Source organism: Cytobacillus firmus DS1, assembly GCF_000565285.1.
GTDB lineage: Bacteria > Bacillota > Bacilli > Bacillales > Cytobacillaceae > Cytobacillus > Cytobacillus firmus_A.
Genome location: NZ_APVL01000009.1, coordinates 57,672 through 173,014, shown reverse-complemented (window position 1 = coordinate 173,014; position 115,343 = coordinate 57,672). Strand labels below are relative to the sequence as shown.

The window sequence follows — 115,343 nt, the reverse complement described above, 5'->3', positions numbered from 1 at the left end:
AAAAAAGACTTACTGGAGCAAATCGCAATGGGCGATGACAAAGTAAAAGAGCAAATTGACGGAAAAACTGTCCGTAAAGTCATTGCAGTACCGGGCAAGCTTGTAAATATCGTTGCAAACTAAGTTATATTGAGATGAAACCACCTTTGTTTGATCAAGGGTGGTTTTTTTGGTATTTGTGTTAAAGAAACTTCTCATTTTTTTTTTTCGTGCCATATAGGGTATTATAGGAGTGGCAGCATTAGTAAATGCAAAGTGCTATTTAAAAAGTTTTCCGGAAAGGGTGTTAGGATTGGACCGTATTGAAGAGATTACCACAGATGAATTGCAAAAAAAGCTGGAGGCGGGAGAGAAGCTGGAGCTTGTAGATGTTAGAGAAGATGAAGAGGTGGCATCCGGAATGATTCCTGGAGCCAGACATATCCGCATGGGCACGATCCCTGAGAATCTTGATAAATTTGATAAAGACACTGAGTACATCATTATCTGCCGCTCTGGCAATCGCAGCGGAAATGTTTGTCATTACATGCAGGAACAAGGATATAAGGTGCGCAATATGGCTGGCGGCATGATGAACTGGCAGGGGAAAACGGAATAATATCCAAACGGGGCCAATTAGGCTTCGTTTTTTTTTAGCTTCTCAATTTTAAAAATTCGGAAAAATGACTAAACTAATAAAAAAGCACTGGGAGGAGAATTCCTGTGATTAAGGTAAAGTTATTCGATCACGAGCATGAAAAAGACCTGGAAAAGGATATGAATCATTTTCTGGAGAAGATTGAGGAGAAAAAACTGCTGGATATAAAATATAATGTGGCCGCAGTCCAGGAGGATGAAGATGAACAGATTTATTGTTTCTCTGCCATGGTTATATATAAAGCCTGATGTCTCTAGTGCATCAGGCTCTATCTTTATTACACGGTATGTGCAGATGCAGCTGCGTTTAATCCGGCTAACCGGCCTGTTACAAGTGCAGAAGTGATATTGTATCCGCCAGTGTAGCCATGGATGTCCAGGATTTCTCCGCAGAAGAAAAGGCCTTCCATCATTTTTGAAGCCATTGTCTGCGGTTCAATTTCTTTAACGGAAACACCTCCGCCTGTAACAAAGGCTTTATCGAGAGGCAAAGTGCCGTTTACTTTAAACTGGAAAGATTTGCAGCCTTTAACAAAGCTTCTGATTTTTTCATTGGAAATAGCAGCCCCTTGTGCAGATGGATCAATTCCGTTCTGCTCAAGAAGAAACAGAAGATATCTTTCCGGAAGCAGCCCTTTTAAAAGGTTTTTAATGATTTTCTTCGGTTCTTCTTTAATCTTTTTGGACACTTCCTGAAAAAGTGGTTCTTCCTTTGTATCCGGGAGTGCATCCAGGTTCATGATTACTTCTTTCAAGTTCCACTTCTTCATCGCTTTCACAGCATACTGGCTGCAGCGCAAAACCGCCGGACCGCTAATGCCGAAATGTGTGAAAATCATATCCATCCGATGGGTTATGAGTGCTTTTCCTTTAGGATTCAACACACTGAGTGCCACGCTTCGCAGCGACAATCCCTGCAGTGCTTTTTCTTTAATAAAGTTCTCTGAAGATGTCAGCGGTACCTCGGTTGGAAAAAGCTCTGTAATCGTATGGCCTGCTTTTTCCGCCCATGCATAGCCGTCACCGGTAGAGCCGGTGTGGGGAACTGACTTTCCTCCGACGGCAATTACAACAGAGTCTGCTTCATAAACATAGCCTGTTTTTAATTCCACCGATTTTACCCTGCCGTTTTCATAGTGAACATCCTGGATCGGGCTGTCTGTTTTGATATCGACCTTCAGTTCCTTCAGCCTGGAAATTAGGGCATCAACAACAGATTGAGCCTTGTCGGTAACAGGAAACATCCGCCCGTGATCTTCTTCTTTCAGCTCAATTCCCAAATTCTCAAAGAATCGGATAATATCTTCATTGCTGAAAATGGAAAATGCACTATACAAAAATCTCCCATTGCCGGGAATATGCTTAATGATCTCATCTACTGGAAGCCTATTTGTGACATTGCACCGGCCTCCGCCGGAAATGGCAAGCTTCCTTCCAAGCTTGTTTCCTTTGTCAATCAGCAGGACCTTTGCCTTCTTTTCCGCAGCACCGATTGCTGCCATCAATCCCGAAGGGCCTCCGCCTATCACTATTACATCATATTTCATGGTTTCACCAACTTATCTTAATATGCTAAATAAATAATAGCTCCATTATAAATCAAATATCCTATTTCTAAAAATAATGCCACATTATTCGGTATTGCAAGTGGAATTTCCCCGGCAAGAAGAGTACACTACAAATAGTGTGTCTAAAAAGATAGAAAATTGACGAACTTAGCCTGTGCATTCATATACTTTTATAGTTTGCATGCTGCAGTTTTAATAAGAAAGAACGCTTTGAAAGTCGATAACTGTCTAACTCCAGCGCTAACCCCTCGAGGTCACAAGCTTTTCCAGTTGCGGCTCCTAGGGACTCGGGGTCATAAGCCGTTTCCTTTCAGAAGGAAAAACACCTTCTTACAGGAACCGCATTATGCCTGAGGCCCGCAGGACAAGGAAGGCTTCGTAAGCATAATCATCGCACGACCAAAAGCGACAGCTTTTGGGAGGATGCAGGTCATGCAGACGTTGCCACAGGACGTGGCGCTCTTAGTCTGCGTTCCCTGAAAGGGCAGTCGCCTCCACATTTCGGGCAATCCTCCCAAAAAGGCAAAGAACGCCTTTCCGTGAGGATCGTCTTGTGCTTGTCGGGGGTGGTCAAGGCGCTTCCGCATTTCAAAAAGGAAGGGATTATATGTCATCTAAGCTTTTAAAGGGAACCTTCATCCTTACACTTGGCACCATTATCTCGAAGGTTCTTGGTTTGTTTTATGTTATTCCTTTTTATCAAATAGTCGGGAAGGAAGGGACAGCCCTTTATTCCTTTTCGTATACACCTTATACAATCTTTATTAGTATCGCAACTGCAGGGGTTCCGCTGGCAGTTTCAAAGTTTATCTCAAAATATAATGCAATAGAGGAGTATGCTGTCGGCAGAAAGCTGTTCAAGTCAGGTTTGGTGATCATGACGGCAAGCGGAGTCATTTCATTCCTGATCCTGTTTTTCCTTGCTCCGGCGGTTGCAGAAATGACCCTGGCAGGGGAAGATGTAGAGGTAAGTGTTGAAGATGTAACAACTGTAATCAGAGCGGTATCATTTGCCCTGATTATTATTCCCTTCATGAGTCTAATAAGAGGATTTTTCCAGGGGCATCAGTCCATGGGGCCAACTGCGGTTTCACAGGTGGTGGAGCAGATTGTCCGCATCCTGTTCGTTCTTGCGGGTGCATATGTCGTTTTAAATGTAATGAAAGGCTCTATCACTGCGGCAATCAGTGTCGCGACTTTTGCTGCCTTTATCGGCGGACTCGGAAGTCTCGGGGTGTTATTCTGGTATTGGTATAAACGCAAACCGCATTTGGATAAAATGCTTGAAGAAGATAAAGGAACCGTGGACATCTCCCTCAGGGAAATTTATAAAGAAATCATTCTTTATGCCGCACCTTTTGTGTTTGTAGGTCTCGCTAATCCACTCTTTCAATTTATCGATCAGGTTACATTTAAAAGGGCTATGGATGCCATTGGTGAAGCAGGCAATGCTGTAGCTGCTTTTTCTGTCCTGAACTTCGAGACCCATAAGCTGGTCATCATTCCTGTCTCACTTGCCACAGCCTTCTCGCTGACGCTTGTGCCGAGTGTGACGAAAGCATTTATGGAAGAAGATCGGGCAGACTTAAACCGCCAGCTTAATCAGACGTTTCAGGTGCTTTTATTTTTGACTCTTCCTGCTGTGGCAGGCTTGTCCCTGCTTGCAGAGCCCGTTTTTACCCTATTCTATGAGCATAAAGATTTGGGTACTGAAGTGTTAAGAACTTATGCACCAGTGGCGATTTTGTTCGCTTATTTTTCGGTAACAGCAGCCATTCTGCAGGGAATCAATGAACAGCGTTTCACAATCTTGAGTTTGCTGACAGGCCTGCTTGTAAAACTGTCATTGAATATTCCGCTCATAAAACTGTTCGAAACACAGGGAGCCGTATTTGCAACCGCACTAGGCTATATTGCGGCGATCTTGATTAACCTTTATGTAATAAAAACATATGCAAAATATCCATTCAAGCTTGTCTTAAGACGCGGTATGCTGATTGTATTATTTACTGCATGCATGTACATTGCTGCAGGCCTGGTTTATCAAATTGCCACCAGCTTCTTATCGCCTGCATCAAGTGTCGGGGCAGTAATTATTGTCATCATCTGCGCGGCAGCAGGTGCGGCTGTCTATTTCTACCTAAGCTTCAGAACAAAATTAATCTATCTCCTGTTCGGATCAAGGGTCGATAGAATGCTGAAGAAATTAAGACTGAAAGCATAAAAAATAAAAGGTCTCCATGATGGGGGCCTTTTTGAAAGGATGTTTAGGATTTGGTTTTAATTATCTATATACAAAGCACTGAGTTGATTGGAGCGGAGGGTACTTGATCCTCGAAAATGCTGGCGCATTTCCTTCGTGCGATGTTCAGTCGAGGAAGTTTATTCAATGTCCTGCGGGAGTAGCGGGACAGGTGAGACCCCTCAAGACGCACAGCGTCGAGGAGGCTCACCGCCTGCCCGCGGAAAGCAAGTGACCGCAGCGGAAATCAACGGTCAGATTATTTAAGGTATTTTAATAACAGACTTAAAACTAAATTGGGGTAAATTTGATTAATATGGAGGGTCATTATGAGAATAGACAAAATGCTCGCCAATCTCGGCTACGGCAGCCGCAAGGATGTTAAAAAGCTATTAAAAGATGGTGCAGTAACCGTTAATGATGAGAAAGTAAAGGATCCAAAACACCATGTGGATCCTGAACAGGATGCCGTTGTCATAAACGGTGAAAAAGTTGAATACAAGGAATTCATTTATTTAATGATGAACAAACCGCCTGGCGTCATTTCCGCAACCGAGGACTCACAATCTGAAACCGTGGTGGACCTGCTCGAAATGGAAGACCTTGTGTTTTCTCCTTTTCCGGTAGGACGACTCGATAAGGATACAGAAGGGCTATTGCTGCTGACGAATGATGGCCAGCTGTCCCACCGCCTGCTTTCTCCAAAAAAGCATGTTCCCAAAACCTATTTTGCAGTCATAGACAGTGAAGTTACAGCAGAGGATATAGCTGCATTTCAAAAAGGGGTTATATTGGATGATGGCTATGAAACCAAGCCTGGGAAATTAAAAATTCTTAAATCCGGCATCACCTCTGATATAGAATTAACAATAACAGAAGGAAAGTTCCATCAAGTAAAAAGGATGTTTGAAGCTGTTGGAAAAAGAGTAATATATTTAAAGAGACTTTCCATGGGCCCGCTCGAGCTGGATGAGACATTGGAATTGGGAGAATATCGGGAATTGACGGAAGAAGAGCTTGATAAGCTGATGAATTATGAAGTGGGATAAGACGGAAAAATCGCCCTGACAGCAGGGCGATTTTATATTTATTAGCTGGTTTTGCTTCAAGTATTAAGATGACATCTTTACTTTCTTTTGAGTAATAGTCCATTTGCCTCTGCTCGGACTCTTAACCAGGTCATTGTATGCGAGGACATTTAAATCTCTTTGAATGGTGCGAGGAGTGATGCCAAATTCCTCTACAAGCTCCTGAGTTGTTACAGTTCCGCGCTTACTTATAAACATGTAGACGGATTTTACACGGTTTAACATCCGGTTAGTCGAAGGTTTCAAAAAACCACTCCCTATCCTTTTTTCAAACCCAATGGCAATTTTCTGCAACCGACAGCTACATTGAAGGTTAACCTTCAATCGTATGTAGTTTTCTTTTCCCCAGACAACCCCTTTATACTCTGGTATTTAGTCAAGATGTCATACCTCTGACTATATTGTAACTCTATTATCTGATTATTTCTACTTTAAGGCTAAAAATTTACAAAATATTTATAATGATGCTTCTGTTTTTAGTTTTTACGTTCCCCTCCTTTTTAATGTATGTTCAATTTCCTAAATTACCGCGATTAAACTTCGATGGGTAAGGCACTATTACTATACCTTATGGCAGAAGGGGCTTGTAATATGTACAGAAAATTCTAAAATATGTTCAGAATTTCCCTATATCCTAAAATTTGTTTTTTGATTATAATCAATTGGTATATTTATAAGATTGAGATTGAAAGGAAGAAAGGTTATGGAAGCTCACTCGCTGAGAGATCGACTGGTATACCCGAAGGAAAATATTTATTTTGCATTTGTTGCCTTATTTAGTATTGTGTCTTATATTTTTCTCGTATTTTCTATTATTGGGATTGTCATTATTTTGACCTTGATTCTTGTATCTCTCCTGTTCCATGGCATTATGGTGGGAGGCATCAGAAGAAACGGAGTAAGAATAAGTGAGAAACAGTTTCCGGAGATATATGAAAAAGCAGTACTGACTGCGAAGGAAATGGGTTTACAGAACCTTCCGGATATTTATGTCATTGAGTCTGAAGGGGTCTTAAATGCCTTTGCCACCAGATTTTTCAGAAGGAATATGGTTGTCTTATATTCTGGTATTTTTGAGCTGGTTGAACGGGGAGCTGAAAAGGAAGTGCTGTTCGTCCTGGCCCATGAGTTCGCTCATTTAAAAAGAAAACATGTTATCATAAGTCTGCTCCTGCTTCCTGCTATGTGGGTTCCATTCCTGGGGAATGCGTACCTGAGAGCATGCGAGTATACTTGTGATCGTTATGCGGCCTATTATATAAAATCTTTTGAAGCATCCAGGGATGCCTTAACCATGCTTGCCATTGGAAAAGATCTTTATCGTAAGGTCGATAAGCAGGCATATACGGAGCAGCTTCAAACAGAAACTGGATTTTTTGTCTGGATGAATGAAAAATTATCCACGCATCCGCACTTGCCAAAAAGAATATATGCTCTATCGAAGTTTTTTGCCAATGAAACTACGGTTGAATTAAAAGAACCGAAGGGGAGAGTTTGGATAGGAGCAGCAATGTCAGTCCTTTCTTTGACGATCCTATCCGCAGGACTCTGGTTTGGTTTTAAAACACTTGAAAAAATGGATTTATGGACTGAAACGGTTATGGGCATTGAAGGTGCTACTTCACTGATGAGCGCAGCGAGTGAAAATGATACTGACATGATTCATTCATTATTGAATGATGGTGCAGATATTGAGGAAACAGATGCAGACGGCACTACTGCATTACATTGGGCTGTTTCTTATGGACAGTATGACAGTGCTGCTCTTCTGCTCGAAAATGGGGCCAACCCTAATGTGATCGATAACTATCAAACCTCTCCTTTAATGAGTGCGGTGTTCAATGAGGATATTGATATGGCTATGCTTCTTCTGGAGTTTGATGCTGATCCCGCAGTGAAAGATGCCGAGGGTTATACAGCCTATGATTACGCAAAGGACTTTGAAAATATAGAATTAATGGAAATCCTGCAGCCATAATAAAAACTGCCTCTTCGAAGGGGCAGTTTTATTATGGCTTTAAAAATTCAAAATTAGAGCAAACTTTTTCCAATGATATCCGTATGTATAGTCAGGGGGGGAGAAAATGAAGTTATTAAACGTTGAAATTGAATCAGCTGGCTATGAAAATGAAAAACCGATCATACATAATATTCAATTTGATTTGCAGGAAGGGGAATTGATCGGCCTTATAGGGCCAAATGGCGCTGGGAAAAGCACAACCATTAAAACAATTCTGGGATTGCTGGAACATAAAAAGGGAGCAGTGGAATTTAAGCAGGGAGTTAAATATTCATATATTCCGGAACGGCCTATTTTTTATGATGAGCTGACACTGTGGGAACACCTTGATTTTACAGCAGCAGTGGAGGGATTGCCGGAATTACATTATAAGAAGAGAGCAGCGGAGCTCTTAAAAGAGTATAATCTGTCTGAACATGCTCACAAGTTTCCCGGGACCTATTCAAAAGGAATGCAGCAAAAGGCTATGCTCATTCTTGCGATGATTGCCGATCCGGATGTCTATATCATTGATGAACCGTTTATTGGGCTGGATCCTAATGCAATGAAACTGTTTCTGGAATCAATTGATCGAGAAAGGCAAAGAGGCGCAGGTATTCTCATGTCCACGCATGTTTTGGATACCGCAGAGAAAGTATGCAGCCGCTTTTTAATTGTGCATGAGGGGCAGTTGAAGGCTTCAGGCACATTAGCTGATATCAGGCGGCAATGCGGTCTTTTGGATGGTTCGCTTTATGATTGCTTTCATAGGATCGCAGAGGGGTCAGGCCATGAACAGTAGATCGCTCTTTGCAGAAAGGTTAATTCATAGCTGGAAGTATCAGGCTGGAATATTCCGGTCTATTGCAGATTGGACCATCATGGTCTATCTCATTGTTCCAGGGACTGTCATCTTTGGAATGGTCTATCGCTCCTGGTGGCTGGAAACTCCGGAATGGATTGCTGGCCTGCCATTGTTTTTCCTTTTCTTTCTGTTCTATATTTTTTCATGGATGGGAAATTTCCGTCCATTTGTATTAGAGGCTGATAAGGTATTTCTGGTAAAAAATAAGACCCTCTTTATGGGAATGAGGAAATGGGGATTTGTTTACTCACTATTCTTTCAGGCAATCGGTACAGCAGCAATGATTGCTATTTTTCTTCCTTTTTTAAAGAATAGATACTTTTTGGAATGGAGCCAAATCGCTGCCTTGCTGTTCTTTTTCATCTCACTGAAATGGTCTATTATGACAGTTTCTTATTTTTTGAAAAGGATTGCAGGGAAGTTAAAAAGATATGTGATCACCTTTGTGCTGTTTGTACTAATAAGCTGGTTCAGCCAGCTTGTATATTCACTTTGGTCTATCGGTGCAGACTTTCCGGTTATAATCTCATCAGCAGTGCTGCTTTCCGGCGCATTAATAAGAGCTTCCCAGCTGCTGAAAAAAATCTCGGCCTTAGAATTTGAGGTTATGCTTGAACAAGAAGAAAAAACAAAGTATATAAAATGGATCTTTATGATGGCTCCGGATCTGGAAAAGCCTGTTGTTTCAATGCGGACAAAACCGCTATTATTCAGAAACTCCAGACGGATTTTTAATGCGAGAACACCCATAACGGGACTGGCGGAATTATTTATAAAGATATTCATGCGAAATCCCTCGTATATTTTCAGCTACTTTCAAATCATTTCCGTGAGTGCTGCCGGCATTCTTCTTATACCGCCTTTATGGATAAAAGTGATTGTATCAGGCGTCTTTCTTTTCCTGATGTATTCCTGGCTCTCCCTTACTTGGGATAAAGCCATTATGTCTCATCCCTTTACTAAGAAATACAGTGAAAAGGATTATTACTTTACTGCCAGAAATAGGACCGTCTTAGCCCTATTCCTCCTCGCCATTTTCCTCTTAGGACTGTTTTTAAGCGCCTCTGCGTTCATCTTGGCAAGGTTCAGCTTTCCTGGTGCATAATAAAGGTATATCTTATTAAACTGTTCCATAAGCAAACCCCAGACAAAATGGGTTATAATGGGGAAATCATGAATGTTCAAGTTAAGGAGGCAACTGTATGAACGTATTGGATTGGCAAAAAGAGGTCAATAAAAGAAAAGATGATTTAATTAAGGATACTCAAAAGCTTTTGAGAATTAGAAGTCTGCTTGACGAAGAGAATGCCACAGACGATGCGCCCCTTGGTGAAGGTGTAAAGGAAGCGCTCGATTTCATGCTTGAACTTGGAGAAAAGGATGGATTCACTGCAAAAAATGTCGGCAGCCTGGCTGGTCATCTGGAATTCGGCGAAGGTGAAGAAATTGTAGGAGTACTTTGTCACGTTGACGTGGTTCCGGAAGGGGATGGATGGACAAGCGATCCGTTTGGTGCAGAAATCCGCGATGGAAAGATTTTTGCCAGAGGGGCGATCGACGACAAAGGCCCGACGATGGCTGCTTATTATGCCATGAAAATTGTAAAGGAATTAGAGCTGCCTTTAAGCAAACGGGTTCGAATGATTATCGGAACAGATGAAGAAAGTGACTGGCGCTGTGTAGAGCATTATTTTAAACACGAAGAAATGCCAGCAATGGGATTTGCACCTGATGCAGATTTCCCAATCATCTATGCAGAAAAAGGCATCTCTGATTTTGATCTTGTCCAAACCGGCCATACCAAAGAAGCAGACAGAGAAGTATTGGCAGAGGTGGTGCATTTCCAGGCAGGAAGAAGATATAATATGGTTCCTGATTTTGCGAAAGCCAGTCTTGAGGTTCACCTTGAACACACTGAAGTGGTGCAAAGGTATATAAATTTCCTGAAAAGTACAGAGCTAGAAGGCAAGTATTACATAGATAATGGCGAACTGATTCTGGAACTTCAAGGGATTTCGGCTCATGGAATGGAACCTGATAATGGGAAAAATGCTGGTATATTGATGGCTTCATTCCTGGCATCCCTTCAGCTGGATGAGAACGCATGCCAATATTTTCAGTTTGTATCAAAATACTTATGTGATGATTCCAGAGGAAGAAAGCTTGGCATCGCCTGCACCGATGAGATTACAGGTGACTTAACCATCAATGTAGGCAAACTTTCATATACGAAAGAAAATGGCGGCCGTTTAGGCTTTAATGTACGCTATCCTGTTACAAATGATATGGAAGAAACGAAAAATAAGCTGGAGTCTCTGATTGAAAACGAACATTTCAGATTGGAGAATTTCTCAGATGCCAAACCACATCATGTAAAAGAAGATGATGTTCTGATTCAAACACTGAAAAAAGTATATGAACAGCAGACTGGCGAAAAGGCAGAGCTTTTATCCATTGGCGGGGGGACATATGCACGCTCATTAAAGTCAGGAGTTGCCTTTGGTCCGCTATTTCCAGGCAGGGAAGACGTCGCACATCAAAAAGATGAATATATGTTTATTGAGGATTTGCTGAAAGCTGCAGCCATTTATGCACAGGCGATTTATGAACTTGCGAAATAACTTTGAAACCTGATATGATGGCTGAAAGATTTTACTTACAGCTGACAGATAGACAAACAAATCATAAACAGGGAGTGTCGGGAAATGGAATATGTCATTTTGAATGGTGACTTGATCGAACGCTCAGAAGCGAAAGTCGATATTGAGGACCGGGGCTATCAATTTGGTGATGGCGTCTATGAAGTGATCCGTGTCTATAACGGAAAAATGTTTACGGCAGATGAGCATCTTGAAAGGCTGCTTGACAGCGGCAAGAAAATAGAGCTGAACATTCCTTATTCCAAGGATCAGCTTAAACAGATGCTTACAGAGATGATTGAGAGGAATAATCTTGAACTGGGGATTGTATATATGCAATTTTCCAGGGGGACGTCTCCTAGAAATCATGCTTATCCTGGCGCAGATGTTGCACCGGTGCTTACCGCCTATACCCGTGAAACCACAAGGCCGGTTGAATCAATGAGAAATGGTGTTAAAGCTATTCTGATTGAAGACATTCGCTGGCTGCGATGTGATATAAAGAGCCTGAATTTGCTGGGCAACATCATGGCCAAGCAAAAAGCAGCACAATCCGGCAGCTTTGAAGCCATTCAGCACCGCGGGGATACGGTAACTGAGGGAAGTTCTTCCAATATAGCGATTGTAAAGGATGGAACACTTTATACGCATCCTGCAACAAACCTGATCCTAAATGGCATTACCCGCCGCAAGATAAAAGAGATCTGCAGGGAAAATGGTATAGCACTTAAAGAATCTGCTTTTACAAAGGAAGATTTACTGGCCGCAGATGAAGTCTTTATGTCCAGTACATCAGCTGAAATTACTCCGATTACAGAGATTGAAGGAAAGCCGGTTGGTAATGGAAGTCCCGGTCTCATCACAAATAAATTACAGAACCTTTTTGAAGAGGCTATTGAAAAACAGTGCGGCAGTTTAACGGTTAAAATTAGGTAATTCTAAAGCGAAGACCTCAGGAACAATTCCTGGGGTCTTTTAACTTACTTATTCAAACTGAAAAAGATCACTTGAAAGATATCTTTCTCCAGTATCGCAAACGATGAATACGACAACATCGTCCGGAGTTAGCCTTTTTGCAACCTGGATGGCTGCATAGCAGGCAGCTCCTGAGGATGGACCTACTAATATCCCTTCTTCTCTTGCCATTCTGCGTGTCGTATCATATGCTTCTTCATCTTTGATTTGATGGATTTCATCATAAACATCCGTATTGAGAATTTCCGGAACAAATCCTGGACTTGTGCCGACAAGTTTGTGCCTGCCAGGCTTTCCGCCCGATAGGACGGGCGAGCCTTTTGGCTCCACTACATGCACTTCCACCCCGGGATAATGCTCTTTCAAAACTTCACCTGTGCCGGTAATTGTACCCCCTGTACCTGCAGTGGCAACGAAGGCAGACAGTGGTTTGCCGATTTCCTTCATAGCCTCAATAATTTCGACGGCAGTTGAATGGCGGTGTGCGTCTGGGTTAGCTTTATTCTCAAATTGCATCGGCACAAAACTGTTTGGAATTTCCTCAGCCAGTTCATTAGCCTTTTTAATAGCGCCGGGCATTTTGTCATCACCAGGGGTCAGGACAACTTCTGCTCCATATGCTTTCAAAAGGTTGATGCGCTCTGCCGTCATAGTATCAGGCATAACCAGAATGGCTTTATAGCCGCGAGCCGCCGCATTCATTGCAAGCCCGATGCCGGTGTTCCCGCTGGTTGGTTCAATAATGGTTGATCCTGGTTTTAATTTGCCTGCTTTCTCAGCTTCGGCAATCATATTATATGCCGCGCGGTCTTTTACACTGCGGCTCGGATTGTAGAATTCAAGCTTTGCATAAATGCTTGCGCCATTTTCAGGTGCCAGCTTATTTAATTTCACAATCGGAGTATCTCCAATTAAGTCCGCAAGATTGTTGACAACTTTCATCTGACTCTCCCTTTCGAATATGACTTCATTTAATAACAAGGAAGTTTAATATATAGAACTATTATCTTTGTTATTTTATGTCCATCTGTTTAATTTCATCCTGATAAAGGAAATCTATATCTATCCTTATCATACTAAAACAGACTATTCCAATCAAATCAAAAGGAATTGGAGAGAATACAAAAATAAGAGGACAAACAGAAAGTATCTGCCAATTTTAACAGATGTTTGTTAAAATTAGTGGAAATATGGAGGTATATCAAGTGTCCAAAACAATGAATGCTCATTTTTTCTTTGCGGTGAAATTGCCGGATGAAACAAAGAAAAAGTTGAAGGAATATATGGAAAGTGTAAGTCTCAAACTTCCCTTTAGCCGTTGGGTCCATCATGAGGATTATCATATAACTTTAGCATTCCTTGGATCGGCCTCAGAAGAAAAACTGCAGAAAGCAGCCAGGCTTATCGCTGATTCCATCAGAAACGAACCAAGTTTTACGCTGCACATCTGCAAACTTGGCGTATTCGGAAAACAAGACGCGCCAAGAATTTTCTGGTGTGGAACACAGCAGGCCAAACATCTTCATGACTTAAGATCGAAAGTATATTCAGCCTGTCAGGAAGCGGGCTTTGAGCTGGAGACAAGACCATTTAAGCCTCATATCACCTTGGCAAGAAAATGGGCAGGCACTGGTCCATTTCAGCAAAGTCTGCTCGATGTTAATAGTCCTTTTAATAACGGACACCTCGAGTTTGAGGTTTCAGAAGTTGTCCTATATCAGACCCATCTGGATAAATCGCCGAAATATGAAAGCATTGCCATCTTTCCGCTTTTGGCGGAATAAAATAAAAATGCTTATGATGAAAAATAGCTAATGGGAGACAGCCTTTGAGAGAGTCATAAAAAATACCACGGGCAAAGTTAAAGGCAATAAATGAATAATTAGAGATAGAAAGTTTTTACGAAAGCAGGGCTAGGAGAATGGGACAGTTAATTAAATTGCAGGATTATGTATCACGCTACCAGCAGGACATTTTTGTATATCCTTCCCGTTTTGTCAGGCTGAAAAAACAGCAGTGGGATAAATGGCATAAAGCATGGGAAACAAATGAATCCTTTACCCCTCAATCCGCGCAGCATTATACAGCCGGTTCAGCGGACTGGTCTGTTGAAGAAAAAGAACCGCTGATGGAAAAGCTAAAGGGGTTATTAAAACGGGGCAGGAATGAAGAATTTGAGGAATATAATGCTGCCGTACATGAAGTGAAAAAGGAGGAGGATGTGCTTGAATTTGAAGCCTCCTTTGCTGTACGGCCAGAAACAATTGAGAATCTAAAACACCAGTTTCTGGACCAGCTTTACAGGTTCCAGATGAAATGGGCAACTTCCACGCTAACGGAAAAATCATTTCCCGATAAGCATTACTATTATGATGAAAAGCTAAAGTATCTTCTGCAAAGATATCCGGATACGTATCTTGTCATGTATAATCCGATCTTTTTATTGAAAAGGGCTCCGGTTGAAACAGAAATTATTGTCTTAGGCCCAACAGAGGTATGGTGCATCAGCTTTTTGGAGCAAGAAGATTCAGCGGTATTCACAGGTTCAAAGGATAGATTCTGGACAAAAAAGGGAAAAGGGGAAGAGAAAAAGGTCCTGAATCCGCTGCTTGCATTAAATAGAACAGAAAAAATCATCCGAAAAATATTTGAAATTCATTCTATTGAATTGCCGGTTAAAAAAGCTGTACTTACCCGAAATGGCTATATTGATTATCCGGCAGCCCCGATAGATGTACAGCTAGTGGAGAAAAGGACCTATGAGCAATGGTTTCACGCAATAAGAAGTCTGCGTTCTCCCCTCAAGCATGCTCAATTAAAAGGAGCACAGGCACTGCTTCAATATTGCCAGACTTCCTCAGTCAAAAGACTGGAGTGGGAGAATCGGAATGAATCATGATAAGTTCCACTGTGATAAAGCATTTATGTTCATTATTAACCCGCAGGCGAAAAATGGCTATTGCCTGAAAGTCTGGGGAAAAGTTGAGCAGATGCTGAAAGAGGAAAATATCTCTTACTCTGCAGTCAGGACAGAATATCGCGGCCATGCCGGGGAATTGGCAAAAATTTATGCAGAACAGGCAGGCGGGCAAAGATTGTATCTTGTTGCTGTGGGCGGAGATGGAACGGTTCATGAGGTGATGAATGGCGCTGCTGGGTATCAGAATGTGACTGTGGGGTTTATTCCAGGAGGATCCGGGAATGACTTCTCGAGGGGCTTTAATATCCCTAAAGACCCGGAGGAAGCTTTAACCGCAATACTTAAGGGAATCAGTCATTCTGTGAAGGCTGATATCGGAAGGATTAGACACACAGATGGGAAAAAAACATATTTTATTAATAATATGGGTGCAGGATTTGATGCGCTGATTTCCCGGAAAGTAAACAGTTCAAAGATCAAGGGTATCTTGAATCAGCTTTCCCTGGGCAAATTTGTATACGCTCTCTTTCTTGTAAAAGAGCTGTTTTTCTATAAATGCTCTGATATTGAAATCATTATTGACGGAAAAAAACATCAAATAAGGTCAGCCTGGTTTATCACTATTTCCAATCAGCCATTCTATGGAGGCGGTATGAAGATTTCTCCGGATGCAGACCCTTTTGATGGAATTCTAAATGTTACGGTAGTCCACAATATATCCAGAATTAAACTTTTGTTTGTATTTGCCTCTGTCTTCAAGGGGAGACATATAGGTTTTAAAGAAGTCGCAGTTCTTCAGGGGAAAAATATCAGCTTTCGCTCTTCACACCCCATCCCTGCCCACGCAGATGGCGAGGTTCTGAACAGCACACCGGTTTCAGCATCTGTTTGTCCGGAAGCCATACCAATAATTAGTGGTTATGTTAAAGAAGGGTAATGATTTTTAGGAGAGAGCTGCTCTTAAATTACCGTCCGACTAAGTAAAGGAGCTGAGTTCGGAATGATAACGATTGAACGGACTTTTAATGCATATCTGGACGAAATGCACATCATTACGATTCTACTTCCTTTCAGCTATCAACAGGGACGTTCTTCCGGTTTCTCTCTCCTTTCAGACGTGGAGGAAGAGTTTCCTGTAGTCATATTGCAAAACAACCCGATTGAGGGCGCTGTTAAATATACATGCAGAATAGACCATGATGTGGAATTCGGGAAACAATATTGGATAGTGGATGAACATGGCGGAAAAACAGATCTGCAAATCGGGGCGGTCATTCGAACAAGTGATTTTGATGAGAAGTTCTATTATGACGGACCGCTGGGTATATCGTACAGCACAGAAAAGACGTACTTCAGGCTCTGGGCTCCGACAGCAGCAAAGGTAAAGCTGAAGTTAAAAGGAGCATTGGAGGAGGATGCGGAGCTTTTTCCGATGGAAAGAGGCGAGAGGGGGGTCTGGAGCTGTGGAGTATCCGGCGACCTCGATCGTTTTCTTTATTCTTTCCTGGTATGTATTAACCTGGAGTGGAAAGAAGCGGTAGATCCATATGCAGTGTCCTCGGCTATGAATGGTGAATATGGTGCTGTCGTCAATTTGGATAATACAAAAATAAAGAAGCCGGAGCTTCCGCCGCTTCTTCAGTTGACAGATGCCATCATATATGAAACCCATATCAGGGATTTTACCATTCATTCCGGGAGCGGGGCACAAAAGAAAGGGCTTTATATGGGAGCGGGCGAGACAAACACTGTTGGCATTGACGGGAAGCCGACATGCCTGTCATATGTCAAACAGCTCGGTGTAACTCACATTGAGTTTCTGCCTGTCCATGACTTTGAAGGTGTAAATGAAAAAAGTCCAAAAGAAGACTACAACTGGGGTTATAATCCTCTACATTTTAATGTCCCGGAAGGAAGCTATTCTTCCGATCCCCTGGATCCCTATTCACGGATTAGAGAGTTGAAAGCTTTGATTCAGGCTGTTCACTCCCAGGGGCTTAGAGTCATAATGGACGTAGTCTACAACCATGTATATATTCGTGAGCATTCTTCTTTTGAAAAAATCGTACCGGGTTATTTCTTCCGCCATGATCAATATGGAATGCCTTCAAATGGCACCGGAGTTGGAAATGACATTGCTTCTGAGCGACTGATGGCCAGGAAATTTATTGTGGATTCCGTATCATACTGGATGAAGGAATATCAAATTGATGGTTTCAGGTTTGATTTGATGGGTATCCTCGATATCGAAACGATGAATGAGGTTCGCAGAATTACGGAATCAATTGACCCTGCTGTCATTATCATTGGAGAAGGCTGGGATTTGAATACCCCTATACCGGAAGACCGGAAAGCAAGCATCCGCAATCAGGAAAAGCTGCCGGGAATCGGCCAATTTAATGACTGGTTCAGAGATTCCATCAAAGGCAGCACGTTTAATTTATATGATAAAGGATACGCGTTAGGGAATGAACATTATTATGATGCGGCAAAGCAAGTATTAGCCGGAAGCATTGGCCTTGAAAAAAAGGAGAAAGGCATCTTCCTTTCTCCGGCGCAATCAGTAAACTATGTGGAATCCCATGATAATCACACTCTATGGGATAAAATCCTGGTTTGTTCTGAAAATGCGGATTTGATTACACAGCAAAAAAAGCACCGCCTGGCAACCGTAATGGTACTCCTGTCACAGGGAATTCCATTTCTGCATAGCGGGCAGGAATTTTTTCGGACCAAAGGCGGGAATGGAAACAGCTACCGTGCTCCAGACTCAATCAATCAACTGGACTGGGAAAGGAAATCACGTTATTTCAATAATGTTGAATATATTAAAGGGATTATCAGCATTAGAAGGTCAATCCCTCTTTTCAGGCTTGCCGATGCAGAATTAATCCGGAATTCCATGCGGTTCATGGATATTAAAAAGCCGCTAATTGGTTATGTCTTGACCAGCTCTGATCAAAATGCCGAGTGTAGCCATGCGGCGGTTATTATCAATCCTTCAGCGGCGGAAGAAGAAATCCTGCTTCCGGATGGGGATTGGGACCTTATTGCGGATGAACATACCGCCGGTAATTCCACCATACGCAAGATAAGCACCAGATTGACAATGCTGCCATTAAGTTCATATGTACTGGTTTGCAGGAAATAGAAAAAATCCGACAAGCACACAGGCTGCTTCTTCTTTCTGCAAACATTACCCTTAATTAGAAAATACTGATGTAAAGACCTAAAAAAACATCATTTTTTCTGATGATATTCCGTAAACCTAAATAGATGCACTTGACGAAAAAAGCCAGTAAGAATAAAATTTATAAAGATGGCTATTGTGAGGAATTTACATCAATAGCTCTTTTTTTATTTTAAGTTCCCAATACTCGTCTGGTTTTATATTTGCCTGATTACCTTGTGAGGTATATGCACTTTACTTGATTAACCTGATAAACAGCTTATATTTGCGAGAATGGACTATAGTCGATTAATATAATTTATCGTTACAAAGCAACGGCCATTTTATCGGCCATGGCAAAATAAGTCTTGCTTTAAAAAACAGGGCTTATTTTTCAACTCTTAATTATTTTTACTTCGAGAATTGTCTAGCTCCAGCGCCTACCCCCTCGAGGTCACAAGCCAATCCTCCCAAAAGGCAAAGAACGCCTTTCTGGGAGGCTCGTCTTGTGCTTGTCGGGGGTGGGCAAGGCGCTTGCGCTTTTCTACAATGGCTTACTAAATTGCAGGTGAACAATTTTGGAACATTTATTTGGACATGACTGGGAGATTGTTCCCGCCGGAGGGGCTACAGGGGAAGCTTTTTATGCAAAGAACGATGAGCAGAGGCTTTTTCTAAAAAGAAACTCTTCTCCTTTCCTGGCGGTTCTATCTGCGGAAGGAATCGTCCCGAAACTTATCTGGACAAAAAGAATGGAAAATGGGGACGTTATAACTGCCCAGCAATGGCTTAATGGACGGGAGCTGAAAGCTTCTGACATGAACCGGGAAAGCGTGGCAAAGCTATTGAGGAAAATCCACTCTTCAAAGCCGCTTCTTGGTATGCTGACAAGAATGGGGAAGTCTCCCCTGCAGCCTGAAACTCTTTTGCATTTGATAGAGGAAGAACTGGATTGTGATCTGAAGGAGCAGGCTGCTGTTATTCAGTCAGTCGATTTCCTGAAAAAAGAAGTTTCGCATATCCACTGTGAAGAAAATACCGTGTGCCACTGCGATGTAAATCATAACAACTGGCTGCTTGCGGAAAACAACCAGCTGTACTTGATTGATTGGGATGGAGCCATGATAGCAGATCCTGCCATCGATCTGGGGATGCTGCTGTACTGGTATATTCCTAAAGAAGAATGGCCCAATTGGCTTGAGCGGTATGGTGTTCAATTGACAGATGATTTGCTGCTCCGCATGAAATGGTATGTGATTGCACAGACTCTGACATCTATCCAATGGCATAAAAATAAATTCAGGTTCCAGGAAATGGACAAGTGGCTTTCTTACCTGGATGAGCTTCTTTGAGATTTAAGAAAATTGATCAATATCCTGTACCCATTGTGATAAATCATTCTGATGGGATTCAATGTGAGTATCCAATTGGGAAGAATTGATCCCGTGCTGACTGTATTCATAAATTTCTTCTAATACTGTTTTTACGTTTTGATTAATGTTTCCATTTATCATTAATGATTTTACCAGGCGTTCCAATTGTTCACATTCTGAAATAGAGCCACAGCAATCTGTCTGATGATTGCTTAAGATATCTTTTAATAAATTTAATTGATCCTGGTGTCCAAGCGGCATGAAAAACACCCTTTCTATTGAATCTGAAAATAAAAGCAAAAGGAATTCACTTTTAGGTTGTGGATTCCTTTTTTATTTATTCATGGGCGGATTAATTTAAGTGTTTAAATGCCATTGGGTTAAACTGCAAGCAAGGGATGAACCTATTTAGCAGATCTCCATAAAAATAAAGTTGCATCACCGGGATGGGCATGATATTGTTTGAACGATATTAATTTTTAGGAGTGTCAATATGCGACAGCGAAATAAACCATGGGCAAAGGATAAATTAGCGGAATATCCTCAATACGTAATTTCAGAACCAGAAAAATATAAAGGAAAGTGGAATGAAGCATTCGATAAAGAACAGCCTCTTCATATAGAAATTGGGACAGGCAAAGGACGTTTCATAACTGGCATGGCAAAAGCAAACCCGGATATCAACTATATTGGAATCGAGCTGGCTGAAAGCGTGATTGTCACCGCTCTGGATCGTATCATTGAGGAGGAGCTTCCAAATATAAAGCTTTTGAATGTGAACGCAAATGACCTTCGGGATTACTTTGAAAAAGGCGAAGTCAATCGTGTCTACCTCAATTTTTCAGATCCATGGCCGAAGAAGCGTCATGCAAAACGCAGGCTCACTTATAGAAGCTTCCTGGAGATTTATGAAGATGTTCTTGTGGATAAAGGAGAAATCCACTTCAAGACTGATAACCAGGGACTGTTTGAATCTTCTCTAATGAGTTTTTCCGATTATGGCATGCTGCTGACATTTGTAAGCCTCGACCTTCACAATAGTGATTATGAAGGAAACATCATGACCGAATATGAAGAAAAGTTCTCATCAAGGGGGAGCCGTATCTTCCGGTGTGAAGTGCAATACAGATAAACCAGTCTATCCCTGTGGATAGGCTTTTTTTTATTGGTTTCACTTAAATAATTTAAATATTTCTAAAAGTAAGCGCTTAAATGTTATGATGTGGTAAGAGGAAAGCGAGCGCTTGCTCAGAAAACTTAAATGGAGGAGATAATTATGGAAACATTGAAGTTAAAGAACATAAAGCTGTCCTGGCTTCGCGGCGGTGTCACATATCTTGACGGCGGAGCCATGTTTGGAGTGGTTCCGAAGCCTTTATGGTCGAAAAGATATCCATGCAATGAAAATAATCAGATCGAGCTGAGAACAGATCCCATTCTTATTCAATTTGACGGTAAGAATATTTTAGTCGAAACGGGTCTGGGAAACGGGAAACTGAATGAAAAGCAGAAGAGGAATTTCGGAGCGCTTGAAGAGTCTTTTGTTGAGCAGGATTTAGCCGAGCACGGTTTATCCCCAGGGGATATCGATTATATCCTTATGACGCATCTTCATTTTGATCATGCCTGCGGACTGACAACACCGGAAGAAGGAAAGTTCTCTTCTGTATATCCTAACGCCAGAATCATCGCATCACGGGTGGAATGGGAAGAAATGAGAAATCCTAATATCCGCTCAAGGAATACATATTGGAAAGAAAACTGGGAGTCCATTCAGGAACAGGTAGAAGTTTTTGATGGGGAGTGGACGCTCGGCCCTATTAAAATGGTGCATACAGGCGGCCATAGTGATGGACATTCCATCCTTGTCATTGAAGATGAAGACGATACTGTCATTCATATGGCTGATATCATGCCAACACATGCCCATGCAAATGTTTTATGGGTCCTCGCTTACGATGACTACCCAATGGATTCCATCAGCGCCAAGGAAAAATGGATGGAATACGGGATGAAAAAAAATGCATGGTTCACTTTTTACCACGATGCTTTTTACAGGGCAGTCAAGTGGGATAAAGCAGGAAATATGCTTGAGAAAGTCGAAAAGAATATAAACTAAAAAATCCCCATCCGGGGATTTTTTAATACAACTCGCCAGCTGATGATTAATGCAGTGGGAATACGTCCAAAATAGTTCCAGTCTCTGCATCGGCAATGAACTCATACTGCTCGGCTTCCTCACCCGAAAATCTTGAAATGCCGCCCTTATAAACCTGATATTTTAAATGGCCCTTTTCATAAGGTTCAGCTTTCATTTGAATCCATGATCCGCTTATCGGACCTTCCTGTTTAAATGCATCCTTTGCATTAGCTAAAGCTCTTTCCGGAGAAACGGCAGTTTTCTGCGAAAGAAATTCCTTTGCTGCGTATCCGCTTGCCAAACCAACTCCTACACCTAACATAAAAGATTTCCAATTCATACTTGCACCTCCCCAGGCTGACGATATAAGCAATTCATTATTAAAATTTTCTGTTTTCCAATTCTATCTTACCAAAAATAGGCTGGGACTAAAATAAATATTGCATTTCGTCAATCGAAGTTTCCTGTCTGAAATGGTGGAAAGGCGTATGAAAGTTCTGTAAAATGAGATTATACATATCCAATCTATTGATTTAAAAAGGAGAAGAATACATGAACGAAAAAACTTTGCAGCTTTTTAAAACATTAACAGAGTTGCCGGGAGCACCTGGAAACGAGCATTTAGTCCGGAAATTCATGCGCGAACAAATCAGCCAGTATACAGATGAAATTGTTCAGGATAAGCTGGGAGGCATCTTCGGAGTTAAAAGAGGCGATGAAAATGGCCCGACTGTAATGGTAGCAGGACATATGGATGAAGTTGGATTCATGGTTACCAGCATAACAGATAATGGCATGATCCGTTTTCAGACACTGGGAGGCTGGTGGAGTCAGGTTTTACTGGCACAAAGAGTACAAATTATTACAGATCATGGACCAGTGACAGGAGTTATCGGTTCCATTCCTCCGCATCTTTTAGACGAAGCCAAGCGAAGCAAGCCGATGGAAATAAAGAATATGCTGATTGACATTGGGGCGGATGACCGTGAAGATGCCAAAAGAATAGGCATTAAGCCAGGACAGCAAATTCTGCCGATTTGTCCATTCACACCAATGGCGAATGAAAAGAAAATTCTTGCGAAAGCATGGGATAACCGTTACGGATGCGGTTTGGCCGTGGAACTATTAGAGGAAGTCCAGAATGCAGCTCTTCCCAACATCCTTTTTTCAGGAGCAACAGTTCAGGAAGAAGTTGGCTTAAGAGGTGCACAGACAGCAGCGAATATGATTAATCCTGATATTTTCTTTGCGCTCGATGCAAGTCCTGCCAACGATATGACAGGGGATAAAAACGAGTTCGGACACTTAGGCAAAGGAGCCCTGCTGCGGATACTGGACCGTTCAATGGTAACGCACCGAGGCATGAGGGAATTTGTACTGGATACAGCCGAAACGAACAACATCCCATATCAGTATTTCGTCTCGCAAGGCGGCACAGATGCCGGAAAAGTTCATATATCCAATGAAGGTGTTCCAAGTGCAGTAATCGGCATTTGCTCCCGCTATATTCACACACATGCATCCATCGTGCATGTCGACGATTATGCAGCGGCAAAAGAATTGCTTGTTAAACTTGTAAAGGCCTGTGACCGTTCAACAGTAGAAACCATCCGTCAAAACAGTTAATCAGATGAGACAGCAGGTGCTGTCTCTTTTTCCTGTCAAATGAAAGGAGCTCTCATGAAAATCATCATTGGTTCAAAAAATCCTGCAAAGATTTCGGCAGTACATGCTGCCTTTAGTGATTATGAAGCTGACATTATGTCCGAAGATGTGCCATCAGGAGTGAACGATCAGCCATTTTCGGATGAAGAAACCATTAAAGGGGCCATCAACAGAGCTTATGGAGCAATTGAAAGTTCCGGAGGACAAATCGGCATTGGATTAGAGGGCGGTGTGCAGAAAACAGAATTTGGGCTTTTTCTCTGTAATTGGGGGGCTTTGGCGGAAAAAGGACAGCCTCCGATTATTGCAGGCGGAGCCAGGATTCCTCTTCCTGTAGGTGTTGCAGAAAGGCTATTAGCCGGCAAAGAACTGGGCCCTGTAATGGATGATTACACAAAAAAAGAAAACGTCCGCAAAAATGAAGGGGCAGTTGGAATTTTTACAAATGGGCGGATCGATCGTGCTGACATGTTCTCACATGTCATGAAGCTGCTTATCGGTCAATATGAATATAGAAAAAGGGGGTAGCGCTACCCCCTTTTTCTATTCGGTTTCAAATATGTACGACAAAACTTTCAATGCCTGGCTGACAGTTTCAACTGTAACATTTGCTTTGCTTGAAAGCTCTTTTAGAGGATGGTGAAGTTCCTTTGGTCGGATAAGGATCAGCGGCTTTCCAAGAGATGCAGCTGCGCTTGCATCCATGGCAGTGTTCCATTGCTTATACTTTTCACCAAACAAAGCTATCACGAGATCTGATTTTTGCATAAGAAGCTGTGTCCTTAAGTTATTGATGCTTGAAGCGGCTTCATCACGGAAGATTGCATCCGGCTGCTTCCCGAGAATTTCCTCACCAATCATGTCAGAACGTTCATGATTTTCCATAGGACCTGTAAAATGAACCGGCAGCTGAAGTAATTTCGATTTCTCCTTTATTTCATTGCGCCAATCGGAATGTATTTCACCTGCTAAATAAACGGTTATTTCCATTCTTTTTTCCTCCTTTATGCAATATTCTTATATTTTAACATTTCTTCTAGGAAGTAACGCAGTGAAAAGGCTCCAATCCTGATATGAAGGGTTGTCAGACTATTAAGAAGAAATGTATGATAGGGAAGGATATGAGAATCCTTGCAAGGAGGGGACGATAGAATGAGTAAAAGATTCACCGCAGCCTTGCTCTTATTTATTTCATTTATACTGCTCAGTGCCTGTTCAGCATCGTTGGAAGAAGAGCAAACCGCCGCAAAGAATGCTGCAGAGGAAGCATTTAACCAATCACCTGAAAAGACAAATCATAAGTTTGAAGATATAGAATATTATTTGCCTTTCGGCTACGAAGTAGAAGAGGAAAGCCCAAATAACATCATTTTAAAAAATGGCTCGAAACGATATATCCTTTTTTACAACCAGCATGAAGGTCCGGACAGTAAGGTTGTGTATGAGGCTACACTAAAGCAAAAAGATGAATATGAAGTTAAAGAGACGTTTACAAAAGAGGGACATAATGGTTTCCTGCTAATCAACAGCGGGAAAAAAGACGAACATGAATTGGTAGTGGGGATTGGTGGAGTAAAATTATCAACGCAGGCTGCAACCAGAAATTTAACCTCTGAAGCCGCTGCAATGATGGAGATAGCTAATTCTGTCCAGGTGAAGAATTAAAGCGAAGGGCGATGTCCTTCGTTTTTATTTTTGCTTTATTTTAAGTATTTTTTTTTCATAAATTATGATAGAAAACCCCTATTATAAAGAACAATAAGAATACAAAAGATTTTATATTACAAGTGTCTTTACATGTGTTATCTTATAGTTGCAGAACTTTTACATAGGGGGAAAATAATGAGAGCTTTTCTGAATAGAAAAGGGGTAACCCTTTCACCTAAAGTCTATTTTATAGATGCACTTAGCAGCATGGCACTTGGATTGTTCGCTTCGCTGATCATTGGGCTGATTATTAAGACAATCGGTGAACAGACTGATATCAAATACCTGAAGGATATGGGCACCCTGGCTATGGGGCTGATGGGCCCTGCAATTGGTGTTGCAGTTGCATACGGACTTAATGCGCCGCCGCTTGTTATCTTTTCAGCAATTGCCAGCGGGGCTGCAGGCGCAGCTCTAGGAGGTCCGGCAGGGAGCTTCGCTGCAGCTCTTATTTCCACAGAGCTTGGGAAATTGGTCAGTAAGGAAACAAAAGTTGATATCATCGTAACGCCGCTTGTTACAATTGTGGCAGGATATATGGTTTCAACCTTAATTGGCCCCGGGATCGATTATGGAATGAAGAGCTTTGGCAGTCTGATCATGTGGGGTACAGAGCAAAGGCCGATCCTCATGGGCATCATTGTGGCGGTATTAATGGGGCTTGCCTTGACGGCTCCCATTTCTTCAGCTGCCATAGCGCTTATGCTTGATCTGCACGGAGTTGCAGCAGGAGCTGCCACGATTGGCTGCGCAGCACAAATGGCCGGCTTCGCTGTGAGCAGCTACAGGGAAAATAAAATGGGCGGTTTAATTGCGATAGGAATTGGAACATCCATGCTGCAGGTGCCTAATATTATCAGAAACCCGCGCATTCTTATTCCGCCTACAATCGCAGGAGCAATCCTTGCACCGTTTGGCACGACCATCTGGCTAATGGAGAATAATGCTGCAGGGGCGGGGATGGGTACAAGCGGGCTTGTTGGCCAGATTATGACTTTTACCACGATGGGCTTTGGCCCGGACGTTTGGATGAAGGTCATCGTCTTGCATATTATTGGACCCGCTCTCATCAGCCTGATATTATCTGAATATATGAGGAAAAAAGGCTGGATCCAATATGGAGACATGCATATCAGCACAGGGGGCGAAAGAAAATGAAAAAATTGGAATCAGCAGAGCAATTTAACGAGATGCGCAGCAGCGGGAAACACATTTTCATGTTTTCAGCAGACTGGTGTCCTGATTGCCGGGTGATTGAACCAATATTGCCTGAAATTGAAGCAAAATATAGTGATTATAATTTCGTTTATGTAGACCGCGATCAATTCATTGATCTTTGCATTGAACTTGATGTCTTTGGCATTCCGAGCTTCATTGGATACAGGGACGGCCAGGAGCTCGGCCGCTTTGTCAGCAAAGACCGCAAAACACAGGAAGAAATCGAGAACTTTATTCAAACTCTGGAAAACTAGGCCTGTGTACATTTAGTGTTCATATCTCTACTTTGATAACTGTCTAGCGCAAGCAGCCCACCCCCTCGAGGTGTCGGGGGTGGGCAAGGCGCTTCCGCTTTTAGACCCTCCTGCATCTCTTTTGAGCAGGAGGGTTTATTAGTGTAAAATGATAGTCGGAAATCAATCCCCAAAAGGAGGGGCTTATATATGAAAATGGATAGCAGAAAAATGAGAAATGAATTGGAGAAGCGCTTAGCAAAAGAGAATCGGATTTTTACTTTTGACAGGGAAAAGGACCAGCTCAGAATTGAAAATAGAGAGACTGGAAAAGGGATTACCATCACTCTTCCGGGTATAATTGCTAAATGGCAGGAGCATAAGGAGAAAGCAATTGACGAGGTCGTATATTATGTTGAGGAAGGATTAGAAGCAATGGCGGAGGATGCCCATTTGTCCGGGCATGAAAGAAACATTTTTCCGGTCATCCGATCAACCTCTTTTCCAGGTGAATCACAGGAAGGCGTTCCTTTTTTGACAGATGAACACACGGCTGAAACCCGGATCTATTATGCCCTTGACCTCGGTAAAACGTATCGACTTATTGATGCACAGCTAATGGAAAAAGAGGGATGGGATCCCGAAAGAATTAAAGAAACGGCTCTTTTTAATGTAAGATCTCTCTCTACAGATCTGAAATCAGATACTGTAGCAGGCAATACTTTCTATTTCTTAAATAAGAATGATGGATATGATGCAAGCAGGATACTGAATGATTCGTTCATCAAAGAATTGAGCAGGAAAACAGAAGGAACCATGGCAGTTGCAGTTCCTCATCAGGATGTATTAATTATTGCTGATATAAAAAATGAAACAGGTTATGACGTTCTCGCCCAGATGACTATGAGTTTCTTTGCGAGCGGCAGAGTGCCCATCACGTCCCTTTCATTTCTATACGAGAATGGAGAGTTTGAACCCATATTTATTTTGGGTAAGAATAAAAAGAAATAGCTTTTTAAGGCCGCATCAATGTGGTCTTTTTTTGTTGGTTGTTTTCGCAAGGTTTGTTGCTAATTGTATATTATTTACTGAGTTGATTGGAGCGGAAGGTGCGAGACTCCTGCGGGAGTAGCGGGACAGGTGAGACCCCGCAGACGCGCAGCGTCGATGAGGCTCAGCGCCTGCCCCGCGGAAAGCGAGCATCCTGGAGCGGAAATCAACGGGCAACACCGATAGGTGAAAATACACCAATTTATACGAAAAGAGCCTTTTTGTTAAACGGCTGGCCGATCCTGAAAAAAGGGAAATAAACCCCCAGGAGTGATAAATTATTTTCGAATCATATAACAATCAATTATTTCTATTAAAAAGTAAAACAGTACTGTGAAAGGAGTCAGATGTCTGTACACATGAATCTTTTAACTCCTCTGAGTCGAAAGTATGTCTGCAGCCTTTCGTTTGTTTGTAAATTTACCCATTCTGCCTTTAAAAGGACCCATTCTCGGATTTCTTATTCAAAATCTGTGAATAACTGCTAAAATAATATAGATAGTCTAACAAAGTTTTTGATAGAAAGAGTTGATATAAATGAGCTGGATTAAGAAGCTGTTCCATATGTTTAAAGATAATGAAGAAGAATATGAGGAATTTGAAGATCATGCAGATGAGCGAAGCCATAAGAATCAGCCTGCTTCTCAAAGTACAAAAGAAAGTTCAAGAGATGTAGATGCTAAAGTAGTTTATCAATACCCTAAAGGTCAATTCCGTTTTCCGGTCATACCTGACCATGAAGCAGCACGGGAAAATAACAGGCAGCAAAAACAGGATCATTCCCGCGGGCAGACGGTTAAAGAAACACCTGAAACACGGCATCCGAGGGGAAGGGAAACGGAGCGGCAGAGAAAACCAGCAGATTCTCCATTTCATGAAAAAAGGGTGCCCCGTTCCGCAGAAAGGGAGCGGCAAAAAAAGACTGTGCCATCACCTGCAAGTGAAGAAAAAATACTGACCCGCAACGAAAGAGAGGCTGCCAATAAGAAAAGGCCTTTCCAGCTAACAGAAATTCCATCCCCGATATATGGGTTTAAGAGACCAGGTTCAAACACTCCGAAGGATCAATCAGGGAATGGGGAACAGGACAATAACCGCAGGGAAATTACATACGATGAGGTTATGCGCAAAATTCAGCAGACTCCACCTAATCGGCCGAAGATGACTGCGGCTGATTCATTAAAAGAAAGAGAAACCGTCCTTTCCGATAAGCTGGAAGCTTTCCAGGGACAGGCTGCTGCACTGGAAACAGAGGAACCGGCAGCAAAAAAATATAAAATAGGTGAAGCATCTGAATTAATGTTTGAAGTTCCGGAGGAAAAACAGGAAAAAGAAACTTATGAAGTGGAAACACATGCAGCATGGCAGGAGGAGCCGGAACCTGTCAGCCATCCAGGTTCTTCCAGACCAGCCGGCAATGAATTTTCAAACCATGAAGAGAGCATTGATCATGAAAAAAAATCTGAAGTCAGCAGATCACTAGCAAACATGATTGAAGAAGCTCTTCATGAAGAAGAAACAGAAGAATACACAGAAGTCACAGCAGTCACAGCAGAACTTTCCGGACAGGATGATTTGAATTCTCATGCGATCCTTGAGCCAGAGGCTGAAGAGGGCACAGAGGAAAGTCAATTAAATCAGGATATAAACATAGAATCAGAGAATGAAGATGTGTCAAATCCAGTGCAGGAAAAAAATGTTCAAGAAGAAAAGTCTTCTTCCAGAGGGTCAATCCCATTCAATGTCATTATGCTGAACAATGACAGAAAAAAATTGAACCAGCAGATGAAAGCACCAAAGCCGGCGGATGAAAAAAAAAATAATATCGCGATGTTTCCATCTGAGAGCATCCAGGAGGCTGCTGCTTCAGCAGAAAGGATTGAGGATTATTCGCCCTCGCAGGAATCGGACAGAATGAAGGAACAGCAGATATATCGGGCGGAAGATGACATTTCCTATTACCAATTTCCTTCCCGGACATTACTGACACCCCCGGTAATCATGGATGAAGCTTCTGATTGGCTTTACGAACAGGAACAGATGTTAAACTCCACCCTGCAGAATTTCAATGTCAGGGCCAGGGTAGTCAATGTTACGCAAGGACCTTCTGTCACAAGATTTGAAGTGCAGCCTGAACCGGGGGTCAAGGTGAATAAAATCACGAACCTCTCGGATGATATAAAGCTTAGTCTGGCAGCGAGGGATATCAGGATCGAGGCACCAATACCAGGAAAGCATACAATCGGCATTGAGGTTCCAAACCAGAGCAGCCGTCCGGTATTTATCAGTGAAATTATAAACACACCGGAGTTCCAGAATGGCAGCTCCCCATTGACGGCTGTGCTTGGGCTTGATATATCAGGAAAGCCCATAGTGACGGATTTAAGGAAAATGCCGCATGGTTTAATTGCCGGTGCAACGGGATCAGGGAAGAGCGTCTGTATCAATACGATCCTGGTAAGCCTTTTGTATAAGGCGAGTCCGGATGAACTGAAGCTTCTTTTGATTGACCCGAAAATGGTCGAACTTGCACCATATAATCGTATTCCTCATTTGGTCAGCCCGGTTATTACCGATGTAAAAGCAGCAACAGCTGCCTTGAAGTGGGCTGTAGAGGAAATGGAGCGCAGATATGAATTATTTGCCCATGCCGGTGTGCGGGATATAAACCGTTTTAATGAGCTGGCAGAAGAGCATCAGCAATATTCAGAGAAGCTTCCATATATGGTCATTGTGATTGATGAACTGGCAGACCTGATGATGATGTCGCCGGCAGATGTGGAAGAAGCTATTTGCCGGATTGCACAGAAAGCCCGTGCATGCGGAATGCATCTGATTATCGCAACCCAGCGGCCTTCCGTAGATGTTATTACCGGCTTAATCAAAGCGAATGTACCAACAAGGATTGCATTCTCCGTGTCATCCCAAATTGATTCAAGAACAATCATCGATATAAGCGGAGCGGAAAAGCTCCTGGGCAGGGGAGATATGCTTTTCCTGGAAAATGGATCCTCAAAGCCGGTCAGGCTCCAGGGGACATTTGTTTCAGACAAAGAAATTGATGATGTAGTAGCCCATGTACGCAGGGAACAAGAACCTGATTACTTATTTGAGCAGGAAGAACTTCTGAAAAAAGCCCAAGCCATTGAAGAAGAGGATGAATTGTTTTTTGAAGCATGCGAGTTTGTTGTTGATCAGGGATCTGCATCCACTTCAAGTCTGCAAAGAAGATTTAAAATAGGCTATAATAGGGCAGCCAGGCTGATTGATATGATGGAAAAACAAGGGTTCATTTCAGAAAATAGAGGAAGCAAACCAAGGGATGTCCTCATTACTGCAGCTGATCTTGAATCCATACAAGACACTAGTACATTAAATTAATCCATGGTATTCTTTACTTGCATGTTTAAAATAATATGAAATAACTACTACGATAACAAAGAAAGCATTCATAAGCTGGCATCCTGCCGGCTTAGAGGCCTGCTCCTTGCAACGCCAAGTCTGCAGGCAAACCTGCTTTCTTTCATGTTTGTAAGGAGCTTGGGATGAAGGAAATTGAAATGAAGGTTAAGGGAGAAATAAAGCGTCTGACAAACCAGACTTTTAAATTTGATGAACGTGTAAGAGATGGCTGGTTTTCAGCGGTTTACTTCCTAAAGACCAGAGAAATTGTTAAGAAATATCACGTTGATAAAATTGTAACCATGCAGTTTTTTCAAAAAAATCATGCCGTACTATGCGGTACGGATGGAGTCATTGCGCTGTTAAAAACATTTGCGGACCGTCCGGATGATCTGGAAATCCATTCATTAAAAGATGGTGACAAGATTTCACCCTTTGAAACAGTAATGACCATAACAGGAAGATATCAGGATTTCGGCTATCTCGAAGGAATCATTGACGGCATATTGGCCAGAAGAACTTCGGTTGCCACAAATGTCTACAATGTGGTAAAAGCAGCAGGAGTTTCCGGTGTTCAAAAACAGGTTATCTTCATGGGGGACCGGGATGATCATTATACCACCCAGGCAGGTGATGGATATGCAGCCTATATTGGGGGTGCAACAGCCCAGGCTACTCATGCCATGAACGAATGGTGGGGCAAAAAGGGCATGGGTACAATGCCGCATGCACTGATTCAAATGTTTGAGGGAGATATCGTTGCGGCTGCTGAGGCTTATCAGGAGACGTTTCCAGAAGACGATTTAGTTGCTCTGGTAGATTATAACAATGATGCAATCACTGACTCTCTGAAAGTCGCAAGGGCATTTGGCGATGAGCTAAAAGGTGTCCGGGTTGACACATCCAGAACAATGATTGATCAATATTTTTTAAGAAATCAGCATGTCCTGGGGACATTTGACCCGCGGGGAGTCAATGCTGAACTAATTTTTGCTTTAAGAAAAGCGCTTGATGATGAAGGTTTTGGCCATGTGAAGATTGTGGTGAGCGGAGGTTTCACCGAATCACGAATCCGTGATTTTGAAGAAAAAGGTGTTCCGGTTGATACTTATGGTGTGGGAAGCAGCCTTCTTAAGATCACCATTGGGTTCACGGGAGATAATGTAATGATAGACGGCAAGCACGCAGCCAAGGCAGGACGCCGTTACCGCCCCAACCCCCGACTTGAAAAGGTTGAATAACAGAGCAAACTAATGAATATGGAAGGCTGAATGCCGAATTTACATTATTTCCGTAAAGCTATACAGCTCAGCCTTCCTGAAATATTTTAGATGTTTTCACAAGGTTTGCTGCTTTTAATATATTATTTGCTGAGTTGATTGGGGCGGAAGGTGCGAGATCCTCGAAAATGCTATCGCATTATATTCGTGCGGTGTTTACTCAAGGAAGCTTATTCAAATGCCTGCGGGAGCAGCGGGACAGGTGAAACCCCGAAGACGCGCAGCGTTAAGGAGGCTTACCGCCCGCCCCGCGGTTCGCTGAGCATCCGGGAGCGGAAATCAACGGACAACATTGTTAACCGAAAAAACAATTTATATGTAAAGAGCGTTAGGAAAAAATAGCTGGCAATACGTTACATAGTTTTTAAAATCGATTAATGATATAATGTTTCAATACATTAAAGTGTAAGATTATATAATAACAGCGAAACAGCATAGCAGCACAGTCACGGAAGCATGTCTTCTAAGGGGATATGCGCAAAACTAGATATATGTCATATACTGTTTTACAGATATACGATGGTTGGAGGTTCTTTATATGACTATTTACCATTTCGTAGGTATTAAGGGGTCCGGAATGAGTGCTTTGGCACAAGTTCTGCATGATATGAACTATCAGGTTCAAGGCTCCGATTTTGAGAAACACTTTTTTACACAGGTGGCACTTGAAAAATCCGGAATAAAGATCCTTCCCTTTCAAAAGGAAAATATACAGCCGGGCATGACGGTAATCGCCGGGAATGCATATCCGGACACGCATGAAGAGATTCAGGAAGCAATGAAGCTTGGCTTGCCTGTTGTGAGATATCACCGCTTCTTAGGTGATTTTATGAAGAATTTCACAAGCATTGCAGTGACAGGAGCACATGGAAAAACATCCACTACAGGCTTGCTTGCACATGTTATGAGAGGTGCAAAACCAACTTCATTCCTTATTGGAGACGGTACGGGCAAAGGGGACGAAGAAGCTGAGTATTTTGTTTTCGAAGCTTGTGAATACAGAAGACACTTCCTTTCTTACTACCCGGATTATGCGATTATGACGAATATCGATTTCGATCACCCTGACTACTTTGCCAATGTTGAAGATGTTTTCTCTGCTTTTCAGGAAATGTCTTGGCAAGTGAACAAGGGCATTTTTGCATGCGGTGATGACGAACAGCTGCAAAAAATACAGGCTAAAGTGCCTGTCGTATTTTACGGTTTCGGAGACGAAAATGATTTCCAGGCACGCAATGTTGTAAAGACGACTGAAGGGACAACATTTGACGTTTTTGTCCGCAATACCTTCTATGAGACGTTCTCAATTGCCGCCTATGGGGATCATAACGTCTTAAACTCTTTAGCTGTCATCGCTTTATGTCACTATGAAGAGATTGATGCGAAAATTGTTCAGGAACAGCTTCTTTCTTTTGAAGGGGTGAAAAGAAGATTTTCCGAGAAGAAAGTGGGCTCTCAGGTAATTATTGATGATTATGCCCACCATCCGACAGAAATTAAGGCAACTGTAGAAGCTGCCAGACAAAAGTATCCTGAAAAGGAAGTTGTCGCCGTTTTCCAGCCTCATACATTTACGAGGACTCAGGCATTTCTAGAGGATTTTGCATCAAGCCTCAATATGGCTGACAAAGTTTATCTATGTGAAATCTTTGGCTCTGCCCGGGAAAACCATGGAAAACTCACGATTAACGACTTAAAGGATAAAATTCCTAATGCGCAAATTTTAAATGAGGAAGAAACGGCTATCCTAAGGAATCATGAAGAAAGCGTAATTATGTTTATGGGTGCCGGAGATATCCAAAAATTCCAGCAGGCATACGAAAACCAAATATAATTCATAAAAAGGATGCTCCGCTCAGGAAGCATCCTTTTTTACATAGACTTGTAATTCCTATTTTAAGTTCTCTGGATTTAACGATTCCAGTTCATCAATGACGAATCGTCCGTCTTTGCGGATTAATACATCATCAAAGTAGATTTCACCCCCGCCATAGTCAGGGCGCTGTATGTTGACCATATCCCAGTGGATATTGGATTTATTGCCATTGTATGCTTCGTCATAGCATTGTCCCGGAGTAAAGTGGAAGCTTCCATCAATTTTCTCATCGAACAGAATATCCTGCATCGGATGAAGAATGTACGGGTTAACTCCAATGGCGAATTCACCTATATAGCGCGCACCGGCATCCGTATCAAAGATTTTATTGATGCGTTCGCTGTCATTGGCTTCCGCTTCAACAATTTTACCGTCTTTAAATGTCAGCTTGACATTTTCGAAGGTAAAACCATGGTATGGAGATGGTGTGTTATAAGTGATAACGCCGTTTACAGACTCACGTACAGGGGCAGTATAAACCTCTCCATCAGGAATATTCATCTGGCCGGAGCATTTGATTGCCGGAATATCCTTAATCGAGAAAGACAGATCTGTACCGGGGCCGGTGATTCTGACTTTCTCGGTTTTATTCATTAATTCCACAAGGCTGTCCATCGCTTTATCCATCTTGCCGTAATCCAAATTGCAGACATCAAAATAGAAATCTTCAAATGCCTCTGTGCTCATTTTTGCCAGCTGGGCCATGGAAGCATTAGGATAGCGCAGGACCACCCACTTCGTTTTTGGCACGCGGATTTCTCTATGTACCTTTTGTCCAATTGTTGAACCATGGATTTTCATTTTATCATCCGGCACATCAGCCTGCTCATTGATGTTGTCTCCGGAGCGCAGTCCTATGTATGCATCCATTTTGCTCATAACATTTGCTTCAAATTCAGCCATCATATTGAATTGCTCTTCTTGTGCTCCTAATAGCAGGGAACGATCGACCTGATGATCTTTTAATGATACAAACGGATAGCCTCCAGCTGCGTATGCTTCCTTAACCAGTGCCGTCACCAATTCTTTCTGCAGTCCGAAATTTTCGATAAGGATTTTCTCGCCTTTCTGAAGACGGACTGAATAGTTAATCAAATTTTTCGCGAGTTTTTCAATACGGGGATCTTTCATGGATATATACCTCCATTAAATTTATTTTTCCGGCAACTATTATTGTAACCGAAATGAATGGTTTTGTTTAACCTTTTCCAAATATGCTAATATTTACTTTAACTGATGAAAATACCCGTATGAGAAGGAATTTGGACTTTACAAGTTGAATCTATTAATGTACTCCTGGTTTAGAGGCAGTGCATCTGGGTAAAAAGTTAGTATACAGACAACCGGAGGTGTAGGAATTGGAAATAATTTTATACTTAAGTGTAGCAGTCATTGCTATTGCATTCCTTGTTTTGGTCATTTATTTGGCAAAAACATTAAAATCCTTGCAAGGGACATTAGATAACGTTTCACACACATTGGCAGGCCTTGAAAGACAGTTAGACGGTGTCACGAAGGAAACAACAGTCCTGCTTCATAAAACAAATTCACTGGCAACAGATATTCAGCAGAAGTCTGAGAATCTGAACAGTGTCGTAACTGCGGTAAAAGAAGTTGGTGACTCTGTCCGCAAATTTAATGGATCCATTCAGAAAATCACATCTTCTGTAAACACACAGCTTGAACAAAATAAAGATAAAATCTCACAGGTGGTTCAGTGGAGCAATGTTCTCCTTGAAATCAAGGATAAGTGGAAAATGAGAAAAGAAGACCCTTATCAGTACAATGTAGGCGAGAAACAAATGCTTCCGCCCGAACGACAGAGAGAAAGAGCAAGATACTAGATTTAGAGGAGGAAAACAGAGAATGAATAGCCAAGACCGTAATCAATTTGATTCAAACCAGGCAAAAACAGAGGAAAATATCAATACGAAAGATTTTATGATTGGTGCTCTTATAGGAGGCATGGTTGGCGCAGCTACCGCCTTGTTCCTGACTCCAAAGTCAGGTAAAGAGCTTCAGAATGATTTAAGCGAAAAAGCGGCCGTCTTAAAAGAAAAATCAGGTCAGTACCGAGAAACAGCTATGACAAAAGGCACTGAACTGGCTAATGCTGCAAAAGAGAAAACAAATGTGTTAACTCAAACAGTGACGAAGCAATCCAATGAGCTTGTAAATAAAGTGAAAAACTTAAAAGACTATCAAAATGGACAAGCTTCTGTAAACGGCACATCCGAAGAAGAGGGAGAAGCTATCAATAACGAAACATTCCAGGCAGAAGGAAACGCGCCAGTCAATGATGCGGAAATCCAAATGAAGCTGGAAGAAACGAAAAAAGCTTTTGACGAAACCGAGCAAAAGTATAATTAAACTATTTGTTTAAACAACGGTGAAGTGGTACGATTACTTCACCGTTGTTTAATTTTAAAAGAGCGAGGCTTTGCCTTGCTTAGTTGGGGAGGCAAGAAAAATGAAAAAATTTGATAGTCATGAAGCATTTAATCAAGCGGTAGAATCAGGAGAGCAGCTGCTGCTTTTAAAACACAGTTCCACATGCCCTGTGAGCAGTGCAGCGTATGAAGAATATGAAAGTTTTGTAAAAGAGCATACAGATGTAAATGCTTATTACTTAGTTGTTCAGGAGGATCGCCCCTTGTCCAATCATATTGCAGAAGCTTTTCATATTAAACATGAGTCGCCTCAGGCAATTCTGTTTAATAATGGAGATGTTGTATGGCATGCATCACATTGGAAGATTACATATGACTCCCTTTTGAATACTGTAAAGGAAAACAGATAAAACCCATCCAATCGGATGGGTTTTAATTTTTAGCTGTATTTAATAGTTGAACGCTTATTATTTACGGAAGGCCAAACAATTTTAAGGTGATCACCAGGCTCTACAGATTCATGAAAAGATGTTCTTTCCCCATTTTTCAAAAGTACAAAGCCTCCGGAAGAAGAAGCAGGCATATCAACATTAACATGGCTGAATATATCCTGAAAAATAAAGGGGGACCTGGGTTTTTTCAGGATTGTAATCGCATCTCCAGAAGAAATCACGTCATCTTCGGTGAGGACAGCTCCTTCCCTCTGAAATTCTAGTAATCCTCTGGTCAGCTCTATTTTCTTGCCGTTAAAAATAACCGGGATGCTCTCCTGAAGTGCCAGCTGCTTAATATCTGCTAATTCCTTTACAGTCAGAGTCCTTCTTTTTTCAATTCGAAGATTGTCACCATCCTCTACTATGCTTTGACAGTTCACCTCAAGTCCGTTTTTATAAAGCTTTCCGGAATGGCGCGGAAGAAAAGTCTCTTTTTCGTTAATGGTGATTCGAAAGGATTTAAGCTCGCTTAATAAATTATTTAGATTTAAAATTGTTAAGATTTCTTCAGCAGTTTCCGGAATCCTGCACTCTACTTTATCCCGATCAGCAAGAATCCGCTTGAGCGAGACAACTTTTTCATTACAGGTAATGGCAGGATGAATTGTGTACGGCTTTCCGTTAATAGTGATAGACTTTTCCGGAACTTCATCAATTAAATCCTTTATGCAAACTTCAGCAGGCAATCCGTCACGCCCTTTTGATACCGATATGCTATCCCCTGATTTGATTTCTTCATCCAAAGCACTTGGGAGGCTGTTGCGTGTGATGACAGGAGCTTCTCCATGGCTTCCCGGGATCGTAATGTTTTGCCCGTTTAAATTGATAATCATGGCAAGTCCGGGTTTCCCGTAAAGCTTATTCATTTTAATGCCTGCTGCAAGCAGACCATCCCCGACTGTCAGGTTTTTAACCTCAAATAGCCGGACAGGCTGATCGTTGACGTAAACTGTACAATATTGGACCGGTGCTTTTTTAGCGGCAATTGCGATTCCTATTGGAGTGACTAACTCAGGGCCCGGGTCTGTATACTCCGGTAAATTCAGCCCGCTGATAGCATCAATTCCCCTAATTGCAACTCTGTTTGCCGGAAGGCCTAATCTGTTCGCTATCCTTTCAGGAAGTCCGGGTGTTAAGCTCCCGCCTCCTGCCAGCATAACGGCTTTTGGCGGCCTGTTATTCAGCCGCAATAATTCCTCACAGATGGAATTTGTCAAACGTTCAAGCGCTGGAGAGATTTTTTCAATTGTCTCTTCTCTGCTGATTTCGGATTGGAAACCGAGAATATCTGTGACAGTAATCGTATCGGATACATGCAAGTCTCTTTTTGCCTTTTCGGCTAGAGGGAAGTCCAGAAGAAGCTGGTCACTGATGGCTTCGGTGATCTCGTCGCCTGCAACAGGCACCATTCCGAATGCAGTAACTGTGCCCAAATCTGTTATGGCAATATCGGATGTTCCGGCGCCGATATCAACAAGTGCCACATTCAGCCTTCTCATTGAAGGAGGGATAAGGACATTAATAGCTGCGATTGGCTCCAGTGTTAAGGCTTCCATTTCCAGGCCAGCCCTTTGAAGAGCCGAGATGAGTGACTCCACTACAACTTTGGGCAGGAAGGTAGCAATGATTTCGACAGAAGCTTCATCCCCCTGCTGATCAATCAGGCTGCCGATTTCTTCACCATCAAGACGGTAGTATAAAACCGAATATCCAACACAATAGTAATAATAGCTTTTTTCAGTTGCCTGCTTTTCTGCAGCTATTGCCTGCGCCTGCTGAACCGCACTTAATTCAAGGTGAAGGATATCCTGCTTTTGCATCATCGGTTTTCCTTTAATGGTGATCGATGTTTTAGATCTTTCCGTTTTTAATGCCCTGCCTGCTGCTGCTACACAAACTTTATTTAATGGGCCGTGTTTCACTTCAAGCTCATCCCTGATTTCTGCTATAATTCTTGAAACAGCCGGAACATCATGGATCTGGCCGTCGAGCATGGCCCTCTCTGCATGCTCCCTAATTACGATGTCTTTCACATGGTATTGGCCGCCGTCTTCTTCCAGGATAATTCCGACCACCGTGCGAGTACCGATATCCAGTGCAAAAAGCTTTTTCTGTTCGTCCAAAGCAATACACCTTCTTTTTAAATTGTCATAGAATGCTTAAATATGCCATAAATTCACTTTACTACTTAAAAGCGTTTAATTAATAAAGAAATTTTTCGTGACATGTCTGAATAATTCATATATAATAACCCTAATTATAAAAAATGTATCACATATCCAGAGGCCGTAAAAGAGAAAGATGGAAATGCTTAACTCGGTGCGCATTTAAATGCGGGCTTTGTGCATGCATCCTGAAACAGCCACGGCCTAAATTGAGATTCGAAAGGAAGGGACAGGAAATGAGCAATAATGAACTAGATAAACTTCGTGATCGAGTGGATGAGCTGAATCTTCAGCTTTTAGCTTTAATCAATGAAAGAGCAGAACTTGTTCAAGAAATCGGAAGAGTAAAGGAAACACAAGGGGTTTATCGTTATGATCCTGTCCGAGAACGCAAAATGCTGGATTTGATAAAAGAGCATAATGACGGTCCTTTTGAAAATTCAACAATTGAGCATATGTTCAAGGAAATTTTCAAAGCAGGCCTTGAACTTCAAAAAGATGATCATAGAAAAGCGCTTCTTGTTTCACGCAAAAAGAAGCCTGAAAACACAATTGTGGACTTAAAAGGTGAAAAAGTAGGAGATGGCAATCCTCATCTTGTTTTTGGCCCATGTGCAGTTGAATCTTATGAGCAGGTAGCAACTGTTGCTGAAGCTGTTAAAGCGAAAGGGCTTAAGCTTCTTCGCGGAGGAGCATATAAACCAAGAACATCGCCATATGATTTTCAGGGTCTTGGCCTAGAAGGCCTGAAGATTTTAAAAAGAGTGGCAGATGAATACGATCTGGCAGTTATTTCTGAAATTGTAAGCCCTAATGATATTGAAACAGCTGTAAATTATATTGATGTTATTCAAATCGGTGCAAGAAACATGCAAAACTTCGAGTTATTAAAAGCAGCTGGTGCTGTAAATAAGCCAGTTCTTTTAAAGCGCGGGATTGCAGCTACAATCGAAGAATTCATTAATGCAGCGGAATATATCATGTCCCAGGGGAACGGACAGATCATCTTGTGTGAGCGCGGAATCCGCACCTACGAACGGGCAACACGCAATACACTGGATATTTCGGCAGTGCCAATCCTTAAGCAGGAAACACATTTGCCTGTACTTGTTGACGTTACACATTCAACTGGCCGCAGAGATTTGCTTCTTCCCGCAGCAAAAGCAGCACTGGCAATCGGCGCAGATGGCGTAATGGCAGAAGTCCATCCTGACCCGGCTGTTGCCCTTTCAGATTCAGCACAGCAAATGGACTTAAATCAATTTGACCATTTTATGTCTGAACTTCAATCTTCAGCATTGCTAAGAGTGTGACCATCGGGATAAGAGCCTTCTCGCATTCTGATTCAGCATCAATGGAGCTATTTCAAAATATGGAGAGCCCTTCGCTAATTGCAGAGGGCTCTTTTTCGCTTGTAAAGTGAAATTTTAAGTTTTTTTCAGAAATATAAGCCTTGACATTGCGGCAATTCCTGGACTGTCGTATGATTAGATACATAATTGTACATGTGTAACCACTCACAAATTAGGATAAAAAATGAGTAGGTTATGTCGTGTTGCTGTAAAATATAAAGTAATAGAAGTGACCGCTAATTAAAGAAGGAGTGTCAGTAATGAATGTAACAATATATGATGTGGCAAGAGAAGCGAATGTATCAATGGCAACGGTTTCTCGTGTTGTAAACGGCAACCCGAATGTTAAACCCGCAACCAGAAAAAAAGTAATGGAAGTCATTGACCGGCTTGGGTACCGCCCCAACGCGGTTGCGAGAGGATTGGCAAGCAAAAAAACCACTACAGTCGGTGTGATCATTCCCGATATTTCCAGCACCTTTTTTGCAGAACTGGCAAGGGGCATAGAAGATATTGCGACAATGTATAAATACAATATCATTCTCAGCAACTCCGATCAGAATATCGAAAAAGAGCTGCACTTGCTTAATACTATGCTTGGTAAACAGGTGGATGGAATAGTCTTCATGGGCGGCAACATTACGTCGGAGCTTGTAGAAGAGTTTGAAAAGTCTCCTGTTCCGATCGTACTGGCCGGCTCTATTGAAGAAACGGGCAAAATTCCATCAGTCAATATTAATTATGAACAGGCAGCATTTGATGTCACAAAGGCATTTATTGAAAAAGGCCATAAAGATGTAGCTCTTGTGGTAGGACCCCTCCGCGAGCCGATTAATCAGGAAAAGAAGCTTGCAGGCTATAAGCGTGCATTGGAAGAAGCTGAAGTATCCTTCCGTGATGAATTGGTGGTTGAAGGAGATTATACGTACGATTCAGGTATAGAATCCTTTGAAAAACTGCTTGAGGCTGAACCTCGTCCAACTGCTATTTTTGCAGGATCTGATGAAATGGCTTTGGGAATCGTCCATGGGGCTGAGGATAAAGGGTATGATGTACCTAAAGACTTTGAGGTCATCAGTTCAGACAATACCAGATTGACTTTAATGGTACGTCCTCAACTGACATCAGTGGTACAGCCATTGTATGATATCGGTGCGGTTGCCATGAGATTACTTACAAAGCTTATGAATAAAGAATCAGTCGATGAGCAAATTGTTGTACTTCCACATCGAATTGAAGAACGAAGCTCAACAAAATAGAAAATATGCCGATATAAAAGAAAAGTGGAAGCGCCTCAACCAGCCCCGACAAGCGCTGGAGGCCAGAAGTTGATGTCGTTCTTTGACTTCAGCATCTGGAGCGAAGTGCCTCGAGGGGCTAGGCGCTGCAGCTAGACAAGGGAAGAAAGAAAAACGCCTTAATATGAAAGGCGTTTCTTTCTGTCAAATTTTATACTGAAATTTTTAGATAATGCAGCGGATCAGGGAGAGAGAGTATGAGAAAGTTCGATATGTTAACACCTGCAGGGTTATTGGTGGGCCTGGCTATGCTCATTTTTGGGATTATGTGGAATGGAGGAACAGATGGGTTTTTATCATTTGTTGACCCTTCTTCAATCCTTATTGTTTTAGGCGGATTAATAGCCGGGCTGCTTGTTAGTTTTCCGTTAAAAGATATCAGGCATATGGCCACCGTTTTTAAGCAGGTTTTTTCCAGTGAAGAACAAAGCGTTGGCGAGCTGATTGGAATTTTTGTCAAACTCTCTGAGCGTGCCCGGCGTGAAGGGCTGTTGTCGCTTGAGGCTGAAGTCGAGAAAGTCGAAGATTCTTTCATTCGGAAAGGCATTTATCTGGCTGTGGATGGTATAGAGCCCGATGTCATTACTGACATTATGAATGCCGAAATAATGGCGATGGAAGAGAGGCACAGAAAAGGCAGAAGCATTCTTGAAAGAGCGGGTGAGTATGCTCCGGCATGGGGAATGATAGGAACCCTGATCGGTCTGGTTCTGATGCTGAAAAATTTAAATGATCCCTCCACTCTTGGGCCAAACATGGCCATTGCCTTATTGACTACATTATATGGCTCACTTCTGGCCAATCTTATTTTTCTGCCGATGGCAGCAAAGCTGGCTTTAAAGACAGAGAAGGAAGTATTTTTAAAGGAAATCATTATTGAAGGTGTTATCGGTGTTCAATCCGGTCAAAATCCAAAAATTCTGGAGGAGAAGCTGAGTGCCTTTTTATCCTCTGAGGAACGGAGAGAGCTTGAGAACGCAGTAAGCGCGGGGGAGGCGCTCGATCATGAGGCGTAGGAGAAGATCTCCTGAGCCTCCCAAGGGTGCCCCAGGCTGGATGGTGACTTTCTCAGATCTCGTCACATTAATATTAGTTTTCTTTATCCTGCTATTTTCAATGTCACAGATTGATTTAATGAAATTTCAGGCGATATCTGACTCCTTCCGGGACAGACAGGTGCTTGATTTCCAGCCGTCCATCATTCCAGCGGAGAATCAGGGAGAAATGGAAGAAAATACGGAAAAAGAAGACAGCGGGCAATCAGATTCGCTTGATGAGCTCCAAATGGAAATTCAGTCGTTTCTGGATGAAAATGGATTAGATAAGGTTATAGTGGCAAACAGGACGGAGCGTGGTGTCGTTCTCGTCCTGCAGGAACAGGTTTTATTCGAATCAGGGGATGCCAGTCTGATAGAGAGCTCATTCCCTTTCCTGGATAAAGTAGGAACCCTGTTAGCAAAAATGCCCAACCTGGTGAAGGTGGAAGGACATACTGATGACCGGCCCATAACTACATACAGGTATCCATCCAATTGGGAGTTATCTGCTGCCAGGGCCAGTACAGTAATCAGATATTTAACAGAAGGACATAAACTAGACAGCCACAGATTTATGGCTGTCGGCTACGGGGAAACCCGTCCCATCGTTCCCAATTCAGGACCGGAGAATTGGGAGAAAAACAGGCGTGTTGAAATCATTATTTCTGATCCGAAATTTAATGAAGAGAACAATTAATAAACAGGTCCGGCATTAGCCAGACCTGTTTATTTACATGAAGAAATTGCAGCCGGATGTTGCCGGCCAGTTACTTTTTTATATAGACTCTGTCATTGATTTGTTCCGGATGGGGTAAAGAACCTTGTCCACTGTCCGGGCATTTTTTTCAGTAATTTCACTTTTACGGGGGATAGGCTTATATAAATCAGCCGGATCATCCCATTCAAGGGGAAGAGGCACAGGTGCGTGTTCTTTCCACATGTTTATCCATTCCACCGGGATATTGCCGTAACAGTTAGAGTTTTCAGTCATTTCTAGCCAAATCATGGCCCATGCCCGGGGAACAACTCTCCAAATATCATAACCGCCACCGCCGACTGCAATCCATTTCCCGCCACAATATTCATGGGCAATTTCATGAGCTAATTTCGGAATTTCCCTATAGATCTTTATAGTTGATGATAAATGGGTAAGTGGATCAAGATAATGGGCATCAGCACCATTTTGCGTCAGTATTACATCAGGCTTGAAAAACTCCGCAACCTCCCGAAAAGCTGTACGGTATGCATGCAGCCAGGAGTCGTCTTCAGTAAAAGCGTCCACGGGAATATTGAAAGAGAATCCATATCCTTTCCCTTGTCCCCGTTCATTGATATTTCCGGTACCGGGAAAAAGGTATCGGCCAGTTTCGTGAATTGATAGGGTGCATACATCCGGGTCATCATAAAATGACCATTGGACACCGTCACCATGATGAGCATCAGTATCTACATACAAAACACGGGCTTTATACTTTTCCTGTATGTATTTTATGGCTACTGAGCTATCGTTGTAAATGCAAAATCCCGAGGCCTTTCCCCTAAAACCATGGTGAAGGCCTCCACCCAGGTGCAGTGCATGCTTAGCACGTCCGCTCATAACGGCATCAACGGCTGCGAGGGTGCCTCCTGCTATAAGGGAGCTCGCTTCATGCATATTGGGAAATACGGGTGTGTCCTCAGTCCCAAGACCATAGTTTTCACATGATTCCTCCGGAAGCTGTCCCAGGCCGGCAAGCTTGACAGCATTCACATAATTTGGATCATGAATCAAGTGAAGCTCTTCATCCGAAGCCTGGCGCGGCGGGATAATATGACAGTCATCGATGGCATTTATATTTTTGAGCAAATCAAGTGTCAGCTTCAGCCTTATCTGATTAAAAGGATGATTTTTGCCGAATTTGTAATTCAGCAGGTCTTCAGAATAAACAAATACTGAATCATGTGTCATAGTGAAATCCCCGGCATGTTTGGCCATAAAACGTGATGGCCTGCTTTTTTCAAATCTTCTACTACAAGTGTAGGATTCATTGTCTGTACCCTTATCACCAATATTTTAAATTTATCATCTGTTTTGTCAGGGTATACAAGGACACTCTGGATATTTGCCTTCCTTTTGCAAATGACTTCAGCGATTTCAAACAGCATGCCCGCCTTGTTCGGCACCTTCACTTCAATCTGCGAGCCTGGCTGATGAGCTCCCGTCAATTGAACTAATGTATGAAGCAAATCGGTTTCTGTGACAATCCCAACCAGCTTATTATCGTTTAATATGGGAAGGCAGCCAATCCGCTGCTCATAAAAAACCGCAGCAATTTCTTCAGCAAAATCAAGCGGATGACCAGTGATGATATCTGTCTTCATAATCATTTTTAACGGTCTCTGCAGATCTTCCTTAAACAGTTCTGTATGAAAAATAGAAGGTGTGGCGTCCCGAATATCCCTATCTGTTACAAGTCCCTGGAGCCTGCCACCTTCATCTGTTATTGGCAAATGCCGGATTCTTTTTTCACTCATAATTCTTATGGCATCGGCAATAGTGTCTTCTTTTGACAAAGCCGTGACATCCGTTTTCATAATTTCTTCAACAATCACTTTAAATGCCTCCTTATAAAGTGAAACTTCAATCAGCGGGGGTTTTCCACTGATTGTTAGTTGAACCAATCGGGCCATTACGGGCAGTTTGACCCCCACTTATCCTCCTTTGATTCCTCTGAGTCTTGAAGCGGGGTCTTACTGCCCGTTAGACTGCGATAAAATATATGGAGATACAATCATGCAGGAAAAGTCATAGCATGAACTATGTATTTACACTTCTATTAATACATAAAGCGATTCATAAAGCGCAAACGGTCAAATTGCTGCACAGAATCCTGGTCTACTCTTTTTCCGATTCGGGCCATGAGGCAGTTTGCAGGGTGAGAACTGATTTCCGGGTCATCTGTGGCGTACCATTCAAGACCGCCTGCATTCATCATCTTTTCCATGATTTTTCGATATTCCCATACATTCAGGCCAGTTCCTTTTAAATCCCAATGCCAATAATACTCTGTCGTTATAACAATATAATCCTCCATAGCATCATCCATCATAGATACTTTCAGCAGGTTCTTGCCTGTTCCCGAACCCCGGAAAGCAGGAATCACTTCTATGGCACCCAATTCAATTAAATTATCCATCTTACCTTCAGACCAGCGTTCTAGAGGATCCGGATACAAATAAGTAACATAGCCGACAATGGTATGTCTGTCACGGGCTACTATAATTCTGCCCTCAGGCAATCCCGCAATCTCAACAAGGGCTTTATGCTGCTGAGCCGGCGGCCTGAAAGCGACAAGGTCTTTATGAAACTCATAATCTGACAATTTTTCGGGTGTAATCGGCCCCTCAATGATTAATTTTCCATTGGCTGTTTTTAATTCCTTTGCATTATACGTTTTGTTATGTTCCATGTATTCACCACCCAGGTAGCATGATCAATGTACCTTCTATTATACATAAAAACGCTGGTGATAAAGCGCTTTCACATAATTTTCTGTGTAATTTAAAAAAGTTTGTGACAATTTATGAATTTGTTCATAACTTTATATTTTCTCTCCTTCAAAATTTTAAAAATTGAGAAAATATAATGTTTATACTATAATAATATCAAATCTAAATAAGGGGGAGAATCATTTATGAAAGTGGAAGCGCTGCCAGTAACGCAAGGGGACTTCAATTTAAAAAATTATGATGAACTTTATGAGAATTTTAACTGGGCTGATGCGGAAAAAGAATTCTCATGGAAAGAAACCGGCCGCATGAATATGGCCTATGAGGCGATCGACCGTCATGCGGAATCTTTCAGAAAAAATAAGGTTGCCCTTTATTATCGCGATGGACAGAGAAATGAGAAATATACTTTCAAAGAAATGAAGGAACTATCCAATAAAGCGGGAAATGCATTAAAAGCATTTGGAGATGTTGAAAAAGGCGACCGGGTGTTCATCTTTATGCCGCGTTCTCCTGAGCTCTATTTTGCCGTATTGGGGGCTGTTAAGCTGGGAGCTATTGTGGGTCCTCTATTTGAAGCTTTCATGGAAGGGGCTGTCCGTGACAGGCTTGCTGACAGTGAAGCAAAAGTCCTGATTACAACACCTGAGCTTTTGGAACGGGTGCCTGTTGACCAGCTGCCTGCTTTAAAGCATGTTTTCCTTGTTGGGGAAAATATCGAGGAAACCGGGCCATATGTTAATTTTAATAAAAGAATGGCTGAATCTAGCAGGAAGCTTCCAATTGAATGGGTTGACGGAAACGATGGGCTTATTTTGCATTATACTTCCGGTTCAACAGGCAAGCCAAAAGGAGTGCTGCATGTACATAATGCAATGGTTCAGCATTACCAGACAGCTAAATGGGTGCTGGACTTAAAAGAAGAAGATGTATATTGGTGCACTGCTGATCCAGGATGGGTAACCGGTACTTCATATGGTATTTTCGGCCCGTGGCTGACAGGGACTTCAAACCTTGTGGTCGGGGGCAGGTTCAATCCGGAGACCTGGTATAAAATGATTGAGGAGTATGGCGTTACAGTTTGGTATAGTGCTCCGACTGCATTCCGCATGCTGATGGGAGCGGGCGATGAAGTGGTGAAAAAATTTGATTTAAGCTCCCTTCGCCATGTCCTCAGTGTTGGTGAACCGCTAAATCCTGAAGTTGTCAGATGGGGTACAAAAGTCTTCAGCATGCGCATCCATGATACATGGTGGATGACTGAAACAGGTGCACAGCTCATCTGTAATTATCCTTGCATGGAAATAAAGCCTGGATCCATGGGTAAGCCGATTCCGGGTGTAAAAGCAGCCATTGTCGATGATCAGGGAAATGAACTGCCGCCTAACCGTATGGGCAACCTTGCGATTAAAAAAGGCTGGCCTTCCATGATGCATGCCATCTGGAATAACGAGCAAAAATATGAATCTTATTTTATGCCTGGTGATTGGTATGTTTCCGGAGATTCCGCTTATATGGATGAAGATGGGTACTTCTGGTTCCAGGGCCGTGTAGATGATGTTATCATGACATCTGGCGAACGTGTAGGGCCGTTTGAAGTAGAGAGCAAGCTGATCGAACATCCTGCGGTTGCAGAAGCTGGGGTTATCGGCAAGCCGGATCCTGTCCGCGGCGAGATTATTAAAGCGTTTGTTGCTTTACGGGATGGATATGAACCTACTGAGGAATTAGTGGAAGAAATCCGCCAATTCGTTAAGAAGGGCCTAGCTGCCCACGCTGCTCCGCGTGAAATCGAATTCCGCGACAAGCTTCCAAAAACCCGCAGCGGCAAAATCATGCGCCGTGTGCTTAAGGCATGGGAACTGGATCTGCCAACCGGTGATTTGTCTACAATGGAAGATTAAGAAGGTTCAAGGCCGCTGTTCCAAAACAGCGGCCTTCCTGTGTTTATACGAAAGGTGCAAACGAAGAAAAAGCAGAAATCCATTAGCTGGATTTCTGCTTTATTTTAATCATTTTCAGCTGCTGTGTCTCCGTCTTCACCAGATTCTGATGGTTTATCTTCCTTAGGCTTTTCTTCGGCTGGCGGATCTTTCGGTTTATCTTCCTTAGGCTTTTCTTCCTTAGGTTTCTCTTCTTCCGGCTTTTTGCCGATTTCCACTGCATTGGATGGAGCAGACTCTCTGCCGGCAATGTCAACGGCTGTTACATGGATTGAGCCGCTTCCAGCTTTAAAGCTAAGGGAGGAGCCGGCTTTTATGGTACCGACTTTTTTACCTCCGTTATAGACACGATAACCTATCACATCTTTTTCAGGGTGTGCGCCCCATGTAATGCTTTCACCCGAAGCTTTAATGCCTGGAGCTGCCGGGGCTTTACCGTTGTCTTTAAGCTGGTCAGCGCTGGTCAGGATGCTCTTCCAGCGTTCTTTATTCGGAATTAGAGTACTTAAATTTGCTTTGATGCCGAACAGCTTTTGAATATATTCTGGATTCACAACCATTCCAGGTTCAGTAAACTCTTCAGGTGTTGAATCAAGTGCCATATATTTTTTATCGCCAATTCGTACAAGTTTTCCATTGCCGAGGCTGTCATCCACTTTTGTAGGAACAAATTTGGCATTGAATAAATCAGTCTCGACCAGGCCAGCTTTTGAACATGCCTCTGAAGGGAGCAGGCCGGAAATGGCACAGAATGAACGTCTTACGATTCCGCCCGGCATTTTAAAGCTTTCGCTTGGGTCCACAAGGTCAGGGGCAACATCATATGCTGCATTCATCAGGTCAGCCCACAGATAATTATTTCGCAGGCTATAGCTTAATGGGCCAGGAGCCTTCAATGATTTAGGCGTATCATAACCAGACCAGATGCCGAAGGTGACATTCGGGTTGGTTGCCACAAACCAGGCATCTATGAATTCAGTACCAGTACCTGTTTTCCCCGCCCAGTCAGAACCGAACTTCAATCTGCTCTTAATCGATGTGGCAGTTCCGCTGTTAATAACGTCTCTCATCATATCGATTGTAAGGTACGCTGTCTGCGGGCTAAATACATCAACAGGCTCGGACTTATGCTGGAATATGACGTTCCCATCTTTATCTGTAATTTTTTCAATCATATAGGCGTCAATAAATTTCCCGCCATTCGCAAATGTAGTAAATGCGTTTGTATTTTCTTCTACAGTTACACCGTATTCCAGTGATCCGATGGATGTAGACAAGTTTGTATAGTCAGGGCCAATAAGAGAAGTAAAGCCCATCTTTTCCAGGTAAGAAGCAGGCCGCTGTCCGACTATATCCTTATAGAGCTTTACAGCAGGGACATTGTATGAATGCTTGAGAGCATGTCTGGCTGAAACGAGCCCGCTATAGGTATTTGTATAATTCTTTGGCCAAGGTCTGTTTAGTCCTGGAGCAAGGTGCAGCGGCACATCAGGCAGAATGGTGCCCGGCGCGGCTTTTCCAAGTTCTATTGCCGGGGCATAGACTAAAAGCGGCTTCATGGTTGAACCATTTTGCCTTAGAGCGCTTGTAGCATGATTCAGCTGCTCGCGTTTGTGGTCGCGTCCGCCGACAAAGCTGATGATTTTACCGGTTTTATTTTCAATTAAGATCGCACCAACTTCTACAGGCTCCATGATTTGCTTGTTTTCTCCAGTTTCCGGATCCTTTATTGTCTCAGGTTTATCAGGGCCGTAATAAGGGTAGTTATCTTTGACCTGCTGCATCTTATCATAAATATCTTTGTTAATGGTCGTATGAATTTGGAAGCCGTTCTGGCGGATTGTCCGGTCTGCCAAAGTTCTGTATTCCTCGCGGAGCTCGTCGTCTTCTTTTAAGTCCTGTTCTTCATATCCGTCATTTTTTGCGAGAATCTTAGTCATGATGTTTACTGCACGTTCTTCAATTTCATACGTCAAATATGGATATTTTTCCAAAGGGCTTTCTGAAGGCGTAGTGAAGTCCTTAGTCAGGTCGTAAGCCAAGGCTTCCTCGTATTCCTTCTGGTCAATTTTTCCGTCGTCATACATTCTTTTAAGAACGGTTTTCATCCTGGAGAAACCTGGTTCCAGATTCTCTTTGACCGTTCCCTCCCTTGTAAAAGGAGTGTAGCCGAATGGACTCTGCGGCAGCCCTGCTATAAATGCGGCCTGAGGCAAAGTTAATTCTTTTGCACTTACCCCAAAAATGCCTTTGGCAGCTGCTTCAACTCCGGCGATATTACGTCCGGTTGCATTTCTTCCAAAGGTGGAAACATTTAGATAGGCTTCCAATATTTCTTTTTTATCAAAGAATTTCTCCAGCCGCAAAGCAAGCAGAATCTCTTTTGCTTTCCGTTCGAAAGAAACTTCATTCGTTAAGATTTGGTTCTTTATCAGCTGCTGTGTCAGTGTACTTCCGCCTGATTGAACAGATGAATTTGTTACTTCCTGAAACAGTGCGCGCATAATCGCTTTTGGCACCACACCGTCATGTTCGTAGAAATATTCATCTTCAGTAGCCACAACTGCGTTAATTAAGTGTTCCGATACATCATCAAGCTTAACTTCCTCGCGTTCCAGGTCTGTTCTGAGCTTTCCGAGATATACATTATTTGCAAAGTAAAGTTCTGATGTTTCTTCATAGTTATAAATATCCTTTTTCATGCTGGCATAGGATCGGATGGGTTCATCCTTTACAAGCGATGCGAAATAACCGGCTCCCAATCCTCCCGCGAATGCACCGCCAATGACAGCCAGTATGATAAAAAGCAAAGTAATATTCCAGATGACCTGGTATGTAATACTTGCTCCTTTAGCTGCTTTCTTATTACCGAAAAGGCCCGGAGTCTGCCTCAATTTATCCATTAACATCTGAAACTTTTCTTTCATCATATCAATCCCCCTAAAATCACATTTATTATAGCACAATGTGACAGCCGAATATGACATGGTTCGCCATTTATCTGAAATTTCCTTTTTTTGCACAGGCATTTGACATTTGGCTCATTTTTATGATAAAAATATTCTATCTTAGACGTTAATATTTTATAGGCATTGATGGGAATCCAGTAATGCTTCTATCCCTGTTTCAGAAAGCCGGCGTGTGCTGCGAGCCGGTACAAATAGAAGGATGAAATACCTCCCTGAGCTTTCACTGTCAACCTGCACAGCAGTTATAGCAGTGGACGGATTATCCGTTATTCAGAAAGAGTGGAGGACATTTGTCCTCAATCTGGGTGGTACCGCGCAAAATGATCATGCGTCCCTGCATAATTGCAGGGGCGCTTTTTGTATGGCTAAAACCTTCAATGCCTTTAAAAATAGCCGTTAATTAGGAGGAGTTAAGATGAGCTTACTTGAAGATCTGCAATGGAGAGGAATTGTTTATCAGCAGACAGATGAAGAGGGGATCGGGAATACTCTCGAGAAAGAGAAAATTTCTTTATATTGCGGTGTTGATCCCACTGCTGACAGCATGCATATCGGACACCTGCTGCCATTTTTAACATTAAGACGCTTTCAAAAAGAAGGCCACCGTCCAATTGTACTTGTTGGCGGAGCTACTGGACTTATTGGTGATCCAAGCGGCAAAAGCGAAGAGCGGAAGCTGCAGACTCTTGAAACAGTACAGCATAATGTGGACTGCATAAAGGGCCAGCTGAAAAGAATTTTTGATTTTGAAAGTGAAAATGGTGCAATCATGGTTAACAACTACGATTGGGCAGGCTCCATGGATATCGTTACGTTCCTGCGGGATTACGGGAAACATGTCGGAGTCAATTACATGCTCGCTAAAGACACCATTTCTTCCAGATTGGAAACAGGTATTTCCTTTACTGAATTCACTTACACCATTCTTCAGGCAATGGATTTCCTGCATTTATATGAGAACCATAACTGTAAAATGCAAATTGGCGGAAGCGACCAGTGGGGGAATATTACAACCGGACTTGAACTTATCCGCAAAATGGCGCCTGAAGGTTCCAAGGCTTACGGCCTGACAATCCCTCTTGTAACGAAAGCGGATGGAACAAAGTTCGGCAAAACGGAAAGCGGAGCAATCTGGCTTGATCCTGAGAAAACATCTCCTTATGAGTTTTACCAATTCTGGATTAACACAGCAGATGCGGATGTAATCAAATACCTGAAATTCTTTACCTTCTTATCCCGTGAAGAAATTGAAGATCTTGAAAAAGCTGTTCAGGACGAACCGCATCTCCGCAAAGCCCAAAAAGCACTTGCTGAAGAAATGACGCGTCTGATTCATGGAAATGAAGCATTAGAACAGGCTATCAAAATTACTGCTGCCCTATTTAGCGGAGATATAAAAAATCTTTCGGCCTCTGAGATTAAACAAGGCTTTAAAGATGTTCCATCTTATGAGCATTCAGAAGGAGAGGAATTGGGCATAGTTGACTTGCTTGTGGCTGCCAAAATTTCTCCATCCAAACGACAGGCGCGTGAAGATGTGACGAATGGCGCTGTTTCAATAAACGGAGAACGCGTAACAGAGCTTGATTACACTCTAACTGATAAAGACAAGATTGAAAGTCAATTTACTGTCATTCGCCGCGGAAAGAAGAAATATTTCCTGATCAAATACTAATAAGCGAAAGCCCTCCTGTGACGGAGGGCTTTATTTATATATAATTGAATCAAAAATGGGTGGACAGATAGCTGATCCTGTTGATTAAAGACGAAAGTAGGAGTCGAGGATGTAAAGTGGGAGTTAATCCAGCAGATAACAAAAAAAACTGCCGAAATGCATCGGCAGTTTTAATATTATTAACGAGAGTAGAATTCAACGATTAGAGATTCGTTGATTTCAGCTGGAAGTTCAGAACGCTCAGGCATGCGAGTGAAAGTTCCTTCTAGCTTGTCTGCATCGAAAGATACGAAGTCAGGTACGAAGTTGTTAACTTCGATTGCTTCTTTAACGATGTCAAGGCTGCGAGATTTTTCGCGAAGTGTAATTGTTTGGCCAGGTGCTACGCGGTATGATGGGATATCAACGCGAGATCCATCAACCATGATGTGACCGTGGTTAACAAGCTGACGAGCTTGACGGCGAGTGCGTGCAAGACCTAAACGGTAAACAACGTTGTCAAGGCGTGATTCAAGAAGAATCATGAAGTTTTCACCGTGCTTACCAGGCATTTTGCCGGCTTTATCGAATAAATTGCGGAATTGACGCTCATTTACGCCGTACATATGACGAAGCTTTTGCTTCTCCTGCAATTGTAATCCGTATTCAGAGATTTTTTTACGCTGGTTTGGACCATGTTGACCAGGAGCGTAAGGACGCTTTTCTAATTCTTTTCCAGTACCGCTTAGAGAGATTCCAAGGCGACGGGATAATTTCCAGCTTGGACCAGTATAACGAGCCATTTAAGACTCCTCCTTTTGTGTTTTTATTTGGGTAAAATAAAAACAGAAACAGATGCGCACAACAATCATGTTCATTTTGTTTTCATGTACCTTCGCCCTAGCAGCAGAGGGTTACACAGTACCCCATCCCCAGAAACATGTAAGTCGCCAAAGGCGCCTGAAGCCAGATAATGCTAACTTCAATGCTCTGGTTGAGGAACAAAATGAGTACATCAAGGTGCTCACATAGGCTGCAATATTTTACACAAGGAGTATTATATAATTTTTAGATGGTAAAAGTCAAGGTGATCTTTATTTTTTTACTTCTTTAGGTTTATAGCATGTATTAATTATAAGGGAATTTATTTTCTATGCCATATTTCACAGTTATTTAGAAAACTATCAAAGAGTCTCTTTGAAAATATGATATAATAAAAGAAAAAATTGGCAGAAGGCGATTTTTTTTCTATAGATACTTCTTGCTGGGCCTCTGCTGAAAAATTTAAAAGTTATGAATTAAACGGAATTGAAACGAAATAGCCACATCTATGCCGGGATTATTAATTTTGGTCCGTTATAGTATACCTTATTGGTTTAAAGTTTCATGATCTGAGACATTTGATGGGTGATAAGAAGATGGATACACTTGAACGCCAAATCATACTTAATTTAAAAAGCCGATTTTTTGATATTATCGATACGGAAAATGGTTTCTTTCAATATGAACAATTACTGAACGAAATGCTTTCGGCAATTAAAGCCCTTACCGGAGCTGATGAAATTACCCTGTACGTCTTTAATGTGTGGAAGCAGGAATTTTTTGCAGAAGCTGCTACGAACCCGCAGGATTTGGATTCATCTGCTTTTTCACACGATTTAAAAAGATGGGCGAAAAAAAACAGAGAGCTCAAGTGTTTAGGCGCAGAGATTCAGGGAAAGCAAATCATGATTCCTCTTGTGAAGAGAGGCAAACTGCTTGGGTGCATGATTTTAATCGGTGAATTTGGCTCTTTTCATTCCTATCCAGGAAAAGTATTTCAGGAGCTTAGTGAAGAATGCGGGCAATTTTTTGATAAAGCCCGGGGCCTCGCCAAGATTGCATCTCAAGAGAAACGCTATAAACAGCTGTATCGTGTTACAGAGAAATTCCATTCCTCAATGGATATGGACATGGTGCTGGGGGAAATCATTTATACATTGCAGGAAATGTACCCCACTTTTACTTATTATCTTCTTCTTTCCCAGGACAACAATAATCATGGGGATTTGCCTATTAGAGACCTTGAATATGACAGCGAAAATATCGCGGCCATGCAGGCGTATGTCACGGGGGCTGTTCAATTTGAAGATTCCCTGCAGGAAGTTCGCTCTATCCTGTATGCTCCATTAAAAGGGAAACAGGGGGTATATGGCGTACTTCAAGTTATTGCGCCTAATACCATGATATTCCCTAAAAATGAAATTGAATTTATAACACTTCTGGCCAACACTGCAGGCAGTGCACTGGAGAATGCGCAGCTATATCAGCAGTCCAAGCGGCTGATAGCGGATCTTCAATTAATTAATGAAACATCCCACCGCCTGAACTCGAATTTGCGCCTTACAGAGACGATGAACTTTATGTCAGAACAGATTCTGCAGTCATTTGATGCTGAAGAAGCCGGTTTCATCCTGATATCTTCTGATGGTTCTAATGTGAATATAATTCAGGGCAGCACTGAATTTTTTCATACCAAAGAGGCAGAAAGCTATATTCAGTATATGAAGAAAAAGATCATCAGGGAGAAAGAGTCTCTTTTTATTGGAGATTTCTCTTTACAGTTCGAGGGTGCGGGCTGCTATAAATCCATCATGGCGGTTCCGATGACCCAATCAGGAGTATTAAAGGGATTTGCGCTTGTCTTGCACAGTTCTCCTTATCATTTTTCATTTGAAACATTCAAGCTGCTGCAATCATTGATTCATCATTCCACTCTGGCCTTTACCAATTCAATGCTGAGAGAAGAGCTTGAAAAGATGGTTGTAACGGATCACTTAACAAAGCTGTATTCCCGAAGCTATCTGGATGATCGCATACATCAATCCATGAATGAAGATCATGAAGGAACCTTTATGCTGGTTGATATAGATGATTTTAAAATGGTGAATGATACATATGGACACCAGGTAGGCGATGAAATCATTATTCAAGTCGCCAATTTAATTAACAGCAATATTCGCGGCACTGATATTGGAGCTAGATGGGGCGGTGAGGAGCTGGCTCTTTACCTGCCCGGTGTTTCATTGTCAGCAGGTGCGCTTATCGCTGAGCGGCTTGTCAGAAAGGTATGTCAGATCACAGACCCAAAAGTAACCATTTCATGCGGCGTCTCATATTGGAGCAGGGGGAAAAAAGATTCATATGCTGCACTGTTTAAACGGGCTGACAAGGCATTATATACTGCCAAGAATACAGGTAAAAATAAAGTGATACTTGAGTCGGCAGCAGATTCATTTATATAGGGGACTGCCTTATGCATAGGCAGTCTTTATTAATGGATAAACATGAATAAATTCTGAAGTTAGATAGCTCCAGCCGTTAGCGGCTCAAGGTCATATACCGAGAGGCGAGCGCCTTGAGCTTTTCAAAAAAATTTTCCAAAACAAAATACTTTCAAAAAATATGCTATTATCATATGCTGAAAGAGGAGCTTATTATAGCAAGTAATGTAAGCGTTTTCAGAGAGGGAGAGAGTTATAATGGATAGAAATCATCGGCTTAACTTCGAGACGCAGGTCATCCATGAAGGATACGATGCAGAAAGCTTCAAGGGAAGCCTTGCGCCGCCTATTTTTCAGACGTCAACTTTTACTTTTGAGACAGCACAGCAGGGGGAAAAGCGTTTTGCCGGTGAAGAAGAAGGCTATATCTATTCCCGTCTGGGCAATCCAACGGTAAAGATGCTGGAAGAAAGAATGGCCGCCCTTGAAAAGGGAGAAGCGGCCCTTGCGTTTGGTTCGGGTATGGCCGCGGTTTCAGCTGTTCTGTTTGCATTAACCAAAACAGGTGATCATATTGTATGTTCCCAGGGAGTGTATGGTTGTACATTCGGACTCCTGGAGATGATGGAGGAAAAATTTAAAATCAGCCATGATTTTTCAGCTATGGAATCGAAGCAGCAGCTGCTTGATGACATTAAACCGGAGACTGTCTGTATATATGTTGAAACTCCAATAAATCCAACAATGAAATTGGTGGATTTGAAGATGGTTGCAGAAGTAGGGAGAGAGAAAGGAATTCCAGTTGTGGTGGATAATACTTTCTGTTCTCCATATTTACAGAATCCAATTGAGCTGGGCTGCGATATTGTCATTCATAGTGCGACAAAATACATCGGGGGTCATGGTGACGTAATTGCCGGCCTTGTTGTAGGCAGCAAAGAATTTTTGGATGAAGTAAGGATGACTACTCAAAAAGACATTGGGGGCATTATTTCACCTTTTGATGCCTGGCTGCTGCTACGCGGCCTGAAAACACTTGCAGTCAGACTTGACAGGCATTGTGATAATGCTGAACAGCTTGCATCATACTTATTGGCGCATCCAAAAGTGGAAAAAGTTTATTTTCCTGGAGACAGCAGTAATACAGATTTTGATATTGCGCAAAAACAAATGAGAAAGCCGGGCGGGATGATTTCCTTTACTCTAAAGGGAGATAAAGAGACTGCCCAGGATTTTATGAACCGGCTGAATCTTATTAAAATTGCCGTGAGCCTAGGAGATGCTGAGACTTTAATTCAGCACCCTGCAACTATGACTCATGCAGTGGTTCCAAAGGAATACCGTGAAAGAATGGGCATTGAAGATACATTGCTGAGGCTTTCAGTCGGTCTTGAATCATGGGAAGATATCTGGGAGGATCTTTCCCAGGCTCTTAAAGGAGTCTGAAATAAAAGAGATGGCCGTTCTCAAATGGCCATCTCTTTCTTATGGATCTTTTACAGGAAGGATACAAGTACCTCTGAGAAGTCTTCCAGGTATTTTTGGTCAAGTTCATCAAACCGGTTTTTTTCTGGAGAATCAATATCCAGCACACCAAGAAGATTGCCTTCTTTGACAAGCGGAATGACGATTTCGGACTGTGAAGCTGCGTCACAGGCGATATGCCCAGGAAATTGATGAACATCTTCAACACGGACTGTTTCCATTTGCTTGGCAGCTGTTCCGCAAACGCCCTTGCCAAGGGGGATCCTTACACATGCCGGCAGACCCTGAAATGGCCCGAGAACAAGCTCGCCTTCTTCCATCAGGTAAAATCCTACCCAGTTTGTACGTTCCAGGAATTGATTAAGAAGTGCTGATGCATTGCTTAAATTGGCAATGATGTTCGTTTCTCCTTCAAGAAGAGCAGAGAGCTGTTTAATCAATAATTGATAATTTTCTTCACGGGTTCCTTTGTATGATTCGACACTAAACATCACAAATCACCTTGCTTTCTCAAAGATATATGAATTTCCTGACAGATGAACAGGAAATTAGAAGGACATTGTCGAGAACTTTAAAAAGGATAAGACGATTTTAGCAAGAATGTTTAATTATCACAACAAATCCGTTTATGAACCAAGCCATGATTTTATTCGCTCAATGTGTTTGAACAGAGACTTTACAAAAGAAAGCGAGGCGGGAACTTTGAAAAAAAATTCAAAAGAGGCAATCGTGTCTGCCGCTATCTCCTTATTTAATACGAAGGGTTTCTCTGGGACTTCCATCCGTGATATTGCAGGCAAAGCTCAGACGAATCCAGCGAATATCGCATACTATTTCGAAAACAAACACGGGCTGCTTGAATATTGCTTTACTGCGTTTTTTGAAGGGTATATTCAGGAGATAGAGAAGGGGGTAGCATTTCTTGAGCAGGGGGCGGCTCTGAGCCTGAAAAAAATGGCCCAAAATATCATGGTTTATCAATTTGAACATAGCCATTTAACAAGATTGATACTCCGGGAAATTTCAATAGATTCACAGGTAGTAAGGGAAATCATGTCCACTTATTTAGCAAAGGAAAAGTTTTATCTTGGCAAGGTGCTCGAAAGGGGCATGAAAACAAAAGAGTTCCGTATCCATTCAGCTAATTATATGATTGTCCAGCTGAAAGGACTCCTGTCCATGCCATTTCTGAACACACATTATATGTCTGAAGTTCTGCATGTATTTCCTCATGAAAAATATTTCGCGGACAAATACACTAAAGAGATCTTCAATTGGGTTGATGGAGTCCTGTGCAATCATGGCGGAAAATCCTATGCTGCTGTACTTTAAAGGTGTTTCATTCTATCAAGGCCCTGACCCATTTCCTTTGCCTGATGAGAATCGGACCCATAAACCAATTTAATGCCTTTTTGGGCCGCTGCTTCTGCAGCCCAATCCGGAGGATAGGACTCTTTGCATAACGGCTTGGCAAAACCGGCTCCGTTATAGTCTAGTTCATAGCCTTGATTATGCACCTCATCGAGTATTTGGGTTATTTCCTCTCTATATTCCCGATCAGCGGGATATTTTTTTTGAAATTTTTTCACCAGGGTGATATGCCCAACCCTTTTTGGTTTAAACGGTCCTAAATCCGCTTTTATAGATAAAAGCAGGGTGCGGAAATAATTCATATAAACTGCTTCAATAGAACCATATTCTTCGATCATCTTTGCAAAAACATCCGGGCTGTAGTCCAGGCATTCGTAGCTGCTGCCATGCTTTAGAAAATGTACAGATAAAATAGAATCATCCATGTATTTTCCATTTTTATCAAGGAATTCTTTGATTTCCCTTTCAAAGCCTTCAATGTAATCCACTTCAAGCCCCGCATTAATCCTGATTTTTCCTTGATAAACTGCTTTTATTCTTGAAATATCAGTAAAATATTTTTCAAGCTTCTCCTTGCGCATCGCACTGTCCCGGGCAGGTGCCGGGTCCTCAAAGCCATCAGGGAGCGGAGCATGTTCAGTAAAAGAAATCTCCTTAAAACCCAGACTTATTGCTTTTTCAACATAATCTTCCAATGAATCTTTTGTTCCGTGCGGGCAATAGGGTGTGTGGATGTGGCCGTCTTTTAGCATATGAAGAGCTTCCTTTCTGCAATGGTTTAATTGATGCAGTACTCAAGTCTCTTTTTTATATATCTCCTAAATAAAGAAGGAAATCTTTTATAAAAAGCGAATTGTTTGTATTTGAACAGTTCATATAGTTCAATTAAAAAATACAAATGCTATAGTTATTTTCCGAAAATAGCATTTTAGGTGAGATATTAATGAAGAAATTCTTAAAAAAATGAAATAAATAGTCAAAAAATGTCGTTTACATGGTATCATAAAAGCATTGAAAATAACATGTGAAAATAAAGAAACGCACACGCAATTAAATAAAAACTTTACATATATATACTGGCTCGGGAACAGAACAGGGGGCTTTAAAATGGAATACATACTTGGAGCTATAGTCATTCTTATATGCCTATATCTCACCGGATATTTTTTAAAGAAAAAACATTTCAAAGAAATTGACAGGCTGGAAACATGGAAGATGGACATAACGGACCGCCCTGTTCTAGATGAAATGTCTAGAGTTAAAAAGCTGAATATGACGGGGCAGACAGAGGAATTGTTTGAACGCTGGAGAAATGAATGGGATGAAATAGTTACAACACAGCTTCCGGATGTGGAGGAATTGTTATTTGATGCTGAAGAGAGCATAGATAAATACCGCTTTAAAAATTCCCAGGAAATTCAGCAGAGAATAGAAAAAAGATTAACTGAGATAGAAGAAAACATCAAAAACCTGCTTACTGAATTGAATGAGCTGGTGGGCAGTGAAGAGAAGAATAGAGCGGAAATTGAAGAATTGAAAGAAATGTATCGCCAATGCAAAAAGTCCCTTCTTGCACATCGTCATACATTCGGCAAATCGGAAAAAATTCTTGAAGCACAGCTGGATGAAGCATTGGCTAAATTTGAAGAGTTCGATGACAAAACCGAAAAGGGCAATTACCTTGAAGCACGTGAAATCCTTCTTGTAATCAAAGCCCTGGTTGAGGATTCTCAAGCCAAAATGGAAGCTATACCAAGCCTGATGGTTGACTGTCAATCCAAGATCCCTTCCGAGCTGGAAGAGCTGAGAGATGGGTATAAGGAAATGCAGGAGCAGGGCTTTCTGCTTGATCACCTGCAAATAGATAAAGAAATTGAGAGGCTTGAAAAACAAGTAACTGGATATTCCGGTTCCCTTGATCAAGCACAAATCGAAGAAGTTCAAACAGGAGTCGAAGAGATTAAAGATAATATTGAACATCTGTATGACCTGCTCGAAAAGGAAGTACATGCCAGACATTACTTAAGCCAGCAGGATGAAGCAACAAGAACCATGCTTTATAATAACCGTGATATGAACAACCAGCTAAAGACAGAGATAGCTGCTGTCCGGAATAGCTATCATCTTCCAGAAAAGGATCTTGAAATTCAAATCCACCTGGAGAAAAAAATAAACCAGCTGTTCAAAAAATTCGAAGTGCTGGAGCATAAGATTAACAGCCAGAATACTCCCCATACAGTTCTGAGAGAAGAGCTTGCGGAAGTCAAGGAACACATTGAGGAAATTTCAGATGAGCAGACAGCCTTTGCCGAAAAGCTTCAGGCCTTACGAAAAGACGAAATGTCTGCAAGGGAAAAAGTAAAAGAATTAAGCAGGAAAGTGGCAGAAACGATAAGGCTTATCTCCAAAAACAATGTGCCTGGAGTTTCCCAGGAATATAAATATTTGATTCAGGATGCGAAAGAAAGCATAGATAATGTGCTGGCCAAGCTCGATGAAAAACCATTGAATATTCCTGCGGTTCAGCAATATCTTGAAGTTGCGGTGCTGACTGTTGATAAGGCTGCTGATTCTGTGGGTGATATGATTGAGACGATCCTTCTAGCTGAGAAAGTCATCCAATATGGCAACCGGTACAGAAGCAGTTATCCATCTATTGATAATGGATTAAGGGAAGCAGAGGCTTCATTCAGAAGTTATGAATATAAAAAAGCATTGGAGCAGGCTGCCTCTTCAATTGAAGAAGTCGAGCCGGGTGCGATCAAGAGAATTGAAGAATTAATAACTGAACAATAAAAAAACAGATCCGATTATCGGATCTGTTTTTTTAAAAGGAATATGTCTGGCTTAATGCGCCGATAAGCGGGCGCATGGAGCTTTTTATTCGTTGCCAGCAATTGTTTTTTTCGGCTCCCCAACAGCTATTGCCAGGAAGTAGCCTATAACAGCTCCAGCAATGGCAGGCACAATCCAGCCGATTCCCTCAGCAAAGAATGGGAGGAATTGCAGTGAGTCTGTGATAAAGGATACGTCCATTCCAGCTGTTTTCAAGCCATCCACAAAACTGATTAATCCTGTAGGAATTAATGCCCCGATATATACCACTGAATAGCCATTAAAGGCATTGTGCATAAAGGATAGCAGTATCAGCACAATGGCCAGCGGATAAATTATGATTAAAATTGGCAATGAAAGTTGAATCAGCTGAGTTAAACCAATGTTTGCAACAACCATACTGAACAGTGAAAGGATGATTACAATGGTTTTATAGGATATTTTTGGGAGCAGTTTATGAAAGTATTGCGCACAAGCGGAAACGAGTCCGATTGAGGTTGTCAGGCATGCTACCGTTATGGCCAGCCCAAGGATCAATGCTCCCGCAGATCCAAATAGATAATGAGAAGCGGCAGATAGAATAGCGCCGCCATTATCAAATTCACCTATAGCTTCCGTACTTGTTGCACCGATATATGCAAGAGATAAGTATACTGCCGCAAGACCGGCAGCAGCTATCAGTCCGGCAGTAATGCAAATCTTCATTAGTGAATGTTTATTTGTCACACCCATACCCTGTATTGAACTGATAACGATAATACCGAAAACCAGAGCTGCAATTGTATCCATCGTCAGGTAGCCTTCAATGAAGCCTTTAAAGAACGGCCCTTCAGCATATGCTCCCACTGGCGACTCCAGTTCACCCATAGGAGTAATGAAGCTTTTTATAACCAGAACAGCAAGGATAATGAGCAAGGCTGGTGTAAAAATATTGCCGATTCTATCCACTAATTTCGATGGATTGAGAGAAAGCCAGGCAGTGATGCCAAAAAAGGCAATGGTATAAACCAATAAAGAAAAAGGACCATTGGAAGCGGTTTCAGATAAGAACGGAGTAACCCCAATTTCATAAGCAACTGTCCCTGTACGCGGGATTCCGAAAAATGGTCCAATGGCTAAGTACATAATAATAGTAAAAATAATTCCGTATAAAGGGTGTACGCGGCTTGCGATTGTCTGTAAATCACCATTTTTGGCAATGGCGATAATTCCCAATAGCGGCAATCCAACCCCTGTAATTAAAAATCCAATAATAGCAGTCCATACACTTGTGCCGGCAGCTTGTCCCAGGAAGGGAGGAAAAATCATATTTCCTGCCCCAAAGAATAGAGCAAATAACATGAGTCCGACGGCGAGAATTTGTTTTGGTGCCAATGTTTTATTCTCCATATATATCCTCCTGAAATAGTTCCATATCATAATGTTTAGAACATTTTCATATTAGCACAGGAACTGAAAAAAATGTCGAAAAAATACGAAGTCTTAATATTTAGTATTTTATAATAATAAATTTGAAAAGTACTATGCTCAAATTACAATAATATCAGCTTTCCACGTGTAAATTAATCCATTCATTTAATTAAATTGTTCAAACTTGCTTAATTTAAATAGTAAAGAATTGACTATTTGATTCAAAAGCTTCAATTAGAATTTCCAATCTTCACTGGTTATGATATGATTTAAAGTTGGCTAAAGGGTTATCGGAACGGAAAGGAGAAGACCGTGATTTATTTAGATAACAGTGCAACAACTAAACCATATAAAGAAGTGCTTGATTCTTTTATTAAGGTTTCTTCAGAATACTTTGGGAATCCCTCTTCCCTGCACGAATTTGGAGGTAAGGCAGAGAGGCTGCTGATGCAGGCGCGTGAGCAAATTGCCCAATTGCTGAATGTTAAGAACAGCGAAGTGTATTTCACATCCGGAGGGACAGAGAGCAATAACCTTGCTATAAAAGGAACTGCATTAATGCATAGAAAAAGAGGCAGCCATATTATCACCACCGGACTGGAACATGCCTCTGTAAGGGAAACTGCGGATCAGCTGAAGGAATTGGGCTATCGCATTACCGTAATTGAACCGGACAGTAAAGGGATTGTCCATGCTGAAGACATTGAAAAGGAAATTACACAGGAAACTGTTTTAGTCTCTGTTATGCACGTAAATAATGAAATTGGTTCCATTCAGCCAATAAATGAAATAGGTGAGATGCTGAAGAAGTATGCGCGGGTCATATTCCATGTAGACCATGTCCAGGGAATCGGCAAGGTGCCCCTTGACCTTTATCAGGCCCGCGTTGATTTGTGTACGATTTCCGCTCATAAATTCCACGGTTTGAAGGGGAATGGGGTTTTGTTCATTCGTGATGGACTTCGTCTTTCGCCGTTGCTCTCCGGGGGCAATCAGGAATGGAAAATGAGAAGCGGCACAGAAAATGTAGCTGGCATTGTGGCGATGGCAAAGGCACTAAGGCTTACGATGAATAATATGGAAAGGCATTTAAGCCGGCTTACATCGATCAAAACCTATATAATGGAGGAGATTGGAAGAATTGAGGGCATTACAGTTCATACTCCTGAAAAAAATTCTGCTCCTCACATCGTCAATTTCTCTATAAAAGGATTCAAAGCGGAGGTATTTGTCCACGCTTTAGAAGAGCGCGGAATTTTTATTTCCACTACAAGTGCCTGCTCTTCAAAAAAATCTGCTGCCAGCAGTACCCTGATGGCTATGGGAATTCCTGAAAAGGATGCGAAAAGTGCAGTCCGGGTCAGTTTGTCTTATGATAATACGAAGGAAGAGGCAGAGATTTTTATACAGGCGGTAAAAGAGACCGTTATTAGGCTAAGAGAGGTTATGAAATCATGATAAATTATGATCGTATACTTATAAGATATGGAGAAATCTCCACAAAAGGCAGAAACCGCAATAAGTTTGTCGATAAACTTAGAAAAAGCATATACGATGTGCTGAATGAATTTCCCGGCATCAAGATAGAATCTACAAGAGACCGAATGTACGTCGTTTTGAATGGTGCTGATGGCAGAGAGGTTGCTGATCGCCTTAAAGGCATCTTTGGCATTCAGTCATTCAGTCCTGCTGTGAAAGTCAATAAAGATATCGAAGAAATGAAAGCTGCAGCATTGGCGTTATTTTTAAAACATTTTGATGAAGGAAAGACTTTCAAGATTACGGCTAAGAGAGCCGATAAAGGCTTTCCTTTAAATACTGACGAACTTAATCATGAATTTGGCGGGCACCTCCTGAAGAATGTGCCGGGTCTAAAAGTGAACGTAAAAAAACCGGATATCAATCTGCAGATTGAAGTTCGCGAAGAAGCGGCTTACTTATCATGCGAAACCATTGAGGGGGCTGGCGGACTTCCTGCAGGTTCAAGCGGAAAAGCCATGCTTATGCTCTCCGGGGGAATTGACAGCCCGGTAGCAGGTTATTTATCCATGAAGAGAGGTTTGGAAATTGAAGCTGTCCATTTTCATAGCCCGCCTTTCACGAGTGAGCGCGCGAAGCAAAAAGTAATTGATTTGACAGAAAAACTTGCGAATATTGCTGGAACCGTTGTTCTCCATATTGTTCCATTTACAGAAATCCAGCAGCTGATCCATCAGCAGGTTCCGTCGAATTATACGATGACAACTACCAGAAGGTTGATGCTCCGGATCACTGATGAAATCCGCGATAAAAACGATGGCCTGGCCATCATCACCGGGGAAAGCCTTGGACAGGTAGCAAGCCAGACAATTGAGAGCATGTTTGCCATTAACGATGTCACGACAACACCTATCCTGCGGCCGCTGATCACAATGGATAAATCAGAAATCATCGACATTGCCCAAACCATTGATACGCACGATATATCGATCAGGCCATTTGAAGACTGCTGTACCGTTTTTGTTCCTTCATCACCAAAAACAAAACCAAAACGCGACAAAGTCCGCCGCTTTGAAAGCTTTGTTGATTTCGAACCTCTAATCGCAAAAGCAGTCGAAGGCACCGAAAAGCTGGTTATTAAACCTCAATCGCGCAATGAAGACTCTTTTGGGGAATTATTTTAATTTACATTCGGGATAATGTTTAAAGTGGTAGATGGATACAGGTTTTATTTTGCTGAGTTGATTGTAGCGGAGGGCACTTGATCCTCGAAAATGCTGACGCATTTTCTTCGTGCGGTGTTCATTCGGGGAAGCATATTCAATGTCCTGCGTGAGGAGAGGGAGCGGGAGACCCCGCAGACGAAGCCGAGGAGCTCTGTTCCTCCCCGCGGAAAGCAAGTGACCGCAGTGGAAATCAACGGGCTTCATCTAAATGATGCAACAGCAATTGTTAATTTTAACTTCAAAAAATAATACAACAATTACCAATTAAATAGTGTATATGGCCATGTGATTCTACACATTCTATACTCACAAGGAGGTGAAAATCACATGGCAAACAACAACAGCTCAAACCAACTTCTAGTTCCTGGAGTACAACAGGCTCTTGACCAAATGAAGTACGAAATCGCTACTGAATTCGGTGTAAACCTTGGTGCTGAAACTACTTCTCGCGCTAACGGTTCTGTAGGTGGAGAAATCACTAAGCGTTTAGTTCAGATGGCTGAACAGCAATTAGGCGGTTTCCAAAGATAATAATTAAATAATATGGCTACAAGGAGCAGGAATTATTCCTGCTCCTTATTTATGTGCATGAAATACTTTCAAAAAAATAAATAATTTTAAATTTTATAATAATTTAGTATAATAATTTCTATAGAACTTACAGCCATGTTTATACACCGGAAAAAGACTTTGTCAGGGGGAGATTTGATGAAACGGGAAGACTTAATCGCACCGGAGAAGTACAATCTCGTATCAGAAATGGAGCGGTTTGCCGGAGATAAGGACAAACTTGCAATTAAGTGGGAAGATGAGCATGGAGAAAAGAAAGAGATTACATACAGTGAACTGATTCACAATGCAAACAAAATTGGAAACGTTTTCTTAGAAAATGGTTTGAATAAAGGGGATGTTATTCTTATCATTGTTCCAAGACTGATTGAGGCGTATCAGGTTTACATTGCATCACTAAAAGCGGGAATTGTTGTTATACCAAGTTCAGAAATGCTTCGTTCGAAAGATCTGCAATACCGCATTAATCATGGCGATGTTAAAGCGATTGTAAGTTATTATCCATATGTTGACCAATTTAAGGATATTAAGGAAGCAGAAGCCCTGCCGAAATTTGTGATTGGCGGAAATGCTGATGGCTGGATCGGTCTGGACGAGGAGATGAAACAGGCTTCACCGGAACTTTCATTGGCTGATACCTCACGGGAAGACATGGCATTTCTTTCGTATACATCAGGAACAACCGGAAACCCTAAAGGTGTAGTACATACACATGGCTGGGCATATGCTCACCTAAAAACAGCAGCACCGAACTGGTTATGCATTAATGAAGGTGATACAGTATGGGCAACTGCAGGCCCTGGCTGGCAAAAGTGGATATGGAGCCCGTTCCTTTCCGTTCTCGGTTCTGGTGCCACCGGAGTTGTCTACAATGGAAAATTTGAACCGAAAAAATATTTGCAGCTATTAGAGGATTATAAGGTCAATGTCCTTTGCTGTACACCGACTGAATACAGGCTGATGGCAAAGGCTGACAATATTCATGAATACAACCTGCCGGCGCTTCATAGTGCTGTTTCGGCGGGTGAACCGCTCAACCGGGAAGTGATTGAAACATTTAAGAAGCATTTTAACGTGAATGTCCGTGATGGGTATGGACAGACTGAAAATACCCTGCTTGTCGGCATTACAAAGGATATGGAGTTAAAAGCAGGATCAATGGGCAAACCAACTCCAGGCAACAGAGTAGACATTATAAATGAAGACGGTGAAGTATGTGCAGTGGGGGAGACAGGAGATATCGCTGTCCATGTAGAAACTCCTGCACTCTTTAAAAATTATTATAAAGACCCGGAAAGAACTGCTATGCAATTCCGCGGTGATTACTATATTACCGGAGATAAAGCAAAGAAAGATAAAGATGGATATTTCTGGTTTGAAGGCCGCGGTGATGATATTATTATCAGCTCAGGCTATACGATCGGACCATTCGAGGTGGAAGACGCACTTGTAAAACATCCGTATGTAGCTGAATGTGCAGTTGTAGGAAGTCCTGATGAAGTGCGCGGGTTGATTGTTAAGGCATTCGTTGTATTAAGGGAGGGTGTCGACCAAAACAATCCTAATCTTGTTTCAGAGCTCCAGGAGCATGTAAAAGAGCTGACAGCTCCTTATAAATATCCTCGGAAAATTGAGTTTTTATCTGAGCTGCCAAAAACGACTTCTGGAAAAATCATGCGTGTGGAATTGCGGAAAAAAGAAGCGGAAACTGCTTCAGCGCAAAACTGAATGCTTTGAAAAATACAGGCGGAATTCCGCCTGTATTTTTGTTATACTATGGTAAATGTGAAATTTTAGTATATTAAAGGAGAAAAGATTTTATGGGAATGCTATGGCACGGGGGGCCGATATATACCCTTCAGCAGGAAGGCCATCAGATAGAGGCCGTTTATACAGAAGGCAGCCAAATTATTGAGATTGGCGCCTTGGGAGATTTAAGGGATAAGTATAAAGAAGAGATTCAAAAGGAGATCGATCTGCAGGGAAGCACCATGCTGCCGGGATTTGTGGATAGCCATATGCACCTCATCGGGCATGGCGAAAGGCTGATAAGGCTCGACTTATCTGAGCACACATCAAAGCAGGAAGTTCTTCTGGCTGTAAAGCAATTCTCAGAGACAATAGATGAGGGAGAGTGGGTCATTGGGGAAGGCTGGAATGAAAATTTATGGGATTTGCCGGAGCCTATATATGCTTCAGAGCTGGACCAATATGTTCCCAATCATCCTGTTATGCTGAAACGTGTGTGCAGACATGCTCTTGCAGTCAATTCTCTTGGATTATCCAAGGCAAATATTACTGAAGATACTGAATGCCCTCCTGGAGGAGTAATTGAAAAAGATGAATTTGGAAAACTAAATGGACTTTTGAAGGATCAGGCCCAAGAGCTTTTATACAATGTGATGCCTGCTGTCTCCGAAGGGTATTTAAGGAAGGCGCTTCACGCTGCTATTAAAGATGCCTATAAGCTCGGATTGACAGGAGGGCATACTGAGGATCTCAATTATTATGGAGGGTTTTCCCAGACCTATCAGGCCTTCAAGCAGGTAATTGAGGAGGAAGGTCTTTCTTTCAGGGCACATCTGCTGGTTCATCATGAAGTTGCTGATGAAATGAAGGAATCAGGCGGAGGATTTTTAGCGGGAAGTAAACATATAGAGTTTGGTGCTATGAAGATATTTGCCGATGGAGCATTGGGGGGAAGAACAGCTTTATTAAGCCATCCTTATGCAGATGACCCATCCACTTCAGGAGTTGCTATTTTCTCACAGGAGCAGCTTGATGCCCTAGTGGAGAAAGCCCGCAATCATGAAATGCCAGTTGCCATCCATACGATTGGAGATTTGGCATTTGAAATGGCATTAAATGCAATAGAAAAGCATCCATTGGAAGGTCTGGGGCGAGACAGACTGATTCATGCCCAAATATTGCACAAGGAGCTTATTGAAAGGGCTAAAAAACTGCCTTTAATCCTTGATATCCAGCCGAGATTTACAGCCTCCGACTTTCCCTGGGTGATCGACCGTATTGGTGAAGAAAATATGAAGTATTGCTATGCATGGAAGACACTGCTGAAAGAGGGAGTACATTGTGCAGGAGGCTCTGACGCACCGATTGAGCCTGCCAATCCATTTCTTGGAATTCATGCAGCTGTTACGAGAACAAACATAGATGACCCGCATAACACAGTCTATTATCCAAGTGAAGCATTATCTGTTTATGAAGCAGTATGCTTATTCACAAAAGGCAGTGCATATGCTGCCTCCCATGAAAATGATAGAGGTGTCATACAAGAAGGGTATCTGGCCGATTTCACTATTTTAAATGAAGATATTTTTAAAATGCCAATAGGACAAATTGCAGCCGTTACCGTAAACAAAACCGTTATTGACGGAAAAATAGTATACGAAAGATAAATGAAAATGTCAGGTACTTATACAAATAGGTGCCTGGCATTCTTTTTGGCAGGAAAAAATGATTGCAAACATTTTTAAGGCAGACTTATAATATAAATATTTCGATACTAGAAAGAATTGAGGAATTGCAATGAAAAATAATGAAGTGCAAATGGGAGCTCTATACGCAGGGTTTGCCTACTTTTTATGGGGGATTTTGCCCATTTATTGGAAGTTGGTAGACCACGTGCAAGCAGATGAAATTTTAGCTAACAGGATTTTTTGGTCATTCTTCTTTATGCTGATTATTTTGCTTGCCTCCAAAAAGTGGAATGCTTTTGCTGCAACACTTAAAGGTTTTAAAACAAACAAAAAGCAGTTTTTCGCCCTTGTGATCGCCTCCATTCTGATCAGCACCAACTGGTTTTTATATATTTGGGCGGTCAACACCGATCAGATGATTGAGGCCAGTCTTGGCTATTATATTAATCCGCTTGTAAGTGTGATTCTGGGCATGCTGGTTTTTAAAGAGAAACTATCACCTGCGCAATATGTATCTTTTGGAATTGCGTTTGCCGGAGTTATGATTTTGACTGTCAGCTATGGGCGATTCCCCTGGATAGCCATTGTTCTCGCATTATCCTTTGGCCTTTACGGGCTGGCCAAAAAGCTTATAAAAGTGGATTCGGCTATTGGCTTAACGCTGGAAACATTAGTAGTGACTCCGATCGCATTTATTTATATAGTGATGCTTTTTATGAATGGTAAGCAGGCTTTTCTGCATGTTTCGCCAAGCACCGACTTGCTTCTGATTGGGGCAGGAGCAGCCACAGCAGTGCCGCTCTTGTATTTTGCCAAAGGAGCTCAAAAGATACCGATGTCCATGCTTGGCTTTCTGCAGTATATTGCGCCGACAATTACGCTGATTCTGGGAATCTTCGTTTATCATGAGCACTTTACAAAACTTCACATGCTTTCCTTTATGTTTATCTGGCTGGCTTTAACGATTTACTCTGTTTCGAGGACAAAACTTTTTGCCCATTGGGAAACAAAACTGAAGCGCGGAAAAGGTATCGGCATATAGAAAAAAGAGTTTCGCACGGACATGCGAAACTCTTTTTTTATAAGGCCCTTTTCGTATAAATTGTTGTTTTTCCTATCAATGTTGTCCGTTGATTTCCGCTCCAGGCTGCTCGCTTTCCGCGGGGCAGGCGTTGAGCCTCCTCGACGCTGCGCGTCTGCGGGGGTCTCACCTGTCCCGCTACTCCCCGCAGGACGTTGAATAATCTTCCCTGAAAAAACCCCGCACGAAGAAAATGCGGTAGCATTTTCGAGGATCTCGCACCTTCTGCTACAATCAACTCAGTAAATCATATACAAAGAGAAACAACCTTGCGAAAACAGCCTTTTATAAAAATGTCCTCTTCACTTTTTCCCAGAAGGAATTGTCCTTCAGTTTTACGGTCTTAATGATTTTGCTGCTTAGTTTTATATCAATCTTTTCAACATGCTGAATGCTTAGGGCTTCATTGTCCATTCCCATTGTAGGATGGTCATTGCCATCTTGAACCACTTTGAGAGTCAGCTGCCGGTTTCCGCTCAGGATAAAAGAGGATCCAAGTGTACGATAGCGGTTGTTATTCAATGAAGCGAGTTCGCTCACCTGCATGCATGGCAGCAGCGGGTCAACAACAGCTCCGTTTACAGACTTATTATATGCTGTGCTTCCGGTTGGAGTGGCAACAATCATTCCGTCCCCGCGGAAGGTTTCAAAATGGAGATCATCGATAAAGACATCGATTACAAGTGTTTTAATTATGGCGGAGCGGATGCTGAATTCATTTAAACACTGAAAGGATGTCTGGTCATCAACTGTAACATCAATAGTGGGATAGCGTCTTACTTCTACTTGTTCATTTGTCATTGCCTCCACCATCTTGTCTGTATCATCAAGATGGAAATCACAGTACAGGCTCAGGCTTCCAGTCGTTGAAATTCCCGCATATAAACAATCATCTCTATAGCCGGTTTTACGGACAGCCTGCAAAAAAGTTCCGTCTCCCCCTATGCTTACAATGATATTGGCTTTTTTGAAGTCATTGACGATTGTAAAGGCATGCTCCTCAGCCAGGCTGTAAAGAGGTGCTACTTTTTCCATCGTTTCTTCATCTTTTTTGTGATAAAAGTATATATTGCGTCTTTCAGGCATATTCATTCCTCCAGCAGTAAGAAAGTTATGAAATTTCAGTGTGGAAAATGTCTTGATGATTTTCTTTCCTAAATAATTCAAATTTTGCTATGATTATGGATGTTGATTTCAGTTTACCTTTTTTTGAAACATTTTTAAAGTTTTATACGTATGAAGACTATGTGACAAATAGGTTTTCCGGTAGTCATTATCAGTCAAGCAAGGCGGCTGGTTATGTTATAGGTGGAAGCATATTAAAAGGAGGATTTCTTAATGAGTGGAAAACGTTGGGCTGCACTGGGAATAGCAGCAGGTCTGTTTGTATTTTCCGTTGTGCTGAATTTCGTGACTGCATTTGCATTTACAGATTTTGAAAGCTCGGTAAATGAACTGTTTGCAGGAGGCAATGAAGCATTTTTGGAAGAAGTCATTGAAGAGGGAAATGCACAGAAAAAAATTGCCGTGCTGGATGTGAATGGAGTGATTCAGGATACGGGTGATGCCGCTTCTTTATTTGCAAGCCCGGGATATAATCACAAAGGATTCATGGATAATCTTGATTATGTAAAAGAAGACAGCACAGTAAAGGCGATAGTCATTAAGGTTAATTCCCCAGGCGGAGGGGTAGTGGAAAGCGCCGAAATACATGATAAGATTATTGAAATCCAAAAAGAAACAAAGAAGCCGGTATACATATCAATGGGATCAATGGCTGCATCAGGAGGCTATTATATATCCGCTCCGGCTGACAAGATTTTTGCCAGTCCCGAGACAATGACCGGTTCTCTGGGTGTTATCATGCAGGGCTATAATTATGCTGGGCTTGCTGAAAAATATGGTGTCGAGTTCGTTACGATTAAAAGCGGTCCATATAAAGATATCATGAGTCCTACTAGGGAGATGACGGATGAGGAAAGAAAAATCCTTCAATCCATGATTAATAATTCATATGAGGGATTTGTTAAAGTTATTTCGGAAGGCCGCGGATTAACTGAGGAACAGGTGAAGGAAATTGCGGACGGCCGCATTTATGACGGGCGGCAGGCGAAAGAGTTGAATCTGATTGATGGTTTTGGCTATGACGATGATGTAATTGAACAATTAAAGAAAGACCATAAATTAAATGGTGCGCAGGTTGTAAAATATACTGAGAATTTCGGGTTCGGCTCCATGTTCAGCATGGGAGCGCGAAAAATCATGGGTGATGACCTGGAAATGGCAGGAGTGATGAAGTTGTTATCACAGCCAAACTCACCGCGTTTAATGTATCTTTATGCTGAATAGGGAGGGGGAGAAAAGATGACTGCAAAAGATCCGAATGAAAGAGAGCTTGCCCATCCTGATATAAAGCAGGATGAAGGCGGGATCGAGTCAGCCTTTAATGAAGAGGATCAGGCTCGTAAGGAAACGGTCACACAGGCAGAAACCCTCCCCATTCAAAAAGCTTCGGCACCTATCAGGTTTGCCGGTTTCTGGATGAGATTTTGGGCTTATCTTTTAGATTTGGTTGTGGTTGGCAGTGTAGACCGGATATTGATCAATCCTATTTTTAGAGCATTGGATATTCCTTTGCATGAAAGCAATTTGTTTGCTCCGATATCCATAGCAACTGCCATTACGTTTTACGCTTATTTTGTACTGATGACAAAGTTTTTTGGCCAAACGCTCGGGAAAATGGTATTTGGTTTAAGAGTAGTAGATCTTAAAGGAGAAAAGCTGACATGGGGTACAATTCTGTTCCGTGAATGGATCGGCCGTTTTATATCAGTGAGCATTTTTATCGGCTATGTCATTGTGGCCTTCCTGCCGAAGAAACAGGGACTGCATGATCTTTTTGCAGACACCTCTGTTGTTCACGAAAGGCAAAATGAACAAGTCATTTAATGGAGAAATGGAAGCCTGTCACCGTCTGGTGGCAGGTTTATTTTTTTTCAGTTGGGCATAATACAAAGCTGAAAGGGTGTGAAAAAAAGTGAAGTGGCTCCTGATTGCCGTAATTGCCCTCATACTTCTTTTAATTCTAGTAATGATAACAAAACTAAAGATATATTTTCATTTTTACCATGGAAATGATAATGATCATTTGAAAATCCAATTGAAAGCCTGGTTCGGGCTGATAAGATACAAAATAGAAGTCCCGCTGATAAAGGTTGATGATAACTCGCCAACGATTGTCGTAAAGGAAAAGACGGCTGCAGGGCCACAGGAAAATACTTCTGGCGAAGATACTAAGCAATTCTCCGCGACTGATTTTCTTAATAGTTTGCATGACACGAAAGCTATGATTAATCATATTGTGTCTCTCCACAAAATAATACGGAAATTTCTAAAGCATGTAACCATCCGGAATCTTGAATGGCATACTTTTGCAGGCCTTGGGGATGCAGCCCATACGGGGATGATCACCGGGGCACTCTGGGCGATAAAAGGGAGCATTCTTGGATTAATAAGTCATTATATGAAACTGAAAACGCCTCCCAGCATCACTGTTACTCCCCATTTTCAATTTTCCGTTTCACAAACAGCCATTTCATGTATGATTCATTTTCGTGTCGGGCATGCTATGTTAGCAGGAATTAAACTGATTAAATATTGGAAAGGCGGACGGCCGGACTTCAGGACAAAGCCGCTTTCTGCCTTATCTGATGATGGTACTAAAACTGTCTAAAAGAGGAGGAGCAATGAATGTCTGACCATCCTATTCAAGGGCTTATGACAACTGCCATGGAAAACCTGAAAGAGATGATTGATGTTAACACGATAATCGGGGATCCAGTAGAAACCCCTGATGGCAGTGTGATTTTAACCGTTTCAAAAGTTGGCTTTGGCTTTGCAGCAGGAGGAAGCGAATTTATGCTTGATGGACAATCAGGCGAGGAAAAGGGCCACCCGTTTGGCGGGGGGAGCGGAGGCGGTGTCTCCATTACACCAATCGCCTTTTTGATTGTCAATTCCCACGGGGTGAAAATGGTTCATCTTGATGAAAGCACTCATTTGTATGAGAAAATTCTTGATCTTGCCCCGCAGGCAGTCGATAAAATTCAGCAGATGTTTAATAAGAAAGAAAACAGCTCAGGCAGCCAGCAGGGCCAGAACCAGCAGGATAACAGTGATGAGTACAACAGACCTAAACAGGATCTTGATATCTAAGAGGAGAAGGAAGTTAACTTTCCTATGGAGAGTTAACTTTTTTCTTGGAATGCATCCTTAATAATTGCAAAAAAGATTCTGAAAAGATATGATTTACACTGTACATAAGTGATTAAGGAGGACGATTTAAATGGCATCTATTACGTTCAAAGGAAATCCTGTAACATTGCTGGGTAATGAAGTAAAAGCAGGAGATAAAGCTCCTGAATTCAAGGTTCTGGCAAATGACCTTTCTGAAGTTACACTTGCTGATTCAAAAGGGCAAGTACGTCTTATCAGCGTAGTTCCTTCTATTGACACGGGCGTTTGTGATGCACAGACACGCCGTTTTAACGAAGAAGCTTCCAAGCTTGATAATGTTAAAATTCTTACTGTAAGCGTAGATCTTCCGTTTGCTCAAAAGCGCTGGTGTGCAGCAGCAGGAATTGAAAATGTTCAAACTGTTTCCGATCACCGCGACCTGTCTTTTGGAGAAGCTTTTGGGGTAGCCATCCAGGAACTTCGTTTATTGGCCCGTGCCGTTTTTGTTGTTGATTCGAACGACACTGTGACATATGCGGAATATGTCAGTGAGGCAACAGATCATCCAAACTATGAAGCAGCAGTGGAAGCAGCTAAACAAGCAAAATAATATAGATAATTGGAAGCTCCGGATTCGTTCCGGGGCTTTAATTTTTTTGTTCTAAGATAAGAAAGTATAAAACTTTGAACGTCGATAACTGTCTAGCTCCAGCGCCTACCCCCTCGAGGTCACAAGCCGAGCCTCCCAAAAAGGCAAAGGACGCCTTTCCGTGAGGCTCGGCTTGTGCTTGTCGGGGGTGGGCAAGGCGCTTGCGCTTTTCTTACTCAGCACCAAACTTGTGAATGAACCAAAAGCCAGTTAAAATAGGAAAAAGAATAAGGACGGGAGGAATATGCTGTGAAAATAACTCCGGTTGAGGATTTATTTACGATTTTAAACGAAACGGCTGTAATTATGCAGGATGAACTGCATTGTACATACTTAGAAGCTCTTGCTGAAACAGGAGAGAATTTATTTCATGAAAGTATTCTTCAGGATGAGCTCAGTGAATTAACAGTCAAAAGGCTCAGGAAGAGTTATGAATCCATAGACTTAAGCGGCTGCACAAAAGAAGAAATCAGAAAATCCTTTCAGCTTGCGATATTAAAAGGCATGAAAGAAAATGTGCAGCCCAATCATCAAATGACTCCTGATGCAGTAGGAATGCTGATGGGGTATCTTGTCGAAAAGTTCATTCAGGAAAAAAGTTTCCGCCTGCTGGATCCTGCAGTGGGAACAGGAAATTTATTGACTACCGTTATGAATCACCAAAGCGGTAAAGTGATTGAGGCAACAGGGATTGAGATTGATGACTTATTGATCAAGCTAGCTTATATTAATGCCAATTTACAGGAGCACCCCATTCAATTCTTCAACCAGGATAGCCTTGAACCGCTGTTTATCGAATCTGCTGATGCCGTTGTAAGTGATTTGCCTGTCGGGTATTATCCGAATGATGTCCGTTCGGCCGAGTATAAGCTAAAAGCAGATGAGGGGCATTCCTATTCTCATCACTTATTTATTGAGCAGAGCATGAATCATGTGAAATCCGGCGGCTATTTATTTTTTATTATACCAAATGGTATTTTCGAAAGTGACCAGGCTCCCAAGCTGCATGAATTCATTAAGGAAAATGCCTACATTCAAGGATTGATACAGCTGCCGCTCACCATGTTCAAAAATGAAAAAGCGGCTAAAAGCATATTCATCCTTCAGAAAAAAGGGGAAGGAGTCACTCCCCCTAAGCAGGCTCTCCTGGTCAACTTGCCAAGCTTGTCCAAAACAGCAGAAGCCGAAAAAATCCTCAAGAAAATTGATGTCTGGTTTAAAGAAAGCAAATAAGGATAAACGAAAAAGAAGCTGAGCATTTGCCGGCTTCTTTTTAAATGAATAAATATAAGGAAGTATCAGAAAATATTTAATTTAACATGAAAACGATATCATTGCAAGGTGCTTCTTGAAATGTTTTGCATACAGTGTTTAAATGGAAAATTGAGAGATATTAATTGTGTCCGATGCACAAAATAAAGTTGTATTACTTTATATCGCCGTATCACACATTGTTATATAAAAGTATGGGTTTAAAGTGGCAGATCAGTCCCTTTGAACATCTTCTAAAGGAGCGGTAGCTTTATGGCAAAAATCATTGCAATCAACGCCGGCAGTTCTTCATTGAAATTTCAATTATTTGACATGCCGAGTGAAGAAGTTATTACAAAAGGCTTAATCGAGCGTATTGGGCTGGATAACGCAGTCTTCAATATTTCTGTAAATGGCGAAAAAATTAAGGAAGTAACAGATATACCTGATCATGCAGTAGCAGTTAAAATCCTTCTGGACAAATTAACAACTCTGGGGATCATTAAATCTCTTGATGAAATCGAAGGCATTGGCCACCGTGTTGTTCACGGAGGTGAAGCTTTCAATGATTCTGTAGTTATTACGGCTGAAGTGCTTGCAAAAATTGATGAACTATCTGAGCTTGCACCTCTTCACAACCCGGCTAATATTACAGGAATCAAGGCGTTCCAGCAGGTTCTTCCAAATGTCCCTGCAGTGGCAGTATTCGATACTGCGTTCCATCAGACGATGCCTGAAAGCTCTTTCCTATATAGCTTGCCATATGAGTATTATGAGAAATATGGCATTCGCAAGTATGGCTTCCATGGAACCTCACATAAATATGTTTCAGAACGTGCAGCAGAAATGCTTGGCCGTCCGCTTGACCAGCTTCGCCTCATCTCCTGTCACTTAGGAAATGGAGCAAGCATTACAGCTATTGAAGGCGGAAAGTCAATTGATACATCAATGGGATTCACTCCATTAGCGGGTGTTACAATGGGTACGCGATCAGGCAACCTTGACCCTGCTCTTATTCCATTCATTATGGAAAAGACAGGCTTGAACGCTGATGAAGTACTTGATGTTCTTAATAAAAAGAGCGGTATGCTTGGTGTATCCGGCTTCTCCAGTGATCTTCGCGACATTGAAATCCAAGCTGTTGAAGGAAATGAAAGAGCAGAATTGGCTCTTGAAGTATTCGCAAACAGAATCCATAAATATATCGGATCCTATGCTTCCCGCATGTATGGCGTAGATGCTATCATTTTCACAGCCGGAATCGGTGAAAACAGTGATGTCATCCGTGAACGAGTTCTACAGGGACTGGAATTCATGGGCGTTTACTGGGATCCTGCATTAAACAAAGTGCGCGGTGAAGAGGCATTCATCAACTACCCTCATTCACCAGTTAAAGTCATGATTATCCCGACAAATGAGGAAGTTATGATTGCACGTGACGTTGTGAGATTGGCAAAATAGTATTCATAACAAGGCAAGGGCTTAACGCTCTTGTCTTTTTTTATCGCAGTCTAACGGGCAGTAAGACCCCCACTGATTGAAGTTTCCACTTTATCGGGATTTATCACCCATCACTTGGAGAGAGGAATTCCCCATCCAACTTATGCTATACTGAGTCCAAGAAAAATTGTTTTGGGAGGAATTGCGATGCCGTTGAACGAACGGGAAGAAAGCGTTTTGGCAGGTATTCAGGAGTGGGAAAACAAGCTGCTGAGTTATGAGCCCAATGATTTGGAGATGGTTTATGATAAATCATTGGAAAGGTCTTTTTCACTATTGCCTGAAGAAGTTCAGAAGCAAATTTTTTCGGCGATGGATAGCTGGCTGTTTTATCTTCATGCGCTTATTCAGGGTTCACAGCTTCAAATGGATGCGAAAGAGCGTATTTTGACTGCAGGCCGTGTATTTCATTCTGATATCGAGACGATTGAAGATCTGAAGCAACTGAATGTCGACCAGCTTCAATACATAGCTCAACAGCAAATTGCCCGGCATCGTCTTTATTCTTTTGCACAGGGCGGCATTGCGGGATCAGGCAGCTCTCTGATGCTGGGGGCAGATATTCCTGCTATGGCGGTTATTAATCTTCGTGCCGTACAGCTGATTGCCATGACCTATGGCTTTGAGGTTAATACTCCATTCGAAATGATGAGCTCTCTTAAGGTTTTTCACGCAGCCACTCTGCCTCCTCGCATGCAGGGCAGTGCTTGGGAAGAATTAATGAACGAGCTGAAGAACCAGGATGAATTCTATTTTTATGAAGGAAAAGAAGAATTGACTGATATTACCTGGATTGAGCAGCCAATGAAGCAGCTATTTAAAGCGATGGCTATTTACCTTTTTCGCAGAAAATCCGTTCAAGGAATTCCTTTCATCAGCATGGCCATTGGAGCAGGGACCAATTACCAGCTGACAAGAAAAGTAACAGAGTTTGCCCATATATATTATCAGATGAGATATCTGCACAGAAAGAATGATCAGCAGTAAACTCCAGTTTATCTATGATTTTTAAGCAAAGGTGGTGCCAAATGAGTACATTCGAGCATAAAAAAGAAGCGCCTAAAAAAGTCAGATGCAAAGTGATTACCGTAAGTGATACGAGAGATGAAGAAACGGATAAAAGCGGAAAGCTGATGATTCAGCTGCTCGAAGAGGCAGGACATATTATAGCTGACTATGAAATCGTCAAGGATGAAGGAACTCTTATTCGTGAGGCCTTATTAAAAGGCTGCGAAAACCCCGGTATTGACGCTGTGCTGACAAATGGGGGCACAGGTATTGCTCTCAGGGACGTGACGATCGAGACGGTTAGAGAATTATTCGATAAAGAAATCGACGGATTCGGCGAATTATTCAGGATGCTGAGCTACACTGAAGATATCGGGTCTGCGGCCATTCTTTCACGGGCTGCTGCAGGCACCGTACAAAATAAAGCAGTTTTCTCAACACCGGGATCATCAGGGGCAGTCCGCCTTGCGATGAATAAGCTGATTCTGCCTGAAATCGGGCATATCGTCAGGGAATTAAGAAAAGATTTATAAGAGGCCAAAAACCTTTCCGCTGCGGAAAGGTTTTTTTTATGAATGCAGCTTCCCAGAAATATCCTGATTCGTTCGATACCATAGCCACAAATCATTTATAACGGATGCCAGTTCTGAAATTTCACTGTTGAGTCTGCATGATCTTTCAAAATTTCCCTCATCTGACAACTCAGCCTGTTTCCTGTTAATTTCCGCTTCAAGATCGGCAATGCGGTCAGGAATCCTGCCTCTTATTTTTTCCCATTGAAACAGGATCATCTGCTGTGTTTTTGGTGAATATTCATCCCAATCCCGGTCAAAGGCAGGTATGGGAATGCCAAGACGGCCATTATGTAAAAAATGCTCCTCCATTATGAATCCCCCAAATGATAATCTTGTTTTTATTTTACTATAAAGATGTTTGCGGTGCATGGATGTTTTAGTATTCAATTTTTTTCTGCAGATACTATTATGGAATTCATATGAAGATTAATTTTTAAATGGAAAAATTGTATTTATTTTTATACATTTTTAAGAATAAGTATTGATTTTTAAATAAAAGGTTGTTAAAGTAAGAGAATAATAAATGAATAAAAACATAATTTAATTGTATATTTATACGTATAATCCAAGGAGGAATTATAAATGTCACAAAATAAAGTTGTTCTTGCATACTCAGGCGGTCTGGATACATCGGTTGCGGTTAAATGGCTGCAGGATCAAGGTTATGCTGTTGTTGCCTGCTGCCTTGACGTTGGGGAAGGAAAAGATCTGAACTTTATCCAGAAAAAAGCTTTAACTGTTGGGGCAGTACAATCTTATGTGATTGATGCAAAAGAGGAATTTGCTAATGAATATGCATTAATTGCACTTCAGGCGCATGCTTTATATGAGAACAAGTATCCATTGATTTCTGCTCTTTCACGCCCGCTGATCGCTAAAAAGCTTGTTGAAGTAGCAGAAAAAGAAGGGGCAGTAGCAGTCGCGCATGGATGTACCGGCAAAGGAAATGACCAGGTTCGTTTTGAAGTGGCAATTCAGGCTCTTAACCCTGATCTTCAGGTGTTAGCTCCGGTTCGTGAATGGAGCTGGTCACGTGAGGAAGAAATTGAATATGCAAAACAAAACAATATACCCATCCCAATTAATCTTGATTCTCCATACAGCATTGATCAAAACTTATGGGGCAGAAGCAATGAGTGCGGAGTTCTGGAAGATCCATGGGCAGCTCCTCCGGAAGATGCATACGATCTTACGGTTTCTCTCGAAAAAGCACCTGATACACCTGATACCGTTGAAATCGGTTTTGAAAAGGGTGTGCCAGTCAGCTTGAATGGAAAAAGTATGTTGCTTTCCGAGCTTATTGCCGAACTGAACGAGCTTGCAGGCAAGCATGGGGTTGGACGTATCGACCATGTGGAAAATCGCCTTGTCGGCATCAAGTCCCGTGAAGTATACGAGTGCCCTGGTGCGATGACACTTCTGAAAGCCCACAAAGAGCTTGAGGACTTAACAATGGTTAAAGAAATGGCCCACTTTAAACCGGTTATTGAGAAAAAAGTGTCTGAGCTTATATATGAAGGATTGTGGTTCTCTCAGCTTAACAACGCGTTAACGGCTTTCCTGAAAGAAACACAAACATTTGTAACAGGAACAGTCAGAGTAAAGCTGTTTAAAGGCCATGCAATTGTTGAAGGAAGAAAATCCCCTTATTCCCTGTACGACGAAAAGTTAGCAACCTATACTTCTGATGATGAATTTGACCACAATGCGGCAGTTGGCTTTATTAAGCTTTGGGGATTGCCGACAAAGGTGCAGAGCATTGTTCAAAACAGCAAGAAGGTGACAGTGTGAAAAAGTTATGGGGAGGCAGATTCACAAAATCTGCTGAAGAATGGGTAGATGAGTTCGGAGCATCGATTTCATTTGACCAGGAATTGGTTATGGAAGATATCGAAGGGAGCATGGCCCATGTTGCCATGCTTTCTAAAACAGGAATTATTACTGAGGAAGAAGCTGAAAAAATCAAAACAGGCCTCCAGCAGCTAAAAGAGAAAGCTGCAAAGGATGAACTGGAATACTCAGTAAAGCTTGAAGATATTCATTTAAATCTAGAGAGCCATTTGACTGAACTGACAGGGCCTGTCGGAGGTAAACTTCATACCGCAAGAAGCCGAAATGACCAGGTGGCAACAGACATGCATTTATATCTCCGCAAGCAGGTGGAGCAGATTGTTGAATTGATTCAGGAAATGCAGGAGGAGTTAATCATCCAGGCTGAAAAGAATGTGGAAACCATCATGCCGGGCTATACGCATCTGCAGCGGGCACAGCCAATCTCTTTCGGCCACCATCTAATGGCTTATTTCTGGATGCTTGAGAGGGACAAAGAGCGATTTTCTGAAAGCTTAAAAAGAATCAATCTATCACCTCTTGGAGCTGGGGCTCTGGCTGGAACCACTTTCCCAATCGACCGTGAGTATACGGCGGAACTTCTCGGATTTGAAGGCATCTATGAAAACAGCCTGGATGCTGTCAGTGACAGAGACTTTATTTTGGAGTTTTTATCCTCAAGCTCAACCCTGATGATGCATCTGTCACGTTTAAGTGAAGAATTCATCCTTTGGTCAAGCCAGGAGTTTCAATTCATTGAACTGGACGACAGCTTTGCAACTGGCAGCAGCATTATGCCGCAAAAGAAGAATCCGGATATGGCGGAGCTCATCCGAGGTAAAACGGGACGTGTATACGGTAACCTCATGGGTCTCTTGACAGTATTGAAAGGTCTGCCGCTCGCCTATAACAAAGATATGCAGGAAGATAAGGAAGGGATGTTTGATACTGTAAAGACAGTCACAGGTTCATTGAAAATCTTTGCAGGAATGATCCGCACCATGAAGGTTAAATCAGAGCAGATGGAAAAAGCGACTAAAAATGATTTTTCCAATGCTACTGAACTGGCGGATTATCTATCTGATAAAGGCATTCCATTTAGAGAAGCACATGAGATCGTCGGGAAACTGGTCCTTGCCTGTGTACAGAAGGGATGCTTCCTTGGAGGTTTGCCGCTAGATGATTTCAAGAATGCCCATCCATTGTTCGAAGAAGATATTTATGAAGTGCTGGATCCATATACAGCTGTCAAAAGAAGAAATAGTGCAGGCGGAACAGGATTCAAACAAGTAAGCATCGCGATTGAAAAAGCGAAGGAATTCCTCGGCAATAAAGAGTTTGCCAATAAATAATGAAAAAATGGCGCTGCAGAAACAGCGCCATTTTTTTTATTCTTCTTCTTTATCCGTTCTGACTACGAGGACATCACAGCGGGCATAGCGGGTAATATGTTCAGATACACTGCCGATGATGAAACGTTCAACCGCGTTCATGCCTGTTGCACCGCAAATGATCAGGTCAACATTATGCTTTCTGGCAATATCCTTTGGAACCTTCACTTTAGGAGAACCATAGCCAACTTCATATATTACATTCTCGATGCCTGCATCCATAGCCGTTCTTTTGTATTTTTCCATTAATTCGGTTGCGAAACGGTCAGCTCTTTCTGCAATTGTGCGGTCATAGGCTTCAACCGTAGCAAAGGTGCGGGTATCAATGATATGTGCCAATACAAGAGAAGCATTATTGCGCTTCGCAATTTCAATTGCCTTTTTAAAAGCCCATTCTGCTTCCGTTGAACCATCTACAGCGACTAATATGTTTTTATACTTCATGCCCATTTGAATCTCCTCCTTTACCTATATTATACAGCTGTTAAATCTGAATATCTGTAACAAAAAATCGAACAATAGTAAGGCTGATGAAAATTTATTAAAGGAGCAGATGAAAATGGAAAAGAGAGAACCGAAAGCAGAGTCCGCGTATTTTTTTGATGAGCAGGGTACAAATGAAGTTAGCGCACAAATCATGAATGCTTATAACAGCGGTGTTATTGATCAGCCGAATGCCGAGTTTGACATGGAAGCTCACGAACGGAATGAAGGCAATCTGCAATAAAAAAGCAAGCTCTCATAAATTAATGAGAGCTCTTTTAATGAGGATTTGGCAATACCGGGTAATGATAAAAAATGGGCAAAGCTATTGTAAACTTTTCCCTCAAATATCCATATAAAGTTAATAGGTATATCACTTAAAATACGGAGGTATGCAGCATGCGTATCGGGGTTCCAAAGGAAGTAAAAAACAATGAAAACAGGGTTGCTATGACCCCTGCTGGTGTTATGAATCTCATCCAATTTGGACATGAAGTCTATATAGAAACGGGTGCCGGGATCGGATCGGGCTTTTCTGATAGCGACTATATGAGTGCAGGCGCACATATTGTTCAGACTGCAGAAGAGGCGTGGGCCATGGAAATGGTGATGAAGGTAAAGGAGCCGATACAGAGCGAATATATGTATTTTCGGGAAGGGTTAATTCTCTTTACATATTTGCATTTGGCTGCTGAACCTGATTTGACAAGTGCTTTAATAAATAATAAGGTTGCGGGCATTGCTTATGAAACAGTCCAGCTTCCTAACCGGACTTTGCCTCTATTGACTCCAATGAGTGAAGTAGCGGGAAGAATGGCAGCTCAGGTAGGAGCGCAGTTTCTTGAAAAAATACATGGCGGGAAAGGAATTCTCCTATCGGGTGTCCCGGGTGTGCAGCGTGGGAATGTTACTATAATTGGCGGTGGGGTTGCTGGAACCAATGCGGCAAAGATGGCAATTGGTCTTGGTGCCAAGGTAACCATGATCGATTTGAATCCAGATCGCCTTCGGCAGCTTGATGATATCTTTGGAAGAGAAGTAACAACTTTAATCTCAAATCCTTATAATATCGCTGAAGCTGTTAAGGTTTCAGACCTTGTCATTGGAGCTGTACTGATTCCGGGTGCAAAAGCTCCTAAGCTTGTGACGGAGGAAATAATCAAAACGATGAGCCCCGGTTCTGTTATCGTGGATATCGCAATTGATCAGGGAGGGATTTTTGAAACAACTGATCGAATTACTACCCATGACCATCCCACATATGAAAAACATGGCGTCGTTCATTATGCGGTAGCTAATATGCCTGGGGCAGTTCCGAGAACATCAACTATTGCACTGACAAACGTGACTGTTCCTTATGCAGTTCAAATAGCAAATAAAGGCTGCAAACAGGCATGTCTGGATAATGAGGCTTTATTAAAGGGAGTCAATACATTAAATGGCTGCGTGACATACAAGGCGGTGGCTGAGGCCCATAGCCTTGACTATTCAGATACGAGAACACAATTGGAGCAGCATTAGGAAAAGCGGAAAGCGCCCGCTTATCGGCGACTAAATGCAGAATTTATATAAAAAATCCGGGGCAGGTTTGCTCCGGATTTTCTGTGGAATTAGTTCAAGTCTCTATTTAATAATCTGAAGTTCTTTCGGGAACTTCGTCAAAATTTCTACTCCGTCTGCTGTTACAGCAAGGTCATCTTCAATCCTCACTCCGGCAACGCCCGGGACGTAGATACCCGGTTCGATCGTGAAGACCATGCCTTCTTCAAGCAAAAGTGAGTTTGTTTCTGTTAATGAAGGGTACTCATGCACGCTCACACCCAGCCCATGGCCCAATCGATGCGGGAAATAGTCGCCGTAGCCGGCTTCTGCAATCAGGCTTCTTGCTGTCAGGTCAATATCTGCGCAAGTGACTCCCGGCTTGCTCGCTTCCACCGCTGCAAGCTGAGCTTTTAAGACCGTATCATAAATTTCTTTCTGTTTATCATTGATATCCCCGTACGCTACAGTTCTAGTAATATCTGAGCAGTAGCCATTCCAGACAACTCCGAGGTCAAACAGGACTAAGTCCCCTTTTTGAATCTTCGTCATTCCTGGTGTGCCATGAGGGGAAGCCCCGTTAGCCCCCGTCAGGACCATGGTAGAAAAAGACATTTCATTAACGCCTTTTTTCTTTAACGCGTACTCTACAGCAGCCAGAACATCCAGTTCAGTTTTTCCTTCCTGGATCTCGGCACAGCCTGTTTCAATCGCAAAATCAGCCAGTGCACATGCTTCCCGGATAGTTTCCAATTCTTTTTCATCTTTAACCATACGAAGCTGACGAAGCTTTGCTTCTGCCGAAACGAATGAAGCACCGCTGAACAGGCCGGAGATGGCTTCATAGCGCTCTACATTCATATGCTCTTTTTCGATTGCTGTTTTATTTACTTTTCCGATTCTTTTTTGTATGGATGTCTGGATAAATTCCCAAGGGTTCTGAATATCGCTGTAGCCTATAATTTCATGGCTCCAGCCGGCCTTTTTGGCATCTTCTTTTTCCATGGCCGGACATACGAGGAATGGCTCTTCTTCCTGGAAAACAGCCAATCCAAGCAAGCGTTCATGGGGGTCGCTTAAAAAGCCGCTTAAATAAAACACATTATCCGGTGATGTTACAAAAGTGACTTGTATATCATTTTCCTTCATCCACTGTGACAATTTCTGCAATCTGGTATTCATAGTGAACCTCCTTATGTACTAATACTTTGAGAGTAGCAACTAAAAACGAAAAGCGCAAGCGCCTTGGTCACGAAGGAACGCAGACTAAGAACGCCACGTCCTGTGGCAACGTCTGCATGACCCGCATCCTCCCAAAAGCTTTCGCTTTTGGTCGTGCGATGATTATGCTGACGAAGCCTTCCTTGTCCTGCGGGCCTCAGGTATAAGACGGTGCCTGTAAGAAGGTGTTTTTTCCTTCTGAAAGGAAACGGCTTATGACCCCGAGTCCCTAGGAGCCGCAACTAGACAAGCTTGTGACCTCGAGGGGGTAGGCTGCTTGCGCTAGACAGTTATCTAACTCCAGAAATATACCTTTAACCTAAGATATTGTAAACTTTTTAAACATTGCCAATTCGGGTATATATTAAAAGGAAGCAGGAATAACTTGTTTTTCGTTGAAGTAACTTACATAACATAAAATAGAGAGGAGCATAAAATTGAAAGTATCATTTCATGGCCATGCCGTAGTGAAAATCGAATCACAGGGAAAAACCATCTTAATAGACCCTTTTATTACCGGGAATGATTTAACAGACTTAAAAGCTGAGGATCAGAAGCCAGATGTTATCATTGTCACCCATGGACATGGTGACCATCTCGGGGACACGATTGAACTGGCAAAGCGCAATGATTCTCTTGTGATTGCCAACTTTGAGCTTGCCACCTATCTTGAGTGGCAGGGAGTAAAAGCGCATGGAATGTCCATCGGCGGCGGATATGATTTTGACTTTGGAAGAGTAAAGCTGACACCCGCATTTCATGGAACAGGCCTTGAGACGGAAAATCAGGAAATCATCTACTTGGGAATGCCTGCCGGTGTGCTCATCACACTTGAAGGAAAAACCATTTATCATGCAGGTGATACAGGACTTTTCTCTGATATGAAGTTAATTGGCGACCGCCATCCGATCGATTTGGCATTTCTGCCGATTGGAGACAATTTTACGATGGGGCCGGATGATGCAGCATACGCAGCAGAACTCCTTGGTGCCAAAAAGGTTGTTCCCATTCACTTCAACACGTTCCCGCCAATCAGGCAGGATCCCCAAAAATTCATCAGTATGCTTGAGGATGGAGTCGGGCAGGTTCTCGAAGCAGGGGAATCAATCGAATTGTAATATGAAAACGCAGCTTCTAATGGAGGCTGCGTTTGTTTTTTATAACTAAATTCGAATCATTTTCCCAGCCTGTCCGCATACATTTTAGGGAGGACAGGATAAAGGAGGAAGCGAAATTGAACAAAAACCGATATTTGCTGTGCCTGCTGCTGTGCGGCTTGATGCTTTATTTTGCAGCTCCAAGAATGGGTGTATTTAATGGAGGAACTGAAGGAATCTTTGCCATCAGCTGGCTGGCTCTTGCCCTTTTTGTCATTGCCGGGAACCTGACTGCATTGCTGTATGCGCCAAAAAAAGCGGCTGTTTCCGGGAAACAGGTGCGCAAATTGGCAGACAGGAAGCGGGTGCGCTCCTTCGGCAGATAATGAAGATTGCCGGAGTCAATTGTATCAAGGCCTCTTTACCCTTATAATGAAAATAAGGAATAATTTGTAGAGGGTGGAAGTCTTGGCTACTAAGCATGAGCAAATATTACAATATATTGATGAACTGCCAATTGGAGAAAAGATATCGGTCAGACAGATTGCCAAGGCGCTTGCTGTGAGTGAAGGGACGGCATACAGAGCGATTAAGGATGCTGAAAATAAGGGGTATGTCAGTACAATAGAACGTGTTGGGACAATAAGAATTGAGCGGAAAAAGAAAGAGAATATTGAGAAGCTTACTTTTGCAGAAGTTGTTAATATCGTTGACGGCCAGGTGCTCGGTGGAAGAGCAGGGCTTCATAAAACACTGAACAAATTTGTTATTGGGGCGATGAAGCTTGAAGCGATGATGAGATACACGGATGCCGGTAACCTGCTGATCGTCGGAAACCGGACCCAGGCACACGAATTGGCATTGAAGGCTGGCGCTGCTGTATTAATTACCGGGGGATTTGATACAGAAGATCATGTCAAAAAGCTTGCTGACGATCTGCAGATGCCTGTGATCTCAAGCAGCTATGATACCTTTACAGTGGCAACTATGATCAATCGGGCTATCTATGACCAGCTGATTAAAAAAGAGATTGTACTTGTTGAAGATATCCTGACTCCTCTTCAGGAGGCGATTTTTCTGAAAACAACCGATACAATTGCAGATTGGCTGACATATAACCGCGAAACCGGCCACAGCCGATTCCCGGTTGTCGACAATAATTTCAAGGTGCAGGGAGTTGTTACTTCCAAGGATATCATGGGACATGACAAGGAAATGCTTATCGAAAAAATCATGACTAAAAATCCAATGACAGTTGGCGGGAAAACGAGCGTTGCTTCTTCCTCGCATATGATGGTGTGGGAAGGAATTGAATTGCTCCCAGTGGTGGATGAGGCGAATAAACTCGAAGGCATTGTAAGCCGCCAGGATGTTCTGAAGGCTTTGCAGATGATACAAAGGCAGCCGCAGGTGGGTGAAACAATTGACGATATTGTCACCAGCCAGCTGGTTATGACACGGGGGAAAGCGAAAGGAGATGACGTCTATCGCTGCGAGGTTACTCCGCAGATGACCAACCACCTTGGAACGATTTCCTATGGAGTCTTTACAACCATTGTATCGGAAGCGGCAAACAGAGTGTTAAGAAGCTATAAAAAGGGAGATCTCGTAGTTGAAAATATGACTGTCTATTTTATAAAACCTGTTCAGATTGACAGTATGCTTGAAATCTATCCCAAAGTCCTGGAAGTAGGGCGGAAGTTCGGTAAAGTGGATGTTGAAGTTTTTAACGAAGGTGTCCTTGTGGGCAAGGCGATGATGATGTGCCAGCTGATTGACAGACATTAAAAGAAATGCGGAAGCGCCTTGCCCACCCCCGACAAGCACAAGACGAGCCTCTCGGAAAGGCGTCCTTTGCCTTTTTGGGAGGATTGGCTTGTGACCTCGAGGGGGTAGGCGCTGGAGCTAGACAGTAATCCACGTTCAAAGTTTAATTTTCATACAAATAAACAAAAAGCCGCTCAAATTGAACGGCTTTTTTTGGATGGCCCTTTCTGAAGAGCCGGGTATCTTTAATTCTTTCTTGCTGCCTCAGCTTCTTTTACAGCATGAGGAGTGTAAAACTTGTATGCTTTAATGCCGCCCCATATGCTTAATCCGCCAATAAGAATAAACACAATTGCCACAATGAGAGCAGTTGTTGTGTCGTATAAGAACAGCTGGTTAAGGCCAAATATGGCAACAAATGAACCCAGGGCAATTCTGGACTTGGCTGATATCCATTGTCTTTCAGCCGGCTGTCTGCTCCTGAAGAATTTTACTTTGTAGAAAATATAGAAAGAAAAAGAGAGTATAATCAGGATAACAAAAATAGGCATTTCATAACCTCCAAGTTTCGACAATCTCTTATCATTCTACCTTCATTATTAAAAAAATGCCATAAGCGTGCAGTGTTTTCTTTTTCTTTTCATGGTGGTATGGTAAAAATATAGTATTCAGAATAAAAGGAGCGCGCCATGAAACAGAAGATACTTGATGAAATAATAAAATATGAAACAATCATTATTCATAGGCATGTCCGTCCGGACCCGGATGCGTATGGCTCACAGGGGGGCCTTGCTGAAATCCTTAAGGCTTCTTTTCCGGAAAAATCGATCTTTACTGTCGGGCAGGAAGAAGAAACATTACATTTTATGAGAAGGCTTGATGAAGTATCTGATGATACATATAAAGGTGCGCTGGTCATTGTCTGTGATACAGCAAATGCAGAGCGGATATGTGATGATAGATATGGAACGGGCAGCAAGCTGATTAAAATTGATCATCATCCTAATATGGATCCGTATGGGGATTTAATGTGGGTGGATACAAATGCAAGCTCAACAAGTGAAATGATTTATGAGTTTTATCTTTTCGGCAAAGAACAGGGGCTGAAAATGTCTGATGAGGCGGCAAGATTGTTATTTGCAGGGATAGTTGGTGACACCGGCCGTTTCCTTTATCCGAGCACGACAGAAAAGACATTTGCCTATGCAGGTGAATTGATTCATTATAATTTCTCACGTCCTGAACTGTTTGATAAGATGTACGAGCTGGACGCAAATATTGTTAAACTGAAGGGCTATGTGCTGCAAAATTTTGAGATGAGATCCAGCGGGGCTGCTGTAATGATCCTGAAAAAGGAATTGCTCGAAGAATTTGAGGCAGCCCCTTCCAAAGCATCCCTCCTTGTAAGCACTCTTGGCGATGTGAAGGGAATAAAAGCATGGGTTTTCTTTATCGAGGAAAGCGATCAAATTCGTGTGAGGTTCCGTTCTAAGGGCCCAATAATTAATGAAATTGCAAGGAAGTATAAAGGCGGTGGACATCCTCTTGCTGCCGGAGCTTCCATTTATTCATGGGATGAGATGGATTCCGTTGTAAGAGACCTTGAGGCTGTATGCAGAGATAACTGACATAACAAATGATGCCCGGCAAAAAGCCGGGCATTAATCCAGCATAATGTTTAATTCAATTGAGACAGTTGTATAGATGACCAATTCTTTAACTTCCACCCGGTATCTTTTTTCGTTTACGCGATGTGTCTTATTCTCTATGATTTTCTTGATCAGTTCACTGCTTTTATATACAGTATCCATGTCTTTGGCAATCATCATGCTAATATCCTCTTTTATTTCATCTTCCAGCTGGAAAACGCTGAAGGAATCCAGTTTATACTTTTCTCCGTTGACAATTTTAATGGAAATATCCTGGACAGTCAGTTTTTTCTGGTTTTCTTTATTTAGTTTTTTGAATTCCTCCTGCCAGATTTCTTTATCTTTTTCCAATTCATGAATAGCATCCTGTTGAAGCTTGATTTCTTTGCTGTATCTCTCCTGCCATTGCCCGAAGATAAATAAAAAAATAAACCAGCTGATGATGCCTCCCAGGGCCATTCCTGCAAAAAAACGCTGCCAGGATGGCAATCGGTAGTAAGGAGGTATCCTCATGCTGAAATGTTCTCCTGAGTCAGCCAGTTAATGAGCATGGCGCCTGTCTGGGCCCCTCCGAGAGCAGAAAGAATCAGCATTAATTGTTTGAAGATATCCTTAGTCTGTCCGTCCATAACGCCCCTTTCAAAGCTGTAAACGGTATCAAAGGTTCCCCCTATCGCTGCAATGATGGCCCAAATGCGAATCATATTGGAAATCTGGAAGATTTGATTTAAAGGAGGCTTGCCTGTCAGAAAAGCGGCCATGCCGCCGATGATTGAACCTCCAATCAAAACACCGAACGCAATGAAATAGCTCTCTATTAAAGTGGAGAAAAAGGGCTGGGTATTCATATCATCCATCCTCGCTGCAGGAATGGTCCTGCCAGAATTATCTTGATACTTCATCATATGGACAAACTTAATAAAATATGTTTTTTAGGTGCTGTTAAAAAGAGAACATATTTTCTTTTTGGAAACGGGCGTTCTATAATGAAAATAGCAGAAATTAAGGGTGTGAGAAACGTGTCATTTATTCACCTTCATGTCTATAGCGCATATAGCCTGCTGTCGAGCACGGCAAGAATAGAGCAGCTTGTGACAAGCGCCAGAGAAAATAGGTTTCCTGCCCTGGCTCTAACGGACCGGAATGTCATGTACGGGGCGGTCGCCTTTTATAAAGAATGTCTTAAGCAGTCCATAAAACCGATCCTGGGACTCTCTGTGGATGTACTAAGCGAGATATCTGAAGGAGAAGCTTATCCATTGGTCATCCTGGCTAAAAACCAGCAGGGGTTTCAGAATTTGTTAAAAATCACAAGTACAGTCCAGACAAAATCGCCCGAAGGCATTCCTCTTAAATGGCTTAAGCACTATGCCGGAGGATTGTTTGCCTTAACTCCAGGCATGGATGGGGAGATAGAACAATTCCTTGTGGCGGATGAATACGGCCATGCAAAAAGGACAGCCGAACTTTTCAGCAGCATTTTTGAGCCAAGTTCATTCTTTTTCGCTTTACAGGATCATGGGCTGCATGAAGAAAAAAAAATCCATGACCTCCTGGTTCAGCTTTCCGAAGAAACCGGGATTGGCCTTGCGGCTTCAAATGGTGTCTGTTACATAAAAAAAGAGGAAGCTTTTGCCCATGAGTGTCTGCTGGCCATTAAAAATGGAGAAAAGCTTCAGGATGAAGATAGAGAACGGCTGATGAGCAATGAGTATTACTTAAAGTCATCCGGGGAAATGGCAGAACTGTTATCAGGGTATCCAGATGCCTTAGAGAATACAATTATGATTGCTGATCAATGCAATGTAATGCTTGAGCTGGATAAACAGAACCTTCCTAAATACCCTGCTGCAGAAGGCAAGAGTACCGATGAGCTATTGGAAGAAGTGTGCTGGCAGGGCTTTGCTGACAGATATCCGGATGGTGATGCTGAGCATAAAAATCGGCTGCGTTATGAGCTGAACATAATCAGAAACATGAAATTCAGTGATTATTTTCTAATTGTCTGGGATTTTATGAAGTTTTCGAGAGAAAATGGCATTTTAACCGGTCCAGGGCGGGGATCCGCAGCCGGTTCAATGGTTGCTTATGTCCTCTATATAACAGATGTGGATCCCATTGAGCATCAGCTGCTATTTGAGCGGTTCCTTAATCCGGAAAGAATCTCCATGCCTGATATTGATATCGATTTCCCGGATCACAGAAGAGATGAGGTAATTCGGTATGTATCCAGGAAATATGGTGAACTGCATGTGGCTCAAATTCTTACATTTGGGACCCTGGCTGCCAAAGCAGCACTCCGGGATGTCGGCAGGGCATTTGGGCTTAATCCTAAAGAACTGGACATGCTGTCAAAAAGAGTACCTTCCAAATTGGGCATCAGTCTCAAAGAGGCCTACAAAGAATCAGAGCCTTTAAGAAGATTCACCCAGGAATCCGATTTAAATCGGAGACTATTTGAAACAGCTGTCAAACTGGAAGGACTCCCAAGACATACATCCACTCATGCTGCCGGGGTTGTCATAAGCGAGCATCCGCTTGTTGAGGCCATTCCTATTCAAAAGGGGCATGAAAATGTTTATTTGACCCAATATTCAATGGAGCATCTGGAGGATGTCGGCCTTTTGAAAATGGATTTTCTCGGTCTCAGGAATCTGACATTAATTGAGAATATCTTAACCTCTATTGAGAGAAAGACAGGCACACAGATTGATATAAAACAAATTCCCCTGGATGATGAGGCAGTATTCAGTCTTTTGGGACGAGGAGATACAACAGGTATTTTCCAGCTGGAATCTGAGGGGATGCGCAGTGTGCTGACAAGGCTTAAGCCAACGCGGTTTGAAGATATTGTGGCTGTCAATGCCCTTTATCGTCCGGGTCCAATGGAAAATATCCCTCTTTTTATTGACAGGAAGCATGGAAGGAAGCCGATTATATATCCTCATCCTGACCTGAAGCCTATTCTTGAAAATACGTATGGTGTCATCGTGTATCAGGAACAAATTATGCAAATCGCTGCAAAACTGGCCGGATTTTCACTGGGTGAAGCTGATTTGCTTCGGAGAGCGGTCAGCAAGAAGCAAAAAGAAGTGCTTGACCGTGAACGCGTCCATTTTGTTGGGGGAGCAGTCAATAAAGGCTATAATGAACAAACCGCTCATGACATTTATGACTTAATCGTCCGGTTCGCAAATTATGGATTCAACCGGAGTCATGCTGTTGCATACAGTTTCATAGCTTATCAGCTGGCATATTTGAAAACTCATTATCCTCTTCATTTTATGGCTTCCCTGCTGACTTCAGCTATCGGAAATGAAGGCAGGATTGCCCAATATATCGGAGAACTGAGACAGATGGGCTTAACGCTCAGCCCGCCTTCCATTAATAAAAGCGGCTACTCATTTCTGGCAGAGAAAGATTCTATCAGGTATAGTCTGGCTGCGATAAAAGGAATCGGTGCAGCAGCTTTAAGAGATATTTTTCAGGCGAGAAAAAATAAGCGCTTTGAAGATCTGTTTGATTTTTGCATAAGGGTTTCAACAAAAGCAGTCAATCGCAAGATCCTCGAATCGCTTGTTCATTCAGGCAGCTTTGATGAATTCGGAGAAGATAGAGCTGTTCTTCTGGCCAGCCTGGATGTAGCTGCGGAGCATGCCCAGCTTGTTATGCCGGAAGATGATCAAGCTGATTTCTTTGAGGATGATGAGTTTTTTCCTAAGCCTAAATATACAGAAGTAGATCCTATCAGTTCCGAGGACAAGCTAAGATTTGAAAAAGATGTGCTTGGCCTGTATTTATCAGATCATCCCGTTTCGATTTACGAATCCTATTTTTCCCTGCTGGGAGCCTGTCCGCTGGCTGAACTGGATAAAACAGTAAATAAGGCAAAAGCAGTTGCTTACTTATCCGATGTGAAAAAGATTCGTACGAAGAAAGGAGAGCCAATGGCGTTTCTATCCTTGAGCGATCAGACGGGAGATATGGATGCGGTTGTTTTTCCCAAGGTGTTTAACCGGTTTTCAATGCTCTGCTCGCAGGGAAACATCGTCTTAGCGGAGGGAAAGATAGAGGAACGGGACGGAAAAAAGCAGCTGATTATACAGCATCTGGATGATGTGAAGGAAGCCATTGAAATAATGCAAAACAAAGATCCCGTTTTGTATTTAAGAATTACTGAGGATCGGGAGACAACGGAAAATCTTCGTTTGCTCAAAGAATTATTTAAGAAAAATGAAGGCCGCGTTCAAGTGGTTTTGTATTATGAAAGCTCCCGAAAAACTATTCGTCTGGGTGAAGAGGACCTGGTCTCGCCAACAGAGGATTTCCTGAAATTGCTTATGCAGCTGCTTGGCCGGAATAACATCGTTTTAAAGTAATTACCCTTTACATCAATAACAATTATGGTATATTTGTAAGAAGAAAAATAAACTGGTCTGACCACTGTGAGAGAAAGAGAAGTCCTGCTCTATCTGATAATGAAACAGAACTGCAGCAGGATTTAAAGCATGTATATGTCAAGTCTATGTTTATATAATCCTATCCGGAATATGAGGAGTGAAAATTTTGACCTTACGCGAAGAAGCTTTGCATATGCATAGAGCTAATAAAGGGAAGTTGGAATCTAAATCTAAAGTACAGGTGCGAAATGCCAAAGACTTAAGTCTTGCTTACTCACCGGGGGTTGCTGAGCCCTGCAAGGAGATTTATGATAAGCCGGAAACTGTCTATGAATATACGATGAAAGGCAATATGGTCGCGGTTGTTTCCGATGGAACAGCAGTGCTGGGACTGGGGAATATCGGGCCGGAAGCTGCCCTGCCTGTAATGGAAGGAAAAGCAGTACTTTTCAAAAGTTTTGCAGGAGTGGATGCATTTCCAATTTGCCTTAATACGACAGACGTAGATAAAATTGTTGAGACTGTAAAACTTCTTGAGCCTACATTTGGAGGCGTAAACCTTGAAGATATTGCTGCTCCCAATTGCTTTTATGTAGAGGAAAGATTAAAGAAGGAAACAAATATTCCCGTTTTTCATGATGACCAGCATGGCACTGCCATTGTAACTGTGGCAGGCCTTGTAAATGCCTTGAAGCTTTCCGGAAAGAAAATGAATGAAATTAAGGTTGTGGCAAATGGTGCCGGTGCTGCCGGAATTGCCATTATTAAACTTTTATACAGCTACGGTGTACGCGATATCATTATGTGTGACACTAAAGGAGCTATTTATGAAGGCCGCCCGCAGGGTATGAATGAAATTAAAAATGAAGTTGCAAAGTATACGAATCGTGAGAATGCAAATGGAAGCCTTGCAGATGTTATTATAGGGGCTGACGTATTCATCGGAGTTTCTGCTGCTGGAGCCCTGACAGCTGAGATGATTGGCACTATGAATCAGGATCCAATTATATTCGCAATGGCTAATCCAACTCCTGAAATTATGCCTGAAGAAGCGAAAGCAGCTGGGGCAATGGTAGTTGGAACCGGAAGATCCGATTTTCCCAACCAGGTAAATAATGTGCTGGCTTTCCCTGGAATCTTCCGCGGAGCACTGGATGTCCGAGCAACTCATATCAATGAGAAAATGAAAGTGGCAGCTGTAGAAGCCATTGCTAATTTGGTGCATGAGGATGAGTTGAATGCGGATTATGTCATCCCAGGCCCATTCGATCCCCGTGTCGCACCGGAAGTTGCAGCTGCTGTAGCAAAGGCAGCTATGGAAACCGGCGTTGCACGCATTAAAGTCGATCCTGAAGAAGTGAAGGAAAAAACGAAGCAACTTGCAGTCATTGGAAAAGGTGAGTGATTCCATAAGTGAATTCACCTCAAAATAACACGAAGGTTTATATCGGCATTGTCAAACAGCTTAGGTCCATGATTGAACATGATGGACTTAAGCCTGGAGATCGACTGCCTTCCGAAAGAGAGCTGTCAGAGCGCCTGGGTGTCGGGCGCTCTTCGGTTCGGGAAGCATTAAGAGCCCTTGAACTTCTTGGCTTAATTGAGACAAGGAGAGGCGAGGGGACTTTCATGAGGGATTTTAGGGGTCATCAGCTCGTACAGCTCCTTAGCACGTTTATTCTTCAGGATAAGAAATCTATAAGAGATGTTAAAGAAACCAAGTTTCTGATCGAACTTGATTGTTTATGGCTAATTATTCAAAAGGCTGGTGAAGACCGGCTTCTCAGGTTCAGAAAGTGGACGCTGGAAGCAGACTACACCGATGATGACTTTTTCCTTGAAATCGTCACACTTGCAGAAAATCATCTTTTCCTCCGTATTTGGATCATTCTCAAAGATTATTATAATTCTTTGGATTTAGAGAAAATGATGATAACCAAACAGCAATATGCGGAGCTGATTGATACCTTGATTTCCAGAAAAGATTCCGAAGTTATTCGTGTATATAAAGAACTGAGAAATTTGTCGAAGGATTAACGACAATTTTTTGCAGAATTTATTTTTGATATCATCTATATTTAAATAATTAGACAAGCATAAATGAAGCCTAGAAAAGTTAGGCATTCATTTTTACAATAGTGGTCTGACCACTATTGGAATTAATGGAAGTGATTCAGCGATTATCAGGGAGGTTTCATCTTGCTTAAAGATATTTTTACTAAGACGAAGAAGAAGAAATATGCAACCATTCCATCGGAAACGGCAAAACAGGATGTGCCGGAAGGAATCATGACAAAGTGTCCAAACTGCAAGAAAATCATGTATACCAAAGAATTGGTCAAGAACCTTAAAGTGTGTTTCCATTGTCATTACCACCATACCATGAATTCAAAAGAGCGTTTGGTAAGCTTTTTGGATGCTGATAGTTTTGAAGAAATTAACGCGAACATGATTTCTGAAAATCCTCTGAATTTCCCGGATTATATTGATAAGCTGGAAAAGGATCGGGAAAAGACAAAGATAAATGAAGCGGTAGTGACTGGGACAGGCACTGTAGATGGTCAAAAAATTGCAGTAGCTGTTATGGATTCCACATTCCGAATGGGAAGCATGGGTTCAGTAGTCGGAGAGAAAATTACCCGTGCCATTGAAAAAGCTGATGAATTGCGAGTTCCTTTTATAATATTTACCGCTTCAGGCGGTGCAAGAATGCAGGAAGGCGTCTTGAGCCTGATGCAAATGGCCAAGACTAGTGTAGCACTAAAAAGATTCAGTGATAATGGAGGTCTCATTATCTCAATCATGACTCATCCGACAACAGGCGGTGTGTCTGCAAGCTTTGCTTCATTGGGGGACTATAATCTGGCAGAACCTGGTGCTTTGATCGGATTTGCGGGGCGCAGGATCATAGAACAGACGATTCGTGAAGAATTGCCGGAAGACTTCCAGACAGCAGAATTCTTATTAAAATGTGGTCAATTGGATGCAGTAATTCCTAGAACAGAGTTAAAAGACAAGATATCAGCTATTTTATCCATACATCAACCAGGAGGTGACTTCAAATGGCAGGAGAATTAGAATTTGAGCGTCCGGTTATGGAACTGAAAAAAAAGATTGCTGAATTAAAAGAGTTTACCAAAACAGCCGATGTAGATCTATCCTCTGAGATAGAGAAGCTGGAAGCGCGCTTGGAAAAATTAGAAGTCGATATATATGAAAATATGAAGCCGTGGGACCGTGTGCAGATTGCGAGGCACCCCGCAAGGCCGACTACACTGGATTATATTACCTATCTTTTTGAGGATTTTTTCGAGTGTCACGGAGATCGTGCTTTTGGTGATGATGAAGCGATCGTTGGCGGTATCGCGAAGTTTAAAGGAATTCCGGTTACTGTCATCGGCCACCAGCGCGGAAAAGACACGAAAGAGAATATCCGCAGAAATTTTGGCATGCCTCATCCCGAAGGTTACCGCAAAGCATTAAGGCTTATGAAGCAGGCCGATAAATTCCGGAGGCCGATTATCTGTTTCATTGATACAAAGGGTGCCTACCCCGGGAAAGCTGCAGAGGAACGAGGACAGAGTGAGGCAATTGCCAAGAACCTGTTTGAAATGGCAAGCCTCAGAGTCCCGGTTATCTGTATCGTCATTGGTGAAGGCGGTAGCGGCGGAGCTCTGGCTCTTGGTGTAGGAAACCATATTCATATGCTAGAAAACTCCACTTATTCGGTTATTTCTCCAGAAGGAGCTGCTGCTATTCTCTGGAAAGATGCAACCCAGGCTAAAAAGGCTGCAGAATCCATGAGAATCACTGCACCGGATTTAAAAGAACTGGGTGTGGTAGACCTTATTATTGAAGAAGTAAAGGGCGGGGCCCACAAGGATGTCAAGGCTCAGGCTGCGGAAATCGAAGAAGTCCTTACTCACTCATTGAAGGATCTGATGGATCTTACTGAAGATCAGCTGATCGATCACCGGTACAACAAGTTCAAATCTATTGGCGAATATTCGTTTTTAAAGGAATTTATTGGGGTAAAATAAAAGCGTGCTTTCGGGCACGTTTTTATTTTTTATAACTCGCTGTGCAGAATCGGGGCTTCTTCCCGGCTGCGGAGAGTTAGGTAATACCTGTCCTTATAGTGGAAAAATGCAGTTTTTTATATATAAAACGCTTTCAGTATCCCGACAATTCTGTATTTCTTTGAAATTGTCTGATTAAGTTGAGATGCTCCCTTCTTCATGGTATTTTAGAAATATTCAATAGCGTTTTGTTCAATAATAAGATAAGCATAAAATGCTCTGCTTTACATATGGAGCCTATATTACATACAGAATTTTCGGGCAGGCATGTACATTCTATATAGGCTGTTAAATACAGCTCAGCAAGAAAACACGCTTTCTTATAGTGATATAAATTACATTTGGGGTGATTATTGTGAAGAAAATAGGAGTTTTAACAAGCGGCGGCGATTCTCCTGGCATGAATGCGGCTGTACGTGCAGTTGTCCGTAAAGCGATCTATCATAATATTGAAGTGTATGGTGTTTATGGCGGATACTCCGGCTTGATGTCAGGAAATATTAAGAAGCTTGACCTCGGTTCGGTTGGTGATATCATCCATCGCGGCGGTACAGTCCTGCATTCGGCAAGAAGCGAAGAGTTCAAAACAAAAGAAGGCCAGCAAAAGGGCATTGAACAAATGAACAAGCACGGCATTGAAGGTCTTGTAGTAATTGGCGGGGACGGTTCATACCGTGGAGCAAAAGCTTTGACAGAGCATGGATTTCCTTGTGTGGGCGTACCTGGCACTATCGATAACGATATTCCGGGAACGCAATATACTATTGGCTTTGATACAGCATTAAATACGGTTATTGATGCAATTGATAAAATTCGTGATACAGCTACTTCCCATGAAAGAACATTTATCATTGAAGTAATGGGAAGAGATGCAGGAGATATCGCTTTATGTGCAGGATTAGCAGGCGGTGCGGAGACAATCCTCATTCCTGAAGCAGGCTATAGTATGGATGAAATTGCAGAGAGACTGAAAAAGGGACATGAACGAGGCAAAAAACACAGTATCATTGTAGTTGCGGAAGGAGTCTGCAGCGGAGTGGAATTTGCCAAGCAAATCAAAGAAACGACAAACTTTGATACAAGGGTGTCCGTGCTTGGACATATGCAGCGGGGCGGATCCCCAACTGCATTCGACCGGGTGCTGGCGAGCCGCCTTGGAGCATACGCAGTGGAACTTATTCTTGAAGGCAAAGGCGGACGTGCAGTAGGAATTCAAAATAATAAACTGGTTGACCATGATATAATTGAAATATTGGATAGAGAGCATACACTTGACCTGGATCTATACAAACTTTCGAAAGAGCTGTCTATTTAATCTATCAGATACAAGCCGGCATTAAGTGCTATAAAGCGTCAGTGCTGGTAAGATAAGAATAATAAAAATTTGAAGTTAGATAACTGTCTAGCTCCAGCGCCTACCCCCTCGAGGTCACAAGTTTGTCTAGTTGCGGCTCCTAGGGACTCGGGATCATAAGCCGTTTCCTTTCAGAAGGAAAAACGCCTTCTAACAGGAAAAGTCTTATGCCTGTCGTCCCTGGGCAATTGCCTCCACATTTCGAGCAATCCTCCCAAAAGGCAAAGAACGCCTTTCTGGGAGGCTCGTCTTGTGCTTGCCGGGGGTGGGCAAGGCGCTTCCGCTTTTCTTACAAGCTGCATCAAATCAGGAGGTAAATTATTATGCGTAAAACGAAAATCGTTTGTACTATTGGACCTGCCAGTGAAAGTGTTGAAAAGTTAACACAGCTTATTGAAGCAGGGATGAATGTTGCCCGTTTAAATTTCTCTCATGGTGATTTCCAGGAGCATGGACAGCGAATTCAAAATATCCGTGAAGCTTCAGCAAAGACAGGCAAGACTGTAGCAATCCTTTTAGACACTAAAGGGCCGGAAATCCGCACAAACAATATGGTGGATGGCGCGATTGAATTGAGAGCCGGGGAAAACATTATTATCTCCATGAATGAGGTTGAAGGAACAGCAGAAAAGTTTTCTGTTACATATGCAGGCCTTATTGAAGATGTTCACACAGGAAGCAAAATTTTGCTTGATGACGGTTTAATTGGTCTGGAAGTGACAAAGATTGATAAGGCCAACAGTGAAATCCACACAAAAATTTTAAATAGCGGAACACTAAAAAATAAAAAAGGCGTCAATGTTCCAGGTGTTTCAGTGAACCTGCCCGGCATAACGGAGAAAGATGCACAGGACATCATCTTCGGAATTGAACAGGGCGTCGATTTTATTGCCGCTTCTTTTGTCCGCAGGGCATCTGATGTTTTGGAAATCAGACAGCTGCTTGAAGAGCATAATGCATCTTATATCAACATCATTCCTAAGATTGAAAATCAGGAAGGTGTAGATAATATTGAAGAAATTCTTGAAATTTCTGACGGACTTATGGTAGCGCGAGGAGACCTTGGAGTTGAAATTCCAGCAGAAGAGGTGCCGCTCGTACAAAAGAAATTAATTAAAAAATGCAATGCACAGGGGAAACCAGTCATTACTGCAACCCAAATGCTGGATTCCATGCAGCGCAACCCGCGTCCAACACGCGCAGAAGCGAGTGATGTAGCAAATGCCATTTTTGATGGTACTGATGCGATCATGTTATCCGGTGAGACGGCTGCGGGCTCTTATCCTGTCGAGGCTGTGCAGACGATGCATAATATTGCATCAAGAGCGGAATCTGCATTAGATCATAAAGAAATCCTTTCAAATCGAAGCAAAGATAATGAGCATAACATTACTGATGCCATTGGAGAATCAGTGGCACATACAGCTCTTAACCTGGATGTTAACGCAATTATTACACCAACTGAAAGCGGTCATACAGCCAGGATGATTTCCAAGTACCGCCCAAAAGCACCAATCGTTGCCGTTACTTCAAATGACTATGTGTCACGGCGTTTATCTTTAACATGGGGCGTGTACCCTCAAATCGGCCAAAAAGCGTCTACAACAGACGATATGCTTGATATCGCTGTTGAAGAAAGCTTGAACAGCGGAATTGTTGCTTCAGGAGATTTAGTAGTAATTACAGCAGGTGTACCTGTGGGTGAAGCAGGTACCACCAACTTAATGAAAATTCATGTAGTGGGGGATATCCTTGCTAAGGCACAAGGAATCGGGCGCAAATCAGCCTTTGGAAAAGTCGTTGTGGCAAGAAATGCAGAGGAAGCATTGGCGAAAGTAACAGAAGGATCTATTCTGGTTACAATCGGCTCTGACCGTGAAATGGTGCCTGCGATTGAGAAATGCAGTGCGCTTATTACAGAAGAAGGCGGGCTTACAAGCCATGCGGCTGTTGTTGGCCTTAATATTGGCATACCTGTCATTGTAGGGGTTGAAAATGCAACAAGCCTGCTGAAAGATGGACAGGAAGTCACAGTTGACTCTCAGCGCGGTGTAATTTATAATGGCCACGCAAGCGTATTATAATTGGATTTGTACAAGGAAGGGGATACCCTTCCTTTTTTGATTTTCCCGGACAAATTGTTATATTCTCAATGCCTGGTTTGATATAATAATGGTAAGTCTTAAACAAAATAGAGGTGGCTTGATGCGCTACATTCTCTTGCTGATGATAATCGTTCCAGCTGCAGAAATTGGTGTTTTACTTCTTTCAGGCAACACCATTGGGATATGGCCTACACTTGCGATTATCTTGCTTACAGGTGTTCTCGGTGCTTATCTTGCTAAAAAGCAGGGCCTTGAAACAATCAGAAAAATACAGGATCAGCTGAGCTGCGGGCAAATGCCTGGAGATGCCATTCTTGATGGGGCATGTATCCTTATTGGAGGCACCTTGCTTCTTACACCGGGGTTCATTACAGATGCATTAGGATTTACATTGCTTCTTCCTTCGGCTAGAAAAAGATTTAAAAATATCCTTTATATAGGTTTGAAAAAATGGATGAACAAGGGAACGATCACGATTATCAGGTAAAAATAGCTATATAAAGCCGCTCCGTTACATTGGAGCGGCTGGTTTAATTTAATGGAAAATGACATCCCATGATTATTAGTTCTCCTCGCGAGCTCTTGTCCCCGCTCAGTGGCATGATTGCACTGAGCGGGGACATTTAAATCTTTAGGTGAGGCAAGTGCCCGATATCCAATTCTTTGCATAGTATGACTGAAGACGATGGCCAAATTTTTCATCCTAATCGGCTTCTTCATTGCCTTTTATAAACATCCAGATATCCCGGAATACCCCAGCTTTATGAAGAGTAGTGATGAGTACAAGAGTAACCGGACCTGCAATCAAGCCCAGAAAACCAATCAGCTTGAAACCGGCAAATAAAGCAATCAGGGTAGCTAAAGGATCAAGCCCGATGCTTGATGAAAGGATCTTTGGCTCCATTATCTGGCGCTGGACCAGCACGATGATATAAAGAATACCCAGCCCGAGTGCCCTGCTCATTTCTCCGCCGATTGCCTCATATATAATCCATGGCACAAAAATCAGCCCTGTTCCGAGATATGGAATAATATCGACAAGACCGGTCACAAGTGCAATCGTGATGGCATAATCGACACGCAGAATCAGAAGACCGGCAAGTATGATGACCGTAGTAATAGATACTAAAGTAGCCTGTGCCTTGACGAAGCCAAACAAAGCCTTCTGCAGATCGGCAAATACGGTTCTGCCGCTTTTTTTTGCGCGGCTGGGCAGCATGCGGCTGAATATACCTGAAAGCCTGTGCCAATCCTTGCTGATAAAAAAAGTGGCCAGCAGCGAGAAGATCAGGACCGTTGCTGCATTGGGAAACCATGAAAGAATGTTCGGGATTTTCTCGAAAAAAGACTGGATAAAATCTCCAAGTGTAGAGCCAAATTGCTTCCCGACATTTTCAATATTATTCATGATGGTATCCTGCTGTCCTGTTCCCAGATTATTAAATAAACTTGCCAGCTGGTTATAAAGAGGAATGATTTGCCCAGCAAAGAACTGTTCAACAAAATCAATTAAGGTATCGAGGTGCTGCGGCACTACTTTAGCCAAATAATCCGCACCTGATACGATCTCTGCCACCAGTAAAGTGATTAATCCGGCAAAAATGGCAAAGATAAGTATCAGTGCAATGAGGACTGCGAGGGCCCTTGGTATTTTCCATTTAACCTCCATTATATTGACCAAGGGGTTAATTAGAAAGGCAATGGCCAGTCCAATAATGAAAGGATAAGTCACTTTGGATAAATATAAGAAAGCATAGAGACTTAAGATCACCACTCCAATGACAAAGAAAAATCTTACGGTCCGATAGATATATGCCGGGTTCAAGTAATAGCCTCCTTAATGAATTTGAACAGACTAAGTCATTGCCGCTTTGCTTTATGTAATGTTATTAGTCATATCATACATCAATTTTGCAAGAGCTTAAAATAATTAGATATTGTCTATTAATACATATTCTATTTTTAAAAATCCGCCAAAGAACCCAGAAATTATTAAATTGTTTTAAATTATGTTACGATAATATAGAAAGCTGGCAGGTGAATTAGCAGATGTTTTCCCAATCACTCATTTTTTTGTTTCTATTACTGGGGATAGGTGTAATAGCAAAAAATCAATCACTGATCATTGCTGTCTTTGTTTTGATTATCCTTAAAGCAGCCGGCCTGGATTCAAAAGCCTTTTCATTTCTGCAGTCCAAGGGGATTAACTGGGGTGTAACCATTATTACAATTGCTGTCCTTGCACCTATAGCCAGTGGTGAAATCGGCTTCCGGGATTTAGGCGGTGCATTTAAATCCCCTTATGCGTGGGTTGCTCTTGTCTCAGGGATTGCAGTTGCGCTTCTGGCAAAAGGCGGCATCGTATTGCTGGCTGAAGATCCCCATATAACAACTGCTCTTGTTCTGGGGACCATTCTTGCTGTCTCCCTTTTTAAAGGTATTGCTGTCGGTCCTCTGATAGGGGCTGGGATTGCGTATATGGCAATGAAAGTCTTTGAGCTTTTTAAGTGAATGTTCTTAGAATTCTCATTGCCTTTGGGCAATAATGTAAATAAACTTTTCTTGAAAAATAATATTTTTTAACAAATTAAGTGCTTTTCATTCACAAAAGTCAGATAATTGTTTATAATAGGACTTGTAAGCGTAACCTATTTCACGGTACCTATTAAATTCAGTTAAGCTCTATTAAAATGTTATTAATATATTTATTTTTTTCATTTAAGAAAAAATGTAAGCATTTTCTTTTTTTTTAAGAGAGTACCGAGCAACCGCTCGATTAATGCATGCCAAGAGAAAGTTTATTTCTTCCATAAAAAGGGAGTGCTTTTCATAAATGAAAGTTCCGGCTTTCATGGATTTGGTCTGTAGATCGGCTAATACAGCCGGCTTTTCAATAGCTGTCCTGCAGCCCTATAATAGTGTCCAAAAAAAATAAAACAGAATGTGGACATGACGAGGAAGCTTTTCTGAAAGATGAAAAATCAGGTTCGGCTTACTTATGTTTAATGTACAGACAAAAATGGGTATGGGGAAATCTTATTATGTAAAGGAGAGATTCGGTATGACAGTAACACGCGGTCTTGAAGGGGTAGTAGCTACTACTTCGTCTATCAGCTCCATCATAGACGATACATTAACCTATGCGGGCTACAATATTGATGATTTGGCTGAAAATGCAAGCTTTGAAGAGGTTATTTATCTTTTATGGCACAGAAAGCTTCCTGCTCAATCACAGCTGGATGAGTTAAAGAGTCAGCTTGCAGCAAACTACTCTCTTCCAGAGGAAGTACTGAACCATTTTAAAACATATCCAATTGACAAAGTGCATCCAATGGCTGCCCTTCGATCTGCAGTGTCTCTATTAGGACTTTATGATGAAGAAGCAGACCAGATGGATGAAGAGGCAAACTATAAAAAAGCAATTCGCCTTCAAGCAAAAATGCCTGCTATCGTAACGGCATTTGCACGGGTAAGAAAAGGCCTTGAACCAATTGCTCCCAGAACAGATCTTGGATTTGCAGCCAACTTCCTATACATGCTTACAGGCGAAGAGCCTGAACCAATCGCAATTGAAGCATTTAATAAAGCACTGGTTCTTCATGCGGATCATGAACTGAATGCTTCCACTTTCACTGCACGTGTATGTGTAGCCACATTGTCAGATATTTATTCAGGAGTTACAGCTGCTATTGGGGCATTAAAAGGGCCGCTGCATGGCGGTGCCAATGAGGCGGTAATGAAAATGCTTACTGATATCGGCACGCTTGAAAATGTAGAGCCATATATCCGTGAAAAGCTTGAAAAGAAAGAGAAAATCATGGGCTTTGGCCATCGTGTTTACCGTCAGGGCGATCCTCGTGCCAAGCACTTAAGAGAAATGTCTAAAAAGCTTACAGAACTTACCGGGGAACCACACTGGTACGAAATGTCCACGCAAATTGAAGCGATCGTTACCGGAGAGAAAAAACTTCCGCCAAATGTCGACTTCTATTCTGCATCTGTATATCATAGCCTGGGAATCGACCATGACCTGTTTACGCCGATTTTTGCTGTAAGCCGTGTATCCGGCTGGCTGGCTCATATTCTCGAACAATATGAGAATAATCGTTTGATCCGCCCGCGTGCAGACTATACAGGCCCGGGAATGCAAAAATACATTCCAGTAGAGCAAAGAGGTCTTTAATAGGCTGAAAAAACAGATTAAAAGAACAAAAATTACTACTCAGCATTTTACTTTTTATCAAAAAATTGCTGTAATAGAGAGAGCAGGTAAAAGGTTAGGGGCAAATGCCTTCTAACCTTTGATTCTGATATACTGATGCAGCATTGTGCCGAATACTATATAAATAAAAAGGCTGATGCTCGCACTTTTCAAAATGGAGGGTATAACAATGCAAGGTGAAAAAATTACAGTTACTAATGGTGTACTAAACGTACCAAACAATCCAATCGTTCCTTTTATCGAAGGAGACGGAACAGGACCTGATATTTGGGCAGCAGCTTCCCGTGTATTGGATGCTTCTGTAGAAAAAGCATATAAAGGTGAGCGCAAGCTTGTCTGGAAAGAAGTGTTAGCAGGAGAAAAGGCCTTCAACCAGACTGGAGAGTGGCTTCCTTCTGAGACACTTGATGTGATCAATGAATATCTTATTGCGATTAAAGGTCCATTAACAACACCAATCGGCGGCGGAATCCGTTCTCTGAACGTTGCGCTTCGCCAGGAGCTTGACCTGTATGTATGCCTGCGTCCGGTCCGCTGGTTTGAAGGCGTTCCTTCTCCAGTTAAACGCCCTCAGGATACTGATATGGTTATATTCCGTGAGAATACTGAAGATATTTATGCCGGCATTGAGTATGCAAAAGGCTCTGATGAGGTTAAAAAGCTAATTTCATTCCTGCAGAATGAAATGGGTGTTAATAAGATCCGCTTCCCTGAAACTTCAGGCATCGGCATTAAGCCTGTTTCAGAAGAGGGAACCAGCCGCCTTGTACGTGCTGCTATTGAGTATGCAATTAAAGAAGGCCGCAAATCTCTTACACTTGTACATAAAGGCAATATCATGAAATTTACTGAGGGTGCCTTTAAAAACTGGGGTTATGAGCTTGCTGAAAGAGAGTACGGAGAAAAAGTATTCACTTGGGCTCAATATGACCGCATCAAAGATGAGCAGGGTGTTGATGCTGCGAACAAAGCACAGGCAGATGCAGAAGCAGCTGGCAAAATTATCGTTAAAGATGCGATTGCTGATATCTTCCTTCAGCAGATCCTTACACGTCCAAATGAGTTTGATGTTGTTGCGACAATGAACTTGAACGGCGATTATATTTCTGACGCACTTGCTGCACAGGTTGGCGGTATTGGCATTGCTCCAGGAGCAAACATTAACTATGAAACTGGACATGCGATCTTTGAGGCAACTCATGGTACAGCTCCAAAGTATGCTGGTCTTGATAAGGTTAACCCTTCTTCTGTTATTCTTTCAGGTGTATTGATGCTTGAACACCTTGGATGGAACGAAGCTGCAAACATGATCGTTAAATCTATGGAAAAATCTATCGCTTCAAAAGTCGTAACATATGATTTTGCCCGTCTAATGGATGGAGCAACTGAAGTGAAATGCTCGGAATTTGCAGACGAATTAATTAAAAATATGGAATAAAAAAGCAAAAGCGCCTTTAATAAAAGGCGCTTTTGACTAATATACTATTCATGCAGTGCTATTTTGTATGCTTCCCTGAGGAAACTTCTTTTGCCGGGCAGCTGGCGATTCTCTGAAATTGTGTATATAGGATGGCTGTTCTTTGGAACAGCCTCTTACATAAAGGATGCAAATCCTGAAACTTTCATTTCTAAAAGGAGGAACTGCTATGTCATTGAAACGCAAAAAGATTTCTGTAATCGGTGGAGGATTTACTGGAGCAACAACTGCATTCTTACTGGCTCAAAAGGAACTTGGAGATGTCGTGCTCGTCGATATTCCGCAAATGGAAAACCCTACAAAGGGAAAAGCTCTGGATATGCTTGAAGCAGGTCCTGTTCAGGGATTCGATGCGAATATCACAGGTACTTCAAGCTATGAGGATACACAAGACTCTGACATTGTTGTTATCACAGCAGGCATTGCACGAAAGCCGGGCATGAGCCGGGACGACCTTGTTCAAACGAACCAGAAGATTATGAAAAGTGTAGCGCAGGAGATTGCAAAACATTCTCCAAATAGCTATATTGTTGTGCTGACCAATCCAGTGGATGCGATGACTTATACAGTTTTCAAGGAATCAGGCTTCCCGAAAAACCGTGTAATTGGACAGTCAGGTGTTCTTGACACAGCCCGCTTCCGCACATTTGTTGCCCAGGAACTGAATTTGTCTGTTAAAGACATTACAGGATTTGTACTTGGCGGACATGGTGATGACATGGTGCCGCTAGTCCGATATTCATATGCTGGCGGCATTCCTTTAGAAGCATTAATTTCAAAAGATCGTCTCGATGCCATTGTCGAGCGAACACGCAAAGGCGGAGGAGAGATCGTCAACTTATTAGGCAACGGAAGTGCCTACTATGCTCCAGCTGCTTCTCTTGTGGAAATGTGTGAAGCTATCCTTAAGGATCAGCGCCGCGTTCTTCCTTCCATTGCTTATCTCGAAGGAGAATATGGTTACGAAGGAATCTATCTGGGTGTGCCTGCAATCCTTGGAGCAAACGGAATCGAAAAAGTAATAGAGCTTGAACTGACAAGCGAAGAAAAAGCTGCCCTCGATAAATCGGCAGATTCAGTCCGCAAAGTAATGGAAGTATTAGCTTACTAGGATGGTCTTATTTAAGTGAAGAAAATTCCGGGGACTTTCTCCCGGATTTTTTTACTGTAAGTCCTTTTGGGAAATAGTATAAAATGATATCATATAAAAAATAGACTGAATACTTTAAAATGTCGAACAGTCTATTTTTTACAACAGGAATGTAAACGGTTACAATACTCGGAGGTGCTTAGCTATGCTGCTTGGAAAGAAAAGAAAACTGGGAAGAACCATTGAAGAAATATCTGTGGGCGAAAAATTGACGCTCACAGAAAAAATAGAAGACAAGGATCTATTGCTGTATCTGGGCCTGACAAACGATGCAAACCCTTTATATATTCAGCATGATTATGCTTCACAAACACCTTATAAAAAACCAATTGTACCAAGTGTAATGCTGAATGGCATCATAAATTCCGCCATATCGAAATATTTGCCGGGCCCTGGAAGCCATGTTTTAAAACAGGAAATCGAGTATACGAAGCCTGTCTATCATTATGGGACAGTTCAATTTTTATTTGAAGTAACAGAAGTGAACAGCTCAAATCATACCGTGCAAATTAAGGTACAGGGAACGAATGAAGAGGAACAGACGGTTATTAATGGACAGCTCCTTATATGCCCGCCATACAAGCCTCAGCCTATGGATGGGAATGCATTGGATAATTTCTGATAGTCAAAAGATGTGCAGCATATGCACATCTTTTTTGATGAAATCCGTCCTTTCCAACAATTGACCCGAAAAAAATCATAAAATATATTATAATAAAGATATATGGCAAAGAGGGGTTTGATAGGCAGGAGGGATACCTGCTTTTTATCGCAGTCTAACGGGCAGTAAGACCCCGCTCCAATCCTCAGAGTAAACAAAGGAGGATAATTGGGGGGCAAACTGCCTGTAAAGGCCGAATAGAAGGACAAAGACTAAAAATGTCACATCCTGTGGCAACGTCTTTGTGACCCACTTCATGTGGGCCTCAACTAACAATCTGTGGGGATAAAGACCCCCTGATTGAAGTTTCATTTTATAAAGATCGCTGACAATTAATCAGCTAAGGTTTCAAACAGGGGTAATTCATTCACTCGGAGGATCGTATGGATAAGAAAATTCTAGTTGTAGATGATGAACAATCTATCGTAACTTTACTTCAATACAACCTGCAGCAGGCGGGCTATGAAGTGCTTACAGCCATGGATGGCCAGGAGGGAAAAGATCTGGCCTTTTCTGAAAAGCCGGATCTTATTGTACTTGATCTTATGCTGCCAAAGCTTGATGGAATAGAAGTATGCAAACAGCTTAGACAACAGAAAATAGCGACTCCTATTTTAATGCTGACTGCCAAGGATGATGAATTTGATAAGGTTCTTGGTCTTGAACTGGGTGCAGATGATTACATGACAAAACCTTTCAGCCCCCGGGAAGTGGTTGCCAGAGTTAAAGCTATCTTAAGGAGAACTCAATTTGTGCCTGAAGCTGCCGAGGAGAAAGCAGAAGATGGAGATTCTTTTAGGATTGGCGGCCTTCAAATATTCCCACAGCATTATGAAGCCTATTTTGAAGAAGAACTGCTTGAATTAACTCCGAAGGAATTTGAATTGCTATTATATCTTGCCAAGAATAAGAGCCGCGTCCTTACAAGGGATCAGCTGCTTAGTGCAGTCTGGAATTATGATTTTGCAGGAGACACAAGAATCGTTGATGTACATATTAGCCATTTAAGAGAGAAAATTGAAGCAAACACCAAAAAACCTGTATATATTAAGACCATTCGCGGACTGGGCTACAAATTGGAGGAGCCTAAAGGAGAATGACGACCTTTCGCACCCGCCTGCTTTTCGCCTTGCTTTCATTAATTCTGGTTGTTTTAATTGCATTAGGCCTTCTATTAGGCCAGCTTTTTAAAAGCTATTATTTAAATACATTTGATGCACGTCTGCAAAAAGAGTCTGAAATGGCGGCTAGCTATATTGAGGGCAATGGAGGCATTGGGTCCATTAGTGTGGAGAGAATCAATGAGCTTGGTGACATACTTGATGTGCGTGTAACTGCTACGGATAGCAAGGGCAGAATATTAATGGATAGCAGCGTCAAAAGTGAGACAACACAAAACAGGCACCAGGAAATCATATTCGAAGTATTAAAAAAGAAATCTGCATATGAATCAGGATGGGAAGTAGCAGGAGGGTTTAATCTGCACTATTATTGGCAGCCTGTCATGATAAATGGCAAGAAGGAAGGCTATATCTTCTTGAGTACAAAGATGGCTGAATTCCAAAAGGCCTATCAGCAGATTTGGTGGATTTTAGCTATCAGCCTTGGGCTGTCTTTATTTATGATTATTCTGCTTGGGTCAAGAATTATGGCACGTTATACAAAGCCTATCGAGTCAGCAACACAGGTTGCGATTGAACTTACTAAGGGAAACTATCGGGCAAGAACATATGAAGACCAGGAAGATGAAACAGGTATGCTGAGCAAGTCTATCAATGTACTGGCGAGGAATCTTCAGGAAATGGTGAAATCCCAGGAAATGCAGCAGGACAGACTTGGGGCTCTCATTGAAAATATGGGAAGCGGTCTGATTCTAATTGACAGCAGAGGCTATATTAATTTAGTGAACCGGCCATATAAAGAGGTTTTCAATGTAAATCCTTCCGAATACCTTTACAAGCTCTATTATGAAGTGATAGAACACAAAGGTATTACCGAAGTGGTTGAAGAAATTTTCATGACAGAACAGAAAGTAAAAAAGCAGCTCATTATTCCCGTCAATATCGAAAGACGTTATTTTGAAGTATATGGAGTTCCGATTATCGGCACGAATGATGAATGGAAAGGGATTCTGCTTGTTTTTCATGATATAACAGAACTGAAGAAGCTTGAGCAGATGAGGAAGGATTTTGTAGCGAACGTTTCTCATGAATTGAAAACACCTATTACCTCTATAAAGGGTTTTTCTGAAACTCTTTTGGATGGTGCCATGGAAAACAAACAGACTCTTAATGATTTCCTCAATATCATTTTGAAGGAAAGTGATCGTCTGCAATCTCTTATTCAGGAATTGCTGGATCTGTCAAAAATCGAAAAGCAAGGCTTTAGTTTGTCCATTCAGCAGGTGGATCTGGCTGATGTGCTCGAAGATGTGGTGGCCATCATGAAAGGGAAAGCAGCAGAGAAAGAAATCGTTTTGGAGTATAAGAGAGGGAATAAACCTGTATATATTGAAGGCGATGTTCACCGGCTCAAACAGGTTTTTATAAATATCATATCAAATGCAATTTCTTATACGCCAAATCAGGGGGGCGTCCATATTTCGTTGGCAAAGACCGGCAGCTCAGTCTTAACCGAAATAAGGGATACGGGAATTGGAATTGAAGCCGGAGAAATACCGCGTATTTTTGAACGTTTTTATCGGGTTGATAAAGCCAGAAGCAGGAACTCCGGCGGAACAGGGCTGGGGCTTGCAATCGTAAAGCATCTCGTTGAAGCACATAAGGGAACCATCTCGGTAAAAAGTGAGGTCGGAAAAGGTACCTCCTTTATTATTGAACTTCCGAAAGTAATTATTGAAAAAAATGGATGAAGCGGCAGGATTATCTTTACATTATTTTTACAGGAGATTTATGTTCCCTTTACATTCCGCTGATAAAATCATAATTGTTAAACCCCTTCATCCAAGGAGCCATAGAAAAAGGTGAAAGCTGACCCCGCTTTCGCCTTTTTCATTTTTTTCGATTCTCCTTCTTTCTTTAACTTTTGTCATATTTATGAAACCTTTACGTAAATAATTCGTATGAAAAGTTATAGAAAGTGCCAGGAAGGGGAGAGAGAAATGATCAGCTTAAAGCGGATTTATACAATCGCAGGGCTAATTATCGCAATTGTTATTCTAAGCATAGTTGCCTTTACCACATGGTATACCGTCGATGAATCGGATCAGGCAGTCATTTTAACATTTGGGAAAGTTGAGGAAGGCATTACGGAGCCGGGACTTCACTTTAAATTGCCATGGCCTGTCCAAAGCGTGGAGAAGCTTTCAAAGGAAACCTTTTCACTGCAGTTTGGATATGAAGAAAAAGATGGAGAAATAAAAGATTTTCCTGATGAGACAAAGATGATAACCGGGGATGAAAATATCGTTCTTGCAGATTTAGTTGTACAGTGGAAAATTACTGATCCGGAAAAATTCCTTTATAATGCCGAAGAACCGGAAGAAATTCTATATGATGCTACGTCCTCATCCTTAAGAAGCATTATAGGAGGATCGAAGATAGATGCCGCGCTTACTTCAGGGAAAGCAGAGATCGAAGCGGATGTCAGAGAGCTCCTGACTTCCTTAGTTGGTAAATATGATATTGGCATATCAATCCTTGCAGTAAAACTGCAGGATGTCGAGCTGCCGAATGATGATGTAAGAAAAGCTTTTACAGATGTTACCGATGCGAGGGAAACCGCCAATACTAAAAAAAATGAAGCAAATAAATATAAGAACCAGAGAATGAATGAAGCAGAAGGTGAAAAGGAAGCTCTTATCTCCAAAGCAAATGGGGAAAAGGCAGCCCGTCTCGAAAGAGCGCGTGGAGATGTAGCAGTATTTAATAAATTGTATGGAGAATATAAGAATAACCCCGATATTACAAGAGAGCGGCTTGTCCTTGAAACGCTTGAGCAAGTACTTCCAGGTGCAGAGATATACATTATGAATGACGATGGAAACACTATGAAATATTTCCCGATCAGGCCTCTGGAGAAAGAACAGGCAAAACCGAAAGAGGAGGGAGGTACGGATAATGAGTGATCAAAATGTTGTGAATATCAATGAACGGGGCGGAAATTTCCAGTGGAGAAGCTATACTAAACTAGGAATCATCCTAGTGCTTATTATTGCAGGACTAGGAATACTGTTCAGTAATCTGTTTATTGTAAAGGAAGGGGAATACAAGGTTATCCGTCAATTTGGAGAGGTAGTCCGGATTGAGAGTGAACCTGGATTAACATACAAAATACCATTCATCCAAAGTGTGTCCACACTCCCAAAATATCAAATGACTTATGACGTGTCTGAAGCTGAAATCAATACAAAGGACAAAAAGGTCATGATTATCGATAACTATGCAGTATGGAAAATTGATGACCCGAAGAAAATGATCTCAAACGCCAGAACATTGGAGGGAGCCGAGGCCAGAATGGAAGAGTTTATCTACTCCGTGACCCGCTCCGAACTGGGTCAGCTAAATTATGAAGAAATCATTAATGACGAAAAATCTTCACGCGGATCATTGAATGACCAAATCACCACAAAAGTGAATGAGCTGCTTACAAACGATAATTATGGAATCACAGTAACAGATGTACGTATTAAACGAACGGATTTACCGGCTGAAAATGAACAGTCTGTGTATACCAGGATGATTTCC

103 protein-coding genes and 1 other annotated feature (2 of these 104 cut by a window edge) are annotated in these 115,343 nt (G+C 42.1%); of the genes, 79 read left to right on the top strand and 24 right to left on the bottom strand.

The annotated features are described in order from the left end of the window. The 3 genes from leuS to PBF_RS13675 form a co-directional block, all read left to right on the top strand. A protein-coding gene (gene leuS, locus PBF_RS13685; protein WP_035330385.1) for a leucine--tRNA ligase crosses the window boundary here: on the top strand, window positions 1–123 show its final stretch. 2,295 nt of this gene lie to the left of the window's left edge; 123 of the gene's 2,418 nt are visible here — the last part of the coding sequence; its start codon lies beyond the left edge, outside the window; it ends in the stop codon at window positions 121–123. A gap of 169 nt (window positions 124–292) precedes the next feature. Beyond that, a complete protein-coding gene (locus PBF_RS13680) occupies window positions 293–598 on the top strand; it encodes a rhodanese-like domain-containing protein (protein WP_035330451.1) in 306 nt (101 codons plus the stop codon). A 104-nt stretch (window positions 599–702) separates the two neighbouring features. Beyond that, window positions 703–885, top strand: coding sequence for a sporulation protein Cse60 (locus PBF_RS13675; RefSeq protein WP_035330384.1), 183 nt, complete (start codon window positions 703–705; stop codon window positions 883–885). 29 nt (window positions 886–914) lie between these two features. Here the strand turns inward: PBF_RS13675 and PBF_RS13670 are convergent, their stop codons facing one another. Next, window positions 915–2,183, bottom strand: coding sequence for an NAD(P)/FAD-dependent oxidoreductase (locus PBF_RS13670; RefSeq protein ID WP_035330383.1), 1,269 nt, complete (start codon window positions 2,181–2,183; stop codon window positions 915–917). 628 nt (window positions 2,184–2,811) lie between these two features. Here PBF_RS13670 and PBF_RS13660 point away from each other — a divergent pair. Together PBF_RS13660 and PBF_RS13655 are read left to right on the top strand one after the other, a co-directional pair. Beyond that, window positions 2,812–4,428 (top strand): putative polysaccharide biosynthesis protein, encoded by a 1,617-nt coding sequence (locus PBF_RS13660; RefSeq protein ID WP_035330381.1) that lies wholly within the window; start codon window positions 2,812–2,814, stop codon window positions 4,426–4,428. Between the two features lie 347 nt (window positions 4,429–4,775). Next, entirely contained in the window at window positions 4,776–5,495 is a 720-nt protein-coding gene (locus PBF_RS13655) for a pseudouridine synthase (protein WP_035330380.1), read from the top strand. A 63-nt stretch (window positions 5,496–5,558) separates the two neighbouring features. On the opposite strand, the gene PBF_RS13650 is transcribed toward PBF_RS13655, so the two are convergent. After that, entirely contained in the window at window positions 5,559–5,780 is a 222-nt protein-coding gene (locus tag PBF_RS13650; RefSeq protein ID WP_026041817.1) for a DeoR family transcriptional regulator, read from the bottom strand. A gap of 457 nt (window positions 5,781–6,237) precedes the next feature. Here PBF_RS13650 and PBF_RS13645 point away from each other — a divergent pair, with 457 nt between their 5' ends. The 5 genes from PBF_RS13645 (at window position 6,238) to dat (ending at window position 11,973) form a co-directional block, all read left to right on the top strand. Then, window positions 6,238–7,512, top strand: coding sequence for a M48 family metallopeptidase (locus PBF_RS13645; protein WP_035330378.1), 1,275 nt, complete (start codon window positions 6,238–6,240; stop codon window positions 7,510–7,512). A 106-nt stretch (window positions 7,513–7,618) separates the two neighbouring features. Continuing rightward, complete coding sequence (locus PBF_RS13640; protein ID WP_035330377.1) at window positions 7,619–8,335, top strand: ABC transporter ATP-binding protein; 717 nt, start codon at window positions 7,619–7,621, stop codon at window positions 8,333–8,335. Beyond that, window positions 8,325–9,503 carry an ABC transporter permease gene (locus PBF_RS13635; RefSeq protein ID WP_081757279.1) on the top strand — a complete coding sequence of 393 codons (1,179 nt, stop codon included), beginning with the start codon at window positions 8,325–8,327 and terminating at the stop codon, window positions 9,501–9,503. The genes PBF_RS13640 and PBF_RS13635 overlap by 11 nt, the downstream gene beginning before the upstream one ends. A gap of 97 nt (window positions 9,504–9,600) precedes the next feature. Then, window positions 9,601–11,019, top strand: coding sequence for a dipeptidase PepV (pepV, locus tag PBF_RS13630; protein WP_035330376.1), 1,419 nt, complete (start codon window positions 9,601–9,603; stop codon window positions 11,017–11,019). 84 nt (window positions 11,020–11,103) lie between these two features. Beyond that, a complete protein-coding gene (gene dat, locus PBF_RS13625) occupies window positions 11,104–11,973 on the top strand; it encodes a D-amino-acid transaminase (protein ID WP_035330375.1) in 870 nt (289 codons plus the stop codon). Window positions 11,974–12,021: 48 nt separating this feature from the next. On the opposite strand, the gene cysK is transcribed toward dat, so the two are convergent. Then, the gene (cysK, locus tag PBF_RS13620) at window positions 12,022–12,954 is read right to left on the bottom strand and encodes a cysteine synthase A (protein ID WP_035330374.1); all 933 of its coding nucleotides are present in this window, start codon (window positions 12,952–12,954) and stop codon (window positions 12,022–12,024) included. A gap of 263 nt (window positions 12,955–13,217) precedes the next feature. Between cysK and thpR the strand changes: the two genes are divergently transcribed. The 5 genes from thpR to PBF_RS13595 all read left to right on the top strand — a co-directional run bounded on the left by thpR (window position 13,218) and on the right by PBF_RS13595 (window position 19,453). Further along, complete coding sequence (gene thpR, locus PBF_RS13615) at window positions 13,218–13,796, top strand: RNA 2',3'-cyclic phosphodiesterase (protein WP_051488874.1); 579 nt, start codon at window positions 13,218–13,220, stop codon at window positions 13,794–13,796. Window positions 13,797–13,933: 137 nt separating this feature from the next. Next, window positions 13,934–14,911: a nuclease-related domain-containing protein gene (locus PBF_RS13610; protein ID WP_035330373.1), complete on the top strand. Its 978-nt coding sequence runs from the start codon at window positions 13,934–13,936 to the stop codon at window positions 14,909–14,911. Then, window positions 14,901–15,869: a diacylglycerol/lipid kinase family protein gene (locus PBF_RS13605; RefSeq protein WP_035330372.1), complete on the top strand. Its 969-nt coding sequence runs from the start codon at window positions 14,901–14,903 to the stop codon at window positions 15,867–15,869. The genes PBF_RS13610 and PBF_RS13605 overlap by 11 nt, the downstream gene beginning before the upstream one ends. Window positions 15,870–15,932: 63 nt before the next feature. Beyond that, window positions 15,933–18,083 (top strand): type I pullulanase, encoded by a 2,151-nt coding sequence (gene pulA, locus PBF_RS13600; protein ID WP_035330371.1) that lies wholly within the window; start codon window positions 15,933–15,935, stop codon window positions 18,081–18,083. A gap of 596 nt (window positions 18,084–18,679) precedes the next feature. Further along, window positions 18,680–19,453, top strand: coding sequence for a phosphotransferase family protein (locus PBF_RS13595; protein ID WP_035330370.1), 774 nt, complete (start codon window positions 18,680–18,682; stop codon window positions 19,451–19,453). Between the two features lie 3 nt (window positions 19,454–19,456). Here the strand turns inward: PBF_RS13595 and PBF_RS13590 are convergent, their stop codons facing one another. After that, window positions 19,457–19,735, bottom strand: a complete 279-nt coding sequence (locus tag PBF_RS13590; protein ID WP_035330369.1) for a YtzH-like family protein — start codon at window positions 19,733–19,735, stop codon at window positions 19,457–19,459. A 232-nt stretch (window positions 19,736–19,967) separates the two neighbouring features. Between PBF_RS13590 and trmB the strand changes: the two genes are divergently transcribed. Together trmB and PBF_RS13580 are read left to right on the top strand one after the other, a co-directional pair. After that, window positions 19,968–20,606, top strand: coding sequence for a tRNA (guanosine(46)-N7)-methyltransferase TrmB (trmB, locus tag PBF_RS13585; RefSeq protein ID WP_035330368.1), 639 nt, complete (start codon window positions 19,968–19,970; stop codon window positions 20,604–20,606). 144 nt (window positions 20,607–20,750) lie between these two features. Beyond that, entirely contained in the window at window positions 20,751–21,593 is an 843-nt protein-coding gene (locus PBF_RS13580) for a YtnP family quorum-quenching lactonase (RefSeq protein ID WP_035330367.1), read from the top strand. A gap of 46 nt (window positions 21,594–21,639) precedes the next feature. Here PBF_RS13580 and PBF_RS13575 read toward each other — a convergent pair whose 3' ends face one another. Then, on the bottom strand, window positions 21,640–21,954 hold the full coding sequence (locus tag PBF_RS13575) for a PepSY domain-containing protein (protein WP_035330366.1): 315 nt from the start codon (window positions 21,952–21,954) through the stop codon (window positions 21,640–21,642). Window positions 21,955–22,166: 212 nt separating this feature from the next. On the opposite strand from PBF_RS13575, the gene PBF_RS13570 reads away from it, so the two are divergent. Continuing rightward, entirely contained in the window at window positions 22,167–23,240 is a 1,074-nt protein-coding gene (locus tag PBF_RS13570) for a M42 family metallopeptidase (RefSeq protein WP_035330365.1), read from the top strand. 54 nt (window positions 23,241–23,294) lie between these two features. Then, window positions 23,295–23,807 (top strand): DUF84 family protein, encoded by a 513-nt coding sequence (locus PBF_RS13565; protein ID WP_035330364.1) that lies wholly within the window; start codon window positions 23,295–23,297, stop codon window positions 23,805–23,807. Between the two features lie 15 nt (window positions 23,808–23,822). On the opposite strand, the gene PBF_RS13560 is transcribed toward PBF_RS13565, so the two are convergent. Further along, window positions 23,823–24,269, bottom strand: a complete 447-nt coding sequence (locus PBF_RS13560; RefSeq protein WP_035330363.1) for a YtoQ family protein — start codon at window positions 24,267–24,269, stop codon at window positions 23,823–23,825. A 162-nt stretch (window positions 24,270–24,431) separates the two neighbouring features. Here PBF_RS13560 and PBF_RS13555 point away from each other — a divergent pair, with 162 nt between their 5' ends. The 7 genes from PBF_RS13555 to murC all read left to right on the top strand — a co-directional run bounded on the left by PBF_RS13555 (window position 24,432) and on the right by murC (window position 34,003). Continuing rightward, complete coding sequence (locus tag PBF_RS13555; protein WP_035330362.1) at window positions 24,432–24,944, top strand: hypothetical protein; 513 nt, start codon at window positions 24,432–24,434, stop codon at window positions 24,942–24,944. A 177-nt stretch (window positions 24,945–25,121) separates the two neighbouring features. Further along, window positions 25,122–26,144, top strand: a complete 1,023-nt coding sequence (locus tag PBF_RS13550) for a PTS transporter subunit IIC (protein WP_035330360.1) — start codon at window positions 25,122–25,124, stop codon at window positions 26,142–26,144. Beyond that, complete coding sequence (locus PBF_RS13545; protein WP_035330359.1) at window positions 26,141–26,458, top strand: thioredoxin family protein; 318 nt, start codon at window positions 26,141–26,143, stop codon at window positions 26,456–26,458. Before PBF_RS13550 ends, PBF_RS13545 begins: the two co-directional genes overlap by 4 nt. Before the next feature lie 189 nt (window positions 26,459–26,647). Further along, on the top strand, window positions 26,648–27,448 hold the full coding sequence (locus PBF_RS13540) for a DUF1444 domain-containing protein (protein WP_035330357.1): 801 nt from the start codon (window positions 26,648–26,650) through the stop codon (window positions 27,446–27,448). Window positions 27,449–28,024: 576 nt separating this feature from the next. Then, the gene (locus PBF_RS13530) at window positions 28,025–30,868 is read left to right on the top strand and encodes a DNA translocase FtsK (RefSeq protein WP_035330355.1); all 2,844 of its coding nucleotides are present in this window, start codon (window positions 28,025–28,027) and stop codon (window positions 30,866–30,868) included. 164 nt (window positions 30,869–31,032) lie between these two features. Further along, window positions 31,033–32,130 (top strand): nicotinate phosphoribosyltransferase, encoded by a 1,098-nt coding sequence (locus tag PBF_RS13525; RefSeq protein ID WP_035330354.1) that lies wholly within the window; start codon window positions 31,033–31,035, stop codon window positions 32,128–32,130. Between the two features lie 577 nt (window positions 32,131–32,707). Then, window positions 32,708–34,003, top strand: coding sequence for a UDP-N-acetylmuramate--L-alanine ligase (gene murC, locus PBF_RS13520; protein WP_035330353.1), 1,296 nt, complete (start codon window positions 32,708–32,710; stop codon window positions 34,001–34,003). 57 nt (window positions 34,004–34,060) lie between these two features. Here the strand turns inward: murC and PBF_RS13515 are convergent, their stop codons facing one another. Then, window positions 34,061–35,176 carry an aminopeptidase gene (locus PBF_RS13515; RefSeq protein ID WP_035330352.1) on the bottom strand — a complete coding sequence of 372 codons (1,116 nt, stop codon included), beginning with the start codon at window positions 35,174–35,176 and terminating at the stop codon, window positions 34,061–34,063. A gap of 227 nt (window positions 35,177–35,403) precedes the next feature. Here PBF_RS13515 and PBF_RS13510 point away from each other — a divergent pair, with 227 nt between their 5' ends. The 3 genes from PBF_RS13510 (at window position 35,404) to ytxJ (ending at window position 36,845) form a co-directional block, all read left to right on the top strand. Continuing rightward, the gene (locus PBF_RS13510; protein WP_035330351.1) at window positions 35,404–35,889 is read left to right on the top strand and encodes a DUF948 domain-containing protein; all 486 of its coding nucleotides are present in this window, start codon (window positions 35,404–35,406) and stop codon (window positions 35,887–35,889) included. A 22-nt stretch (window positions 35,890–35,911) separates the two neighbouring features. Then, on the top strand, window positions 35,912–36,415 hold the full coding sequence (locus tag PBF_RS13505) for a YtxH domain-containing protein (protein WP_035330350.1): 504 nt from the start codon (window positions 35,912–35,914) through the stop codon (window positions 36,413–36,415). 100 nt (window positions 36,416–36,515) lie between these two features. Next, on the top strand, window positions 36,516–36,845 hold the full coding sequence (gene ytxJ, locus PBF_RS13500; RefSeq protein ID WP_035330349.1) for a bacillithiol system redox-active protein YtxJ: 330 nt from the start codon (window positions 36,516–36,518) through the stop codon (window positions 36,843–36,845). 29 nt (window positions 36,846–36,874) lie between these two features. Here ytxJ and pilM read toward each other — a convergent pair whose 3' ends face one another. Further along, window positions 36,875–39,052, bottom strand: coding sequence for a cell division protein FtsA (gene pilM / locus PBF_RS13495; RefSeq protein WP_035330348.1), 2,178 nt, complete (start codon window positions 39,050–39,052; stop codon window positions 36,875–36,877). A 278-nt stretch (window positions 39,053–39,330) separates the two neighbouring features. Here pilM and PBF_RS13490 point away from each other — a divergent pair, with 278 nt between their 5' ends. The 4 genes from PBF_RS13490 to motS all read left to right on the top strand — a co-directional run bounded on the left by PBF_RS13490 (window position 39,331) and on the right by motS (window position 43,478). Continuing rightward, on the top strand, window positions 39,331–40,407 hold the full coding sequence (locus PBF_RS13490; protein WP_035330346.1) for a bifunctional 3-deoxy-7-phosphoheptulonate synthase/chorismate mutase: 1,077 nt from the start codon (window positions 39,331–39,333) through the stop codon (window positions 40,405–40,407). Between the two features lie 299 nt (window positions 40,408–40,706). Then, window positions 40,707–41,705, top strand: a complete 999-nt coding sequence (ccpA, locus tag PBF_RS13485; RefSeq protein ID WP_035330345.1) for a catabolite control protein A — start codon at window positions 40,707–40,709, stop codon at window positions 41,703–41,705. A gap of 236 nt (window positions 41,706–41,941) precedes the next feature. After that, window positions 41,942–42,760: a flagellar motor protein MotP gene (motP, locus tag PBF_RS13480; RefSeq protein ID WP_035330344.1), complete on the top strand. Its 819-nt coding sequence runs from the start codon at window positions 41,942–41,944 to the stop codon at window positions 42,758–42,760. Further along, the gene (motS, locus tag PBF_RS13475; RefSeq protein ID WP_035330343.1) at window positions 42,750–43,478 is read left to right on the top strand and encodes a flagellar motor protein MotS; all 729 of its coding nucleotides are present in this window, start codon (window positions 42,750–42,752) and stop codon (window positions 43,476–43,478) included. Before motP ends, motS begins: the two co-directional genes overlap by 11 nt. 78 nt (window positions 43,479–43,556) lie before the next feature. Here the strand turns inward: motS and PBF_RS13470 are convergent, their stop codons facing one another. The 3 genes from PBF_RS13470 to PBF_RS13460 form a co-directional block, all read right to left on the bottom strand. Continuing rightward, window positions 43,557–44,729: an acetoin utilization protein AcuC gene (locus PBF_RS13470; RefSeq protein WP_035330342.1), complete on the bottom strand. Its 1,173-nt coding sequence runs from the start codon at window positions 44,727–44,729 to the stop codon at window positions 43,557–43,559. Next, window positions 44,726–45,373 (bottom strand): acetoin utilization AcuB family protein, encoded by a 648-nt coding sequence (locus PBF_RS13465; protein ID WP_035330448.1) that lies wholly within the window; start codon window positions 45,371–45,373, stop codon window positions 44,726–44,728. Before PBF_RS13465 ends, PBF_RS13470 begins: the two co-directional genes overlap by 4 nt. A gap of 224 nt (window positions 45,374–45,597) precedes the next feature. Beyond that, the gene (locus PBF_RS13460; RefSeq protein WP_035330341.1) at window positions 45,598–46,230 is read right to left on the bottom strand and encodes a GNAT family N-acetyltransferase; all 633 of its coding nucleotides are present in this window, start codon (window positions 46,228–46,230) and stop codon (window positions 45,598–45,600) included. A gap of 225 nt (window positions 46,231–46,455) precedes the next feature. Here PBF_RS13460 and acsA point away from each other — a divergent pair, with 225 nt between their 5' ends. Next, a complete protein-coding gene (gene acsA / locus PBF_RS13455) occupies window positions 46,456–48,174 on the top strand; it encodes an acetate--CoA ligase (RefSeq protein ID WP_035330340.1) in 1,719 nt (572 codons plus the stop codon). A 104-nt stretch (window positions 48,175–48,278) separates the two neighbouring features. On the opposite strand, the gene PBF_RS13450 is transcribed toward acsA, so the two are convergent. Continuing rightward, window positions 48,279–51,143, bottom strand: a complete 2,865-nt coding sequence (locus PBF_RS13450) for a transglycosylase domain-containing protein (protein WP_035330339.1) — start codon at window positions 51,141–51,143, stop codon at window positions 48,279–48,281. 153 nt (window positions 51,144–51,296) lie between these two features. Then, window positions 51,297–51,521 (top strand) — a binding site (T-box leader). Between the two features lie 76 nt (window positions 51,522–51,597). Between PBF_RS13450 and tyrS the strand changes: the two genes are divergently transcribed. Further along, window positions 51,598–52,857 carry a tyrosine--tRNA ligase gene (tyrS, locus tag PBF_RS13445; RefSeq protein ID WP_035330338.1) on the top strand — a complete coding sequence of 420 codons (1,260 nt, stop codon included), beginning with the start codon at window positions 51,598–51,600 and terminating at the stop codon, window positions 52,855–52,857. A gap of 179 nt (window positions 52,858–53,036) precedes the next feature. On the opposite strand, the gene rpsD is transcribed toward tyrS, so the two are convergent. Next, window positions 53,037–53,639: a 30S ribosomal protein S4 gene (gene rpsD, locus PBF_RS13440; RefSeq protein WP_035330337.1), complete on the bottom strand. Its 603-nt coding sequence runs from the start codon at window positions 53,637–53,639 to the stop codon at window positions 53,037–53,039. 615 nt (window positions 53,640–54,254) lie between these two features. Here rpsD and PBF_RS13435 point away from each other — a divergent pair. After that, on the top strand, window positions 54,255–56,120 hold the full coding sequence (locus tag PBF_RS13435; protein WP_035330336.1) for a sensor domain-containing diguanylate cyclase: 1,866 nt from the start codon (window positions 54,255–54,257) through the stop codon (window positions 56,118–56,120). Between the two features lie 237 nt (window positions 56,121–56,357). Beyond that, window positions 56,358–57,545, top strand: a complete 1,188-nt coding sequence (gene megL, locus PBF_RS13430) for a methionine gamma-lyase (protein ID WP_035330335.1) — start codon at window positions 56,358–56,360, stop codon at window positions 57,543–57,545. 50 nt (window positions 57,546–57,595) lie between these two features. On the opposite strand, the gene PBF_RS13425 is transcribed toward megL, so the two are convergent. Next, a complete protein-coding gene (locus PBF_RS13425; protein ID WP_035330334.1) occupies window positions 57,596–58,075 on the bottom strand; it encodes a GAF domain-containing protein in 480 nt (159 codons plus the stop codon). Between the two features lie 211 nt (window positions 58,076–58,286). On the opposite strand from PBF_RS13425, the gene refZ reads away from it, so the two are divergent. Further along, complete coding sequence (gene refZ / locus PBF_RS13420) at window positions 58,287–58,916, top strand: forespore capture DNA-binding protein RefZ (protein ID WP_035330333.1); 630 nt, start codon at window positions 58,287–58,289, stop codon at window positions 58,914–58,916. On the opposite strand, the gene hisJ is transcribed toward refZ, so the two are convergent. After that, on the bottom strand, window positions 58,913–59,707 hold the full coding sequence (hisJ, locus tag PBF_RS13415) for a histidinol-phosphatase HisJ (protein WP_035330332.1): 795 nt from the start codon (window positions 59,705–59,707) through the stop codon (window positions 58,913–58,915). The two genes, refZ and hisJ, sit on opposite strands and share 4 nt — an antisense overlap. Before the next feature lie 355 nt (window positions 59,708–60,062). On the opposite strand from hisJ, the gene ezrA reads away from it, so the two are divergent. Further along, complete coding sequence (gene ezrA, locus PBF_RS13410) at window positions 60,063–61,751, top strand: septation ring formation regulator EzrA (protein WP_035330331.1); 1,689 nt, start codon at window positions 60,063–60,065, stop codon at window positions 61,749–61,751. A gap of 84 nt (window positions 61,752–61,835) precedes the next feature. Here ezrA and brnQ read toward each other — a convergent pair whose 3' ends face one another. Then, window positions 61,836–63,179, bottom strand: coding sequence for a branched-chain amino acid transport system II carrier protein (gene brnQ / locus PBF_RS13405; RefSeq protein WP_035330330.1), 1,344 nt, complete (start codon window positions 63,177–63,179; stop codon window positions 61,836–61,838). A 333-nt stretch (window positions 63,180–63,512) separates the two neighbouring features. Here brnQ and PBF_RS13400 point away from each other — a divergent pair, with 333 nt between their 5' ends. The 6 genes from PBF_RS13400 (at window position 63,513) to rarD (ending at window position 70,954) form a co-directional block, all read left to right on the top strand. Then, on the top strand, window positions 63,513–64,658 hold the full coding sequence (locus PBF_RS13400; protein WP_035330329.1) for a cysteine desulfurase family protein: 1,146 nt from the start codon (window positions 63,513–63,515) through the stop codon (window positions 64,656–64,658). Further along, on the top strand, window positions 64,658–65,863 hold the full coding sequence (thiI, locus tag PBF_RS13395) for a tRNA uracil 4-sulfurtransferase ThiI (RefSeq protein ID WP_200870048.1): 1,206 nt from the start codon (window positions 64,658–64,660) through the stop codon (window positions 65,861–65,863). The genes PBF_RS13400 and thiI overlap by 1 nt, the downstream gene beginning before the upstream one ends. 369 nt (window positions 65,864–66,232) lie before the next feature. Beyond that, on the top strand, window positions 66,233–66,436 hold the full coding sequence (locus tag PBF_RS13385) for an alpha/beta-type small acid-soluble spore protein (RefSeq protein WP_035330326.1): 204 nt from the start codon (window positions 66,233–66,235) through the stop codon (window positions 66,434–66,436). Window positions 66,437–66,613: 177 nt separating this feature from the next. Continuing rightward, on the top strand, window positions 66,614–68,203 hold the full coding sequence (gene mbcS / locus PBF_RS13380) for an acyl-CoA synthetase MbcS (protein ID WP_035330325.1): 1,590 nt from the start codon (window positions 66,614–66,616) through the stop codon (window positions 68,201–68,203). Between the two features lie 92 nt (window positions 68,204–68,295). Next, entirely contained in the window at window positions 68,296–69,891 is a 1,596-nt protein-coding gene (locus tag PBF_RS13375; RefSeq protein WP_035330324.1) for an amidohydrolase, read from the top strand. Window positions 69,892–70,021: 130 nt separating this feature from the next. Then, complete coding sequence (gene rarD / locus PBF_RS13370) at window positions 70,022–70,954, top strand: EamA family transporter RarD (RefSeq protein WP_035330323.1); 933 nt, start codon at window positions 70,022–70,024, stop codon at window positions 70,952–70,954. A 324-nt stretch (window positions 70,955–71,278) separates the two neighbouring features. On the opposite strand, the gene PBF_RS13365 is transcribed toward rarD, so the two are convergent. Next, window positions 71,279–72,079, bottom strand: coding sequence for an NAD kinase (locus PBF_RS13365; protein ID WP_035330322.1), 801 nt, complete (start codon window positions 72,077–72,079; stop codon window positions 71,279–71,281). Between the two features lie 252 nt (window positions 72,080–72,331). Between PBF_RS13365 and sppA the strand changes: the two genes are divergently transcribed. From sppA to PBF_RS13320, 9 genes are all read left to right on the top strand, one after another. Continuing rightward, window positions 72,332–73,342, top strand: coding sequence for a signal peptide peptidase SppA (gene sppA / locus PBF_RS13360; protein WP_035330321.1), 1,011 nt, complete (start codon window positions 72,332–72,334; stop codon window positions 73,340–73,342). Between the two features lie 15 nt (window positions 73,343–73,357). Beyond that, entirely contained in the window at window positions 73,358–73,942 is a 585-nt protein-coding gene (locus tag PBF_RS13355) for an RDD family protein (RefSeq protein WP_035330320.1), read from the top strand. An 88-nt stretch (window positions 73,943–74,030) separates the two neighbouring features. Beyond that, window positions 74,031–74,726: a DUF2953 domain-containing protein gene (locus PBF_RS13350; protein WP_035330319.1), complete on the top strand. Its 696-nt coding sequence runs from the start codon at window positions 74,031–74,033 to the stop codon at window positions 74,724–74,726. A gap of 17 nt (window positions 74,727–74,743) precedes the next feature. Continuing rightward, a complete protein-coding gene (ytfJ, locus tag PBF_RS13345) occupies window positions 74,744–75,208 on the top strand; it encodes a GerW family sporulation protein (protein WP_035330318.1) in 465 nt (154 codons plus the stop codon). Window positions 75,209–75,338: 130 nt separating this feature from the next. Next, on the top strand, window positions 75,339–75,839 hold the full coding sequence (tpx, locus tag PBF_RS13340; RefSeq protein ID WP_035330317.1) for a thiol peroxidase: 501 nt from the start codon (window positions 75,339–75,341) through the stop codon (window positions 75,837–75,839). 288 nt (window positions 75,840–76,127) lie between these two features. Then, window positions 76,128–77,111, top strand: coding sequence for a class I SAM-dependent methyltransferase (locus PBF_RS13335; protein WP_035330316.1), 984 nt, complete (start codon window positions 76,128–76,130; stop codon window positions 77,109–77,111). Between the two features lie 291 nt (window positions 77,112–77,402). Further along, entirely contained in the window at window positions 77,403–78,590 is a 1,188-nt protein-coding gene (locus PBF_RS13330) for an acetate kinase (RefSeq protein ID WP_035330315.1), read from the top strand. A gap of 186 nt (window positions 78,591–78,776) precedes the next feature. Beyond that, entirely contained in the window at window positions 78,777–79,616 is an 840-nt protein-coding gene (locus PBF_RS13325; RefSeq protein ID WP_035330314.1) for an EcsC family protein, read from the top strand. A 41-nt stretch (window positions 79,617–79,657) separates the two neighbouring features. Continuing rightward, window positions 79,658–80,170, top strand: coding sequence for a MogA/MoaB family molybdenum cofactor biosynthesis protein (locus tag PBF_RS13320; RefSeq protein ID WP_035330313.1), 513 nt, complete (start codon window positions 79,658–79,660; stop codon window positions 80,168–80,170). Window positions 80,171–80,206: 36 nt separating this feature from the next. On the opposite strand, the gene PBF_RS13315 is transcribed toward PBF_RS13320, so the two are convergent. Further along, on the bottom strand, window positions 80,207–80,521 hold the full coding sequence (locus PBF_RS13315) for an ABC transporter C-terminal domain-containing protein (protein WP_035330312.1): 315 nt from the start codon (window positions 80,519–80,521) through the stop codon (window positions 80,207–80,209). Between the two features lie 273 nt (window positions 80,522–80,794). Between PBF_RS13315 and PBF_RS13310 the strand changes: the two genes are divergently transcribed. Continuing rightward, window positions 80,795–82,003, top strand: coding sequence for an argininosuccinate synthase (locus PBF_RS13310; RefSeq protein WP_035330311.1), 1,209 nt, complete (start codon window positions 80,795–80,797; stop codon window positions 82,001–82,003). Continuing rightward, entirely contained in the window at window positions 82,000–83,394 is a 1,395-nt protein-coding gene (gene argH, locus PBF_RS13305) for an argininosuccinate lyase (RefSeq protein ID WP_035330310.1), read from the top strand. The genes PBF_RS13310 and argH overlap by 4 nt, the downstream gene beginning before the upstream one ends. A 36-nt stretch (window positions 83,395–83,430) precedes the next feature. Here the strand turns inward: argH and PBF_RS13300 are convergent, their stop codons facing one another. Next, window positions 83,431–83,883, bottom strand: coding sequence for a universal stress protein (locus tag PBF_RS13300; protein WP_035330309.1), 453 nt, complete (start codon window positions 83,881–83,883; stop codon window positions 83,431–83,433). 109 nt (window positions 83,884–83,992) lie between these two features. Between PBF_RS13300 and PBF_RS26500 the strand changes: the two genes are divergently transcribed. Together PBF_RS26500 and ald are read left to right on the top strand one after the other, a co-directional pair. Beyond that, window positions 83,993–84,160 (top strand): hypothetical protein, encoded by a 168-nt coding sequence (locus PBF_RS26500; protein WP_200870047.1) that lies wholly within the window; start codon window positions 83,993–83,995, stop codon window positions 84,158–84,160. A gap of 155 nt (window positions 84,161–84,315) precedes the next feature. Then, window positions 84,316–85,437 carry an alanine dehydrogenase gene (gene ald / locus PBF_RS13295; RefSeq protein ID WP_035330308.1) on the top strand — a complete coding sequence of 374 codons (1,122 nt, stop codon included), beginning with the start codon at window positions 84,316–84,318 and terminating at the stop codon, window positions 85,435–85,437. Between the two features lie 102 nt (window positions 85,438–85,539). Here ald and PBF_RS13290 read toward each other — a convergent pair whose 3' ends face one another. After that, window positions 85,540–86,637: a M24 family metallopeptidase gene (locus PBF_RS13290; protein WP_035330307.1), complete on the bottom strand. Its 1,098-nt coding sequence runs from the start codon at window positions 86,635–86,637 to the stop codon at window positions 85,540–85,542. Between the two features lie 476 nt (window positions 86,638–87,113). On the opposite strand from PBF_RS13290, the gene PBF_RS13285 reads away from it, so the two are divergent. From PBF_RS13285 to PBF_RS13275, 3 genes are all read left to right on the top strand, one after another. Next, window positions 87,114–87,794, top strand: coding sequence for a metal-dependent hydrolase (locus PBF_RS13285; RefSeq protein ID WP_035330306.1), 681 nt, complete (start codon window positions 87,114–87,116; stop codon window positions 87,792–87,794). Between the two features lie 116 nt (window positions 87,795–87,910). After that, window positions 87,911–88,159, top strand: a complete 249-nt coding sequence (locus PBF_RS13280) for a hypothetical protein (RefSeq protein ID WP_035330446.1) — start codon at window positions 87,911–87,913, stop codon at window positions 88,157–88,159. A gap of 82 nt (window positions 88,160–88,241) precedes the next feature. Then, entirely contained in the window at window positions 88,242–89,561 is a 1,320-nt protein-coding gene (locus PBF_RS13275) for a CBS domain-containing protein (RefSeq protein ID WP_035330305.1), read from the top strand. Window positions 89,562–89,785: 224 nt separating this feature from the next. Here PBF_RS13275 and PBF_RS13270 read toward each other — a convergent pair whose 3' ends face one another. Next, window positions 89,786–90,091: a YtpI family protein gene (locus PBF_RS13270; protein ID WP_035330304.1), complete on the bottom strand. Its 306-nt coding sequence runs from the start codon at window positions 90,089–90,091 to the stop codon at window positions 89,786–89,788. Between the two features lie 138 nt (window positions 90,092–90,229). On the opposite strand from PBF_RS13270, the gene PBF_RS13265 reads away from it, so the two are divergent. Continuing rightward, entirely contained in the window at window positions 90,230–91,168 is a 939-nt protein-coding gene (locus PBF_RS13265; protein ID WP_035330303.1) for a DHH family phosphoesterase, read from the top strand. 33 nt (window positions 91,169–91,201) lie between these two features. On the opposite strand, the gene ytrI is transcribed toward PBF_RS13265, so the two are convergent. Then, window positions 91,202–91,702, bottom strand: a complete 501-nt coding sequence (ytrI, locus tag PBF_RS13260) for a sporulation membrane protein YtrI (RefSeq protein WP_035330302.1) — start codon at window positions 91,700–91,702, stop codon at window positions 91,202–91,204. Further along, window positions 91,699–92,094: a YtrH family sporulation protein gene (locus PBF_RS13255; RefSeq protein WP_343299438.1), complete on the bottom strand. Its 396-nt coding sequence runs from the start codon at window positions 92,092–92,094 to the stop codon at window positions 91,699–91,701. The genes ytrI and PBF_RS13255 overlap by 4 nt, the downstream gene beginning before the upstream one ends. A gap of 114 nt (window positions 92,095–92,208) precedes the next feature. On the opposite strand from PBF_RS13255, the gene dnaE reads away from it, so the two are divergent. The 8 genes from dnaE to PBF_RS13215 all read left to right on the top strand — a co-directional run bounded on the left by dnaE (window position 92,209) and on the right by PBF_RS13215 (window position 103,614). Continuing rightward, window positions 92,209–95,568, top strand: coding sequence for a DNA polymerase III subunit alpha (gene dnaE / locus PBF_RS13250; protein ID WP_035330443.1), 3,360 nt, complete (start codon window positions 92,209–92,211; stop codon window positions 95,566–95,568). A 187-nt stretch (window positions 95,569–95,755) separates the two neighbouring features. Then, window positions 95,756–96,994, top strand: a complete 1,239-nt coding sequence (locus tag PBF_RS13245; RefSeq protein WP_035330301.1) for an NAD(P)-dependent malic enzyme — start codon at window positions 95,756–95,758, stop codon at window positions 96,992–96,994. A gap of 8 nt (window positions 96,995–97,002) precedes the next feature. After that, window positions 97,003–97,626, top strand: coding sequence for a FadR/GntR family transcriptional regulator (locus PBF_RS13240; protein WP_035330300.1), 624 nt, complete (start codon window positions 97,003–97,005; stop codon window positions 97,624–97,626). A gap of 162 nt (window positions 97,627–97,788) precedes the next feature. Beyond that, window positions 97,789–98,667, top strand: coding sequence for an acetyl-CoA carboxylase, carboxyltransferase subunit beta (accD, locus tag PBF_RS13235; protein ID WP_035330299.1), 879 nt, complete (start codon window positions 97,789–97,791; stop codon window positions 98,665–98,667). Beyond that, a complete protein-coding gene (gene accA, locus PBF_RS13230) occupies window positions 98,652–99,629 on the top strand; it encodes an acetyl-CoA carboxylase carboxyl transferase subunit alpha (RefSeq protein ID WP_035330298.1) in 978 nt (325 codons plus the stop codon). The genes accD and accA overlap by 16 nt, the downstream gene beginning before the upstream one ends. 394 nt (window positions 99,630–100,023) lie before the next feature. Then, the gene (gene pfkA / locus PBF_RS13225) at window positions 100,024–100,983 is read left to right on the top strand and encodes a 6-phosphofructokinase (protein ID WP_035330297.1); all 960 of its coding nucleotides are present in this window, start codon (window positions 100,024–100,026) and stop codon (window positions 100,981–100,983) included. Between the two features lie 362 nt (window positions 100,984–101,345). Next, complete coding sequence (gene pyk / locus PBF_RS13220) at window positions 101,346–103,106, top strand: pyruvate kinase (protein ID WP_035330296.1); 1,761 nt, start codon at window positions 101,346–101,348, stop codon at window positions 103,104–103,106. A gap of 121 nt (window positions 103,107–103,227) precedes the next feature. Next, on the top strand, window positions 103,228–103,614 hold the full coding sequence (locus PBF_RS13215) for an FxsA family protein (RefSeq protein ID WP_035330295.1): 387 nt from the start codon (window positions 103,228–103,230) through the stop codon (window positions 103,612–103,614). 216 nt (window positions 103,615–103,830) lie between these two features. Here PBF_RS13215 and ytvI read toward each other — a convergent pair whose 3' ends face one another. After that, window positions 103,831–104,952 carry a sporulation integral membrane protein YtvI gene (gene ytvI / locus PBF_RS13210; protein WP_035330294.1) on the bottom strand — a complete coding sequence of 374 codons (1,122 nt, stop codon included), beginning with the start codon at window positions 104,950–104,952 and terminating at the stop codon, window positions 103,831–103,833. Between the two features lie 224 nt (window positions 104,953–105,176). Here ytvI and PBF_RS13205 point away from each other — a divergent pair, with 224 nt between their 5' ends. The 9 genes from PBF_RS13205 to hflC all read left to right on the top strand — a co-directional run. Continuing rightward, on the top strand, window positions 105,177–105,638 hold the full coding sequence (locus PBF_RS13205; protein ID WP_035330293.1) for a DUF441 domain-containing protein: 462 nt from the start codon (window positions 105,177–105,179) through the stop codon (window positions 105,636–105,638). Window positions 105,639–106,188: 550 nt separating this feature from the next. Continuing rightward, complete coding sequence (gene citZ, locus PBF_RS13200) at window positions 106,189–107,310, top strand: citrate synthase (RefSeq protein WP_035330292.1); 1,122 nt, start codon at window positions 106,189–106,191, stop codon at window positions 107,308–107,310. Between the two features lie 208 nt (window positions 107,311–107,518). After that, a complete protein-coding gene (icd, locus tag PBF_RS13195; protein WP_035330291.1) occupies window positions 107,519–108,787 on the top strand; it encodes an NADP-dependent isocitrate dehydrogenase in 1,269 nt (422 codons plus the stop codon). A 208-nt stretch (window positions 108,788–108,995) separates the two neighbouring features. Continuing rightward, on the top strand, window positions 108,996–109,937 hold the full coding sequence (gene mdh, locus PBF_RS13190; RefSeq protein ID WP_035330290.1) for a malate dehydrogenase: 942 nt from the start codon (window positions 108,996–108,998) through the stop codon (window positions 109,935–109,937). Between the two features lie 184 nt (window positions 109,938–110,121). Then, window positions 110,122–110,598 (top strand): MaoC/PaaZ C-terminal domain-containing protein, encoded by a 477-nt coding sequence (locus tag PBF_RS13185; RefSeq protein ID WP_035330289.1) that lies wholly within the window; start codon window positions 110,122–110,124, stop codon window positions 110,596–110,598. 422 nt (window positions 110,599–111,020) lie between these two features. Beyond that, a complete protein-coding gene (locus PBF_RS13180; RefSeq protein WP_035330288.1) occupies window positions 111,021–111,737 on the top strand; it encodes a response regulator transcription factor in 717 nt (238 codons plus the stop codon). After that, entirely contained in the window at window positions 111,734–113,509 is a 1,776-nt protein-coding gene (pnpS, locus tag PBF_RS13175; protein WP_035330287.1) for a two-component system histidine kinase PnpS, read from the top strand. The genes PBF_RS13180 and pnpS overlap by 4 nt, the downstream gene beginning before the upstream one ends. Window positions 113,510–113,758: 249 nt before the next feature. Continuing rightward, complete coding sequence (hflK, locus tag PBF_RS13170; RefSeq protein ID WP_035330286.1) at window positions 113,759–114,724, top strand: FtsH protease activity modulator HflK; 966 nt, start codon at window positions 113,759–113,761, stop codon at window positions 114,722–114,724. Then, window positions 114,717–115,343, top strand: the 5' portion of a protein-coding gene (gene hflC / locus PBF_RS13165) for a protease modulator HflC (RefSeq protein WP_035330285.1). 306 nt of this gene lie beyond the right edge of the window; 627 of the gene's 933 nt are visible here — the first part of the coding sequence; it begins with the start codon at window positions 114,717–114,719; its stop codon lies beyond the right edge, outside the window. The genes hflK and hflC overlap by 8 nt, the downstream gene beginning before the upstream one ends.

Excerpts from the sequence above, each read along its gene's own strand:
- PBF_RS13670 (WP_035330383.1), bottom strand. The coding sequence starts at position 2,183 with ATGAAATATGATGTAATAGTGATAGGCGGAGGCCCTTCGGGATTGATG.
- PBF_RS13660 (WP_035330381.1), top strand. The coding sequence starts at position 2,812 with ATGTCATCTAAGCTTTTAAAGGGAACCTTCATCCTTACACTTGGCACC.
- PBF_RS13655 (WP_035330380.1), top strand. The coding sequence starts at position 4,776 with ATGAGAATAGACAAAATGCTCGCCAATCTCGGCTACGGCAGCCGCAAG.
- PBF_RS13645 (WP_035330378.1), top strand. The coding sequence starts at position 6,238 with ATGGAAGCTCACTCGCTGAGAGATCGACTGGTATACCCGAAGGAAAAT.
- PBF_RS13640 (WP_035330377.1), top strand. The coding sequence starts at position 7,619 with ATGAAGTTATTAAACGTTGAAATTGAATCAGCTGGCTATGAAAATGAA.
- PBF_RS13635 (WP_081757279.1), top strand. The coding sequence starts at position 8,325 with ATGAACAGTAGATCGCTCTTTGCAGAAAGGTTAATTCATAGCTGGAAG.
- pepV (WP_035330376.1), top strand. The coding sequence starts at position 9,601 with ATGAACGTATTGGATTGGCAAAAAGAGGTCAATAAAAGAAAAGATGAT.
- dat (WP_035330375.1), top strand. The coding sequence starts at position 11,104 with ATGGAATATGTCATTTTGAATGGTGACTTGATCGAACGCTCAGAAGCG.
- cysK (WP_035330374.1), bottom strand. The coding sequence starts at position 12,954 with ATGAAAGTTGTCAACAATCTTGCGGACTTAATTGGAGATACTCCGATT.
- PBF_RS13610 (WP_035330373.1), top strand. The coding sequence starts at position 13,934 with ATGGGACAGTTAATTAAATTGCAGGATTATGTATCACGCTACCAGCAG.
- PBF_RS13605 (WP_035330372.1), top strand. The coding sequence starts at position 14,901 with ATGAATCATGATAAGTTCCACTGTGATAAAGCATTTATGTTCATTATT.
- pulA (WP_035330371.1), top strand. The coding sequence starts at position 15,933 with ATGATAACGATTGAACGGACTTTTAATGCATATCTGGACGAAATGCAC.
- PBF_RS13590 (WP_035330369.1), bottom strand. The coding sequence starts at position 19,735 with ATGCCGCTTGGACACCAGGATCAATTAAATTTATTAAAAGATATCTTA.
- trmB (WP_035330368.1), top strand. The coding sequence starts at position 19,968 with ATGCGACAGCGAAATAAACCATGGGCAAAGGATAAATTAGCGGAATAT.
- PBF_RS13580 (WP_035330367.1), top strand. The coding sequence starts at position 20,751 with ATGGAAACATTGAAGTTAAAGAACATAAAGCTGTCCTGGCTTCGCGGC.
- PBF_RS13575 (WP_035330366.1), bottom strand. The coding sequence starts at position 21,954 with ATGAATTGGAAATCTTTTATGTTAGGTGTAGGAGTTGGTTTGGCAAGC.
- PBF_RS13570 (WP_035330365.1), top strand. The coding sequence starts at position 22,167 with ATGAACGAAAAAACTTTGCAGCTTTTTAAAACATTAACAGAGTTGCCG.
- PBF_RS13565 (WP_035330364.1), top strand. The coding sequence starts at position 23,295 with ATGAAAATCATCATTGGTTCAAAAAATCCTGCAAAGATTTCGGCAGTA.
- PBF_RS13560 (WP_035330363.1), bottom strand. The coding sequence starts at position 24,269 with ATGGAAATAACCGTTTATTTAGCAGGTGAAATACATTCCGATTGGCGC.
- PBF_RS13555 (WP_035330362.1), top strand. The coding sequence starts at position 24,432 with ATGAGTAAAAGATTCACCGCAGCCTTGCTCTTATTTATTTCATTTATA.
- PBF_RS13550 (WP_035330360.1), top strand. The coding sequence starts at position 25,122 with ATGAGAGCTTTTCTGAATAGAAAAGGGGTAACCCTTTCACCTAAAGTC.
- PBF_RS13545 (WP_035330359.1), top strand. The coding sequence starts at position 26,141 with ATGAAAAAATTGGAATCAGCAGAGCAATTTAACGAGATGCGCAGCAGC.
- PBF_RS13540 (WP_035330357.1), top strand. The coding sequence starts at position 26,648 with ATGAAAATGGATAGCAGAAAAATGAGAAATGAATTGGAGAAGCGCTTA.
- PBF_RS13530 (WP_035330355.1), top strand. The coding sequence starts at position 28,025 with ATGAGCTGGATTAAGAAGCTGTTCCATATGTTTAAAGATAATGAAGAA.
- PBF_RS13525 (WP_035330354.1), top strand. The coding sequence starts at position 31,033 with ATGAAGGAAATTGAAATGAAGGTTAAGGGAGAAATAAAGCGTCTGACA.
- murC (WP_035330353.1), top strand. The coding sequence starts at position 32,708 with ATGACTATTTACCATTTCGTAGGTATTAAGGGGTCCGGAATGAGTGCT.
- PBF_RS13515 (WP_035330352.1), bottom strand. The coding sequence starts at position 35,176 with ATGAAAGATCCCCGTATTGAAAAACTCGCGAAAAATTTGATTAACTAT.
- PBF_RS13505 (WP_035330350.1), top strand. The coding sequence starts at position 35,912 with ATGAATAGCCAAGACCGTAATCAATTTGATTCAAACCAGGCAAAAACA.
- ytxJ (WP_035330349.1), top strand. The coding sequence starts at position 36,516 with ATGAAAAAATTTGATAGTCATGAAGCATTTAATCAAGCGGTAGAATCA.
- PBF_RS13490 (WP_035330346.1), top strand. The coding sequence starts at position 39,331 with ATGAGCAATAATGAACTAGATAAACTTCGTGATCGAGTGGATGAGCTG.
- ccpA (WP_035330345.1), top strand. The coding sequence starts at position 40,707 with ATGAATGTAACAATATATGATGTGGCAAGAGAAGCGAATGTATCAATG.
- motP (WP_035330344.1), top strand. The coding sequence starts at position 41,942 with ATGAGAAAGTTCGATATGTTAACACCTGCAGGGTTATTGGTGGGCCTG.
- motS (WP_035330343.1), top strand. The coding sequence starts at position 42,750 with ATGAGGCGTAGGAGAAGATCTCCTGAGCCTCCCAAGGGTGCCCCAGGC.
- PBF_RS13470 (WP_035330342.1), bottom strand. The coding sequence starts at position 44,729 with ATGACACATGATTCAGTATTTGTTTATTCTGAAGACCTGCTGAATTAC.
- PBF_RS13460 (WP_035330341.1), bottom strand. The coding sequence starts at position 46,230 with ATGGAACATAACAAAACGTATAATGCAAAGGAATTAAAAACAGCCAAT.
- acsA (WP_035330340.1), top strand. The coding sequence starts at position 46,456 with ATGAAAGTGGAAGCGCTGCCAGTAACGCAAGGGGACTTCAATTTAAAA.
- PBF_RS13450 (WP_035330339.1), bottom strand. The coding sequence starts at position 51,143 with ATGATGAAAGAAAAGTTTCAGATGTTAATGGATAAATTGAGGCAGACT.
- tyrS (WP_035330338.1), top strand. The coding sequence starts at position 51,598 with ATGAGCTTACTTGAAGATCTGCAATGGAGAGGAATTGTTTATCAGCAG.
- rpsD (WP_035330337.1), bottom strand. The coding sequence starts at position 53,639 with ATGGCTCGTTATACTGGTCCAAGCTGGAAATTATCCCGTCGCCTTGGA.
- PBF_RS13435 (WP_035330336.1), top strand. The coding sequence starts at position 54,255 with ATGGATACACTTGAACGCCAAATCATACTTAATTTAAAAAGCCGATTT.
- megL (WP_035330335.1), top strand. The coding sequence starts at position 56,358 with ATGGATAGAAATCATCGGCTTAACTTCGAGACGCAGGTCATCCATGAA.
- PBF_RS13425 (WP_035330334.1), bottom strand. The coding sequence starts at position 58,075 with ATGTTTAGTGTCGAATCATACAAAGGAACCCGTGAAGAAAATTATCAA.
- hisJ (WP_035330332.1), bottom strand. The coding sequence starts at position 59,707 with ATGCTAAAAGACGGCCACATCCACACACCCTATTGCCCGCACGGAACA.
- ezrA (WP_035330331.1), top strand. The coding sequence starts at position 60,063 with ATGGAATACATACTTGGAGCTATAGTCATTCTTATATGCCTATATCTC.
- brnQ (WP_035330330.1), bottom strand. The coding sequence starts at position 63,179 with ATGGAGAATAAAACATTGGCACCAAAACAAATTCTCGCCGTCGGACTC.
- PBF_RS13385 (WP_035330326.1), top strand. The coding sequence starts at position 66,233 with ATGGCAAACAACAACAGCTCAAACCAACTTCTAGTTCCTGGAGTACAA.
- mbcS (WP_035330325.1), top strand. The coding sequence starts at position 66,614 with ATGAAACGGGAAGACTTAATCGCACCGGAGAAGTACAATCTCGTATCA.
- PBF_RS13375 (WP_035330324.1), top strand. The coding sequence starts at position 68,296 with ATGGGAATGCTATGGCACGGGGGGCCGATATATACCCTTCAGCAGGAA.
- rarD (WP_035330323.1), top strand. The coding sequence starts at position 70,022 with ATGAAAAATAATGAAGTGCAAATGGGAGCTCTATACGCAGGGTTTGCC.
- PBF_RS13365 (WP_035330322.1), bottom strand. The coding sequence starts at position 72,079 with ATGCCTGAAAGACGCAATATATACTTTTATCACAAAAAAGATGAAGAA.
- sppA (WP_035330321.1), top strand. The coding sequence starts at position 72,332 with ATGAGTGGAAAACGTTGGGCTGCACTGGGAATAGCAGCAGGTCTGTTT.
- PBF_RS13355 (WP_035330320.1), top strand. The coding sequence starts at position 73,358 with ATGACTGCAAAAGATCCGAATGAAAGAGAGCTTGCCCATCCTGATATA.
- ytfJ (WP_035330318.1), top strand. The coding sequence starts at position 74,744 with ATGTCTGACCATCCTATTCAAGGGCTTATGACAACTGCCATGGAAAAC.
- tpx (WP_035330317.1), top strand. The coding sequence starts at position 75,339 with ATGGCATCTATTACGTTCAAAGGAAATCCTGTAACATTGCTGGGTAAT.
- PBF_RS13330 (WP_035330315.1), top strand. The coding sequence starts at position 77,403 with ATGGCAAAAATCATTGCAATCAACGCCGGCAGTTCTTCATTGAAATTT.
- PBF_RS13325 (WP_035330314.1), top strand. The coding sequence starts at position 78,777 with ATGCCGTTGAACGAACGGGAAGAAAGCGTTTTGGCAGGTATTCAGGAG.
- PBF_RS13320 (WP_035330313.1), top strand. The coding sequence starts at position 79,658 with ATGAGTACATTCGAGCATAAAAAAGAAGCGCCTAAAAAAGTCAGATGC.
- PBF_RS13315 (WP_035330312.1), bottom strand. The coding sequence starts at position 80,521 with ATGGAGGAGCATTTTTTACATAATGGCCGTCTTGGCATTCCCATACCT.
- PBF_RS13310 (WP_035330311.1), top strand. The coding sequence starts at position 80,795 with ATGTCACAAAATAAAGTTGTTCTTGCATACTCAGGCGGTCTGGATACA.
- PBF_RS13300 (WP_035330309.1), bottom strand. The coding sequence starts at position 83,883 with ATGGGCATGAAGTATAAAAACATATTAGTCGCTGTAGATGGTTCAACG.
- PBF_RS26500 (WP_200870047.1), top strand. The coding sequence starts at position 83,993 with ATGGAAAAGAGAGAACCGAAAGCAGAGTCCGCGTATTTTTTTGATGAG.
- ald (WP_035330308.1), top strand. The coding sequence starts at position 84,316 with ATGCGTATCGGGGTTCCAAAGGAAGTAAAAAACAATGAAAACAGGGTT.
- PBF_RS13290 (WP_035330307.1), bottom strand. The coding sequence starts at position 86,637 with ATGAATACCAGATTGCAGAAATTGTCACAGTGGATGAAGGAAAATGAT.
- PBF_RS13270 (WP_035330304.1), bottom strand. The coding sequence starts at position 90,091 with ATGCCTATTTTTGTTATCCTGATTATACTCTCTTTTTCTTTCTATATT.
- PBF_RS13265 (WP_035330303.1), top strand. The coding sequence starts at position 90,230 with ATGAAACAGAAGATACTTGATGAAATAATAAAATATGAAACAATCATT.
- ytrI (WP_035330302.1), bottom strand. The coding sequence starts at position 91,702 with ATGAGGATACCTCCTTACTACCGATTGCCATCCTGGCAGCGTTTTTTT.
- PBF_RS13255 (WP_343299438.1), bottom strand. The coding sequence starts at position 92,094 with ATGATGAAGTATCAAGATAATTCTGGCAGGACCATTCCTGCAGCGAGG.
- accA (WP_035330298.1), top strand. The coding sequence starts at position 98,652 with ATGGCAGGAGAATTAGAATTTGAGCGTCCGGTTATGGAACTGAAAAAA.
- pyk (WP_035330296.1), top strand. The coding sequence starts at position 101,346 with ATGCGTAAAACGAAAATCGTTTGTACTATTGGACCTGCCAGTGAAAGT.
- PBF_RS13215 (WP_035330295.1), top strand. The coding sequence starts at position 103,228 with ATGCGCTACATTCTCTTGCTGATGATAATCGTTCCAGCTGCAGAAATT.
- PBF_RS13205 (WP_035330293.1), top strand. The coding sequence starts at position 105,177 with ATGTTTTCCCAATCACTCATTTTTTTGTTTCTATTACTGGGGATAGGT.
- citZ (WP_035330292.1), top strand. The coding sequence starts at position 106,189 with ATGACAGTAACACGCGGTCTTGAAGGGGTAGTAGCTACTACTTCGTCT.
- icd (WP_035330291.1), top strand. The coding sequence starts at position 107,519 with ATGCAAGGTGAAAAAATTACAGTTACTAATGGTGTACTAAACGTACCA.
- mdh (WP_035330290.1), top strand. The coding sequence starts at position 108,996 with ATGTCATTGAAACGCAAAAAGATTTCTGTAATCGGTGGAGGATTTACT.
- PBF_RS13185 (WP_035330289.1), top strand. The coding sequence starts at position 110,122 with ATGCTGCTTGGAAAGAAAAGAAAACTGGGAAGAACCATTGAAGAAATA.
- PBF_RS13180 (WP_035330288.1), top strand. The coding sequence starts at position 111,021 with ATGGATAAGAAAATTCTAGTTGTAGATGATGAACAATCTATCGTAACT.
- pnpS (WP_035330287.1), top strand. The coding sequence starts at position 111,734 with ATGACGACCTTTCGCACCCGCCTGCTTTTCGCCTTGCTTTCATTAATT.
- hflK (WP_035330286.1), top strand. The coding sequence starts at position 113,759 with ATGATCAGCTTAAAGCGGATTTATACAATCGCAGGGCTAATTATCGCA.